The sequence below is a fragment of the Bacillus sp. ISL-78 genome (genome assembly GCF_018613455.1).
GTDB classification, from domain to species: Bacteria; Bacillota; Bacilli; order Bacillales; family DSM-1321; genus Peribacillus; species Peribacillus frigoritolerans.
Genome location: NZ_JAGGQC010000003.1, coordinates 1 through 115,343, shown reverse-complemented (window position 1 = coordinate 115,343; position 115,343 = coordinate 1). Strand labels below are relative to the sequence as shown.

The following is a 115,343-nucleotide window of genomic DNA, read 5'->3' as shown; positions in this document are numbered from 1 at the left end:
AGGAAAATAAGCATGTGAATTGCTTTACAGGTAAGAATTCGATAAAGTGAACTAGTGAGAAATCAGACATAAAGGAGTGCAATCACCATGGAAGAAACAAAAAATTGCCGGGACTCTTTGGTCATAAAAACAAGCCTTGTCCTCCCGCCGGATACAAATAATATTGGTACGATGTTCGGAGGCAAATTAATGGCATACATTGATGATGTAGCGGCTATATCAGCCATGCGTCATGCGCGAAGCAACGTCGTTACGGCATCAACTGATTCCGTCGATTTCCTGCACCCTATTCACGAAGGAAATGCAGTTTGCCTTGAAAGCTTCGTGACTTATACGGGCAGAACATCAATGGAAATCATCGTAAAAGTGATTGCAGAAGATTTAGTTACAGGAGCCCGAAATTTATGCGTCATTTCCTTCCTGACATTTGTTGCCATTAATGAAGAAGGTAAACCAATTCCTGTTCCCCGTTTGGTTCCGGAAACGGAGATGGAAATGAATTTAAATGAATCAGCAAAACAACGGGCCCAAATAAGGAAAAAAAGAAGGGAAGATACACAGTTCATTGCAAGTACTTTCGGTGTGAAACTGCCATGGACCGATCAATCAAATCCAGGATTATATAAATAAGATAGACATCCCTTCAGCCGTTCTTATTGATGATCGAGACCATATGGAAAAAATTACGTGAAAAGACGCTTGGATAATTCCAAGCGTCTTTTTTATGGTACCTTTCAGATCTTTTAGTCATCGCTAGCTAAAATACCAAAGAAGCGCAAGATGTTAATGAATAGGTTAATGAAATCAAGATATAGGTTCAAAGCCATGAGCGGTACTTCTTCGGCTGTTACCCCGTAATGCTTCATTCGATTGAAATCATATAAAATATAACCGCTGAAAACTAAAATCCCTATAAATGAAAAGACCAGCATTGCTGTAGAACTTAATGGAAAGAAAATGTTGAAAATGCTAATGACGACTAAAGCTAGCAAGGCCGCAAATAACATTCCCCCCAAGAATGAAAGGTCCCTTTTGGTGGTTGTGGCATAAACCGCCAGTCCTCCAAATACGACTGTCGTCGTAACACCTGCCAGGATCACCACATTTACCCCTGCTGCGGCTAGGTAGTGGGCAATGATCGGATAGGTCGTAATTCCGGAAATCAACGTGAAAATATACAAAAATGTGTAACCTATGGCTTTTTTCCTTCGCAATATGAATGCTCCAATCAACATGGCGATCTCAAGTATCGCCAAGGGAAGAAACAAGGATGGCGGAACAAGAGTGCCGAGAGCCATACCTAAAACGGAAACGGCAAGAGATAAAGCGAACGTCCGCATGACGGACGGCATATATGTTTGTACAGTTTGTGAATACATTCAATCACCCCATCATTTATTTTCTACCGTTTTCTACGAATCTGTTTTAAAAAGGTTTCATTGCATACAATGAAAATTTGGTGTTTTTTTAAAAGTATTGAAATATATATGAAGTAATTACCTTTTCTATGATATTCTTGCAAATATACCAATTCTTCTGAAATATTAAAATACTTTAAACGGGACCATTCCGCGGTAAGTAAAACGATAAGGTCAATAAATAGAAATAAACTTCAAAAAAGATATTTCGAAATAATAAATCCGAAATGATTGATTCTATATATTTAATCGGACTTCAAAACTTTACTGTATAACAGTTATAAAGGAAACGTTTTTATGTTGCAGAAAATTATTCCTAAAGTTATAAAATATGAAAAAAATGTGATTATTTTCTAAAAAAACTATTGTGTAATTGTAAAAAAATGATTAAAATTTTAACTAATTATCAGAAGATTAATTATTTTCCCGATAAAATAGTTTAGGGGGAGCAAGGATGAAGAAAGCTATTTTGCAATTAGAGAACCTAACTACCTCATTTCGAATCGGAAACAAATATCATGCAGCTGTGGATGATGTTTCGTTTACGGTAAATGAAAATGAAATTGTAGCAGTTGTAGGAGAATCAGGTTGTGGAAAGAGTGCATTGGCCTTATCCATCATGCAATTACATAATAAGCAGAGAACGAAATCCGAAGGAAACATCAATTATAAAGGCCAAAATCTATTAAAGTTGAATGATGTGCAAATGAATAAAGTCCGTGGTAAGGAATTGGGTATGATATTCCAGGAACCTTTAACAGCTTTGAACCCGCTCATGACCATCGGAAAACAGATCGAGGAGAATCTTGATTATCATACTGGACTCTCCAGTGCTGAAAAAAAGAACAGGACGATCGAACTTTTGACACAAGTGGGAATTCCATACCCTGAACGGACGTACAAGCAATATCCGCATGAGCTCTCGGGCGGAATGCGGCAAAGGGCAATGATCTCGATTGCCATTGCTTGCAACCCTGCCCTGGTCATCGCCGATGAACCCACGACGGCACTCGATGTTACGATCCAAGCGCAAATACTCGATCTGCTGAAGGATATCCAAAGCAGGACAAAAATGGGGATCATCTTAATTACACATGATCTGAGCGTAGTAGCAGAGGTCGCTGACAGGATCGTTGTCATGTATGCAGGTCAGGTAGTGGAAACGGGAAGTGTTAAAGAGATATTCAACAATCCGCTGCATCCATATACAAGGTCGTTATTGAATTCGATTCCTTCGGCCGCAAACGAGAAAAACCGTTTGCATGTTATCGAGGGAATCGTTCCATCGATAGCCAAAATGGATCGGATCGGATGCCGCTTCCAAGATAGGATTCCATGGATACCAAAACATGCGCATGAAGAGACACCCCGGCTTCACGAAGTGGGTAACGGTCATTTTGTCCGCTGTACCTGCTATAAAGCATTCTATTTTCAAGCTGAAGGAGATGCATCGGCCCATGACATTACTCAAAGTAGATAATCTGAAAGTGCATTTCCCAATAAGGGGCGGTTTTTTTCGAAGGGTGGTCGATCACGTAAAGGCAGTGGACGGTGTTTCCTTTGAGCTGCAGCAAGGGGAAACATATGGTTTGGTCGGGGAATCCGGAAGCGGCAAGTCCACGACAGGCAAGGCAGTGGTCAAACTGAATGAGGTGACATCCGGGCAAATCCTGTTTGAAGGCAGGGATTTAGCATCTTTAAGTAGAAGAGAAATTAAACCATTCAGAAAAGATATCCAAATGATTTTCCAAGACCCGTATTCATCATTGAATCCCAAGAAGAGGGTACTTGACATAATTGCCGAACCGCTGAGGAACTTCGAACGGTTATCCCCTTCAGAGGAAAAGAAAATCGTACAGGACTTCTTGGACAAAGTCGGACTGAGTCCTGAATCGATTCACAAGTATCCTCATGAATTTTCAGGTGGTCAGCGCCAGCGAATCGGGATTGCCCGATCATTGACATTGAAACCTAAACTGATCATTGCGGATGAACCGGTGTCAGCATTGGATGTTTCCGTTCAGGCACAAGTATTGAATTTTCTTCAGGATCTCCAACAGGAGTTCAATTTGACTTATTTATTTGTCGGGCATGATTTAGGCGTAATCAGGCATATGTGTGACCGGATGGGTGTTATGTATCGGGGTAGATTGGTAGAGGAAGGCAAAAGCGAGGAAATCTATGAAAATCCCCAACATATATACACGAAGCGCCTGATTGCCGCCATTCCGGATTTAGAGCCGGAAGTCCGCGAAGATAAAGTGCAGCTTAGAAAAAAACTCACCTCGGAATATGAGTCTACCTACTCAAAATATTTCGATGAGAATGGACGTGCTTACGATTTGAAGCCAATCTCATCGACACATAGAGTCGCATTACAATAAGGAGGTGGAAGGAATATGTGGAAATTTATTCTAAGACGATTATTAGTAATGATCCCGCAGCTCTTTTTATTGAGCATCATCGTTTTCATGATGGCAAAAGCAATGCCGGGAGATGCACTGTCCGGCCAGGAAATCAACCCTAGGGCCAATCCAGCCGAGCTTGATAGGATCAGGGAAGAACTGGGTTTGAATGATCCTTGGTACCAACAATATCTAAGGTGGGCATCCAATGCAGTACAGGGGGATTTCGGTGTTTCCTATACACATAAGACGCCCGTTATGGATGTGATCGAAGACAGGCTTTGGAACACAGTGTTCCTGGCGTTGGTCACGTTGATCTTTACATATATGCTTGCGATACCATTAGGCATACTTAGCGGAAGGTATAACGATACCTGGGTGGATAAAACCGTTACGGGTTATAGTTATGTAGGGTTTGGCACGCCAATTTTCATTTTTGCTTTAATCATGTTATTCGTTTTCGGATTTGCCCTTGATTGGTTCCCGTCTGGCGGCAGTGTCGATTCAAAAGTGGATGAAGGAACATTCGCCTACGTTGTAAGCAAGATCAATCATTTGATTTTACCAGCTTTAAGTACAGCTTTAATTGCAACAACAAGTACGATCCAATATTTGCGAAATGAAATCATCGATAATAAAATCAAGGATTTCGTAAGGACAGCCCGTTCGAAGGGTGTGCCTGAATCAAAAGTGTATTCACAGCATATCCTGAGAAATTCCTTTTTACCGATAGCAGCATTCTTAGGTTATGAAATTACTGGATTGATCGGCGGCGCGGTCATAATCGAGACCATTTTCAGTTATCCGGGACTGGGGCAGCTTTTCCTTAGTTCAGTAAGTCTGCGGGATTTCAGTGTTGTCACTGCCATCGTCATGATGACGGGATTTGCCACTCTGCTTGGCACCCTTCTTTCGGACATCATACTTAGTGCGGTCGATCCGCGTATACGGATAGAATAGGAGCGGGGTGAGTCGTATGGAAATGAAAGTGGAAACCGGTAAGAACATACAAGTCAACGATGTGAGCCCTTCAGGAATCAAGATCATCTGGCAGGAAATCAAAAAGGATAAACTTGCCATGGGCTCATTGATTATATTAGCAGCCATATTGCTTTTTGTTTACGGTGCGTCGTTCTTCATGGACGCCAAGGAAATAGCTAAGGTCGATTTTCTCTCCATTTATATGGAACCATCTTCAGACTATTGGCTAGGAACCGATTATGGCGGCCGGGATGTATTCGGACAACTGATAATAGGTACCAGAAATTCATTCACGATCAGTTTATTCATTACATTATTCACGGCTATCATCGGTTTATCATTAGGGCTTCTGGCGGGCTACTTCGGCGGGGCAACCGATAATGTGATCATGCGTATTATCGATTTCGTGATTGCCCTGCCGCAAATGATGTTCATCATCGTTGTAGTCGTGATTGTGCCAATCTTCAATGTATATGTTTTCATTTTAATCATGACGATGTTTTTATGGACAGGCAAGGCACGGCTGATTCGTTCAAAGGCTTTGTCTGAGCGTGAGCTGGATTATATCCATGCTTCACAGACACTTGGGACGCCGCATTGGAAAATCATCCTGTTTCAGCTTCTGCCCAATGTCAGTTCATTGATCATCGTTAACTTCATTTTGAACCTTGCAGGCAATATTGGCTTAGAATCCAGTTTGACTTTCTTAGGATTCGGCCTTCCGGAGAGCACACCGAGTCTCGGTACGCTCATCAGTTATGCTCGAAATCCAGATGTTCTGGAAAACAAGTGGTGGATATGGGTACCCGCATCACTCATGATTTTAGTGTTGATGCTGAGTATAAATTTCGTTGGTCAAGCGTTAAAACGCGCAGCCGATGCAAGACAAAGAAGAGGATAAATAAAGGGGAGTGTATGATATGAAAATCAAAAGCTACAGTAAGGTATTAAGTGCATTGGCCATTTCGTCTCTACTGCTTGCTGCATGTTCGAATGATACGGAGAAGTCGTCAACGAAAGAGAAAAAAGGGAAAGATGTCGAACAGGTTGATACCTCTAAATTCCCGACAAAGACGACAAATCAAGGAGAGCCGATTGAAGGCGGCCATTTGACATATGGATTGGTATCCGATACCCCGTTTGAAGGGATATTAAACAAAGTTTTCTATCAAGGCGAACCCGATCACCAAATCATCACTTTCCTGGATGATGAAGATTTATTGGATACAGACGAAAACTATGTATTCACGAATGAAGGCGCCGCTTCCTATGAGATATCGGACGATCATAAAACGGTCACGCTGACGATCAAGGATAATGTAAATTGGCATGATGGAAAGCCTGTGACAGGCACTGATTTAGAATATGCGTACCTTGTCATAGGAAGCAAAGATTACAAAGGTGTCCGCTATGATGAACAAATGGCTTTGATCGAGGGTATGGAAGAGTATCATGAAGGGAAAGCGGATAAGATTTCAGGCATTAAAGTCGATGGCAAGAAAATCACTTTCACGTTCAAAAAAGCGAATCCGTCCGTCACGACCGGATTATGGACATACCCGCTTCATAAAGAATACTTAAAAGATGTTCCGATTGCAGATTTGGAATCATCGGATAAAATCCGTAAAAATCCGATTGGGTTTGGACCATTCAAAGTGAAGAAAATCGTTCAAGGGGAAGCGGTCGAATTTGAAGCGAATAAAGATTATTACCGCGGTGCACCTAAATTGGACAGTGTCACATTAAAAGTCGTGAATCCGTCTATTGTCGTCAAGTCACTTGAAAATGGTGACCTCGATGTAGCCGAGGTCCTGCCTGAGCAATATGAGCAGGCCAAGGAATTGGACAATGTCGAATTATTGGGGAAAGTTGAATTGGCTTATTCCTATATTGGTTTCAACTTCGGCTACTATGATAAGGAAAAAGAAGAGAATGTTATGGATGAGAATCCGAAGTTCGGTGACAAACGCCTTCGTCAGGCGATGGCATATGCCATCAATAATGAAGAAGTTGGCGAAAAAATGTACAAGGGCCTTCGCTTCCCTGCCAACTCTGTCATTACACCGAACTTTAAATATAACAATAAAGATGTAAAACCATATGAATATAATCCTGAAAAAGCTAAAAAACTTTTGGATGAAGCAGGATTTGTTGACACGAATAATGATGGCATTCGTGAGGATGCTGATGGAAAAGAGTTCAAGATCAACTTTGCTTCCATGAGCGGTTCCGATGTTTCTGAGCCACTGGCAAGATATTATATCCAGCAATGGGAACAAGTAGGGTTGGACGTCGAATTGCAGGATGGAAGGCTGCATGAGTTCAATTCATTCTACGACCTGCTGAAAAAGGATAATGATAAAGTTGATGTTTATTCAGCAGCATGGGGAGTCGCTTCCGATCCGGATCCATCTGGTCTATGGGCTAGATCTGCGGAATTTAACTATACCCGCTGGGTGAATGAAAAAAATGATGAGCTTCTTGCTAAAGGGATTTCAGAGGAAGCCTTCGATGATCAATATCGAATCGATACGTATAATGAGTGGCAAGAATTGATTCATGAAGAGGTTCCGGTCATTCCGACATTATTCCGTTATCAATTGGCTGGAGTGAATGAACGCGTCACAGGTTACGATTATCTCGCAGGCCGTCAATATCAATGGCATAATGTTGGGGTAACGAAATAATTTAAGATGACTATCGGCTGCCTTTATGGCGGTCGATTTTTTTTTTGTTTCAATGGAGTGGCTAAAGGTTATATAGATAATAGTAAGTAATTGGAAGGGTGATATTGATGGAAGTGAGAAATCCTAATGAAACAAAGAGAGAGTTAGAAATATTGTTTACTGAATCGGTTGGCCGTTTACTGAAACCTCTCGAAGAGGAAATCATTGCAGACATTATAGCCTATCCAGACGAAAAGAGAATTGCCTTCTTGGAATATATGAAGGAAATGTCCAACAAACAAAGACAATTGAAGTGAAGTTGAACTTTCATCATGAAGGAGGTTTTTTTATGAGGAACGAAGATATGGACAGATACAAGGTATGGCGCGATAAGTGGAAAAGAAGAGTGAATATGGAGAACTTGGCGTTATATGGAATTGCAACATTAGCTATGGCCATCTTGCCTGTCATGGCTTTTATGAGTTAAATCTATTAAAGGGCCGCCTTTTGGCGGTCTTTTAATATGTTAAAAGTTGCCATGAAAAGATATAATGAACAAAGAGGAAAGGAGAGATATGCATGAGCGTGATCGAAGAAAAAGAAATCATATCTTACATAAAAGAATTGGTGTCCATACCCAGCCCCTCCGGCTATACTGAACAAGCCATTAAATACGCGGCTGATTTCATGGAGCAGAGGAAGGTTTCATATAACATCACGAATAAAGGGGCATTGCTTGCTACATTAAAAGGCGAAGATGATAACAAACAACGCTTGCTGACTGCCCATGTCGATACACTGGGAGCCATGGTAAAGGAAATCAAAGCGAATGGCCGCCTCAAATTGACGATGATCGGAGGTTTCCGCTGGAACTCGGTGGAAGGGGAGTATTGTAAAATTCATACAGCTGACGGAAGAATCATCACTGGGACCATTTTAATCAATCAGACCTCTGTCCACGTATATAAAAATGCCGGGGATGCCAAGCGTGATGATGAAACGATTGAGGTCCGGATAGATGCTATCGTGAAAACTAAAGCGGAAACCGAGGCCATTGGCATTTCTGTTGGAGATTTTGTCTCCTTTGAACCGAGAGTGGAAGTGACGGATACAGGCTTTTTGAAATCAAGGCATTTGGATGATAAAGCTAGCGTTGGCATCCTTCTTCATATCATTGACCTCATTTCCGCAGGAAAGATAAAACTGGCATATACGACCCATTTCCTGATTTCCAACAATGAAGAAATCGGCTATGGCGGAAATTCCAATATCCCTGAGAAAACAGTCGAGTATCTAGCTGTCGATATGGGCGCGATCGGTGATGGACAAACGACGGATGAATTCAGCGTTTCCATTTGCGCAAAAGACTCCTCGGGTCCTTATCATTATAAACTGCGCCAGCATCTGGTCTCGCTTGCCCAAGCAAATGCTGTCGACTACCGAGTAGATATTTATCCATATTATGGATCGGACGCTTCCGCTGCGATCCGGGCAGGATATGATGTCGTACATGGCCTGATCGGACCGGGAATCGATGCTTCACATGCCTTCGAGCGGACACATGTCTCTTCATTAAAGCATACAGCCAATCTGATTTTGCATTATATCCAATCAGAGTCAGTATAATCGTGAGAAAAGCCCGCACTCCTATAATAGTAGTGCGGGCTTTTCTTGTTTTTTAGTGATATTTTCATTATAGTCGTGAATTTTGGTGTTTTACACGGTCATTTACTCGTGAATTTCGATCAAATACTCGTGAGTTTCGGTGTTTTACTCGTGAATTTTGGCCATTTACTCGTGAGTTTGAGCGTAATACTCGTCAATTGGCGTAAGTACAAAAATAAAGATTTATAATGATAATTCTTGTGGAGGTTCACCATTGTTGTTCATCAACCGGATGCTTTCCGGCTTAATTTGCAGAATTAAATAATTTGGATCTTTAGGCCCTTCGAACCACTTTTCAAATGATTCATTCCATAATTTATCTTTCAGTTCCTGTGAATCGTTTATTTTCGTGGTACCTGAGATCTCCAGGTAAGAATCACCCAATCCTTCATTATCATAGCCAATCAGGATATGAACATTAGGGTTCTTTTCAATTTCGTCGATTTTTTCCGTCTTTCCACTCGTGGGTGTGTATAAAGTTAATTCATCATTAAAAAATGTCATATAGCGTGAATGTGGTTTGTTGTTTTCAACTGAAGATAAAACTCCTATTTTATGATCACGGATGATGTTCAATACTTTTTCTTTTATTTGGTTTTGGCTCATTTTTGACACTCCTTTTATTTTTTACTTTATTACTTTTCCTCTTTTTTCATTAAGTTAAACAAAATTATGCAGTTTGCCATTTTTATGAATGAATACCGAAAGAAGTTGCCATACTAGTCATTATGTGTTCTGTTTAGAGCAATTTCATGATGTGAATCCATTTGTAAAGGTGAGTATGATGAATGAATTGTGGTGAATTACTTATCATTGGCGGGGCAGAGGATAAGTGCCTTGAAGGTGAAGTATTAAATAAATTTGTCGAGCTTGCTACCCATAGCAAAGGCGGAATAGGAATATTGCCTACAGCGAGTGAAATTCCTGAGGAAGTGAGTACAGAGTATATCAAGATTTTCAGGGATTTAGGTGTGGACAGGGTGGAAGTGATCAAGCTGGATTCAAGGCAGGATGCAAACGATCCGGCAATTTGTGAACAGCTTGCATCTTTTTCCGCCATCTTCATTTCAGGGGGAAACCAAAGCCGACTGTCTGAACTGATTGGAAAAACAAAGTTCCACGATGCCCTTTCTAAAGCCTGGCATGAAGGAATGGTGATAGCAGGGACAAGTGCTGGTGCTTCGATTTTAGGTAAGTATATGATCGTTGCTGCTGACACGATGCTGAATGACAATAAGTTAAAGGTTGAAATTGGCGTAGGTTTCGGCTTTCTGGACGGACTGATAATCGATCAACACTTTTCCCAGCGTGGCCGGTTTGATCGTCTGTTAAGTGCAATAGCAGGTAAAAAGGAAATTATGGGTATTGGCATTGATGAAAATACAGCAATTTTAGTTAAAGACGGTCATTTTGAAGTAGTCGGCCAACATCAAGTATTGGTTCTTGATGGCAGCACCAGTGATTATATAAATATCACATCTTCTGATAATGGAAGTGAAGAGTTGACTCTTTCGGGATTCAACCTTCATGCACTAACCAGGGGATACCGTTTTGACCTGCTTACAAGGAAATTGTTGATGAAAAAGGGGATCCAACAATGAAGATCAATCGAGTCCGTTATTTAAAAGGACCTAATTATTTTGCTTATACACCTACGATTTGCATTGAATTGGATATAGGGGAACTGGAACAGAAACCATCTGATTCAATACCTGGATTCAATGAAAAATTGTTAAAGGTGCTCCCGAACTTGGGAAGCCATACATGTTCAAAAGGGTATCGAGGCGGATTCGCCGAAAGGCTGAGAAAAGGAACATGGATGGGACATATATTGGAGCATATGACGATTGAGCTTCAAAACTTGGCTGGAATCGAAGCCATTCGGGGAAAAACGATAATGATGGAAAAGAAGGGTTTTTATTATGTTACCTTTGACTATCAGGAGCCTCACTCAGGTCTTCAAGCTTTTTTAGCAGCAAAAGATATCGCGGAAGCCATCCTGAATGGTGAAAAACTTATAAATGTACAATCTTATGTAAAACAAATAGAGCAGTTATATTATAAAAATAAACTGGGGCCAAGTACCGAAGCCATTTTTAAGGCAGCGCAAGCAAAAGATATCCCTGTCGAGCGAATGGGTGATGAAAGCTTATTGCGTTTAGGAACAGGTGCAAGGCAGAAGTATGTCCAGGCGACAATCTCTAGCCAGACTTCGAATCTTGCGGTTGAGAATTCATGTGACAAAGCATTGACCAAATCCATTTTAAGAGGATGTGGCCTCCCTGTACCTGAAGGGGAAGTTGCCCATTCCATTGAAGATATCTTTGCCTCGGCGGACAGGCTGGGTTTTCCACTGGTCATAAAACCGTATAATGGGAGACAGGGTCAGGGTGTCATCACCCATATCAAAAATAAGGATGAGCTATTCAATGTAATCAATTGTTTGGAGTTGCATGTAGAGAAGTATATTATCGAACGGCATATTGAAGGACATGATTATCGGTTACTGATAGTTAATGGAGAACTTATCGCCGCCAGTTTGAGGCTTCCACCCTATGTTATTGGCAATGGCAAGGAAACGATACGCAGTTTGATAGAAAAGGAAAATTGTAATGATTTGCGGGGAGAAGGTCATGAAAAGCCGATGTCAAAAATCCCACTTACACATACCGTGACGTGTTACTTGGAAAAATCGAATCGGACACTCGATACGATTCCGAATCAAGGGGAATTGGTTCAAGTTGTCGGCAATGCAAATCTTTCGACTGGCGGAAAGGCAATCGATGTAACGGACCAGGTTCATCCGACCATTAAGAATATGGCTGTTGCAGCTGCGAAAGCGATTGGTTTGGATATCGCCGGAATAGATTTTATTTGTGAGGATATATCAAAACCGATCGAACATTCAAGGACTGCAATTATTGAAGTGAATGCTGCACCGGGAATTCGAATGCATCATTATCCGAGTGAAGGGAAAAAAAGGGATGTAGGCAAAGCCATTGTCGATTATTTATTTCCAACCAGGGAAGAGGCGGCTATACCGATCATTGCAGTGACCGGAACAAATGGCAAGACGACAACAACCCGATTGATTCATTATTTTCTTACTAATGAAAAAACAAAAGTTGGGATGACAAATTCTGATGGAGTATATATCGGCGATGAGGTATTGGATCACGGTGACTGCAGCGGCCCTGTCAGTGCAAGAATGGTATTGGCCCATCCTGAAGTCGATATTGCCGTATTGGAAACGGCCCGTGGCGGGATTCTGCGTGAAGGTCTTGCTTTTCGTAAATGTAATGTGGGGATCATCACCAATGTAAGTGAGGATCACCTCGGCCGTGATGGAATCGATACATTGGATGATCTCATTAAATTAAAGAGGCTGGTAGCTGAAGTCGTAATGAAAACAGGCTATTGTGTACTGAATGCAGATGATCCGAATGTAGCTGCCATGAACGCTTATACAGATGGGGAGGTCATTTACACCTCTACAGATGCCACCCAGCCTCACGTGAAAGCTGCGATAGATAAGGGATGTAAAGTTTGGTACGTCAATGAAAAAGGCGTCATTTGTCATTCAGCTGATGGAGTCATCCATCCATTTATGGATTGCACCATGGTTCCAATTACGATCTCCGGCATGGCGCGTCATAATATCGCCAATTTACTTCAGGCGTTAGCCGCAGCCGAAACACAAGGCATTTCCATGGAAGAACTAAGAAGGAAGGCTGCCACATTTATGCCTGATACGAATTTGTCCAAAGGACGGTTCAATTTGAAAAAGTTGAAAGAGCGCACGATCATCATCGACTATGCTCATAATGAAGCGGGATTGAAGGCCATATTCGAAACGGTCAGTGCCTATAACAAAAATCATCTTATCACTGTTTTGGCAGGGCCAGGGGACCGTATTGATGAAGAACTTATCAGACTCTCCAAGGTAGCGGCCATTAATTCCGATCTGTTCATCATTAAAGAAGACGATGATTTGCGGGGAAGGGAGCCGTTAGAAGTAGCCGGGCTGCTTCAGGATGCTGCGGTAGAAGCTGGGTTACAAAAAGATCGGACATTCATCGAACCGAATGAATTGGACGCATTCATAAAAGCCTGGGAGAAGTCACAACCGGGTGACCTATTATTGTTCTTTTACACGGATTTCGAATATGTAGAGCGATTTTTCGAAAAGGTTTCAACAAATCCATTGCCGAAGAAATAAAACAAAGTGATCTCACCCTGGAAATCCCATCGCTTTCCAGTGCAAGTGGAAAATGAAAGTATGAAAAAAGCTAATCCAAGTGGATTAGCTTTTTTTCATGACCGTTTCATTTGCAGCCGGGACAGCGGTATGGTCTTTTTTATATATTCGCTGAAGCACGATTGACTGAACAATCATGAATATACCACCGATTGACCAATATAGTGGCAATGCAGCAGGAGCAGAGAAAGAAATGAATAAGATCATTGCTGGTGAGAGCAAGCTCATCATCTTCATTTGTTTCTGCTGTTCTTCCGGCATTTGTCTCACGGAAATGACCGATTGGAAGTAATAAATGACACCAGCGATTATCGCCATGGCAATATTCGGCTGACCTAGGCTGTACCAAAGGAAACTATGGGTCGCAATTTCATGGGAACCTTGAATTGCATAATAAAAGCCCATTAGGATTGGCATTTGAATTAACAGCGGCAGACAGCCCATGTTTAAAGGATTGACTCCATGTTTTTGGTAAAGCTGCATCATTTCCTGCTGAAGGGCCTTTTGTTTAGCGGGATCTTTCGTCTCTTTGATTTTCTGCTGGATTGCTGTCATTTCCGGTTTCAGCCCACTCATCTTCGTCTTCATGCTAAGCTGTGTTTTGTATTGTTTGGCAGTCAGTGGTAGCAAAACAAGGCGAATCAAAAATGTCATCATGATGATGCTTAAACCATAGTTGCCATTAAATAAACCAGCATTGAATTCCAGCATTTTTGTCATGGGGTTAACCAATGCAGTATGAAATGGGCCGCTCGTTGCTGCTGAGCAACCAGTCATAAGGGTCGTTGCCAAAAATAGGACGGCAATTAAAAACATGTTTTTCTTCTTCAATATAATTTCCTCCTCGAATTGTTATTGTTTAAACAACTAGAAGGAGGCTTGGCTCATCGGAATCATCTGGTGAATCTTTTTGCCGGATAAATGTGAAAAAGCGCTGTGCACCGCGCCAATCAAAGGTGCTGCCTGTATGAACAGGGGATTTGCTTTTATCTGTATGAACGGAAGCTTGATATTTGTCATTCAAGAGCGATTGCTTTTTATTTAAGAAGTAAAACGCGGCCAGTGGAAAGACAAAGGTAAATAAGTAACCTGCCCATACCGCATGGCGAACGGTTTGATAATCGAATTCTAATAATAATTCCCACATAGGAATCCCTCGTTTTTTCTAAGATAAGAAAATTTGTCCAAAAATGATTTAGGGCCTAACATGACTATTGACCATATTTAAATCATTAACAACACTATATCAATTCTAGGGCAAGAAAGCTAAAAAATATAGGGGTTTTTTCAAAAAATAAACAGGGAATATTTTCTGATGCATTAATTTCAAAAATAGATTGAATGGAAATCAAATTCGAGACTGTTCAGAGCAGAGGCTGTACAAATGGTCATTCGTCTACATACGGATAAATGGAAGTTCAATTATGAGGTGAAAAGGTATGAAACCCTACGATTCATTCAATCAACAAAACGACCATAACGGTAATGAACGAAATGCACATCTCCGAAATATGGGCAAACATTTCATGGCAGGGGCATATCCATTTGAGAATCAGATGATGGATGTAAGGACTCCTCCTGGCCCGCCTGGTCCGTCCTACGGAGGGGGCCAGCCACCGCCTCGGCCGCCGTACGGAGGAGGACCGCCTCATATAGCTCCGCTATTATTCACTCCACAACTTCATGAAGGAATGTATAAGGCAATGGATACTATGTCAATGAAAGGGTGCTTATACAAACATACGTATATTTGGCTTAAGAATGGCCGTTCATTTTGGTTTTACCCAACATATGTCGGATATAATTCAGTGGCAGGTTATCGTTGGAGACGAAGTCAACAGCGATGGGCCTATTATGGAACGGACGCGCATGAAATACAATACTTTCATTGTTTTTAAAAAAACAAAAAACAATCCGCATTTGCGGATTGTTCAAAATGTACAAATTTGGACATAGATTGGAACGTAGGGCACTCGCTTTCCGCGGACGGTCCGGACTCGGCGCACTTGCGCCTTTGGGGTCCCCCTTGAACTCGATATTCCCGCAGGAGTCTCGCACACCCGCTCCAATCAACTATTTTTTTGCTTAAATTCTTTTGTTCCTAACCTTTAAACAAAATTTCAAAGGGAATTTTAAAAGGGATTCGGAGTGGTCTCACCCTGAACCGTGTAAAGAACTAGTTATCACTATCATTCAAAGATTCAATCCAAAAAATAATCTGGAAAATCGGAAATGATCCCATCTACCTGCATCATTTTGAACATGCGTATTTGTTTTTTATTGTTGACGGTCCATGTAAATACTTTCATCCCGTGCTTTTGGATTCGCTTTTGCAGCTTCGTACTCAAAATCGTTTGTTTTGGATTCAAAAATGATGCAAACTTGGCAATCTCTTTTATTTTTTGGTCATTGATTCGCCGTTTTATCAAAACGCCCACTTGTATGTCAGGCATTAATTGATGAAACCTTTTCATCGATTCCATATCGAACGAATGAACCATTATCTTATTTTTACTTGTTGAACATTCTTGGAATTCACCTAATTCTTCGGCAAGTTTCACTTCTATGCCGGGATAAGCAGAGGGATGTTTCAATTCGATTAAAATTCCGGCTTCAGACCCGAAATTCTCCAATACTTCCCTTAGTAAAGGAATCCTTTCGTTTTTATAGCGAGAATGATACCAGCTTCCTGCATCCAGTTCCTTTAATTCGGCTGCCGTGTAATCACGGAGATTCCCTTTGCCGTTTGTGGTTCGATCCAAGGTGGGATCATGATGAACAACAAGGACATCATCTTTACTGAGATGGATATCCACTTCCAGGAAATCAGCTCCCAATTCAATGGCTTTTTTATATGATGCCATTGTATTCTCGGGGCAATATCCAGATGCACCCCGATGTCCAATTTTAATGGGGGAATGCTCCATCATTAAGCTTTCAGGGAAATCACTTTTTGATCTTTTAGCGTAGAGAGCGAACAGGACAAGCATGGTTATCACGATAATAAGAAAAAATGCGGTCATCTTTCACACTCCTATCAGGCACAATGATTAAAAGTTAGCAGGACAGTCTCATTTCATAATATTACATGCTGGGCAGGAAAAAATCATGTTTTACACAATGTTATCATCCGACTTAAAGGATTTATTGGAAAGGTATGGAATACATATAATTTAAGTATCAGTAAGGAGGGAAAGCAGATGGAATTGCAGGTGAAACCGAAGTCTAAAAAATGGAAGGGGAATTTTGGTTTATATTTTTCCCTTCCCATTCTCTCTTGGGCGTTTTACGATTTTGCCAATACGATTTTTTCTTCTAATATCAATACGATTTTCTTTCCATTCTTTCTCCAGGAACAGATTGGGGAAAATGCCGTTCTTGATCAGATTGCGAGTACCTTCATCTCCTACGCTAATGCGATTGCCAGTTTGTTTCTCGTTTTGTTTTCCCCGCTGTTCGGTGTCATGATCGATCGAACGGGAAAAATGAAAAAATACATTATGATTTTCACACTCATTTCCGTTGTATGTACATTTTTAATGGGGGTATTCGGAGGAATGCCGTTGGATGGAAAGATTCTGGGCATTCCCGTTTCATTGGCGATCGTCATTCTTTTATTTGTGATAGCAAAGTTTTTCTATCATTCGAGTCTGGTTTTCTATGATACGATGATGAGCGATTTAGGCACGAAACAGCAATTGCCGCTTATATCAGGATTTGGCGTGGCGGTAGGCTATCTTGGAACGTTAGTGGGACTGTCAATCTATCCATTCATAAATAAAGGGAGTTCACATGAAGCCTTCATTCCCACTGCCATTTTATTTCTGGTTTTTTCCCTTCCCTTATTCTTTTTTTTAAAAGAGTCCCCAAAACAGCAAAAAGCGAAAGAACCTTTTTTATCAGGTTATAAGGAAATTAAATCAACATTTAAAGAGATGCGATCCTACCGATCGGTTTTTACATTCATGATTGCTTATTTCTTTTTAAATGATGCAATTGCGACCACTATAGGCATGATGGCCGTATATGCCAAGACTGTTGTTGGATTTTCCTCCAGCGGATTCATTTTTCTTTACCTGGTATCGACAGTATCGAGCATTGCCGGATCGTTTCTGTTTGGATACATCACGCAGTCGAAGGGACCGCGGCTGGCTGTAACGTATGTGGGAGTTCTGCTCTTGGTCGCTTTATTTATAGCGGTCTTCGCACAAACCGCCCTATGGTTCTGGGTTGCAGGGAGTATGTTCGGCATTTCGCTAGGTTCGATGTGGGTGACTTCACGGACGTATATCATTGAATTGACTCCTGACGAGAAGAGGGGGCAATTTTTTGGACTATTTGCATTCTCTGGAAAGGTCTCTTCAATAATCGGTCCGCTTTTATATGGAACGATCACGTTGATATTCCACGACCTCGGTACATTGGCGAGCCGGATGGCACTAGGGTCATTGATCATCATGGCGATAATAGGTCTTGGCTTTCTTTTGAAACTGAAGGGATTGGAAGAGGTGAAATAAGAAAAAGGGACTGGAGCCGGCCTTAATGCCGTATCCAGTCCCTTGCAAAAACGTTATACCAAAATCAAGGTGACATCGACGTTCCCGCGTGTTGCTTTTGAATAGGGGCAGATCATGTGTGCTTTTTTGGCGAAGTCTTCGGCTTCTTCCCTGCTTAGGTCGGGAATCGAAACATCCAACCTGACCGCCAATTTAAAACCGCCGTCATCCTCATCTTTACCGATCGTGACATTTGCAGTCACGGATGTATCGGCCTTTTTCTTTTCTTTTTGCAGAACAAGATTCAAGGCACTGTCAAAACATGCCGCGTAACCGGCTGCGAATAACTGTTCAGGGTTTGTGGCGCGCTCACCGGAACCACCTAATTCCTTCGGTGACCTCACATCGAAATCCAGAATCCCGTCCTCTGATTTAATATGTCCTTCCCGACCACCGTGTACGGTAACTGTAGCTGTATATAATGGTTTCAATGAAAACAACTCCTTTATTATTCTTACTATCATTACTTCCCTGCTGTAAGTCTTGTTAAACAAAATGAAAGCGAGTATTGTTTGAAAATGGTATTAAATTGGTTTTAAATTGGAAGATATTGTTTTATAATGTACTGTATTAGGAGATGTAATACACCCATTGCAAGGAGGGTTTATGATGTTTGAGTTGGATGTTCAAAGTGGAAAGCCGGTATATGAGCAATTGATGGATAAGTTAAAGGAACTAATGATCAATGAAGTTTTACAGGAACATAATCAGCTCCCATCCATCCGAATATTGGCTCAGGAATTGACCATCAATCCAAATACGATCCAGAAAGCTTACAAGCAGCTGGAATCTGACGGGTTTATATATACCTTACCAGGCAAAGGGAATTTCGTGGCACCTCCTAAATCCTTCAAAAATTCATTGAAGAAAGAAGAGATCAGAAACGAGCTTTCAAAGGTACTCGCTGAAGCTCTGTATATCGGAATCGATAAACATGAAATTTATAGAATGATAAAGGAAATCAGTCCATTGGCAAAGGGGGGGGATTCATGATTGAATTAAAACAGGTGAGTAAATTATATGAAGGAAAAGAAGCAATCAAAAACGTCACCTTGGTCATACAAAAAGGCTCCATATTCGGGTTATTAGGTTCAAATGGGGCGGGGAAAACGACTCTCTTAAAAATGCTTTCAGGCAACCTGATACAGGATGCAGGTGAAGTTCTTATTGATGGATCATATGTGTTTGAAAACCGGGAAGTGAAAAATCGTTGTTTCTTCCTTCCTGATACGCCTTATTTCCTGGCTAACTATACGATCACACAAATGGCAGGTTTTTATAGCCATATTTATAGCGAGTGGAATCAAGAACGTTTCCATCAATTACAGGAAGTATTCCCGATACCCGTCCAAAATAAAATACATAAACTATCGAAGGGGATGCAGAGACAGGTTGCTTTTTGGCTAGCACTCTCGACGATGCCGGAAGTTCTAATATTGGATGAACCGTTTGATGGATTAGATCCGGTCATGCGAAAAAATGTGAGGCAGTTGTTGATTCAGGATGTTTCGGAAAGGGATATGACGATTTTACTATCGTCCCATAATCTCCGGGAAATTGAAGATTTAGCCGATCATGTAGGGATTTTGCATAAGGGTGAGCTTGTTATCCAAAAGGTTTTGAATGACTTGAAAGCTGATGTACATAAAGTGCAAATTGCCTTTAAGTATAAAATTCCCCATGGTTTATACCGCGGAATTCAGATCCTTAACAAGGAAAGACGCGGCAGCGTGATCGTTTGTATCGTTAAAGGTAGTGAAGCCATGATTAAATCGCATTTTAATCAGTTTCAGCCGGAAATATTAGATATTCTCCCCCTTACTCTAGAGGAGATATTCATTTATGAAATGGGGGATATCGGTTATGTCATCCAGAATAACCTGGTTTAATAGGGAACTGATTATCTATATTTTCAGAAGCACTGGCTGGATTGGTTTCCTATATCTTGTAGGCCTCATATTTGCGCTGCCTCTGAAAATGTTAGCGATTATCTTGAATGGGAACAATGAATATGTGGAATTCGAAAACCTTTTTTCCTGTCAGCAGAAGATACAATTTGTCTTGGTCATCGTTATTCCAGTATTACTTGCCATCTTCCTTTTTCGGTTTTTACAAATGAAACAAGCCTCAGACTTCATTCATAGTTTACCGATTACGAGACGCAGCATCTACGTTCATATGATTGGAACGGGAATTGGTTTCATGGGTTTGCCGATTTTACTTACAGGTTCAATATTGATATTATTTCATTCGGCAATTGATATAGAACGGCTATATTCCATGACGGATATATGGTCTTGGATGGGGACCACATTCATTTTGGAAGCTTTGATCTTTTCTGTTGCCGTTTTACTTGGAATGGTTACGGGATTATCAGCCTTTCAAGGAGTGCTGACCTATATTTTTCTTACTTTGCCGGTGGGGCTTTTTGTTTTGTTTGCAGCCAATGTGAAATTTTTGATAGCAGGATTTTCTGCAGAGTATTATCTAAGTGCCAATATGAATGGCATCTCCCCATTATTAGCAGCAACGGAGATGGAAAAAATCACGTTCTTCTCTATTAATACATTAATTTATAGTATATTAACCTTTCTATTTCTGATCAGCTCTCTTTTTCTCTATGAGAGGAGAAAGCTGGAGCATGTGTCGCAGGCATTTGTTTACCCGAAGATTAAGCCAGTGTTTAAATTCGGCCTGACATTATGCATGATGCTGTTTACAGGGCTTTATTTTAGCGAAACGACAGGCGAATCTGGGTGGATTTTTTTTGGATATACGGTGGGTTCTTTGCTTGGATATTATTTAGGGGAAATCGTCCTGCAAAAGACTTGGCGAATACGGGTCAACCTGAAAGGTTATGTAGCATTTATAGCGGCTGTCATTGTGCTGGCACTCATTATAAAAATAGATCCCCTTCAGTATAAGACCAAGATTCCTGATGAAAAGATGATTAGCCAAATTTATATTGGTGATTCTCCTTTATTTTTTGATGGCGATGACACTTCGAATAGTGCTTCCACTTATCTTAAAGAGAAGGAAAATATTGAAGCGATCAGGTTATTGCATCAGGAGATCATCGATAAGGGCAAAAAGGTTTCCATTGGTGAATGGAATGATGGTCAATCCGTATTTCTTATGTATGAACTCAAGAATGGAAAACGGTTAGCAAGAGAGTATCATTTACAGAATTACGACTCATACATGCCGCTATTGGCAAAAATATATGAGTCGAATGAATATAAAAAAATGGTTAATCAGGTATTGAATGTTTCCGCTGAAGACGTTTCTAAAATCAAGATAACGGCGAGCGGCCAAGTGGACAAATCCATAACGATTACGGACCGCCACCAGCTGGAATCTGCAGTGAAGGCATTGTCGGAGGATCTGAATAATCAATCTTTCGCGCAAATGACTTCTTCTTTTGGTGATTACGCCTCCATAGAGATTCTTTTGAAAAATAACAAAACCATTTATATGAATTGGGACTCTTCATATTCTCAGTTTTCTGAATGGATGGTTAGTACCGGACAATCGGAACAAGCGCGGTTAATGGCTGATGATATTTCTTATATCCTGGTTGCGAAGTCCGAATCAAAAATTTATCACACGAATTCTGAAAGTGAACTTGCACAGCAGATTGAACAACAGCCAAATCGCTTGAAAATTAAGAACGCTTCTGAAATCGAGACAGCCATTGATAATGCCCAAATTGATTGGAGCGGGGAGTATTTAGCTGCCTTTTATTATAAAGAAAGCTGAGATGTGGACATCAAGAGTTTTTCTGGCGAACTTGTTCCTGATTTCATTTTGGGTCATTTTAATGAAAAATAACGTGAATATTTCGCATGTACACATAAAGGAAAGGATGCCGCCCAATATGGGCGGCATCCTTTTGCATTGCCTATCAATTATGTTTGTGTATCAATGCTTTAGAGTTTTACGACGTTTTTAGCTTGAGGTCCGCGGTTTCCTTCTTCGATCTCAAATTCAACCTCTTGACCTTCATCAAGGCTTTTGTAACCTTCTCCTTGAATGGCGGAAAAATGTACGAAAACATCATCTCCGTTTGGTACTTCGATGAAACCAAATCCTTTGTCACTATTGAACCATTTCACTTTACCTGTTACTGTCATTCGATGAATCCTCCTAAAAAGTTAAAAAATATTAATGGTGATGATTTTACCTAGATGGAAAAATCAATTTCACACATTATCCAACACCCTCATTCAAGTAAAATTATAATACGGCGATGCTTGATAATATGTGAAAGCCTACAGGGAAAATTACCACAATAACCTCTGGAACAATTTCCAGTTTTTTAGTATATACCCACCTTTATAAAGGATAAAACAAATGAAAGTAATTTATACATTCCCATTTGGGGAAAATAATATTAGATAGGTTTTATATGGGGAAATATAACGATATTGTTGCGCGGAATTTTCCTTGATTGAAATTTGACTGGGGATTCCATGTCCAATATGAAATGCCTTTATGGTTGAAATCAGGAAAACAATTTGGCATTAAAGTTTTCTGCGAAAATAATCGGGTATAGGATAAGAAAGAAAGGACTGATGAAAAATGAAGAAATTATTAAAAAGGGCTCTCATTTTTGCTGCTCCAATCATATTCAAGGAAGTAAAAAAACGCTGGAAGAACAAGCGGAGTCAAAAAACGTTTAAAACTGCAAGGTAAATGAATAAACCATGAATAAATGAACGGTAATCATATGGATAAAGATAAGGGGCGCTGCTTAAGCGTCTTTTGTTTTGCCATCTGAACAAATCCCCTAATGGGTGTTTCATTCACCTCTACATCTTTCCTTCATATCGTGTTAAAATAGAAAGGTTGATTGAAATGAATGCTGAGTAGCCAATGCTTAAGCCTTATGATATATTTCTTCTTACATATATTGTGTATGATCAGGATTTTTGCATACAAAGAAAGGTTGCCATTCCAATGTAAAAAATACAGTAAACCTCCTATAAATTTTTTTATCGATGACTCCAATAATGAAAGGAACATATTATGACTAATTTAAAAGACGAGGTTCAATCCCGACGGACCTTCGCAATCATCTCTCACCCGGATGCCGGGAAAACGACTTTGACAGAAAAATTATTGCTGTTTGGCGGCGCGATCCGCGATGCCGGAACAGTTAAAGCTAGAAAAACAGGGAAGTATGCAACCAGTGACTGGATGGAAATTGAAAAGCAACGGGGAATTTCCGTTACATCTTCAGTCATGCAATTCGATTATGATGACTTCCGTGTCAATATTCTCGATACACCGGGCCACCAAGATTTCAGTGAAGACACATATCGTACACTGATGGCCGTTGATAGCGCCGTGATGATCATCGACTCGGCAAAAGGTATCGAGGATCAAACGGTTAAATTATTCAAAGTATGCCGGATGAGGGGTATACCGATTTTCACTTTTATCAATAAAATGGACCGACAAGGTAAAACGCCGCTCGAATTGCTTGCCGAACTTGAAGAGGTATTAGGAATAGAAACATATCCAATGAACTGGCCGATCGGGATGGGAAAAGACTTCGTGGGCATTTACGACAGGTTCAACAATCGGATTGAACAGTTCAAAACTGAAGGGGAAGAGCGTTTCCTTCCGTTGAATGAAGATGGTGAACTCGAAGTGGATCATAAACTTAAGGATTCCCAGTTATATGAGCAAACTTTGGAAGAAATCATGCTGTTGACGGAAGCGGGTAACCAATTCTCTGAAGAAAACATTGCGAATGGAAAACTTAGTCCTGTATTTTTCGGAAGTGCTTTAACGACATTCGGTGTTCAGACGTTTTTGGATGCTTATCTGAAGTTTGCACCAGCTCCACAAGCACGGATGACAACGTCAGGTGAAATGGATCCTGTCAGCAATGATTTTTCCGGTTTCATCTTCAAGATCCAGGCGAACATGAACCCAAAACACCGTGACCGAATCGCCTTCCTTCGCATATGCTCCGGTAAATTCGAGCGGGGAATGAGCGTCAACTTGAGCAGGACAGGGAAACCGATCAACCTTTCTTCCTCTACCCAATTCATGGCTGATGATCGAAACACGGTAAATGAAGCGGTAAGCGGAGATATCATCGGTTTATATGATACTGGTAATTATCAAATTGGCGATACGATTACCACAAGCAAAGACATGTTTCAGTTTGAAAGGCTGCCTCAGTTTACGCCGGAACTATTCATGAGGGTAACAGCTAAAAACGTCATGAAACAGAAACATTTCCATAAGGGTATTAACCAACTTGTACAAGAAGGGGCAATTCAGCTCTTCAAAACGGTTAGGATGGAAGAATATCTGCTTGGTGCGGTTGGGCAGCTTCAATTTGAAGTATTCGAGCATCGAATGAGGAACGAGTACAATGTTGAAGTAGTGATGGAGCGCATGGGCAGCAAGATTACACGCTGGGCTGAAGATGAAAAACTTGATGAAAATCTTCATAGCTCAAGAAGCATCCTTGTTAAGGACCGGTTTGATAAATATGCATTCTTATTTGAAAATGAGTTTGCACTTCGTTGGTTCCAAGATAAAAATCCTGAAGTGGAATTATATAATCCAATGGATTTGAAATAATGAAGAAGCCCGTGTTCTATACACGGGCTTTCAGTTTATAGATAAAAGGGGTTCGGAATTAAAAAATTCTGAACCCCTTTTGAAATTCCCTTTGAATTTTCGCCTAAAGTTAAGAGATTGCGGCTCTACGAGCTCACATGTTAGGCCATTTATGGACCTCGCCATGTCCAATTGGCCATCTTCTTTAAATTAATGGCAGCGAAAGTAAGCATCGCCTGCATTGACAATTTTTTATGTCCCCTTAAAGTAGTCCAACGCATACAATGCTTTTCTTTTGCATCTGCGAATACACGCTCAATCGTTTCATTACGTTTTGATACTTCTATTTTAAGACAAAAATGACTCTAGGCAAAAGTGTTCTATCTAAAAGGTAAGACAAAGTTGATTGGAACGGAAGGTACGAGACTCCTGCGGGAAAAGCGCGTCTAGGGGAGACCCCGCAGGCGAAAGCCGAGGAGGCTCCCCGACCGCCCGCGGAAAGCGAGTGCCTGTAGTGGAAATCAACGTCCAAATTGTACAGGCCATAAAAATAGACAAACTCGATTTTCATCGAGTTTGTCTACAGTCTATAAAGCCCGTGTTTTATACACGGGCTTTTTCCTTTATCTGGGGCATTGTTTAAATATCGAAAGGGTTTTTTGATAGTACCTTAAACATGGTTCCATACTAGGGAAAATGACGACCCTTAATGGTCAAAAAGTCTAGATAGGGTAGAAGATAAAAAATCAATCGGGCTTCGACTTAACCTGGAAAACAAAATCACTAGGCTGAGTAACAGCTTGGTACATTGGGTCAGTAACCCCTGACATTTGGGATGTAAATCATTTTAATCAATAGTTTAACTGAAAAACTCCGGATAGTGGAGGTTGTTCAGCTTGTAGAATAAGGTCCCTTTTAGGGTCTAAATCTGCAAGCTTTTTTGTGAAATCAAAAATAACAGATTCCAGATAAAAGTAATAATTCTATGTTTAGGCCATTTTACACAATTGATGACTAAGTCTAACCTTGAGTACTCTCTTTATTACTTTGTTGATTTGAAATCTGTTGAAAATGCGTGTATTTTAATCATTCCTCCTGTTTTAAACATGTCGATTTTAGATATACGGAAACATGGGGATAGAAGATGGTATACAGCTGTATTTTTGAAAATTAAATAGTAACTAATTGGAAAGGTTAAATAAGAAAATCATAGTAACTTCGAGCATTGTAAGAATTGCTGGGATATTCCGCTAAACTTCTTATGAACTGCATAATGCTAATAGAAAACTTGTGGATTTAACCTTGGTGCAGGAGTAGTATAGCAAAAATCACTTATATTGAACTATCGAGGTAAGTTGTTGTTAAGACATTAAAGGGGAATAATTAATTTATATCCGAGCCTACGAAGGTATAGTCTGTTTTTTTTATTTGGAAAATATTGCGGTTGAATCAGTGTTTTTAAGGATAACATTAGCAAATGGTTAGGTTATATATATCTTCTCTCAATTGATTTAAATCACTTGGCTACCTTTTTGAACTTGATACAGTACCGAATAATTGTGTGATGTAAGCAAAATGAACATACTTAACATAAAAGTATCCCTTAAAGTTAATAGAGTTTTTAGACCAAAGAGGTGTGTAGAAGTGAAGAAAGGTAAATGGAGTCTACAGTTTACTATTATGATACTGGTGTGTGGGGTAGTAGCCCTCTCATTATTCATTACAGATATTCTCATTAGCCAAACAGTTGCAGATACTATAGAAAAGAGCCAGACTGAAAAAGCAGTAAACGTAGCACGCATGGCAGCGCAAACTCCGCTTGTAATCGAAACGTTAAGTGGAAGTGAGAACAATAAGGAAGTTCAGCAATTTACCAATAGGATAAAAAAATCGACAGATGTAGAATTTGTAGTAATAATCGATAATAATGGAATTCGGAAAACTCACCCCGATCCAAGTAAAATAGGAAAAAAATTTGTTGGAGGGGATGAGAAAGATGTGTTAAGAGGTAGAGAGCACATTTCTATTTCCAAAGGAACTTTAGGCAGGTCTTTGCGTTCTTTCACCCCTGTTTATAATTCAGAGGGTAATCAAATTGGAGCCGTGGTGGTCGGTATTTCCCTTCAAAAAGTTAATGAAGCTGTTTTAAAAAGCCGTTTTAATATTTATGTAGGAACAGTTTTTGGAATATTAACCGGAATTGCCGGCGCAATACTTTTGGCAAGGTATATTAAGAAAATATTATTTGGGCTGGAACCTTTTGCTATTGCGAAGGTTTTAAAAGAGCGAAATGCCATTTTACAATCAGTTCGAGAGGGAATCATAGCGGTAGATCAGAGTTCAACCATTACTCTCGTAAACAAAGCAGCTTTAAAGATATTTAAGAAAGCGGGCATTAATGAAAATCCAACGGGTAAAAAGGTAACTGGTTATATGCCTGACGCAAACCTGGATAGAATCCTGGAGACCGGAAAAGTCGAATTAGATAAAGAGCAGGATTTAAAAGATAGTGTCTTACTAGTGAATAGGGTACCAGTATTTGTGAAGGATGAAATCGTAGGGGCCGTGGCTACATTTCGTGATAAAACAGAAATACATATGCTGGCGGAACAGCTGACTGGAGTCCGCTTATACGCTGAATCGTTAAGGGCCCAGTCGCACGAATTCATGAACAAACTTCATGTAATACTTGGTATGGTGCATATGCATTATTATGATCAGCTTGCAGCATATATTAGTGACCTTGTTGATCACAGAGAAAATGAGATAGGTTTTATTACCAAAACCGTTAAAGATCCAGTACTAGCCGGTTTTTTAATTGGAAAACTAAGTTATGCAAGGGAAGCAGGTGCCAAGCTGGCATTATCCTCTGACTTTCAATTGCCCGAACCAGATAATGCAGCTATTACTCATGAGCTAATTACGATAATAGGAAATTTGATTGACAATGCTATAGAAGCAGTAGAAAAAAGGCCCGTTAAACGAATTGAATTAAAGTTTGATTATGCAGATGAAATTTTAACTATTGAAGTTCATGATACTGGACAGGGAATATCTGATGCCAATCTTAATCATATCCTTCTAAAAGGATATACAACAAAAGGAGTGGACAGGGGGATTGGTTTATATTTAGTTAAGGCAAGCCTGGATAAGCTGGGGGGAGATCTCAATATTAGTTCAAAAGAAGGTCAAGAAACAACGTTTGTGGTTTATATACCATACAAAGCAAGGATGATGTAGGATGATTAAGGTAATGATCGTAGAAGATGACCCGATGGTTGCAGAGTTCAATAAGCGCTATTTGAATCAAGTCGATGGCTACGAATTAGCTGCTGTCTGTTCCTCAGTGGATCAAGCTCTGAATGTATTGGAAGATCAAAGAATAGGGTTAGTTCTATTAGACATTTTCATGCCTGGGAAAAATGGACTCGATTTACTCTCGCAAATTCGAGAAAGTGGAAAAGAGATAGATGTTATTGTCATTTCTGCTGCGTCGGACATTGAGAGGATTCAGAAAGCATTAAGACTAGGTGCTGTTGATTATTTAATTAAGCCGTTTGAATTTGACCGTTTTAACGCGGCCTTATCAGCATATCGGAATAAATTAGATTTTATTCAAGATAAAAATATGCTAAATCAAGAAGAATTGGATTATCGAATTTTGCATCAAGAAGAAATTCATTTACCAGAGGAATTACCGAAAGGATTAGCTCAAGATACCTTAAAGATTATATGGAATGTGATACTGGTATTTAAAAATTCTCCCTTTTCAACGGAGGAAGTCGTAAATGTGGCGGGTATATCCAGGGTATCAGTAAGGAAATATTTAAAATTCATGAAGGATATCGGTGTCCTTGATGTTAAGGTAATCTATGGAACGGTAGGCCGACCAGTCTCCCAACACAAATTTAATGATGAAAAGAGCCATATTATTCAACGTTATCTGTAAGCAGCCAAAGTGCTGCTTACTTTTTTTAATTACATAATACTAAAATTAGTTAAATAAGCTAGTGTCCTCCGTAAATGACTACTAAGATATAGACTGGCGATTGAGTTATTTATAAATTTTCCACAAGATTGAACAAATAAGCAGTAATGAGGGAAGTATTCTTTTTTGTGCTGTATATTTATTTTCCTTTTTACAGTTTTCTTTTAGTAATTACACTTCCCCAGGGAAGAATATACTCTATTGCCTGGTAATGATGATTTTTAAATATACATTTTTAGGAAGAGGGAACGTCTATGACAGCTTATGAAAAGACAAAAACGGGTTTGGATACAACTTTAAGAGGAAAAGGTGTTCTGTCAAACCCATTTATTAATAAAGGGGTCGCTTTCACTAAGGAAGAAAGAAAGGAACTAGGATTGGTAGGCTTGCTGCCATCCCAGGTGCTTACTCTTGAGGAACAAGTAAAAAGAGCTTATGAACAATTCTCCACTCAACCTAGCAATATTCGGAAGAATGGAATGTTATATGATTTATTTAATAGGAATGTGGTCCTGTTTTACCGTCTACTTAAAGACCATCTAAGTGAAATACTGCCAATCATTTACACACCTACTGTAGGAGAGGCTATTCAACAGTACTCCCAAGAATATCACCGTCCAGGGGGTCTTTACCTATCTATTGATAATATGGAGGGAATGGAAGATGCATTTAAAAACCTGGACCTTTCATCTGATGATATCGATTTAATAGTTGTTACAGATTCTGAAAGTATTCTTGGAATTGGAGATCAGGGAGTAGGTGGAATTAACATAGCCATTGGCAAATTGGCAGTCTACACAGCAGCTGCGGGAATTGATCCAAGCAGGGTGCTACCTATTGTCCTGGATGTTGGGACAGACAATGAAAGCCTGATTAGTGATCCACTGTATATTGGTAACAGGTTTGGGCGTGTTCGCGGTGATGAATACACCGAATTCATTGATTTATTTGTTAAAATGTCTCAAGCCTTCTTCCCAAGGGCTTTACTTCACTGGGAAGACTTGGGAAATGTAAATGCACGAAATATAATCGATAATTATGGCGAGAAAATTCTCACTTTTAATGATGATATACAAGGTACAGGTGCGGTAACACTAGCCGCCGTAATGTCTGCCTTACAAGTAACTGGTGTTCCTTTAAAGGAACAAAGGGTTGTTGTTTTTGGTCCAGGTGCAGCAGGGATCGGTAATGCTGATCAAATGGTTGAAGCCATGATCCTAGATGGCGTTTCCAGAGAAGAGGTATATGGTAAATTTTGGGAAGTCGATTATCGTGGATTGTTGATAGATGACACTCCGGATGTTTTGAAATTCCAAAAGTCGTATTGCCGGAAAGCTGAGGAAGTCGAGGAATGGGAGCGGAATGAAGTCGGAATTATTCCATTATTAGAGGTAATAAAAAGGGTTAAACCAACCATCTTAATCGGCACTTCTGGTCAAACGGGGGCTTTCTCGGAAGAAGTTGTAAAAGAAATGGCAAAGCACGTGGAACATCCAATAATTATGCCGATGTCAAATCCGACTTCCTTAGCGGAAGCTGTTCCTGAAGACCTTATAAAGTGGACTCAAGGTAAAGCCTTAATAGCGACAGGAAGCCCGTTTGATGATGTTGACTATAATGATGTGATTTATTCAATCGGACAATCTAATAATGCATATATTTTCCCAGGACTTGGACTTGGTGCAATTGTCGCAGAAGCAACAAAAGTCTCTAAGGGAATGCTTGCAGCAGCCTCATCTGCTGTTTCAAGATTATCGGATAGCAGTAAGCCTGGTGCTTCTCTACTCCCTTCAATCAAACAATTGCAAGAGGTTTCTAAATCTGTAGCCATTGAAGTGGCAAAGACAGCCATTGAAGAAGGTATTGCGAAAGCGGATATAACAGATATTGAAAAAGCAATAACAGAATCCATGTGGAAGCCGGAGTACAAAACTATTCGTGGGAAATAAATCCAGTTTATTTTGTTGTCTCAAAAGAAAGGGTATCCCTTTTTAGGGGAATCTCCGTATAAGTCAGTCATAGTAATCTTTTAAATAGGACAATTTTTTGGAAAGAGAAGTGCATCTCGAGTGAATATTGGGAATATATTTTTAACATTAATACCCATCTTTTTTACAATTATTATTGGTTATTTGGGTGGGTATTTTAAAGTTTTTAATTCAGAATCATCCAAAGGGCTTAACACGTTAGTTACAAAATTTGCATTACCTGCACACTTATTCATTGGGATCACAACAACCTCAAAACAAACCTTAATTAATCAATGGTCATTTTTCTTAACTATGACCATAGGTGTTATTGGCTTTTACATTATCCTTTTAATAGTGGCTCGGTTGGTGTTTAAATTCGATTTAACTAAAGCATCTATGTTTTCATTGAACGCAACTCAGCCAGCCTTTGCTTTTATGGGGATCTCTGTATTAGGGAGCTTGTTTGGGGCGCAAGAGATAGCTATACCTATTGCGATTACCGGTATTGTGGTGAATGCCCTTCTGGATCCATTAGCAACAATAGTTGGTACGGTCGGACAATCCGGATTGGGTAAATCTAAAGATGAAAAAACAAACATTCTGGGTATCGTTTTGCATGGTCTAAGCGAACCGCTTGCATGTATTCCCTTACTTGCTGTTGTATTAACACTATTAGGGTTCCAGGCACCGGATATCATAAAAAATGCACTCGAACAAATTGGGTCAGTGACATCTGGGGTTGCATTATTTGCTGTTGGTGTAACCGTGGGTATTCGTAAGATTAGCTTACGACCAATTGCTTTTGGTATTTCCATTTTAAAAGTTGTGGCTATTCCATTATATATGATTCTGGTTGCTCATCTAATTGGCCTTGATCATGCAGATACAATTAAAGCCATTTTACTAGTATCATTTCCGGGATCTGCTGTAGCAGCAATGATTTCAACTAGATTTGATTCGTTATCAACTGAAACAGCATCTTCATTTGTAATTAGTACCATTCTATCTTTAATTACATTACCTATCTATATAACCTTGTTAATGTAGCCTTCTAAGTATCCATCCTTCTTGGATGGATACTTTTCAACGGAAGTTTGTGAAATACTTAACAAACTTATTGTATAACATTAACCTTTATTTGAAAAGAGGAGATGTTGGCTATTTTTATTTAAGGCTATGTTAAAGGTAAAGGTAAATTAATAAAATAGATAGTTTAAAGGTATAGATGGCGTTTTAATAAAGGTATAAGCCCAGGAAAATGCGTCGCAAAAAGTATCAATTGCAAAAGAATTTGTGTAATTACACATTCGAATGCAGCAGTTGATGAAATTTTAAATCTAAATCTTCGGCGTATAGGAATCATAGTTAAAAACCAAATGATCTGAAATCAGGAACGGTTTGCTGTTCATTTAGGTGGGACTAAGACATAACTGAAAGAATTGTAGGAACATCGGTATTGGATTAAGACAGGGCATTATTTGGGGGCAAGCAAAGAAGAAGATGTATATCTTCAGTATACTAGGCTTAACCTATACGGCGAAGTATGGGTTTTCTTTTTGTGATAAAAAGGAATGAAGAATCGAATTCTACTAAAATAGATTATTATTCCTTTGACAATCTCCTGAAACTCCTTTATATTTAGCTAGTGCTTTAGTACTTAAAAGCGTTTCAGTAATTGTGAGGAATTAAAAGGTGCGAGCCTTACCTCAGAGAATACACAACATGAAAGTGGGGAAATACATCATGCGTCTTGAAGATGCAAAGCTAAAACTCTCCTTACCTGAAGCAATTGGGGTTTTGGCCATTCTTTTCTTAATCATTGCAACTGGTATCATTCATTATGGACTTGCCCCCCATATTCCAATTATAGCGGCAATCCTATTTCTATTTGTTTATGGAAAGTTCAAGAAGCTGCCATTTTCGATTATGGAGGCGGCTATCGTCAAAGGTGCAGGCACTGGTATGGGAGCCATTTATATATTCTTTTTCATTGGAATGCTAATTTCGATCTGGATGGCAAGCGGGACAATCCCTACCATCATGTTCTATGGGTTTGACTGGATTTCCGGTGAATATTTCTATGCAATCACATTTCTGGTGTGCTCGCTAATTGGGCTCTGTATCGGGAGTTCACTTACAACATCAGCCACAATCGGCGTTGCTATGATAGGGATGGCGGCGGCGATGGATTTATCGTTGGCGATTACAGCCGGTGCAATCATTTCCGGTGCATTTCTTGGAGATAAAATGTCTCCATTATCCGACTCTACCAACCTTGCATCAGGAACGGTTGGAGCACCATTATTTGAACATATTAATAATATGCTTTGGACTACGATTCCAGGTTTTTTCATATCGCTAATCATCTTTTACTTCCTTTCACCGAATGTCAAAGTTGCTCGCGTTGAGGAAATCGAAGCCATGACCAAAGCACTGGAAATGGAAACGAATATAAGCATATGGAGTTTGATTCCGTTTGTCATCGTTCTAATCATGGCTTTGAAAAAGGTGTCAGCGATTCCGACATTGTCAGCAGGAATCATTTCGGCGGCTGTCATTGCTTTCATACAAACCCCAAGTTTGACGGTTGCAAAACTAGCGGATATCTTATACGGCGGTTTTGTACTGAAGAGTGGAATGGAACAACTTGACTCAATCCTATCGCGGGGCGGAATTGAAAGTATGATGTTCTCCGTTTCGATGGTGTTGTTGGCATTGGCGATGGGCGGACTATTGTTTGAATTGGGAGTCATTCCTTCTATTTTAAATGCAATCCAGGATTCATTGACGAGTGTAGCGAAAGTGATTTCGGCTACTGTATTTGCAGGTATCAGCGTGAATTTCCTAGTGGGTGAACAGTATTTGTCAGTTATACTGCCTGGGAAAGCCTTTCAGCAGAAATATGAAGATTTAGGCTTGCAGCCCAAAACGCTTGCGAGGGTGCTTGAAGATGCGGGAACAGTTGTGAATTCTCTTGTTCCTTGGGGTGTCTGCGGTGTATTCCTGACACAGGTATTGGGTGTTTCAACCCTTGAATATGCTCCATTTGCATTTTTCTGCCTACTTTGTCCTTTGCTCAGCCTGATTTCTGGCTTTACTAAAATCGGTATCCATTATAAATGAAAAAAAAAACAGGCGGTCGGATTCGACTGCCTGTTTTTTCATGATAACTTACATAACTACAGAGAAGGGAACCCCCTGACATGAACAGAAATGCCAGGGGTATTTGATCGTTTATTTTGAAGACGCGATCTCATCTTGTGGGATGGATACGACCTTTTCTTTCTGTTCAAGCAAATTCATTCGCATGACGACATTTTGATATATGCCCATTGAGAGCATGAGCAGCAGTAAGGAAGATCCTCCATAGCTGATGAATGGAAGGGTGATCCCTGTAATTGGGATAAGTCCGGTCACTCCGCCGACGTTGATACCGACTTGAATGCCGATCATGGATGAGATGCCGATCAACAAAAGACTTCCAAATGGATCTTTGCATTTGGCTGAAAGTACAAATCCCCTCAGGACGATAAAACCTAGTGTCAATAGAACGAATCCCACTCCGAATATCCCGAGCTCTTCTGCAATGACGGCCATGATGAAATCAGTATGTGATTCAGGCAGGTACCCGTATTTTTGTACACTGTCACCAAGTCCCACTCCAGTAAGGCCGCCGGATCCTATTGCGAATAAGGAATTCACGAGTTGATACCCGCTTTCTCCTGCCTTTCCGAAAGGGTCTGCAAACCCGGTAAAACGAGAAATCTTATTTTCAGAAAGAACGGCTGAGAAATTTCCTGTCACGAGTACCGCCAATGCAAATATGGCTATGAATATCGCAGTGATCAAAGAGAGTTTGAATATACTCTTAAAAGACATCCCGGATGAAATGATCATGGTACTTGAAATCAGGAAAATGACCGCTGCCGTTCCATAATCAGGCTGTATTCCGATTAAAAAGCAGATGAATACCAGAAAGAAAATCGGCGGGATGACGGCTTTATCAATACTATTGATTCGGTCCTGCCTTTTTCCGTAAATGGCTGCCAGATAAATGATCATGGCTAACTTGGAAAATTCCGCAGGTTGTATCGATGCTGTCCCTAACTTGAACCAGCTTGTGGCATTTCCTGCTGTATGGCCGAAGATAAAGAGCAGAAAAAGGATACCGGCCATTCCAAACATCATAGACATCAAGAACATTTTGTTTTTGTACATCTTATAAGGAAGAATCATCGTGACGATCATTGCCACGAATGAAATGAGAAAGGCCGTTTTTTGTTTCTCAAAGAAGAAATCCATAGGCCAGCCGTATCGAGCGACAGCAGTGATCATGCTCGAACTGTAAATCATGACTAAACCAAACAAACAGAGTAATACGACAGCGATGAAAATAGGGAAGTCGTATGCTTTAATTATTCTTTTCACTTGTGCGCTCACCTCAAATATGTATGCGCGAAAAAATCGCCTTCTTATATAGTAACGGAAAATCGGTTATATAGATAATAATTTTTATTCGATAATATGAATTTATCCTCCCGTACCCAGTATTAAACACTAAAACCGATAAACTTGTCTGCCGGATTATCAGAATTTCGATTCTTATATACATTACCTTCGATAACAAACGTGAATAATCCTTTTAATAACGAAAAAAATTTACTATATATTCCATTTTGGAGTGCTATCATGTCTGGGAGATTACTAGTTAATGGTATTTGCGATGGGGATGGATTTCATGGAGCTTCACCATTGAGTTGTAAAACGTGATGTGATGCAGTGGATATTGTATACTGTAAACGAATTTGTTAGTGTAATTCATCTTAAGGGGAATACACCGATTAGGTGGCAGGGAATCGGTCAGAAACCTTGTGAAGAGAAGGAACCGATTGTGAAGTTAGTTCCAAGCGATTATATTATACAGGCTGCTACGTCTCCAGCATATATAAAGAGGTTCAGGGGAAGGATTTTTGTACGTATAGTAAGTATATGAACGTATTACTGTTCAGGGAAAGTGCTCAGGCGCTCTTATCAATTCTTCCTGACATCCTAATTTCACTTGAAAAGGGCGTTTTGACAGCAGTGCAGCCGAGAAGTTTTGCTGCATTTCAGAGGAGGGTTTCCTCCTCGGTCGATTTTTATTTAAAGCGTAAAAATGATATGGAGTACCGATGAAAATAAGTTAAAGCAAGGGGAGTAGTTATGGAAGAAATACATGACAAGTTGGAAGTGTTTTCTCCGGCAACAGGTGAGAAGATTGCGGAAATCGTCCCAACACCATTGAAGTCGATTCCTCATATATATATGAAATCAAGACATGCGTTCCAATCATGGTCGAATCTTCCCATCAAGGAACGGCTGCACTATTTAAAACGGCTCCGTTTATTGATGGTTGAAAGGATGGATGAAATAGCAGAAGTCATTTCAAAAGATGCGGGAAAAGTGAAAATTGAAGCGCTGGTTGCTGACATCATGCCAACGATCGATGCAATCAAGCATATCGAGAAGCATGCAGTGAAAACTCTTTCCGGACGGAAGGTCACCACTCCACTCATGTTAATTGGTAAAAAATCTTATGTCCATTATATGCCCCGTGGAACGATTCTCGTCATTTCACCATGGAATTATCCGCTGCAGCTTTCCATGGTTCCCATTCTTAATGCCCTAGCGGCTGGAAATACAGTCATCGCCAAACCATCAGAGGTAACTCCTTTAGTTGGGACGTGCATCGAAAACCTGTTTCTTGAAGCTGGTTTCCCAGAGGGAACTATACAGTTTGCCCATGGAGGGAAAGAATTGGGTGCGGCATTAACTGAGCAAAAACCAGATTATATATTTTTTACTGGATCTGTTAGGACCGGAAAAATGATTGGTGAGGTTGCAGCAAGAGACCTGATCCCAACGACTTTGGAGCTTGGCGGTAAGGATCCGATGATCGTTTTGCGTGATGCTAACCTGGAACGGGCTGTGAACGGGGCACTTTGGGGTGCTTTCACAAATAGTGGGCAGGTGTGCATGAGTGTTGAAAGGGTTTATGTGGAACGTCCTGTTTATAAGGAATTCCTAATGCTTCTTAAAGAAAAAACGAAGTCCATGAGACAGGGGGTGCAAACGCAGGATGATATCGGTTCAATGACCTTCCCAAAACAAGTCGATATTGTGGCTGACCAACTGGAGGATGCACTGAATAAAGGGGCCGTACTTGAAACCGGAACACCTCCGAAAGAGTGGAAAACGGGGAAGACTCATTTCATACCGCCGACGATTCTTTCCAATGTCGATCATTCCATGAAAATCATGAAAGAAGAAACGTTCGGCCCCGTGTTGCCTGTTGTGCCTTTCGATACGGAGGAAGAAGTGATTGCCCTGGCAAATGAAAGTGAATATGGACTCAATTCCAGCGTTTGGACGATGGATAGGGAAAAGGCAAGTCGGATTGCGTCACGGTTAGTAACCGGTGCGGTGACGATCAATGATGTGCTGATTACGGTTGCTAATCATCATTTACCATTTGGCGGTGCCAAACAAAGTGGGGTTGGCCGCTATCATGGCGAGCATGGATTGAAGATTTTCTGCCATGAAAAAGCGATCATGATCGATAAAGGTAAAAACGATACAGAAATACAATGGTATCCATATGAAGGGAAATACACGAGTTTTTTATCGCTGTTTCAGAACTATTTTTCTGCCAAACCGAACTGGATTCGTTTCGGCAAAGAATATTTTTCGTTAATAAAATTATCCAAAAGGAGCAGAAAATGAGATCCATTTATAAAAAAGATTGTTATTTTCATAACGAGCGCGTATACTATTAATATACTTAATAACTGATTTTCCTTTTCAAAGGGGAGTAGCGTTAGGGTTCGCCCTAAAACAAAGTCGTCATTACGTGAATGTCAAACATTCATCGGCTTTGTTGACATGATTTCATGTTCAGCAAGACCTTTGCCTATACGGCAGAGGTCTTTTTATTTTGCCAATGCCAATAGGAAGGGAATACTACTATTGGAGGTTGAATGGATGGAAGCATCAATGTTATTGGAATATGGCTGGGTCCTTCTTATCTTGGTTGGATTAGAAGGGATACTGGCTGCTGATAATGCAGTCGTCATGGCTGTCATGGTTAAGCATTTGCCAAAAGAACAACAGCGGAAAGCTTTGTTTTATGGGCTGATGGGAGCTTTTGTTTTCCGCTTTGCCAGTCTATTCCTTATTTCCTTTCTTGTCGAGGTATGGCAAGTTCAAGCAATCGGTGCAATTTATTTACTTTTCATCGCTTTTCAGCACATTTACAAAAAATACGCTGGTAAAGGTGAGAAGGAAATCACGAAACCTAAAAAGCAATCCGGCTTCTGGATGACCGTGGTAAAGGTTGAAGCGGCTGATATCGCTTTCGCAATCGATTCGATGTTGGCTGCCGTCGCGCTGGCTGTTACACTTCCTGCAACAGGCTGGATGAAAGTCGGCGGTATTGACGGAGGGCAATTCGCGGTCATGTTCCTCGGCGGCATGATCGGGTTGATCATTATGCGATTTGCAGCAAATGCGTTCGTTAAGCTGCTTCATCGGCGTCCTTCACTTGAAACGGCAGCATTTTTGATTGTGGGTTGGGTTGGCGTGAAATTGGCGGTACACACACTTGCACACCCTTCACTTGCTTTCATTGATCATCATTTCCCTGAATCAACTCTTTGGAAATCGATTTTCTGGACTGTATTGATTGGAATTGCAGCAGGTGCATGGATCATTTCAAGCAAAAAAGAAAAAAAAGAGAAAGAAGAGAAAAAAATACAGGAAGCGTAAAAAACAGGCGTGCCGGTCACGCCTATTTTTTTTGCTTCTTAAAGTATTTATGGAGATGACCCTCAAAAGCGCAGGTATGTTTACGAATGATATGTTAAAAGATGTGAATATTAAATTCCGGTTATAAAAATGACAATTGTCCCATTGTATTGGGCAAAAAACGGAAAAAGATATTTTACTGTAATTGCACTGTAACAAATGAGAAAAAACTAAGTATTTTATCATGTTGATATATTGTGTGATTTCATTTTTATCGTAAAAATAGTTCTTTTGGTACTGTCTTTTAGACTCCCTCCGCTTAAGATAAGTATGTTGATGCGTAATTTATGTTCAACAGGAGCGAGGTGAGCAAATGCTTGGTTTGTTGTTTACAGCATTCAAAAAAAAGCGTTCTTTAGAAGAAACTGTATTGAAAATTCAACAAGGCGATAATAGCCTTCGTAATGATACTATAGAGTCATTCAAACCTTTTATTGCAAAAACAGTCTCATCGGTTTGCAAACGTTACATATACGAATCAGATGATGAATTCAGTATTGGAATGATTGCTTTTAACGAGGCAATTGAAAAATATTCCCCGGAAAAAGGCCGTTCTTTATTGGCATTTGCCGAAACCCTCGTTAAACGAAGGGTTATAGATTATTTAAGAAGCCAGTCCAAACAAAAAGAAATCCTATTGGATTTATCACTGAATGATGATAATGATCAAAGCCAAATATATATCGATAATGAAAATTCCATCAATGAATACGAAATGCAGAAGGAATCGGAAAGAAGAAAAGAAGAAATTCAGCTTTATATAAGCCATCTAGAGGATTTTGGTCTGTCATTTGAGGATTTAGTTGAAAACTCTCCCAAACATGCAGATGCCAGGAAGGGAGCTATTATGATCGCTAAATTGTTAATGGAAGATGACGAACTGAAGGAAAACCTGTTTGCAAAAAAGCGGCTGCCCGTAAAACAGCTTGAGGGAAAAGTGGAAGTTAGCAGAAAAACGATTGAGCGGAACAGAAAATACATCATTGCAGTGGCAATCATAATAAACGGAGATTTTTTGTATTTGAATGATTATATAAAAGGGGCTATCGATGAATGAAAAAAGGAGTTATTCTTTCAGTTAATAAACGATTTGTAACCCTATTGACCCCCGAGGGTGAATTTCTGAAAACCAAAAGGCAGGAAAGGGAATATGAAGTGGGTGAAGAAATCACTTTTTCACCTGCAAAACAAAAATTCACTTTAGCCTTTTCCAATATTCATTCACCTTTCAAAAAAACGGCCGTGCTAAGCATTGCTTCCACCTTCCTGATTCTCTTTTCAATTCTTCCTTCTTATTTCTCTGGTCCTGTGTCGGCATATATGACGATAGATGTGAATCCAAGCATTGAATTGGAGCTTGATGATGATTTAGAAGTTCTCAAGCTTACCGGATTAAATGAAGACGGAAAGCTTGTGATCGGTCAGCTGAAGGACTGGAAAGGCAAGGATATAAAGGCTGTCACAAACCGAATCGTTGAAACGACGAAGCAACTTGGTTATTTGAAAGGAAATAAACAAATAGTCGTTTCCACAACGTTAATGGAAAAAAATAAAGAACTGGATAAGAATTTAAAAAAGGAAATAAAAGAAATATCTGAGCAGGATAATGTTTCCAAAACAAAAATGAAAGTGATCCAGGCAACAAAAAACGATCGGAAGCAAGCTAGGGAACAAGGTATATCCACGGGTAAGTATCTCGAAAAGAAGTTGAATGAAGATAAAGATAAGATAAAGGTCAATAAGAGGGAGCCTGCCCCAGCGCCAGTTAAAAAAGTCGAGGAAAACGTTGTTATTCCGAAAGAAAAGCGGGGAACGTTAAGTAAGGAAAACAAATCGGATGGAGAAAAGAAAAAAGAGAATAATGAAATTGAAATAAAACAAAAGCCGGCCAATGAAGCCAAACCGACTGAACGGAAAAACACGGAAGTTACCGAAATTAAGGAACAAACCGAACGGGAAGATACAAGTGGAAAACGGAATGCGATAAATGGATATAAGGAAAAAAGCAACGAGTCAAAAGGAAAATCGGATAGATATCACAGCAACCAATCAAAGGACAAGCAGAAAAATGAACAGAATGATAAAAAGATCGATGAAAAAAAAGTTTCATCACTCAAAGAAAAGAATAGTGATGATTCTATAAAGCCCGACAATAAAAATAAGCAAAATAAACAGGGTAGGCATGATAGACAAGATAAACAGGGAAAACAAGTTAAACAAGGTAAACAGGGTGAGCAGTATAAACAAGATAGGAAAGATTGGGATAAGTCGAAAAGGGGTAAAGGCAATAATGGAAATGGACATAATCATTAAAAAGAGTCCAGCATGCAGCTGGACTCTTAGCCATGGATATTTAATTGTGAATTATTGACCTTTAAGTTGAGATTGTGCTTGTTGTACAAGACGCTTCGTGATTTCTCCGCCAACTGAACCATTGGCACGTGCTGAAGTATCGGAACCTAATTGTACACCGAATTCAGATGCAATTTCATATTTGATTTGTTCTAATGCTTGTTCGATTCCTGGAACAAGAAGGTTGTTACTGCTGTTAGCCATTTGAATCTCCCCTTTACTTTTTCAACGGCTTTTGCCGCTGTAATGATAGTATAAGTAGAATGTGGAGTTTTACTTATACGAGCAGCATCAAACTTATTGGTAAACCTGCCTTTTTGTTGTAAGTAAGTCAGTTTTAAAAGAGAATGGAAAAAAGAATGAAAAAAGGGTAAACTAGATATTTAATGGTTATGTGATTTGCATAACTATAAAGGAGCAAGAAAGGAAACTCTTTATGTTTGCTATCAAAAAAATATTATCAAAGTTAACACCAGCTCAGCTTATCGTCGGTTATTATGTTTTGGCAGTCAGCATCTCAACCGTACTGTTGAGTCTGCCGGTCGCTCTTAAGCCAGGCGTGGAATTTGGATTCATGGATGCTTTATTCACAGCCGTAAGTGCAGTTAGTGTAACAGGTTTAACAGTGGTAAGTTTGCCCGAAGTGTATAATGAGGTAGGCTATTTCATTCTCATGTTCGTTCTCCAATTTGGCGGTATTGGCATCATGACACTCGGAACCTTTTTCTGGCTTATAGTGGGCAAGAAAATCGGCTTGAAGGAAAGACAATTGATCATGACAGATCAAAACCAATCGAATCTTTCCGGGCTTGTTAAATTATTGATCCAAATCATTCAGATATTTGTCGTAATTGAAATGATTGGGGCTCTCGTTTTGGGCATTTACTTTCTGAGTTATTTTCCAAACGGGAAAGAAGCCTTTTTAAATGGCTTATTTTTAGCCGTAAGTGCCACTACGAATGCTGGTTTTGATATTACCGGTATTTCGATGATTCCATTTAAAGACGATTATTTTGTACAGTTCATTACGATTATCCTGCTTACCCTGGGAGCCATTGGGTTTCCTGTCTTGATTGAGCTGAAAGAGTTTTTGTCCAATAAGGCCCGAACTTATAAGTTTCATTTTTCTTTGTTCACGAAGCTGACCTCAGTCACATTCTTTTCCCTTATCGTTGGGGGAACGATCCTGATTTACCTTCTAGAAATAAATGGGTTCTTTAAAAATAAGAACTGGCATGAATCGTTCTTTTACTCTTTATTTATGTCCTCCAATACGCGGAGCGGCGGTTTGGCAACCATGAATGTGAGTGACTTTTCGGAACCGACCCTTTTATTGTTGAGCATATTGATGTTCATCGGAGCCTCCCCAAGTTCAGTCGGGGGAGGAATCCGGACAACTACACTGGCCATCATGATTCTATTTTTATGGAATTTCATGAGAGGAAGGCGTTCCATAAAAGTTTTCAAACGGGAGATTCATCCCGATGATATCCGAAAAGCGACAGCGGTTATGATCATGGGATCGCTTCTTTGCATAATGGCGGTCTTCATATTATCCATTACCGAAAATTTCACTTTGATGCAAATCATTTTTGAGGTATGTTCGGCTTTCGGTTCAGTCGGCCTTTCGATGGGAATTACGCCTGACCTCAGCAATACCGGTAAAATTGTCATTATGATCATTATGTTCATTGGCCGTGTCGGGATAACCTCCCTCCTGTATATCATAGGCCATAAAGAAGTTACGGAAAATTTCCATTATCCAAAAGAACGCGTCATCATTGGGTAAAGGATTTAAGTTGAACAGTGACCTTTCCACTCGTGGGAAGGTTTTTTGTGTTGTTAGCAGGAATCATGGATAAAATGTTGAAATTTACCTATAAGTGCATAATTTGATTCCTTACTTGGAATTCGATCGGATGAAGTAAAGGAGGTGGAGAATGTGAAGAAATATACTGGAAGGATCATTGTCCCTGCTCTTTTTTTTGTATTGATATTACCCTATATAGGGTGGCTGGGTCATGAAGAACGCAGGTTTTCCGCCTTTGCAGGAATATATTTAGTCGTAATTTTAACCATAGCCTGGTGTTTGGGTGCCATCTATGACCATAAACGGAAAACGATAGCTTTATTGCAGGATAGCGAAGGGCGTTATCGCATTTTCTCCAATTACTCTAAAGAATTGGTCAATAGCTTCAATGAGGTTATTTTCCAAACGGATGATAAAGGAAAATGGTTGTACTTAAACCCGGCATGGAAATCGATGAGTGGTGCATCCGTGAATGAATCCCTGGGGCTTCACTTTTCTAAACATATGGATAACAATTCTTATCAAGACGTATTAAAGGCCTTTGCGGACTCCTTTCATCGAGGGGATAAATATTTTCGTGCTGACATTAAACTAAATGCGAAAAAGGGAACAAGCTGGGTTGAGGCATTCGTTAAACTTATTTACGATGACGCTGGGAAATTCATCGGGACAGTGGGCATATTATCGGAAATTAATGAACGAAAACATGCAGAGGAAAAGCTTGTGAGCCTAAACGAACATTTGGCAATCACATCAAGCAAGTTATCAACGGCTGCCCAACTTGCGGCTGGAATTGCACATGAGGTCAGGAATCCGATGACGGCGATAATGGGATTCGTGAAGCTGATTAAAGATGGCGGTGCCGAAAAGGAGGAATACTACGATATTATTTTTTCGGAAATAAATCGAATCGAGAAAGTGCTGAATGAACTCTTGCTGCTATCGAAACCCACTGGGGCGGTATTTCTTGAGAAGGATATAAAGGAAAGCTGCAACCATGCCGTAACGCTGTTGGAGACAAATGCCGTACTGAACAATATTCAAATTCATAAAAATTATGATTCAGAACCAATTTTTATGTACTTTGATGAAAACCAAATCAAGCAAGTACTAATAAACATGATAAAAAATTCCATAGAATCGATGCCGAATGGCGGAAATATTTTTGTGAGCATAAATGAAAAAAATGGGGAAGTTTTTTTGAGCATTTTGGATGAAGGGGATGGTATTCCGGAAAACTCCCTTCAAAAAGTAGGAGAACCATTTTTCACTACAAAAACTTCAGGAACGGGTTTGGGTCTTTCCGTTTGTTTTAGAATCATCGAAAAGCATGGAGGAAAAGTTTTCATCACAAGTGAACTGAAAAAAGGTACGAAAATCGTTTGTATATTTCCAACCGTCCAACAAAAGCAATATAGTGAGAACGAAGAGGTCAAGATACGGGAGCTTGAATGAAAAGAAAACAAAAGTTTAATTGTTGAAAAAATCAGAATTTTATGTATATACTTTAAAGGTAATAACATACTAACCGGTTAGTAAGTTTAAAAGGAGGAATTCAATTTGAACTTTGAACATACTGTAAAGGTGAAAAATCTGGAAAAGAAGTTAACTGAATTCATGGAGAAGCACGTTTACCCAAATGAATCAATATACAAAAAGCAGCTCGAAGCACAGGAAAGCCGCTGGAGTGAAATCCCCCCGATTTTATCTGAATTGACGGCAAAAGCAAAAGAAGAAGGATTATGGAATTTATTTTTACCTGATAGCGGTTATGGTGCGGGTTTAACAAATATGGAATATGCCCCGCTTTGCGAGATCATGGGTAGGTCGACGATAGGACCTGAAATCTTCAACTGTAATGCGCCGGACACTGGTAATATGGAAGTGTTGGTGAGATATGGATCGGATGAACATAAAGAGCGCTGGCTGAAGCCCTTGCTTGCTGGGGAAATCCGTTCATGCTTCTCGATGACGGAACCGGAAGTGGCGTCTTCCGATGCGACCAATATCGAATGCAGGATTGAAAGGACGGGTAATGAGTATGTCATCAACGGCCGAAAATGGTGGTCTTCAGGAGCAGGCGATCCCCGATGCAAGATTGCCATCGTCATGGGTAAGACAGATCCTGAGGCGGCCAAGCATGAACAACAGTCAATGATTCTTGTCCCGCTCGATACACCGGGTGTCAAAATCGAGAGAATGCTCCCTGTGTTTGGTTATGATCATGCCCCGCATGGCCATGCCGAAATCACGTTTGAAAATGTAAGGGTCCCGGCAACGAATATTCTATGGGGTGAAGGAAAAGGGTTTGCGATTGCCCAAGGAAGGCTCGGACCGGGAAGGATACATCATTGCATGAGGCTGATCGGCGCTGCTGAAAGAGCACTTGAAGAATTATGTAAGCGTATTCAAGGGCGTGTCGCCTTTGGTAAAACATTGGCGAGACAAGGTGTAATCATGGAGTGGGTTGCTGATTCACGGATTGAAATCGAACAAGCAAGACTTCTGACCTTAAAAGCTGCCTATATGATGGATACTGTCGGGAACAAGGAAGCGAAGGCGGAGATCGCGATGATAAAAGTGGTGGCACCAAATATGGCATTGAATGTGCTGGACAGGGCCATACAAGCCTTTGGAGCTGCAGGGATTTCCGATGATTTCCCTTTTGCTGCTCATTGGGCCAATGCCCGGACTTTAAGGCTTGCTGATGGTCCCGATGAAGTTCATCGCTCACAAGTTGCTAAAATAGAACTTCGAAAATACCAACAAAAGCATGAGGTGAAAATATGAAAGTTACCGACTTATTCGATCTAACTGGAAAGACGGCGATCATAACCGGTGGAGGGAGAGGGTTGGGAGCACAAATAGCGGCCGGCTTTGCCGAAGCTGGGGCAAATGTCGTACTTTGTTCAAGGAAGAAGGAAGCATGTGATGAAGTTGCTTCGCAAATCCAAAAGCTTGGGGTCAAGGCGCTTTCCTTCAAGTGTGATATCACCAATCCGTCAGATGTACAGGAAGTCGTTAACGAAACTTACCGTGAATTTGGTGCCATCGACATATTAGTGAACAATAGCGGGGCATCCTGGGGGGCACCAGCCGTCGACATGCCCCTTGAAGCGTGGCAGAAGGTGATGAATGTCAATGTAACCGGAACCTTTATCATGAGCCAGACAACAGGCAGGGTCATGATTGAGCAGGGACATGGGAAAATCATAAACATCGCTTCCGTTGCCGGATTAGGGGGTACCGACCCGAGGGTCCTCGATACGGTCGGATATAATACGAGTAAAGGGGCGGTCATTACTTTAACGAAGGATTTAGCCGTTAAATGGGGTCAGCATAATATTAATGTTAATGCAATCGCACCCGGATTCTTTCCGACAAAAATGACAAAAGGGGTTCTTGAGCAAGGAAAGAATCCTATTTTGGATTCCACGCCGCTAAAAAGGTTAGGGAGTGATGATGATTTGAAAGGGGCAGCGGTTTTCCTGGCCTCAAAGGCATCTGATTTTGTGACTGGAAATATTTTGATCGTCGATGGGGGTTCACATGCAAAGTAATGAAAGGTAAGTAAATATGGCTGGAGGGTTTGAAATGATGAATGAAAAAAAATGGCTTTCCGTTTATCCTGATTCAATTTCAAAGGAAATAAAAGTCCCTGAGTTCCCGATGCAAAGAATCCTTCAAAATGCATGTGAGTCCCATCCAAACAATACAGCTATTACTTTTTATGACCAAAAGATATCTTATCAGGAACTTTTTCATGCGTCGCGAGCCTTTGCTTCAGCCTTGCAAAAAAAAGGTGTTCAAAAAGGTGATCGTGTCGCCATCATGCTGCCTAACTGTCCGCAGTACGTCATAGCTTATTATGGATCATTGACAACAGGGGCCATTATCACCCAAATCAACCCAATGCTGGTTGAAAGGGAGCTGCAGCATATTTTACAGGACTCCGGTGCAGAAACGATCGTTGTATTGGATGGATTATACCCGAAAGTGAAAAGTGTGCAGCAACATGCAAATTTGAAAAATATTATCGTAGTTAGCCTGCAGAATTCGGGTGCAGATTTTCAGCCTGATGCGTCTTTTGATCAATTCATGAAGGCAGGAGACGGCAAAATCAATCCCGTATCAATCGATCCGGAAAATGATATAGCCGTTCTTCAGTATACAGGAGGAACGACTGGCCGTTCAAAAGGGGCGATGCTGACACACAGCAATATTCTGGCCAATGTCGTTCAAACGTATGAATTCTTCAAGCATGAATTAAAAATAGGCACTGAAAGAACGTTGTCGGTCATCCCGCTTTTTCATGTTTTTGGAATGTCGTCCGCAATGAATTTATCCGTGTATATCTCGGGTGACTCCATCATGCTGCCACGTTTTGAAATAGAAGAAGTGCTGGAAACGATTAAGCGTGAACAGCCGACCACTTTTCCTGGTGTACCGACCATGTATGTAGCGTTGACGAATCATCCGAAGGCAGAAGAATATGGAATGGGCTCCATTCAGGTCTGTAACAGCGGAAGTGCCCCGATGCCAGTGGAACTGCTGCGTGAGTTCGAACGAAAATCAGGTGCGAAGATATTGGAAGGCTACGGTCTTACGGAAGCTTCGCCAACAACGCATTGTAACCCGGCATTTGCAAAAAGGAAACCTGGGAGCGTCGGGATTGGTGTCCCTTCGACTGAATATAAAGTGATGGACCTTGGAGATGGAACAAAAGAAGTGGCATCTGGCAAATTGGGGGAATTGGTCGTCAAAGGACCTCAAGTGATGAAAGGTTACTGGAATATGCCGGAGGAAACGGCGGTGACCTTAAGGGATGGTTGGCTTTATACGGGTGATATCGCCAAAGTTGATGAAGATGGGTACCTCTATATTGTCGACAGGAAAAAAGATTTGATCATCGCAAGTGGTTATAATATATATCCACGAGATGTCGAGGAAGTTCTCTATGAACATCCAGCTGTCCAGGAAGCGGTTGTCATCGGAGTTCCAGATGCTTACCGAGGGGAGTCGGTAAAAGCGGTGCTTGTACTTAAAAATAATAAAACGGTCAATGAAAGGGAAATCATCGAATACTGCCGTGCAAACCTATCGGCTTATAAAGTTCCGCATTTCGTTGAATTTCGTGAAGAGTTACCGAAAACAAATGTCGGAAAGATTTTAAGGCGGGCTTTAAGAGAAGAACTTTCCAGGAAATAAGAGGGCTTTGATGGCACGAAAGCGTATGATATCAATTCAGCTGAAATTTTAACAGATTGCGAGGATGCATACATGAAAGAAAAAATGACAGAACATAGCATACGCTTATTTGAAAAGAAGGGCTTTAGTGAAACGTCGATTTCAGATATCGTCGAATCGGTCGGGGTGACGAAGGGAACGTTTTATTATTACTTTACGAGCAAAGAGCAGTTGCTTATGGATATTCATCTAGCATATATAGACGAGTTGCTTAGTGAGCAGGAGAGAATCATGTTGGAACCTGGGAAAAGCTGCAAGGATAAACTATTCGATATGGTCTTGATGCTTTTAAAGAGCATTAAAACCAAAAAATCCAGCGCAACGGTCTTTTTCCGTGAAATGAAGAATCTAAGTGACGATAAGCTTGCACAAATCCTTCCTAAGCGGGATGAGTTCCGACATAAAATCGAGCAAGTTCTGGTTAGTGGCATCGAGAGTGGAGAACTGCGTTCCAATCTCGATGCATCCATCATCTCTTTTGCAATTTTAGGTGTGGCAAATTGGAGCTATCATTGGTTCGACCCAGAAGGTGAAAAAACCGAACAGGAAGTTGCAGCCATTTTTATGGGGATGATTCTGCAGGGAATTGAAGCGTGACCAGGTTACATACTAACCGGTTAGTCGAAGGGAGATAGAAGGCATGGCCAACAAGCAAATTCAATCAATTACCGTTATTGGGGCTGGGCAGATGGGGCATCAAATTGCGATGCTTGCTGCACTAGGAGGTTACGAAACGATTCTTCAGGATGTTCATGAAAACGCGTTGAATGCAGCCAAAGAAAAATTGGAAGTCATTTTGACTAAATGGGTCCAAAAAGGAAAATTGACTGAAGATCGTAAATTGGCTGCTTTTAGTCGTCTTCAATATACCACCGATCTTGAGAAAGCGGCCAGTGGAGCTGATTTGATCATTGAAGCGGTAATTGAAAAACTTGATGTGAAGCAGGAGGTTTTCGCCAAACTTGAGGAACTGGCCCCAGCAGAAACCATCTTTGCCACGAATAGTTCAACGATTGTCAATAGCCTGATTGCGAGTGTGACGAATCGTCCGGATAAGTTCATTAATATGCATTTCTTTTTCCCGCCTCTAGTAATGGATTGTGTTGAGGTTGTAATGAGTGACCAAACATCCGAGGAAACAGCGAAGCTTGCAATGGAAGTCACAGAGAATATGAATAGGACAGGAGTTTTGTTGAGGAAAGAGATATCGGGATTCGTAGCCAACCGAATTTTGGGAGCGTTGCAGCGTGAGGCCTTATATTTGTATGAAGAAGGAATTGTTGACTATAAGGATATCGATTTGATTTGCAGGAAAGCTTTAGGCCATCCAATTGGTCCTTTTGAACTGATGGATCTATCAGGTATTGATGTGGGATATTTTGTCATGCAGCAGCGTTTCAATGAAACGGGAAATCCAGAAGACAGGCCAAATGCTTGTATAGAAGAAAAGGTGAATAAAGGACATTTAGGCAGGAAAACAGGAAAAGGCTGGTATGATTATCAAAACGAAGGAGTGAAGAATTGATGACGAAATTAATTAAAGTGGTTAAGGAAAATAAGCTTGCGGTCATCACCATCGATAATCCTCCATTAAATGTAATCAGCAAACAAGTATTCAGAGAATTGGGAGAAACTTTCGATGAACTTTCAAAAGATACTGAAACTGTTGGGGTACTAATAACCGGTGCAGGCAATATCGCATTTGCGGCCGGCGCTGATATAAAAGAATTCCCTAGCATGATGGGGAACCCGAATATAAAAGAAATGGTAAAGGAAAGTCATGCTGTCCTAACTAAAATCGAACAGTTTCCTAAACCTACGATAGCTGTATTAAATGGCTTGACCTTGGGCGGCGGATGCGAACTGGCACTGGCCTGTGATTTGCGAGTGGCTGAAACACAAGTTCAAATCGGACTGCCGGAAGTGAAATTAGGCTTATTCCCTGGGGCTGGCGGTACACAGCGTTTGTCAAGACTTGTAGGTAATGCAAAGGCAAAAGAGATTATATTTACCGGTGATCCGCTTGGTGCCGCGGAAGCGGAAAAGATCGGGCTTGTCAATAAAGTCGTTGAGCAAGGCTGCGGCTTATCGGAAGCGAAAATCTTGGCCTCACGAATGACAAGGCACTCACTTCAGGCACTTTCGAGAATCAAGAAGGCGATTAATGAAGGAAGTGAGGCAACACTTGAACAAGGTCTAGAGATTGAAGCGAATCTTTTTGAAGAAATCTTCCAAACTGAAGATGTTAAAGAAGGGGTTTCCGCTTTCTTGGATAAACGTAAACCTGCTTTCGTACATCGTTAATCAAGGAGGGGTCTTATGCATGAAATGGAAGTCAACGTCCGTTTTTCCGAAACGGACGCTTTGGGCCACATCAATAACACAAGCTATTTCGTATACCTCGAAGAAGCACGCATGAAATTTTTTGAAGCTTTAGGCCTAGCGACAAATGTAGAATCTTGGAATTTTTTGTTAGCCTCCACTAAATGCGACTTTATTGCTCAAGGATATTTCAATCAACTCTTGACCATTCGTACATCTTTGACAAAGGTAGGTACGAAAAGCTTTGATATGGTCCATGATATCCTCTGTTCACAAACTGGGGAAGTGATTGCTAAAGGAAGTGCAGTTTTAGTCTGTTTTAATTTTTTGAAACAAAAAAGTGAACCTATTCCTGAATTTATTAAAGAAAAGCTCATTTCACATCTTGTTCATAATTAGAATGACAAAGTCTAAAGGAGTGGAAGAACATGGTTGACGATACGATTCCTGTTCGGCCCGGCGAGGAATTGAATATTGGTGCGTTAGAAGGTTTCCTAAGAAAAAATGTATTGGACCTTCCAAATGAACCGTTGGAATTACAACAATTTTCTATGGGCTATTCCAATTTGACCTATCAGCTGAAAGTTGGTGAGTGGGAGGCTGTGCTCAGAAGGCCGCCGCTTGGCCCTGTTGCTCCAAAGGCACATGATATGAAGCGTGAACATCATATCCTTTCCTCAATCAACCCATATTTCCAAGCAGCTCCCGAGCCTATTCTGTTCTCGGATGATGAATCGGTTGCGGGGGCCCCTTTTTTCCTAATGGAAAGGAAACATGGAATTGTAATAGATACTGAATTTCCCAAAGGAATCGATCCTACTGTTGAAAAGTGCCGACAGCTTTCATATGTGATGGTGAATCGGCTTGCTGATCTTCACTCGATTCCCTATGAGAAAACGGGTTTGGTCGAAATATCCAAACCTGAAGGGTTCATTGAAAGACAAGTACACGGATGGATTTCCCGCTATGAGAGAGCAAAGACTGATGAAATCAAGGAAATTCGTCCGCTTATTAATTATTTTCAACAGAATATCCCGAAGTATAGCCAGACTTCAATAATCCATTATGACTATAAGATCAATAATGCCATGTTCAATCAGGACCTTACAGAGATGGTTGGTTTATTTGATTGGGAAATGTCCACCGTTGGTGATCCGCTAGCCGATCTAGGAGTGGCATTAAGCTACTGGGCGGAAAGCGGTGACCCGGAACTTATCAAAATCGGTGTGGGTCAAGCGTCCGTCACGACTTTAACTGGTTTCCTGACTCGTAGGGAATTTATCGAGACGTATGCAGCAAGAAGTGGCAGGGATGTTACCAACGTCGATTTTTATTTAACCTTTGGTTATTTTAAGTTGGCTGTCATCCTTCAGCAAATCTATTATCGATATAAAAAAGGCCAGACTGATGATCCCCGTTTTTCCAATCTTGGAAAAACGGTGAAAAGCTTACTCACTCATGCTGCAAATGTAGCTGCGAAGGAAGTTTAATAAAATGGAATATATTCAAAACATTCATTTACTACTAAAAAAAGAAGAGATAGATGTGGAAAAGCTTCAAGAAGGGGAGAAAGTTGCGGTCATCCTGGATGTGTTATTAGCGACCACAACGATTATTTCAGCACTTCATGATGGAGCACGCCAGGTGATACCTGTCATGGATCCACTGGATGCCTTGGTGAAAAGCCAGGACTTGGACCATGGGGATTTTGTAGTGGCAGGAGAACTAAAAGCAAAGCCGGTTGATGATTTAATGTATCCAAGTCCGACGCTATTGAGTAAGTTGGTACGCGGCAAAACTTTAATATTGTCCACTACTAATGGAACGGTCGCGTTGAGGAATTCAGCCGCTGCCAAAAGGGTTTATATTGCTTCTTTGTTGAATAATCCGTCTGTTGCGGAAAAAATAAAAAAATATCATAAAACAGAAACGATCCTCATCGTTTGTTCGGGGAATTCAGGTGAATTCAGTCTGGAAGACTTTTACGGTGCAGGCCATTTGATAGATTGCCTGATTGCTGGATCACAAGGTACGTTCATACTCAACGATGCAGCAAAGGCTGCCAATGCGCTTTATCGCACGAATAGCGAAAATGCCTTTAATATCCTGAAATCATCGTATGTCGGACAGTTGTTTGACAAACATAGTTTGAGCGCCGATTTGGAATTGGCGGCGCGAAAAGGTTCGTTGGATCTTGTCCCAGAGTTGGTGGATGGAAGGATTGAAGCGGAATTGAAAAGGCAGGAAACGTAGCGTTGTTCAAAAATACAGATAAGGAGTGAAGGGGATGCGGTTTTCGCAGTCAATAGCGGTGGTGACAGGTGCAGGCTCTGGTATTGGGAAAGCTACGGCGATGCGCTTGTCCGACGAAGGGGCAAAAGTGTTGTTGGTAGGGCGGACGAAAGGAAAGCTGGAGGAAGCAGCTGCAGAAATCAATGCCAGGCACCCGATTCCAGCTGCTGATATTTTCCCTGCAGATGTTACCGTCGAGGAAGAAGTAATGGGGCTGGCCAAGTATGTGAAGGAACAATATCGTGACCTTCACATTTTAATCAATAACGCAGGTGGTTCAAAGTCCTCGAAGCTCCTGGATACATCCGCAGCTGATTGGGATATGATTCAACATGTCAATTTGAAAAGTGTCTTTCTAGTTTCCAAGTATTTGGGGAAATTGATGGTAGAAGGGGCCAGCAGCGGAAATGAAGGTTCCAGCAATCGGGCAATCGTCAATGTGGCTTCACTGTCAGGACATCAGGCAGGAGCGTTCATCCCCCATTACAGCTCTGCTAAAGCCGGCGTCATCAGTTTAACGAAATCTTTGGCACTGGAACTCGCTGCAGTCGGCATTCGGGTCAATTCCGTATCACCGGGATTCATTGAAACGCCATTGACGGAAGATGGTCTGCAAAATGAAAAATTCGTAAAGTCCATTCAACGGAACACGGCACTGGAAAGAGTGGGGAAAGCGGAGGAAATAAGTAATGTCATTACCTTTGCTGCTTCCCCGGAGGCTTCCTATATGACTGGGACGGACTTATTGGTGGATGGCGGCTGGTTGATCAAATAGAAAAAGGGGATGGGTAAATGTTAAAAGAACACTTATTGAAAGAAGTAATCGATAATGTAATGATCCTGACTTTGAATCGCCCTGAAAGCTTGAATGCATTTAGTCCGGATATGATTGCAAGCTTAACGAAAGAGATTAAGGATGTAAAACAAACACCGCATATAAGGGCAGTCATCATCAAAGGGGCGGGAAGGTCATTCACTGCAGGAGGCGACGTCAAGTCAATGGGGCAGGCCTCTGCAGGTCAATTGTATGATCATGTTGGCAGAATGAATGAATGCATATTGGCTCTGGATGCTTCCGAGGTTCCGGTAATCGCTGCCGTCCATGGATTTGCTGCTGGTGCCGGATTCAATTTGGCACTCGCCTGTGACCTGATCGTGGCTTCCGATGATAGTCAATTTGCCATGAGTTTTTCACAGGTAGGCCTGATCTCTGATGGAGGGGGTTCGTATTTTTTACCTAAATTAGTCGGGCCCCACCTTGCAAAGCAACTCTTCTTTTCGGCCGAGCCAATTTCTGCGGAACGCTTATATCAGCTGGGGGTCATTAATTATTTATATCCACTCAATCAACTTGAAGAGGAATCATTGAAGCTTGCGGTAAAACTGGCAAATGGACCGACAAAAGCATATGGGATGATGAAAAAGCTCGTCAGCCATTCATTTACGGCTACACTTGCTGAAATTCTGGAACAGGAACGTATAACGCAAACCTTGATGGCTTCCACGGAAGATCATCAGGAGGGGGTTGCAGCATTCAAAGAAAAAAGAAAGCCGGAATTTACAGGAAACTAAGGGAGGGATAAAGATGAAAGCAATTCATTTTGAAGAATACGGCGGACCGGAAGTACTGAAATTGACTGAAATGGAAAGACCTGTGCCAACAGGGCATGAAGTTCTGATTGAAATCGATTGTGTAGGCGTCAATTATGCAGATACAGCCAGAAGGGAAGGGCAATATGTAGTGCCTACGCCGCTTCCGTTCATTCCAGGTGCGGAAGTGGCTGGCGTAGTGGTGGAAGTTGGTGGAAAGGTGACCAAAATCAAACCTGGTACAAGGGTAGTCAGCTTAATTGAATCTGGTGGATATTCAGAATATGCCCTTTCTGATGAATTCTTGGCCATTCCGCTTCCCGATGCCATTCAGTTCCACGAAGCTGTTGCCTTGCCCCTCCAAGGTCTGAGCGCCTATCATATTCTTAAGACAATGGGACGCATGCAACAGGGGGAAACGGTTTTGGTCCATGCTGCTGCTGGGGGAGTGGGAACGATTGCCGTACAGTTAGCCAAAATCTTCGGGGCTGGAAAAGTGATTGCCACCGCCAGCACAGTGGAAAAGTTGGAACTGGCTAAAGAAATGGGGGCAGATGAACTTATTGATTACACGCAAGAAGGATGGGAAATGAAAGTCCGTGAGGTCACGGGAGGAAAGGGAGTAGATGTCGCGCTGGAAATGGCTGGAGGGGATATTTTCAATAAAACGTTGAAATGTTTGGCTCCCTTTGGACGTCTTGTTGTTTTTGGTAATGCAAGCCGTAAGCCTTATACGATGAACCCGCAGCAATTAATGAGGCGTAATCAATCCGTCGTGGGTTTTTTCCTGCCACAGATCATGAAACACCCGGACTTGCTGTTGCCTAGCATTCAAGACCTTTTTGCATACGTTGCGTCTGGGGAGCTTAAGTTAACTATCGGGGGCATCTACCCAATTGAAAAGGCAGCAGCCGTTCATGAGGAAATGAACGCCCGTCAAACGAAAGGGAAGTTGATTTTGCAGGTTAAATGAGAATAAGGGGTGTATGATGCACCCCTTATTGGATTTCACTTAGTTCATTTGAACCTAAAGAAAGCACGCCTCAATCCGTATCAGTGCTAACATCTTTATCTGGATGCATGAAAGGCGGCTGCGGCGCTTTTTTAGACTCTAACAGTTCACGGTTTTCAGTTGAATTCCAGCCTATATCGTTGGTGGGGTGTATCCATTCGTCTCCAGCCATGATTTCCGGGTCTATATCTTCGCTCCAGTTTTCGAGTGGTGAGTTATCAGAGGCATATTTACTGTCGCCAATGACGACTCCATAATCATTGACGAATGGAGCCTGTGGTTTTATGCCGGTCCCTTTATAGCTTGGTGCGTTAATTTGGTGTGGTTGTGTATCGTCGATAATTGGTGAATCCAATTTCTTTTTCATGTAGTGTCTCCCTTTTCGTTTTACGGTTATTTTTCTCGTCTGTCCCTATATTATCCCTGAATAATTTCCGGCATGTTTACCCCATTCTATAAGGTAAACTATATTAAAAAGGGTGGATGAAAATGAAACGGAAAGCCAATGTGGATGGAGCTGTCAAAGCAAGTAAAACGCCAAAAAGAAATCAAGCTGAAAATGAATTTTCCAATGAGTTCGCAATGGAGGAAAATGCAATGAAAGGTGCCAACCGCAATTCAAAGCAAGGCAGAAAAGGAAGAAGTAATGGATAAAGAAAAACGGAACAGCGGGGAAAAGATGGGTGAACATGTACGAACTGAATTTGGAATCGAATTCAGCGGGGATATGAACGCAACTAAGATTTATGAAATTTTGGCAAAAGAAAATAAAAAACGTGAAAGTGATAAGTAAAAAAGGACGGACCCAGCCTTGGGTCCGTCTTTTTTATTAAAGCATGATGCTGCCTGATTTTGAAAGAGGGAAAATCGTTGATCCCTTACCACTCGGATCAAAATAGGCAAGCATGAATGAAGGTTTATCGACGATTGTTCCCTCGGCTAAATACGTTTCCAAATCAAAGGGAAGTGCCTCGAGCAACGTGTGTTTGTGTATTTCTTTTTCATTTAGGGCCAAAGCGGTGAAAGAGGAACCAAGCTGTTCAGGCTTATTGAGAATATATTCATATATCTCTTTCCGACCACTTTTATCTAATGAAGCTTCCCACCAAGGTTTACGTGGTTTATATTTTTGATTCATGAAATAATCCAATTTCATGAGTCCGATAATGTTTTTCAGTTCGGCAGATTCCCGGGAAGCCAAAAACTGCTGTAAACGTCTGAACAAGTCTTCAAGCTGATGGCCGATTCGTGACCACCCTTGTTCATCCCAATAGGTACCGAAATCTTGAAAGAAGTCGAACGGTGATTGAAATACCGTTTTGACAAGATATTCCGTAGTATGATCCATCCTATGATCGTTCCAGTATTTTTCAAGTACATCTTCAACTTGTTTAATGCGGACAATGTCATCGAAGGATAAAACATTATTCCCCAATATTTCATAAGGAGCATGTTCGCTGTATATATATTGGTGTTCATCGGCTCGTATCCGTAAGCCGGTTCCACGAAGCATCTTTAAGAAACCAAGTTGCATCTCTTCGGGTCTAAGCTCGAAAACATCATTGAAGGTCTTTCGGAAAGAATGATAATCTTCTTCCGGTAAACCGGCAATAAGGTCTAAATGCTGATCAATTTTCTGACCATCTTTTACCATGGTTACGGTCCTGGTCAGTTTTTCGAAATTCTGCCTTCTCATTACTAGATCATTCGTATGATCATTCGTCGATTGTACCCCTATTTCAAAGCGGAACAGTCCTGCAGGGGCATTGTCGTTCAAGAACTGGATAACTTCCGGACGCATGATGTCCGCCGTGATCTCGAACTGGAAAACCACACCGGGAAGATGCTCATCGATTAAGAATTGAAACATCTCCATGGCATAGCTTCGGCTGATATTGAAGGTTCGGTCAACGAACTTAATGGTCTTTGCACCATTAGCCATAAGGTACCTGATATCTTCTTTAATCTTTTCACGATCAAAATACCTGACACCCACTTCAATCGATGAAAGGCAAAACTGGCAGCTGAACGGGCAACCTCGGCTAGTTTCGATATAGGTAACACGTTTAGATAGGTCGCCGCGGTCTTCCTCCAAACGATATGGAGAAGGGAGGGATTTTAAATCAACCTTGCCGTTCTGAGGCTGGATGATTTTTTTTCCATCCTGTCGGTACGCAATGCCGCCGATCTTCTTATAGTCATTCGAACCTTCAATTTCAGATAAAAGTGCCTTGAAGGTGACTTCACCTTCACCGATTACGATGAAATCAGCTCCGGGAATCTGATCAAGCCATTCCCCAACATCATAGGTGACTTCAGGTCCGCCGAGAATGATGACCAATTCCGGGTTGATTTTTTTAAGCATGGCTACGACTTTCATTGTTTCCTCGATGTTCCAAATATAGCAGCTGAACCCTATGACATCAGGTTTTTTGGAATGAAGGTCACCAACTATGTTCATAATTGGATCTTTTATCGTATATTCTGCCAGCTGTACATCATAATCAGGCTGGGCGTATGCTTTTAAATATCGGATGGATAGCGATGTATGGATATATTTTGCGTTAAGAGTACTGATTATTATATTCATGTTAAAGGGCGTAAAAGAAACGCCTGGCTCCTTTCGTGTACATGTCTTTTTAAGCCAACAAGCACTAACGAGTAATTTTACCATAGCGTGCTCCATTTGAAAAATGAGTTATGGTATTGAAGGGGAATCTTTTCTGCTTGAAAGTCGGACAAGAAATCGAATTTAAAAAAACGGATAAAGCAGAAAATGCTTCATCCGTTTTATTTAAAAAGCTTGTTTAATATAGTCTTTCGTTTTAGTCATGAATCGTTTTGTTTTGGTCGCCTTCAATTCGATGATCGGCTGTGCCATGGAAGCGATCATTTCACTTGATAATAACACGGTAATCAAGAAAGAGAGTCCGGCGAGCATGATAAAGCTCTCTGTATTGCTGAAGTATTCTTGTATGGTGCTTTCGCGGAAGAACCGTATGAAAAAACCATGCAGCAGATACACATAAAGGGTTTGTTTCCCCCAATTCGTAAAGAAATATTGTCTGCGTGGGATGAACGAAAGGAAGCTGAACACTGAAATGATGCTCAATCCATAAAATCCCAGTCGTTTAAACATGGACACGATTGTCGCATCTTCAAGTTCGGCATATGGTTTCGAACCGAGCAGCCATTTATAATTAATATCGGTATTAAAATAAAAACCGATAAAAATCACTAACATGACAATAAGTGATGCCAAACGAACTTTGGGAGTGAATAGTTTTTTTAAATGTTCCTTGCTTAAATGGTATCCGATCAAAAACATCGGGAAAAAAACGAATGTTCTGGAGAGACTAAGGTAATTGGAAATATTGTCTATATAACCAATCAATAATGCGATTATTAAAGATAAACCTATGCCTACTGGTGGCTTTAGCTTTGAGAAACCAAGCAGCATGATGTTCCAGCAGAATAAACTGATCAAGAACCATAGCGACCATTGGGGGTCAAGCAGGTCTACAGTGATGGCAGAACGTTCATATAAGAAATAATAGTAAACGGTATATATCAATTGGAAAATGATGTAGGGTAAAATTAGCTTTTTAGTAATTTTACCCAAATACCCTTTTTGATAAAAACCTTTCGCAAAGAATCCTGAAACAAGGATAAAGGCAGGCATATGAAAGGAATAAATGGTTTTATATAAAGCATATATCGTTTCACTGTCATGTATATACGTATTCAGCAAATGACCAAAGACGACAAATGCCATGAGAATGAACTTGGCGTTATCGAAGAAAAAATCACGTTGTTTCATTATTGCCTCCATTTAATAAATTTTAAGGTAGCTAGAAAGCATTGTTATTTCTTATTCCCTAAATACCTTGTACTAAATCATTATTTATTAAATTATTATAAAAACCTTAAATTAAGCTTAACGCTAATTTTTTCAGCATTCAATATACTATCATTTGATATATAGGTTAATTTTGGATAAAGGTGTTTGTGCCGATTTTCGAAAAATACCGAGGAAAATCAAGATGGATGTCGAATAAAGTTGGGTAGGTATGGGTTTTGATGAGGGGGGTTAATATGAATATCGGTTATGAGAATGAAACGGAATATAAACAGGAAATTATAAAATTGAATAAACAGATCGAAGGGTTTCTGAATATGTTCGATTCAATGTCAGAGCCTTATATCAGGGTTGATGAGGAACTGCGTCTCACTTATGCCAATGATGCCGCTTGTGCCCTGCTGGAAACACCTAAAGATCAACTGGAGTCCATGAGGATAACTGATTTTCTCGATGTCATCCCTTTAAATAACCAGGAAGTGTCAAGCACCCTAAAAACCTCGAACGAAAGTGAAAGGCAAATTATCCAGCTACATACCGGAGCCCTTAAGCAAATAGAGTTTATACGAATGGGATCTCTTTCCGAAGGACAGCAGTTCTATCGTTTGGGGGATGTGACATTGGATGTTTCTTCGTCAAGGGAAACAGGGATGTCAAGACAGATGTTTTTGGACATTTTCGACACAGCCATAGAAAGCATCGTTCTATTCGACAGTTCAGGAATAATAATGGAAGTGAACCATGCCTTTATCCATGCCTTGGGCATTCCGAAAAAAGAGATTGTCGGTAAGAATATGAGGGGCCTCATCTCCCCAGATTATAGGGGATATTGGGATGAGAGCATACAAAGAGCCTTTGATGAGTCGAACTATAAAGGGGAGGTAGAGATAAAGGTCGGGGATGAACTGCTTCATTTCACTTTTTCGATAAGTTCAACGGTAGGAAATGAACTATATATGTCTGTGCTTCGAAGAATTACAGAATCAAATATAATAGAAAAAAAGTTAGAGACGAGCGAACGGATTTTTGCGGAATTATTCGACCAGTCCATGGATGCAATCATATTCTGGAATGATGACGGGATCATTTTTCGGGTCAATCATTCAGCATGTAAAATATTCGAATCCAGCAGGGAGGATCTGATTGGCAGTTATATCTGGAAATACGTATACAGCAATAATCACCATTTCGTCCAAATGATGGAAACGTTTGAAAGAGACACCCAGGTGCGGGGTGAGCTGATCTATAAAATGCCTAATAACCAAATTAAATTGCTAGAATTGACTGCAAAAAAACATGAAGGTGACGGATATAACGTAACGATCTTTCGAAATGTCAGTGAGCGCTGGCTGATTGAGAAGGAATTAAGGGATAGTGAGAAGAAGTTCAGGAAGATTTTTGAGGGCACATTAGACGGCCTGATTTTATGGAATCATGAAGGGTTCACGGATATTAATGAAGCGGGTCAGAAAATATTGGAGATTTCGAAGCGCAAACTGCTTTCTTTATCTGTTAAGGGGTTCATCGAAAAAATTCCTGAAAATGCTCCAGACTTGAACTCTCACATTGAAAATGTTTATAAGCATGAGGTATACTCCTCCATCATTCCGATAACATTCGAAGATGGAAGAGTTAAGCATATTGAATTTTTGACGAGGAAAAATTTATATTCGAACCTGAATTTAAGCATTTTCCGTGATGTGAGTAAAAATCTCGAAATGCAGGAACAAATCCGTAAATCGGATACTTTGAATGTCGTTGGTGAATTGGCGGCGGGCATTGCTCACGAAATCAGGAATCCAATGACAGCATTAAAAGGTTTTATCCAGTTGCTTGAGGATGGTGTTAAAGGGGAGTTTTCCACATATTTTCATGTGATTACATCCGAAATTAAACGAATCGAAACCATTATCACGGAATTTTTGGTACTGGCAAAGCCGCAGGCGCTAAAAATTTTCAAACAGGATGTTCATACCATATTGAGAGAGACACTGGAATTACTGGCCGCTCAGGCACTGTTGGAAAATATTCAATTCGAGACAAACTTTGAAGAAGATGAATGTAAGGTTTTATGTGAGGCGAACCAGTTAAAGCAAGTGTTCATTAATATCATCAAAAATGCATTGGAAGTCATGCCGGATGGCGGATCTGTTCATATTAAAACAAGCCGATTTTCAGAGAAATACGTTTGCATTTCAATTACTGATAAAGGCATGGGGATTTCAACGGAAATGCTAAAAAAATTGGGGGAACCATTTTATACGACGAAGGATAGGGGAACAGGGCTGGGGCTCATGGTCAGCTATAAAATCATTGAAGAACACAATGGCTATATAGAAGTGGAAAGTGAAGTGGGAAAAGGGACAAGCTTTCATATTTATTTGCCATTCGAGTAATGTAGAAGGGGATGCCTTATACCTTTCTTAAGTTAACGGAAAGCATGGATATTCCATTAGGGATCCTTTATCGGATTCCTTTTTTTGTTCCATCATTATTATCATCATGGGATTACAAATGAGGGTTGTGACAATGATAAATATTTTTGCTTCAATTAAGGAGCTGTCCTGCTTTTAAATCATTGAGAAGTTATTTGCTCGAATAAGCGAAAACTAATAATAGCATCCAAATAGGGGAATCTTTCAAAGCGATTTTCGGAGCTGTCTTCATATGAAATCTTCTTGATCAATATAGATGCTTATGCTTAGGAATTTCCGTCATATCCTGTCTGCTGATGGACCAAGCCATATCGCAATTTAAGAAGTTTTGTCTTTTTTTGCGAATCTATTTACATATAAGGCATATTTTGTAATACTTCTTTATGATAATGTAACTTTAAAAGGGCAGGAGTAGTGAATGTAGTTATGAATTCTAGGTGTGCAACGGAAATTTGTTCTGAGATTCGAATGAAGCGTTGGGAAATGATGGAGTTGGCGAAAATGTATGGACTTGGCCATGAGTATACCCTTCGCCAAAGTGAGCAGCTTGACAAACTTATAAATGAGTATCTGATCCTTCAACATCATTCATCAGTGGAAGTGAGAAATAAGCGAGATGAAATGGTTGTTATTGTACAGCAGCCCTTTAATGAAGACATTTCCTTTTAGAAGGAAATGAATGCCCATGACTTTTTATATTAGCAGGCAAGAGACAATCAACTTTGTGTGATTTCTGGTGAAATGAATCATATCTGAAAACAAATAAAGAAAGACTTATATAAACAAGAATATATCTTTTGAATTTCCTTTGGATTTGGGGTATATATCGAGGGGAGGTCACCAGAAGGTGTCCTTCGTGCATCGGATTGGTTTATAAGTCTTAAATGGATTAAACGGATAAATAAAAAGTAAGAGCTGACTCACTTGATGGAGCCAGCCATGGAAGTACCGCAATTATAAAATTTCCAATAATATGACCATGAACAAAAGGCCGATAATGAAGGAATAGGTGGAAGTGCGTTCATTACCATCCCCATGGCTTTCGGGAATCAGTTCCTTATAAACGATGAAAAGCATGGCCCCGGCGGCGAAAGCTAGGCCGTATGGAACCAGGAACCCAATGTAAGAGGTTAAATAATAACCAAGTAAGCCTGTAATTATTTCGATGGTGCCGGTTAAGGTTGCAATCAGGAATGCTGTGAGTTTACCGATTTTTTGATTAATTAAAAACAAGGCGACCAGTAAGCCTTCCGGAGCATTTTGCAGGCCGATGGCAAAAGCGATCAAGTTACCTGTATCAGCTGTATCAGAGGCATAACTGACCCCGACAGAAAGCCCCTCAGGAATATTATGGAGTGTAATGGCAGTGATGATGAGCAAGGCCTTTTCATCGAACTGAATACCACTTTTCGTATGGCTGAGATCGATATGAGGAATGTTTTGTTCCATGATCGTTAATGTCATTACCCCGAGAAAAACCCCAATTACCAGCTGAATATACCCTCCGGTGGCCAGAGACTCCGGGATCAGGCTCAATAACGAAGCAGCCATCATGATCCCAGCGGTAAATGCCAGTAGCGTGTCTCTGAATCGATGTGTGATTGAACCTTGAATGAACAAGATCGGTAACGCACCAAACCCTGTAGACATAGCAGATAGGATGCTTCCTAATAAAACTCCACTCATAAATTTCTCCTTTATAAGGTACTTATCGTTACTTCTTTGCGAATTTTTGGGTGAAACAATAATTCATTGTATTTAGACATAAAGAATATGTTCCTGGAAAAAACCATTTTGCATCAATCTTCTGCATACCATTTTTTCAATGTTAGATCAGACGGTAGCAATATGCTGATGATTCCCAGTAATGGCAGGAATCCCACTAGTTTAATCATGGATTCAATTCCAATTATATCTGCAATGGCTCCCAATGAAACGGATCCAATGGCACCCATTCCGAAGGCTAAACCTACGGTCAAGCCTGCCATCGTACCGACTTTTCCCGGGACCAATTCCTGTGCGTATATTACCGTGACGGAAAAACTGCTCATTATAATGAATCCCGCTATCAATAATAAGATAAAAGCGGCTGTAGGAGGTACGAATGGTAAAAGTGCGGTTATTGGTATGCTGGCAGCGAAAGAAAAGAAAATGATGTTTTTACGTCCGAATCTATCAGCAAGCGGGCCTCCGAAAAATGTACCTACAGCACCAGCTGCCAAAAAGGCAAATAGGAAAAATTGTGCGGCTTTTATCGTGAATGAATACTGATCGATCAAATAAAAACTATAAAAGTTCGTCATGCACGATACATACCAGGAACGGGCAAAGATTATGAATAAAATCAATACCAGGGCTTTGGCCACTTTGTGGGACCGCTCTTTATTGATTATTTTTGCAGCAAGCTTTTTAGGCTGGAAGTGAACTAATTTTTGGGAATACCAATTGGCGATATACAGCAATAGGATAACGGCCATTAAGGCAACCAGGGCAAACCAGAGTGCGCCCTTTTGACCAAATGGAACAAGTACGATGGCTGTGATGAGCGGGGCAAGTGCCTGCCCGCTATTCCCGCCGACCTGATAAATGGATTGTGCCAGGCCTCTCTTCGGTCCGCCTGCCATGTAGGCGACCCTGGAGCCTTCCGGGTGGAATATGGCCGACCCTAAACCCATCAGGATGACTGCACCAAGGATAATGGTATAGTTTGGGGCAATTGCGAGAATGATGACACCTATTAAGGTACTGGTCAACCCAATGGGCAATGCATATGGAAATGGTTTTTTATCCGTATAGAAACCAACTGCCGGTTGCAGGAGCGAGGAGACGATATTCAGGCAGAATGCAATCATTCCAAGCTGTGTATACGTAAGCGACATTGATTTTTCGAGGATTGGGAACATGGCCGGTACGACGGCCTGAAGAGAATCATTCATTAAATGGCATATGCCTATGATGATCATGATTTTCAGAGTCATATCTTGTTTTTGCGGTTTTGTTTTAATGGCAGCGATACTTCCCATCTGTATATATCCTTCTTCCTGATTAAGATTTTTACCTATTCCATAAATAGATTCAAGAAGCATGCACCGTATGCATGACACCTTTAACTAAATCGGGATCGTCACTAGTCTTCATGAAGAAATCGAAAACTTTTCAAAGTATTGCTAAGTTTGGTCTTTTATATGCGGCAAGCTGATTGTAACGGTTGTACCTACCAGAGGTTTACTTGAAAACTCGATGGTGCCGTTAAAAGATTCAATGATTCGTTTACACACAAATAGCCCCAATCCCGTTCCTTCTTTCTTCGATGTATAGAAGGGATCGAACACTTTCCCTATATCTTTTTCATTCAGTCCTTGCCCGTTATCGATGATCATGATTTTAGCCCGATCATTTTCATGGTGAATTCGAATCCTTAACTTTTTCCCAACTTCCATGGCCTCGAAACCGTTTTTGGCAATGTTGAGAATGACTTGTTTGAGTTGGTCCTTTGTACAATGAACCAGGATTGGCTCCTTTATGATATTCCATTCCACTTCAATATTGAAGTGACGTGCTTCTGATTCTATTATTGGTCTCAATTCAGCAATGATACTGCGAATATCATATAAGGATAAAGTTTGTATCATTGGCTTCCCTAAAATCAAAAACTCGCTGACGATGCTATTGATCCGTTCAATTTCCTTCATGATGACAGAGTAATAGAACTGATCTTGCTCCTCAGGGTGTTTTTCAACCAGTAACTGCACTAGCCCCTTTATGCCAGTAAGTGGGTTTTTTATTTCATGTGCAGTACTTGCAGCCAATGTACCGACAAAATCTATTTTTTGGCTATCGTTTAGTGATTTTTGTTTTTTGTCATGCCTGCGAACGATCAGTTCCTCCATGATGATATAAATCATGTGAGTAATAAAGAAAGTGAAAAAGACAAGCATTAAAAAAACATTCATGTTATTTGTGCCAATCTTGTCGGGCACTTTGACGGACAGTGTCCAATCGACTTCGGTCAAAGGAACATCCACCCATGTTGAATGTCCATTGAATCCCTCGGCATTTATATCTAAAATTCGGGTTTTGTCCTGTGTTTCCAATATAAAGGAATGACCAGGGCTGAGCATTTTTAATATTTTTTCCATATGATCCAGCCTGATATGTGCCAATAAAAACCCTTGCACTTTTTTATCTTGATCCAGTATGGGAGCAAAAATGGAAAAATAATTAAAATGAGCGTTATAAAGCTCATTTGTTCCTGCAACAACTGCTTTTTTAGTTTTTACTGCACGTTCCATATCATTTTGTTCAATTAAATAGTAATGATGGAAATTCTTATTCGTACCCGAAATGGAAACACCGTCGCGATTTAGCCAATATACTCCGGCATACCGGGAATCTGTATCTTTGATCCATTTCATTAGAAGTTCGGTTTTTTTGTCATCCATATAAAGCACGGAACTGCTAAGGCTAAGCAGCTCAAGGTTTTCCTTCGTTTCCCTTATAACTTGATCTATGTATTCTTGATAAACCGTTCCCGCCCATTCAGCTTGTTCCTGTCTTTCTTTTAGAAGGGAACGTTCTAAATGCATCCAATAAATGATAGAGAGAAAAATTAATGGTAAAATAACAATAAGTAGATATGTGGTGAATTTATGCCTCGTTTTCATGTTTGTCACTACTTTAGCTTTTTTTTTCAAGTATATCAAAATGATTGATTAAACAATAGTGCATACTAACAGGGCAGATTGACAAAAAATCCTTTATGTCATATAATAACTTTTAATTCAAGATATTTTAATTAAAAATTTTTAAGGTTGTGAAGTTATGGAGAATAATAACATCCAACAGTCTTTGAAACTGTTCATTGTGATGTCTAGAGCTCATCGATCCATTAATGATGTAGTTAATAAACATATAGCTGAAGAGGGTTTGAATCCAACTGAGTTTGCAGTACTGGAATTGCTTTATCATAAAGGGGATCAGCCTCTTCAGCAAATAGGCGGAAAAATCCTGCTAGCCAGCGGCAGCATTACCTATGTCGTGGATAAACTTGAACAGAAGGAATATCTGCAGCGCATAGCATGTAAAGAGGATCGCCGTGTAACCTTTGCAAAGATAACCGACAAAGGAAAGGCCTTTATTGAAGGCGTATTTCCTGAGCATGAAAAAAGAATTGATGATATCATGAGTGTACTTACGCAAGAGGAAAAGGCGACCGTGATTGAATTGCTTAAAAAGATTGGGTACTCCGCTCAAAATTAGCTAAAGAACCAGCACCTGGATTTGACTACAGGTGCTGGTTTTTTATGTCTGATAAAACATGAATTTGTTTTAGCGACATAAAAAGGTTTTTAATAACGCTGTGGCGAATTAAATTACATTACGATAACCGTGATAATTGTCAATGTTTCTTGGAAACGAATTCGGTTGGATAATGTCACTATGGTTTATAAAAAATGTTTTATATTCGAAAAGGAGCCTACATATGAAATTTAATGAGTATCAATATAAACGTCCTGAAATGGATGAAATTAAAACCCGGTTCATGAAAGCTTTGGAAAAGTTTACGGAGGCTGCAAATGCCGATGCACAAATAAAAGCCATGGAAGAAATTAACGGAATTCGAAATTATGTAGGTACGATGTTTAATTTGGTCTATATCCGGCATTCCATAGATACCAATGATGTTTTTTATAAAGCGGAGAATGATTACTTAGATGACTTCTCCCCTGAAATGGAAGAATTGACCTCGAAATTTTACAATGAACTCGTTCGCTCGAAATTCCGTAAGGAGCTTGAGGAGAAATGGGGAACTCAACTATTTGACCTGGCAGAGGCCCAACTCAAAACCTTTTCGCCCGAAATCATACCACAGCTGCAAAAAGAAAATAAATTATCAAGTGAGTATTCACAATTAATTGCCTCTGCAAAAATTCACTTTGATGGAAAAGAATTAACACTTGCGCAGCTTCAGCCTTTTATGGAGTCCTCGGACCGTGAGTTAAGGAAAAATGCAAGTGAGGCATATTACGGTTTCTTTGAAGAAAAGCAGGAGGAATTGGATCGTATATTCGATGAACTTGTCAAGGTGAGGAATGGTATTTCAACAGCGCTGGGTTATGGGAATTTCGTGGAACTTGGGTATTATCGAATGACAAGGACTGATTATGACGCTGATATGGTTGCTGCATTCCGCAAGCAGGTGAAAGAGGAAGTGGTACCGCTTGTCACCCGGCTGAAGGAACGGCAGCGGGAACGTCTTGAATTGGAGAACCTGAACTATTATGATGAGAATTTTCATTTCAGAACGGGTAATGCCATTCCAAAAGGCGATGCTGAGTGGATCATCGAAAATGGGAAAAGGATGTACCAGGAACTATCGCCTGAAACGAATCAGTTTTTCAACTATATGATTGATAATGACCTGATGGACCTTGTGGCGAAAAAAGGAAAGGAAAGCGGTGGCTACTGTACTTTTATAGAAGACTATAAAGCTCCATTCATCTTTTCTAATTTCAATGGTACTTCCGGGGATATTGATGTTTTGACACATGAGGCAGGTCATGCATTCCAAGTTTATCGCAGCCGTGATCTTGACATACCTGAGTATTATTGGCCTACATATGAAGCATGTGAAATCCATTCGATGAGCATGGAATTTTTAACTTGGCCATGGATGGAGCTATTTTTCAAGGAAGATACGGAAAAATATAAGTTTTCCCATTTAAGCGGTGCCCTCATATTCCTCCCGTATGGGGTAGCGGTTGATGAGTTTCAGCATTTTGTCTATGAAAATCCTAATGCCTCCCCCGTTGAAAGAAAGCAGGCTTGGCGTAAAATCGAGATGGAATATTTGCCGCATCGCGATTATGAAGGAAATGAATTCTTGGAGAATGGCGGGTATTGGCAGCGGCAAAGCCACATTTATCAATCACCTTTTTATTATATCGACTATACATTGGCCCAGATTTGTGCTTTCCAATTCTGGAAAAGGTCGACTGAAAAAGATGAAACGGCTTGGGAGGATTATTTGAATCTGTGCCAACTTGGAGGCAGCAAGTCCTTCCTTGATCTAGTTGAATCCGCGAATCTGAAATCCCCGTTTGTTGACGGTACTGTACAGTCCGTTGTGAAGGTGATAGACGAATGGCTCTCCACTGTTGATGATAAGGCATTATGAAACCGTCTAACTCCGAACCATGATTATAAAAGAAGACTTGGTTATCCTTCATGAACACTTTTTTATAGAAAGATTGGATTGAAGAAATTTGCGACACTCCTGCCGAATCACTGACTAGCCGAGACCTCAAAGGCGCTTTCAATGATGCGGCATGAAAGACAGCCGGCGGAAAGGGAGCGAATTTCTGGAATCAACTGGTACGTTTATTAATTAGTATACAATCTGAACGCTTGGAGATTATTCCAAGCGTTTTTTTAAATCTTCATGCATTTGGAATGATGCTTCAAAGTGAAATGCATAGGGGGTTTCAGACTGCACTGTGAGAGAATGAAACCGAGGAAAAAAACAGCCGACGAAAGGAATATTGCCCGGCTTGTCTTAAATGTCCCTTCCTTACATATAAATGTAGGGAGGAGGGGAGAGTATGCTGTCAAGGTGGTCAGGGAGTTTTCAGATTGCAGCGGTTTATGTAGGCACAGTCGTCGGTGCAGGATTTGCAACTGGAAAAGAGATTGTCGAGTTTTTTACCCGTTATGGTTTTTATGGCTTTATCGGGATTTTAATAGCAGGTTATATTTTCATTTTCACCGGGACGAAAATCATGATCATTTCAGCAAGGATCAGAGCATCTTCGTATGAGGAGTTCAATCAATTTCTATTTGGGAAGAAAATAGCAGGAATCATCAACTTCTTTTTCCTTATCATGCTGTTAGGGGTGACGGCTGTCATGATTTCGGGTTCAGGAGCCGTTTTCGAAGAACAACTTGGCGTGCCTAAAAGTATAGGAAGTTGGTCTACGATCATCCTGGCATCCTTGGTCCTGATGATGGGCATGCGTGGTGTTTTCACTGTGAACTCATTTGTTGTGCCAATCATGATCTGCTTTAGCGTGATTCTTTTTTTCTCGACTTTAGGTAATGGGGATTTCTTTAAGACCCTTACAAAAGTTCCGGATGAAGTGATCACCGTGAAAATGATTTTGTCACCCTTTGCCTACACAGCCTTTAACCTCGCTTTGGCACAGGCTGTGCTGGTTCCGGTTGCTTATGAAGTTCGAGATGAGAAGGTCATTAAGCATGGAGCAATTCTTGGAGGGATATTCCTGACCATCATTTTATTGACGGGGCATTTTTCACTTATGACACTTTCCGACGTGAATCGTTATGAAATTCCTTCAGCAGTTATTATGAGAACGGCGGCCAGTCAGTTGTATTGGATGTTCATTTTGGTGATATACGGCGAGATATTCACTTCGGTCATCGGAAACATATATGGCTTACAGAGGCAAATCAGCAGTTATATTAAATTGCCAAGCATGCTGATCATAGCGGTGATTTTTTTAATAGCATTAATCATTAGTGAATTCGGATATGGAAGGTTACTAGGATATATTTATCCGGTTTTTGGATACATAAGCCTCCTTTTTTTAGTGCTGGTCTGGAAGAGCAAGGCAGGCAAGGAGTAATGGAGAACGGGGGGCCTGACCCTAGCCCTCCGTACCAGGGGGGGCTAGGGTCACCTTTTCATCAGCGTCTTAGCCATCTCTAGAAAAGCATCCCGGTAATCTTTATCTTTTTTCGTGAACATAGTTAAGCGGACGGGTGCTTTTTCATCCTTGAGCAAAATGGAAGTGATGACATCATCGCCACTTTCCACTTCAAATCCTGTGCCGCTCTCGATATCGAATGAAGGATCCCTAATCGTTTCTGAAATGCTTTTCAGCTGGGCTTGAACGTTTTCTTCCACCTCATCCCAACTGACATCGCCCTTCAACAATTCGATTCTCATATAAATGGAGGCATCTTCAATCAGGAACACAATATCTTTTCCAGGTTCTTCGGCACTTAACCTGAATTGTTGCAAAACATAGAGGCTGAACGGTTGATTATCGCTTTTTTTTAGGAATGCTGTTTTTTCTTTTGCTTCCCCATTCATTGTATACTGCAGGTTTTGCTCCATCAGTCTTATTTTGTTATCGCTTCGGTTATTACGATTGCCTCGTTGAGAAGTGTTGCCTCCGTTCTCCTCTTTTATTGAATCTTCCTGTGGCTCATCTGCATTTTCGCCTGTGGTCGTACCGCAGCCAGTCAGCAGAAAAGCGGCGAATGTGACACTGCCAATATAACGTGTCCAACAAGTCATGTGTTTCCCCCATCTTTCTGATAGAAATTTCAAACTGGATATACCTGAATCACATACAGGTGCTTTGCCCTTTAATGAATTAGACGGCATGAAATGGAAATGGTTACAAAAAGCGGGGGAATCGAATGGGACGATTGCTAAAAAGTGAAAAACGGAATGGTCATCTAGTAACCATCCCGTTTGATAAATTGAATTATCCTATGATTTTATAATTTTTATGGTTTACGACTGTTTTTTGTTCAAGCTCCAAATCACGATAATTTTCCATATACGTGACGTCCACGATTACTGAGTTCTCGTTCACTTTCTCGACGATTCCTTTTAAGCCTTCTCTAAATTCAATGATATTTCCAACTTCCGCTTTCTTCATGGTAATCATCCTTTCCCATTTTGTTTCCAATGATCAAAAAGTAACAATGGAGTAATTGGATTCTTCGAACATCTTGCCGTTTAGATTTTGACGTGGGAAGTGCTAGTAAGAGAATTAGTTATCTCTTATGTCGGTACAGTAAGCTAAACTTTTAAAAGGAGGTACGATTCTTGTAATGGAGCGTTGTAAAGATGTGGCATAATTTGGTATTTCTTGCAAACGCAGTTATGCGTACCAGTATGTAATTATATGCACAAAAAATGCCAATCATTTTACATTATGATATTTTAATATACAGTTTGCACTATTTTAAAGCATTCGTAAAGAATAATGTAGTAAGTGGGCAACAAAAAATTCTGATTTATATTAAGTGGCAAGCTTATGTTAAAATGAAAACGGAATTTCTCCTGTCTGAAAATGATGGAACATTCGATAATTAAGGAGGATAATATATGAATGCAGAGGAAGCAAAAGAAGTACTCGATAAATTGGCAAATCGGGAAATGGAAGAGTTCCGGATAACAAAAGAAGAGTTTTTAGCTTTTCGTGAGGTTCTTGTTAAAAGGGATGACTTTAAACATTTTCGGGGAAATGCTCAACATAACGGTGTGATAATTTATACGTATTTAGAAGAAGCGAGAAGTTGATGGATGTATAATTGGGGGTGGCTCATGATTGAGCCACCCCCAATTATTTATAATGGAAAAATCAATTGTTTCCTTAATTTATTTAAGGCGGACTTTCTCCATGATTTGACGGCTGCAGTAGTAACTTGATATATCTCAGCGATTTCAGTCACGGTTTTATTTTCAAGGTATGTCTGTAAAAGCCAGCGTTGCTGATTCAGTGTCAATCCTTCCGTGTAGGTTAATATATTATCGATGGCAAAGGCTTCTTCATGCATTGAAAAAGGATCTTTAATCATTTCTAATAGGAAAGAATCAAAGGGGGCGGTACGGATTTCATATTTATGATGATGCTTTAATTCGTTCAGAATTTTGCCTTTGATTACCGTATAGGCATAGTTGGAGAAGTGTCCGTATTCCTCATTGAAATTCCCTAATGACTCCCATAAAGCGATCAAGCCTACTTGAAAATATTCTTCCTTATTTTTATAGATGGAAAGTGAGCGGATAATATGATGGATCATCGGGGTGAAGTCTTCCGTTAGCGTCGAGAAATCTTTCATTAAGCAAGTCACCTTTAGAAAGTGCACTTTCCTGTATTCCCGGGTGCTTATACCATAAATAAATCGATCGGATAAAGCCAAATGGCATAACCGAAAAATGGCGGTATTAATAAGTGGGTTTTAAAGGAGCTAAAGAGAACCTTATTGATGAGAAAAGGATAATTGAGGAAATGATGAGTGTGTGGGACCAAATGAAAAAACACATCCTAAGATTGGATGTGCCGAAACATGATGTTCCGTTTGTCGACAAGGGGAGTTTGGAATGGCCTCATTTAAAACAAGGATATATTTTATAGTTCAACTTTGATTTCCACTTCATCATCTGGGAGCCTCCTCGGCGCGCCTGCGGGGGTCTCCTTAGACGAGCTTTTCCCGCAGGGGTCTCGTACCTTCCGTTCCAATCAACTTTGTGTTATTTAAAAAAACAGCTGGCTCGTCTTATCCCAAATCCTATTTAAGACTAGTTTGTATTTCATGTTTTTTTCTGTAATCCTTAATGGATGGAATTTGCTACACTCCAGCCGAATAACTGGCTGGCCGAGACCCCGCAGACGCTTACGTCGAGTAGGCTTGGCAGACAGTAGGCGGAAGGGGAGCGGATTTTTGAAATCAACTCGATCTTTTTTTAATAAAACCAATGTATTTGTTAACTTTGCGATTTTCTGAATCCAGCATCCTGTGCATCTTTTTCCGTACAAAACATTTCTTCTGGTTTAGTTATTTCGTAATATTGGCCCGAAGGAATGTGATAAATTTTATTGCCTTTGGAATTAATATTCCCTTTAATTTGCGGGTTATTGCAAGACCCAGTGGGCTTTTCCACGGATGCTTCTTTTGACTTCGAATCATCGAACCCTTTTGAAGTTGCATAGTTTTCAATTGACCAAATACCGATTTCGTCTTGTTGGGCTTGTTTTTGAATATTTTCCAATTCATCAAGGTATTTCGTGTTCGGTGCATAAACATAGGCTACCCTTGCCAGGCCTTTTTCCAGCAGGAGTTTATTCACCATTTTACCATCAACATAAAAATAGGCCAGCAGCCGGCCGTATTTATCTCTTTCACCTATGCCGGTTTCTACTTCCACTTTAGAGCCCGTAGGCATGAGTCCCTTTGCGAACTTGCTTGCTTCAGGTCCAAAAGGCTGAACGGGCTTGGATGGGTGCACGGTTTCTGGAGTATCTATCAACAGGAGCCTGACCGTTTCTTCATTTCCATTAGTCATTTTGATTTTTACTGTATCTCCGTCAATAACTTTGATGATTTCGGCTGTGAATGTCTTGCCTTTTTCTTCATTTAAAGAATCCGCACTGGAACGGGTGTCTTCGTTGGAAAGTGAATTTTCCTGTTGGGATTGATTGATCACGTTATCTGAAGCTGCCTGGCAGCCAGACAACGTGATCAGGCAAAGTGCAGTAAGGAGAAAAACATTCAGGTAAGAATGTAAAAAGGAATTTCCGTTCATGATAAGTCCCTCCATTTATTAAGGTGTTTTCCACGTCCGTCATGGATATATTCGGCAGGAATAATACTAACCTATAAAAATGCGAAAGAAAATGAAAATCTTTACATGCATCGCTACCCCGGATCAGGATTGTTTCTTATAATGATATGGTGGAGTAAGGGAGGCAGGCGGTTCAAATGATATTTAGGCTGGAAAATATTAAATATAAAGGGATTTTGAATATTGATGATTTGTTAATACCGGCGTGTATGGTTACTTGTTTGACTGGGGAAAGCGGTGCAGGAAAAACCTCACTGCTACGATTATTGAACAGGATGGATGACCCGGATAGCGGTTCGATTTATTATCATGATCAGTTGCTGGATGAATTCAACCCGATAGAGCTCCGGCGTAAAGTCACAATGCTTTCTCAGGCACCATTCATTTTACCGGGTACGATAGAAGAAAATCTTCAGATTGGCCTGGAACTGACAGAACGGGAGAAAAAGGATAAAGAAGAATTGGTTAAAGCACTAGGAACCGTCCAGTTGCAGAAGTCCTTAGACGAGAGTGCGGAGAATCTTTCTGGCGGGGAGAAACAGAGACTGGCACTGGCGAGGTTACTTTTATTGAAACCCGAGGTGTATTTACTGGATGAGCCGACTTCAGCTCTTGATGAGGAAGCCGAGCTGACGGTAATGGGCCGTTTTTTAGAAGAAGTAAAGCGGGAAAAAGGAACGGTCATCATGATAACCCATTCAAAACAGCTGGCGGACATGTGTGCTGAACAGAGGATCATTCTGAAAAAGGCGAGGGAGAGTGACTATTAATGGAGTCGAATGGGATAATAGATATTGAGTTCTGGCGTCTTTGTGCGGCCTACGTGTTTGTAGTGATTCTGCTCATAATCGTGAAATGGCGCGGGATTGCACGGGAAAAGCAAATCATGCTCGCCACGGTGCGGATGACTGTCCAACTCATTCTCGCAGGATATGTTTTGACATATATCTTTGAAAATCCGCATCCATTACTTTCTTTAGGATTTTTATGTGCGATGGCCCTGTTTTCCATCCATAATATTTTTAAGCAAGTGTCCCATACTCTTAACAAGAAAATTAAAAGGATGGTTATCTTAAGTATGTTGTCAGGTCCCATGGCTGCATTGTTTTATTTTAATGTGGTCGTGATCCATTTCACGCCATGGTACGAGCCGAGGTACTTCATTCCAATTGCAGGGATGATCGTGGGGAATGCCATGACCGGAGTGACATTGGCGCTTAAAAACCTCCATGATGGGATTAGCGGTAATCGTGAAAAGGTAGAAGCGATGTTGATGCTTGGAGCGACTCCAGCGAGGGCTGTGAAGAATTATGTGGATGCTGCATTCGACTCGGCTGTGCTCCCGACTTTGAACAATATGCTCGGGATGGGGATTATCTTCCTTCCAGGAATGATGACAGGGCAAATCATGTCGGGGATAAGCCCGCTAATTGCTATTGAGTACCAGATTGCGATTCTGATTGGTATTCTCGGAAGTGTTTCATTAACGGTGGTCCTTTTCATTATGCTGAGTTTCAGGGCTTTTTTCAACAAAAATGCCCAACTGTCCATTTAATCATTGAAGAATCTGAAAAGTAATAGTTGCAGTTCCATCTATATTTTTGTACTATTTTGTAGGTACCAATAGTTTTGGTTTGTTTGTTGGGAATGATAATGCTATCCTGATAAGGAAAAGGGCATTTCTTTTTTCATTTGGATAGAGAAAACCCCTTACATAACCTATTTTAGTTAATTTATCTTAAAGGAGATTGATTTATATGGTAGAAAAAACATTTACAGTAACTGCAGAAACAGGAATTCATGCTCGTCCGGCAACATTGCTAGTACAAGCTGCAGGAAAATTTGATTCAGAAATAAACCTTGCATATAAAGAGAAAAAAGTGAACCTTAAGTCCATTATGGGTGTAATGTCCCTAGGTATCGGCAAAGGGGCGGAAATTACGATTTCTGCTGAAGGAAGCGATGAAAACGATGCACTGAACACACTTGCTGAAACGTTGAACAGAGAAGGATTAGCAGAATAATGTCCACTTTGATTAGTGGAATAGCAGCTTCAAACGGAATAGCCATCGCTAAAGCCTATCGACTGACTGAGCCAGATTTATCGATTGTAAAAAGAAGCATAGAAGATGTCGGGGCTGAAATATCCCGTTTTAAGGAAGCTATTCAAAAGTCAACAAATGAATTGGAAATAATCAGGGATAAAGCCGAAAAGGATCTAGGGGCCGATAAAGCCGCAATCTTTGACGCACACCTGCTTGTTTTGGCTGATCCGGAACTTATCACCCCAATTCAGGATAAAATTCAATCAGAAAACGTCAACGCAGAGTTTTCTTTAAATGAAACCGCAAGCATGTTCATTACGATGTTTGAACAAATGGATAATGAATACATGAAGGAACGAGCAGCGGATATCCGTGACGTCACGAAACGGGTGCTGTCACATCTTTTAGGTGTTCATATTCCTAATCCGAGCATGATTGCTGAAGAAGTGATCATCATTGCGGAGGATTTGACTCCATCCGATACAGCACAGTTGAATCCGGCATATGTTAAAGGATTTACGACCGATATCGGTGGACGTACATCCCATTCAGCCATAATGGCCCGTTCATTGGAAATTCCAGCAGTCGTTGGAGCGAAGTCAGTGACCTCTTCCATTGAAAATGGTGACCTGGTCATAATTGACGGGTTAAAGGGTGAAGTCCACATCAATCCCACTCCTGAACTCGTGAAACGCTACGAAGAGGAACAGGAAGCCTATGCTAGGCAAAAAGCTGAGTGGGCGAAACTTGTTCATGAAAAAACCGTTACGAAGGATGGCCATCATGTGGAATTGGCAGCCAATATTGGCACGCCGAAAGATCTGGAGGGCGTACATCAAAATGGCGGTGAAGGCATCGGGTTATATCGTACGGAATTTCTTTATATGGGCAGAAATGACTTTCCAAGTGAAGAAGAACAGTTCGAGGCATACAAAGCGGTGCTGGAAGGAATGTCAGGGAAGCCTGTAGTCGTCAGGACGCTTGATATAGGCGGAGACAAGGAGTTGCCTTATTTAGAGCTTCCTAAGGAAATGAACCCTTTCCTTGGCTACCGTGCGATTCGCCTTTGCTTAAATGAGCAGGAGATTTTCCGGACTCAGCTCCGTGCCCTGCTTCGTGCAAGCATTTACGGGGACTTGAAGATCATGTTCCCGATGATTGCCACACTGGCGGAATTCCGCGAAGCTAAAGCCGTCTTGGCTGAAGTCAGGCAGGAATTGCTTGATAATGGTATTCAAGTTGCTGAAAAGATTGAAGTCGGAATCATGGTTGAAATCCCTTCAACTGCAGTGATGGCGGATATATTTGCTAAGGAAGTCGATTTCTTCAGCATAGGCACTAATGACTTGATTCAGTATACGATGGCCGCTGACCGAATGAATGAGAGAGTATCTTATTTATATCAACCATACAATCCAGCGATTTTACGCTTGGTTAAAATGGTCATAGATGCAGCTCATAAAGAGGGGAAATGGGCCGGAATGTGCGGGGAAATGGCTGGAGATGAAGTGGCCATCCCGATTTTAATCGGATTGGGCCTTGATGAATTCTCAATGAGTGCCACTTCGATTTTAAAAGCACGTTCTTTAATTAGCCAACTTTCGCTTGAAGAGATGAAAAAACTATCACAGGAAGTTCTAGGGCTGGACACGAATGATAATGTGAAAGAAGCGGTTGTTAACGCTTTGAAGAAGTAATTAAATCAGGAAAACAGCACCGCATCAATTAGAACCTTCGGATGGGGTGCTGTCCTGTAATGGTTTAATTTAAAGAAAAAATGTTTATTGCACCAAAATAGGGGTAAATAAAAACCAAGCACAGTTGTTTAGCTCTTTTAGGGCAGCTGACATTCTCATTTCCCCCTTTGAAGCCGGTTGGTTATCCAACCGGCTATTTTTTTGCAAATAAAAAAGCATGAGAATGATTATTCAGATTTTTCACTTTACGGTTATAACGATATAATGGAATTATATTTTTAAGAAGATGGAGGTTAAATATGATATGGAATTACATCTGGAAAAGAAAAATGCCTTGATTTTAGCTTCAAGTCAAGGTTTGGGAAAGGCTATGGCAGCCGAATTGGTTAAAGAAGGAGCAAATGTCATGCTAGCCAGCCGTGATGGAGAAAAGCTAGCCGCCGTACAAAGGGAATTATCGCAGCTTGGGACGGGTAAAGTTTCTTATATGATAACGGATATAACAAAAGCTGAAGATATTAAAAGCCTGGTTGCGCAAACCGCTGAAGAATTCGGCGGTATCGATATTCTTATAAATAACGCCGGAGGTCCTCCAGGAGGTTCTTTTTCAGATTTCAATGATGAAGAATGGCAACAATCTTTTGAACTTAATTTACTAAGCTTCATAAGGACGATCCGCGAGAGCTTGCCACACTTAAAAAAACAAGGCGGGAAAATCGTTAATATTGCTTCTTCATCCATTAAGGAGCCGATTTCGGGACTGATATTATCGAATACATTCCGGACGGCAATCGTTGGTATGTCGAAGACGTTAGCTTCAGAATTAGCACCAGACAGGATTTTGATCAATACAGTCGGTCCAGGAAGAATCGCAACGGATCGCGTTCAGCACCTTGATAAGATGAATGCAGAGAAACAAGGCGTCACTCCTGAGGAGATGACTGAACAATCCATTAACAAAATCCCTCTTGGGCGTTATGGGGAACCCGAGGAATTTGCAAAGTTCGTTACTTTCCTTGTTTCAGGTGCTAATACATATATAACGGGGCAGTCCTATTTAGTTGACGGAGGAATGATAAAGTCCATTTAAGTTTTTTTGAAACAAAATGATTGGGAGGAATCTGCATTGATGCAATCGAACAAAGTGATCGGCTTCATTGGTTTAGGAGTTATGGGAAAAAGCATGGCCGCACATCTACTTAAGGCGGGGTTTGAGGTATTTGTTTATACAAGGACTAAAGATAAGGCAAGTGAACTGCTCTCACAGGGAGCGAAGTGGGCAGCTGCTCCAAAGGAAATTGCGCAAAAAGCTAATGTGATCATTTCCATGGTGGGATACCCCAGTGATGTGGAAGAAATCTATCTTGGGGAAAATGGCCTTATCGAGAACGCGAAACAAGGAACCTATTTAATCGATATGACTACCTCGACTCCAACTTTGGCAGTAAAGATAGCAGAGGAAGCGAAGAAAAGGGGCATGGAATCATTGGATGCACCGGTTTCCGGAGGGGATATCGGTGCTCGTGATGCAAAGCTAACGATCATGGTCGGCGGGTCTAGTGAGGCATTTGAAGCGGTCCGGCCCATTTTTGATATCCTTGGCAGCAATGTTGTCCATCAAGGCCCCGCTGGCTCAGGACAGCATACGAAAATGTGCAATCAGATCGCCATCGCATCCAACATGATCGGAGTGACTGAAGCGATTTCCTATGCCAAAAAGGCGGGGTTGGATCCGGACCGGGTATTAAGAAGCATATCATCGGGATCTGCCGGGAGCTGGTCATTGTCCAATCTCGTACCGCGGATGGTTGAAGGGGATTTTGAACCTGGTTTTTATATTAAGCATTTTATCAAGGATATGAAGATTGCACTTGATGAAGCGGAAAGAATGGGGATGGACGCTCCTGGATTAAGCCTGAGCAAATCCCTGTATGAGGGGCTGGCAGAAGCTGGCGAAGAAAATAGCGGTACACAGGCATTATATAAACATTACAATTAAGTGCTAGCATTTCTTTAACATGAATAAGCTGATAGCGACAGCCTTTACAAAAAGGAGTGAAAGCTATGGGCGAATTCGATGATATCAATATGAAATTCCAGGAATTAGAAGATGGTCGATATATTGTAAGGATTGAAGGTTTTAAACGAGAAAAAACCATTCATCAAACAAAGCCCATTCGTTGGGATTTGAAATTAATGAATGAAAGTCCGCTAATCTTGCCGGTGAAATTCAGTCATATCGAAACGAATGCCGGTTTTCAGATATTGATGCGCGAATTGAAGAGCTTAGGTTTTTCAAAGCCGCGCTCCGCAAAGGAATTTGAAGAAGTGATGGCTGATTTACTTGGGTCCATCGTTGAAGTGAGCCTTACCACGACAAATAAGGAAGAAGGATATCGGGAAATTCGATTTTTACGAAGATTGTATTAGTTGGTGGCAAGGTGAAAAACCTTAGGTAGCCTGACATCCTTGAAAATTGGAAAGTGGCCTTCAATTGTCCATTCAATTGAAGGCCACTATTTTTTTTGCGACTACTTTTTAGCTAAAAATGCTTCAATACGGTCCAAGGCCTTTTCCAGGGTCTCCATGGAATAGGCATAAGATATCCTGAAGTACCCTTCGCCAAGGGGAGAGAATGCATCTCCAGGGACCACTGCCACTTTTTCCTGTTGAACAAGCTTGAGGCAAAAATCAAGGGAAGAGGCATAGCCTTCAGGCAGCTTTATAAAGAAGTAAAAGGCACCATTCGGTTTGACTATTTCCAGTTTCATCGCTTGTAAGCGACCGTACACGTATTCCCGTCTCCGTGCATACTCAGTCTTCATGGGTATTGCATCATTTCTGCCTGCCGTCAATGCTGCCAAGGCAGCTCTCTGCGATATGGAGGCGGCACATGTCACATTGTATTGGTGAACCTTCAGGAGATGCTGAGAGATGGCTGCAGGCGCAAATAGAAGGCCGATCCTCCACCCGGTCATGGAATGGGACTTGGACAATCCGTTCAGGACGATGGTTTGTTCTTTTAAGAAAGTGGCAATCGAAACATGCTCCTGATCGAATACCAGCTCACTGTATATCTCATCAGCCAATATGAAGATGTCCTTGCCCTTAACAAGTTCTGCGATGTCCAATAATTCTTCGGCAGTTAATGTAACTCCGGTCGGATTCGATGGATAGGGCAGAACGATGCACCGAGTGTGTTGAGTTATGTACTTTTCAAGTATATCTGCCGTCAAACGAAATCCATTTTTTGTTGTATCGGCATAAACAGGTGTTGCGCCGCACATCTTAATGATGGGTTCGTATCCCGGATATACCGGACCCGGTAATATTACTTCGTTCCCTGGGATGAGGATCGTCCGAAAGGCAATGTCTATGCCTTCGCTGGCACCAGAGGTCACGATCACTTCATTCGCCGGATCATAGTTAAGCTTGTATTTATCTTTTACATAATTTGAAGCGGCTTCCCTTAATTCCAGATAGCCCGCATTGTGAGTATAAACGGTATGGTCATTATCGATGGCTTGTTTTGCCGCTTCTTTGATATGCATCGGAGTTGGAAAGTCAGGCTGCCCTATCGTTAAGGAAATGGTGCCTTCGATATCAGCGACCATATTGTAGAATTTACGGATTCCTGATATTTGAACGTCTTTTACTAGAGGGTTTATTAAATGTTCCATCTATGAATATCCTCCCTTTTCTAACTACATGAATGATGTCCTGTTTGACTCATTCATTCTATTTTATCATTTAGTGTGTAGGGGGAGAAATCTTTTTGAGATTCATGAATTAAAGGTATAATGTATGATAAGAAAATTTTGAGGGTTGATACATATGATAAGGACTTGCGCAATTACTTCAAATCATGAAGTCAGTTTTGGTTTACCGCTAACGGAAATGGATAATCCGGATATCGAGTGGTACTGGGTGGATTTTTCCAATCCAACAAACCAGGAAATCGAACTTTTAACCAATCATTTTCACTTTCATCCGCTGGCAATTGAAGATTGCCTGGATGATTTTAATCAACGTCCCAAAATGGATTTTTATGAAGGCTACCAATTTCTAGTGATTCATGCTTTAAGGGAGAAGGTATTTAAAGCAGTGGAATTGGATATGTTTGTTGGTGAAAAATGGATAGTCAGTTTTCATAAGGAAGATTTACTTGAACTGGAAAAGGTATGGGAAGAAATTGCCGGTAATAAAATGTTGAAGCAAAGTCCATTTTTCTTATTGCATAGGATAATTGACAGGATCGTCGACGAATTCTTCCCGCCTGTTTATAAAATTGAAAGCGAATTGGGCAGCATAGAGGAAAATACTGAAAATGACGCGATTAACGAATTGATGGATCAGCTTTTTGATTTACGTACAGATATGTCCAGGCTCCGTCGGACCATATTGCCGATGCGTGACTTATTGTACAGGATGATTTCATCGGAGCGTCTGAATTACTTGAAAGATCAGCATCTTTATTTTAATGACGTGTACGATCATCTTCTTAAATTGACTGAAATGCTTGAATCGTATCGAGATTTTTCGTCCGATATCCGTGATAGCTATTTGTCTGTGAACTCTAATAATATGAATTCGACGATGATGACATTGACTGTCATCACTACCATTTTCATGCCGCTGACCTTCATAGTGGGCGTATATGGGATGAACTTTGAATATATGCCCGAATTAAATTGGCATTATGGATATTTTCTCATTCTTGGAACGATGGGCGGTATTGGCTTGATGATGTTTTTATTCTTTGTAAAAAAAGGTTGGCTCAATCCAAAGAAAAGGTCGGGAAAGAGATAAGAATTAGTTGGGAAATTGTTGAGTATGCAGTATTTTGTTTGCACGGAGGGGTTTGAAGGGATAGGCTTACGAACGAAATGGTGGCGGAATGACAGTGGTGAAAAATAGCTTGGAATAAGGGGGACTCAGAGGGGTCCCTTTTTGGTTTGGGCTTTAATAAAGGCTCTTTTCGTAAAGATTGTTGTTTTTAAAACGAAACGATTTAAGGTTGATTGGAGCGGAAGTGCGAGACTCCTGCGGGAGCAGCGGGACAGGAGAGACCCCACTGGCGTTTACGCCGGAGGAGGCTCACCGCCCGCCCCGCGGAAAGCGAGCATCTGGAGGGGAAATCAACCACAACTCACTACCTGGTAAATAGCAACAAAGTATGTGAAAACAGCCTTAATAAATGATCACTTCTGGATTTTTTTTATCCATGCTCTAAACAAAAGAAATATTTAACCGAATTATTAGGTATGAAGTTCATTGATGAAACCATGATATTTTTCCAAGCGGTTTAATGATTTATGGAATTTTGAAATGAAAAAGCAGAAGGGCGAGATGAAACAGTGGAAGCAAATAAAGGAATATTACTGGAAAGTGGAACGAATGAGCTTGAGATAGTGGAATTCGGTCTCGGAAAGAATAAATTCGGCATTAACGTAATTAAGGTGAAGGAAATCATCAATCCTGTCCCCATCACGCTTGTCCCTCATTCCCATCCAAATGTGGAGGGGATCATCGAGCTTCGCGGAGAAGTCCTGCCAGTTGTGAATGTCGCGGATGCTTTAGGGTTTCCTCCATCTGAAACTCCTGAGCAGGATAAATTCATAGTGGCTGAATTCAATCAGCAAAAAGTGGTTTTCCATGTCCATACGGTAACACAGATCCACCGTATTTCCTGGTCCCAAATCGAAAAGCCTTCGGATATGTATCAGGGCCTTGAAAGTCAGATTATCGGAGTAATAAAATTAAATAGTGAAATGTTACTGTTACTCGATTTTGAAAAAATAGTGGTCGAAATCAATCCAGAATCAGGAATAAACATCCAGCAGGTAAAAAAGCTTGGTATCAGGCAAAATTCTGACAAGAGAATCCTGATTGCTGAAGATTCACCATTACTGAGAAAGCTGCTGTTCGATACATTGTCAGAAGCAGGATTCAAGTACTTGGAGTTTTATGAGAATGGACTTGATGCATTTAATTATCTTGAAAATTTGATTGAATCAGGAAAAGTGGTTGAAGATGAAGTGCAACTGGTGATTACCGATATTGAGATGCCTCAGATGGATGGACATCATTTGACTAGAAGAATAAAGGAAAACGGGGAACTCGCTGGGCTGCCGGTGATTATTTTCTCTTCTTTGATTACTGACAGCCTGCGTCATAAAGGTCAGGTCGTAGGGGCTGACGCGCAAATCAGCAAGCCTGAAATTGCAGAGCTTATAAAGTTGATAGACAGATTGGTATTATGAATGTGGAAATGGGCCGATGAGGCGTTACCTCACGGCCCGTTTAGTTTATCAATGATCAATACTTGGAACCTTTTCCTAAAAAGGAGGATGGGAATGGATTGTGAAAAGGTTGCTTGACCGACCTGCGCCCGTGAGCCCTTTTCTCGGTATTGGTTGTGTTCGGTTGTTTTTCACCTGCTTGTCCAACGTAAGATTGCAGGATCTGTTTGGCCTTTGATAATGACAACGCGGCTTTAGGGTTCCGTATGGAGGCTGCCCGGCTGCCGAGATGGGGTAGTTTTTTCAAATCTTCCTTAGTGGGAGGTAAATGAAAAACATATGATCCGCATTCGACAATGACGTCGGATTGTTGTGCTGCAAAGCGAGGGTTATCAGAGAAATGAAGTCCAATCTTCTTCGCTTTTCCTTCTTGCATAAGCTTGCTTAATGCGAGCCTTTTTAAATTATATAAATTCTTTGGCTCCAATGCAGTCTTTGCATGTTTATTGACAATAAACACGGCTTGGGCAAGGGAGTTTATCGAAAACTCATCCCTTTCAGAATGTCCTTTCGTTTGGTTCATTAGTGGAAACTCCTTTTCTTAATAAGGTTAGAAGGACGTTACATACAGACTTCCTTCAGGAAAAACCCGTTTTATATGCTTATTGGTTGAAATAGAGACGTGTGTGCAACTAGGCAGAAAATAGTGAAAAGATTAAGCATGTACATCTCTAGGGTATGACCATCATTTCCCAACACTTTACCATCTATTCATTTTCATATTATACCACTTCAAAATATATAGGGAAGTAAAATTCAATCGGACTCCCTTTTGGTCCAAGAAAAAGAAGGCGTTTATGTCGCCTTCTGTCCAACTCTTATTGTGTGTAGATATTGATATTTTCAGATACCCCAGCCTGTGCGCCGAATTGTTGTTGCTGGTAACCCTGAAAGCCTTGATAGGGAGGGTACGCTGGATAAGCAGGGTAAGGAGGGTAGGCGGGGTATGGAGGAGGATATGGAGGATAGACAGGTGGACGGTTATTGAATAGCAACGGTCCAATTGCCAATCCTGCCACAAAAGCTACAGGAGCCAATAGCGGAAAGAAAGGAAAGAAGCGCTCGTCATTCCAATATTCAGGTCCATATTCATTCCCATATGCATTTCTGTAATCGTTTTGCAGCATTATGGTTTGTGGATAATGATAGTAAGGTAAATACTGTGTTTGCATAATTAGCCTCCTTTTCTCAAATTCTTTACATAGTATGGATTTTTTAAAGAAAAGAGCCTGTTTCATCATAATCTGTTATAATGAAGCTACTTATGATAAAAATTTGGGGTGACCTTGATGGATCGCTTTAAAAGCATTTTTGCAGTCGGTTTTGGAGGAGCGGCTGGAGCGATATTGCGTTATTACGTAATCTTGACTGCCGGGCATTCCTTCTTCCCGCTTGGAACCCTCTTAATAAATATAGTAGGCAGCTTTTTACTTGGAATGATAAATGGGTATTTCGCCTCAAAAAAGAAATCGTTGGTTTTTATGGCGCTAGGCAGCGGGTTTTGCGGCGGTTTCACCACGATGTCCACATTTTCTCAGGAAGTGGTGAATCTCCTGCAGACTTCTCTGCCATTGGCGGCAATGTATCTTGGAGCCACGCTTTTATTTGGTTTGGCCGCTGGTTTCCTTGGACTGGGCCTGTTTAAAAAACGGAGAGGTGAGGCTCTTTGATTGAGGTTCTTTCAGTTTTTATAGGAGGCTTTTGTGGGGCAGCCTCTAGATTTGTCTTGCAGATTATTTTTAATAGGCTATTGCCAGCCGTCTCGATACCCGTTAGCATTTTACTGATTAATCTTATAGGATCCTTTGGGCTGGGAATGGTGTTGCCACAGAAAGAAAGCTGGGCTTTATCTTTGCAGGTTTTTCTGACGATAGGTTTCCTGGGCGCTTTTACGACCTTTTCAACATTCAGTATGGAAACACTTGAACTTATTAGAAAACACCGTTATATAGATTGCCTTATCTATATAACGGTGTCTGTTTTAGGTTGTATCGGCACTTTCCTATGTGGGTATTTAAGTACGGTATAACCTTTATGGCAATTACCATGGGTGCTGGTAAAAAAAACCTGGTTTTCTCAGATATACATCTAATGCTATAATTCATAAGAGTCGATTACAAATGATTCATGGCAACTAGTTGTTTTATCCGCACAGGTTTTGTTAATAAGTCTGGCGGTTTTCACCTGTGTTCTTTTTCTATCATTTTTCAGCTTGGAATTCGTAAACAGTTAACTCCGGACGTGAAAGAAAACGATAGGGGAGACGGGTAGTGCCAAGGCCTCTATTAACATGTAACGTTAATGAATCGATTTCATACGTGCCTTCCCGGTACTTTTCAGCGTATGGGGGAGTTACCAGGGCACCGGCGAAGGGAATTTGCACTTGACCTCCATGACTGTGACCGCTTATTTGATACTGGATGTCGTAAGTCCTTGATATGTCGGCAAGGTCAGGTGCATGTGAAAGCATGATGGTGAACACTTCTTTCGGGATGCCGAAAAGGGCTTTTTCAAAATCCGGCTTTCCTAGCATGGCATCATCAACACCGGCAATGATTATTTCTTCAGCCGTTAATAAGGTTATCGTAGCTGAAGTATTTTGCAACATGGTGAAATGGGATTTTTCCATGATATCGCTGTAAATTTCTGAGCCATATCCCCCATGATCATGGTTACCGTAGATGCTGAATTTGCCAAGCGGTGCTTTGAGCTGATTCAAAACGAGAGGGATTTTCTGGTGAGCCTTGTATTTATTAGGCTGGTCCATTAAATCTCCAGTAAATAAAATGACATCAGGGTCCAGTTCGTTTATCTTATTGACAATTGCTTGTAAATCTTTAAGCTGAAATTGAAAGCCTAAATGCGTATCGCTGAATTGGACCATTTTCATGCCATGAAAACCTTTTGGAATAAGCGGATGGCTGACGATTTTATGCTTGGTTTCCAACCATTTCGGCTCCAAATTATGGGCATAATAGTTTCCGCCAATACCTAAACCAGTTAAGGTAGCCAAAGTACCAAGACTTTTCTTTAGGAATGTTCTTCTGGAAATGGGTTTATTCAAATTAATCAACCTATCTAATATAAAAATGTTACTTCCTCATACTAACAAACAATATACATAAATTGAAGAAAATATCTTCTATAAGCTTATGAAAAACATGTAAACTGGGGTTTGATGAAACCGTATCCGGTTTGAAATTGAACATCTATACGGAGGTAACATGATGACCGAACCAATGTTTATTACACTGATTATACTTCTATGCGCGATTGCGCTTTTTATACAAGGAAAATTTCGAGCAGATTTAATTGCACTTAGTGCACTATCCATTCTGGGGTTACTGGGGATTCTTACATTGGATGAACTAGTGGCAGGATTTGCGAATCAAGTGGTCATCATGCTGGCTGGGTTATTTATAGTCGGTGCAGGCCTGTTAAATACAGGGATCGTTGAAAAAGCAGGTAATAAGTTGTTGGGTTTATGTGGGGGCAGTGAATGGAAATCGCTGCTTATCGTCATGCTGACAGCAGGAATATTAAGTGCTTTTTTAAGCGGAACTGGAATTGTTTCCATACTGCTACCGCTCGTCATGAGCATGGCCTTACAACAAAAAACAAGTCCTACAAGGTATTTATTGCCCCTTGCCTATGCAAGCAGTATTGGAGGGCTATTAACACTTACGGGTACTCCCTCCAATATGATCGTCGCTGATGTACTACGGCAAAATGGAATAGGGAATTTATCATTTTTTGACTTTACGCCTGTGGGCTTAGTCGCCTTTGCAGCAGGGGTATTCTTCATGTTGACACTCGGACGCCTGTTGCTTCCCGAGAAGACCATTGCAGCGAACAATAGTGTAAAGGGACTGTCGGCAGGGGAGCTTGCCGGCATGTACAAAGTATATGACCGATTGCATTATCTGCATATACCCGCTACTTCCGATATTGTTGGGGAAAGGCTGTCGGACCTCCAGCTTCCTATTCAGTATGAATTGACTTTAATTGAAATCCAGCGGAAGCCAAAGGATAAGCAACTGCCGCTGCTGCAAAGGCAGCAGACGATTTCAGCCAGGGCGGATGAGGTTCTTCACCCTGAAGATATCATTTTGGTGTTTGGAGAAGAAGAAGCAGTTGAGAGGTTGGCACTTAACTATGAACTGGAATTTAAACATTTCAATACCGAACAAATAAAGAAACATTTTCTTAGCAGTAGATTTGGATTGACGGAAATATTGATCGTCCCGAACTCGGATTATGAAAATCAAACTTTGATAGATGTCCATTTTCGTGAGAAATACCAATGTAATGTACTGGCAATCAATCGGAATGGTGAATATATTCAAGCGGATGTCGGAACGGAACGCCTGAAACCGGGGGATGCAATCCTGATACATGGAGAATGGGAGAACATTGAAAGGATTTCCTCGGATTTGCAGGATGTCATCGTTATTGGGAGTACATCGGAAGATGGCTCTCCGGTGAATTCCAGGGGCAAAGCGTGGATTGCCTTGGGAATCACTGCTTTGATGGTCATTCTTTTATCGATGGAATCCGTCCCTGCTGTACTGTCGGTATTGACGGCCGCATTATTGATGGTGGTTACTGGCTGTGTCCGTTCGATGGAGGATGCTTACCAAAAGATTAACTGGGAACCTGTGCTATTGATAGCCGCCATGTTCGGAATAACGGCTGCATTGGATAATACGGGTGGAGTGAGAATGATAAGTGATTGGCTCGCCGTTTTATTCAGTAATATCGGAGCACACGGCACTTTAGCGGTCTTTTACCTCCTGACACTGATCCTGAGCCAATTCATCCCGTATGGAGCCGCGACGGTTATCATGACGCCCATCGCCCTGACATCTGCGGTTAATCAAGGAATCGATCCACTTCCTGTGTTTCTATGCCTTGCCGTTGCTGGCAGTTTGGCGTTATCCACTCCAAGGGTTGCCACTACCAACGCGCTTGTCATGACGGCAGGTGATTACAAGCATAAAGATTTTATCATGCTCGGGATATCCATACAGATTTTCATTGGCGTTATCATGGTGATCACGATACCATGGTTCTTCCCTTTTTGATCAGACTGAAGGCATTGTTCCATTTATGGACAATGCCTTCAGTTTCTTTAAATTAATCGCAGCGAAAGTAAGCATCGCAGCAATCGACAATTTTTTAAGTCCCCTTAAGGTATTCAATGCATACCATGCTTTTCTTTTGCACCTGCGGATACAAGCTCAATCGTTTCTTTACGTTAGCATATATAGGTTTTATATCTTGATGATGACAAAGATATGCATCCTGTCATATCTAGTTTTATTAATTCTATTTAAAACCATGAAGACTTTAGGCAAAGGGCTCTATCTAAAAGTTAAACAAAGTTGATTGGAGCGGGTGTTCGAGACTCCTGCGGGAAAAGCGAGGCCAGGGGAGACCCCGCAGGCGCAAAGACGCCGAGGAGGCTCCCGGACCGCCCGCGGAAAGCGAGTGCCTGGAGAGGAAATCAGCGTTCATTTACAAACCATAAAAAATGGTAGGCATTGTTCCGGACAATGCCTTTTCAATGTATTTCTTTTCAAAACGATAGGATGAATGGGGAATTTTAGTGTATTGAAAAAAGAGTTATGCAGTAGGAATTAAAATTATTTATTATCAATGCAAGAAACTAATGGTATAATTTTGGCATATTGGTGTTTTCGTAATTAGGGGGAAGATGCATCATGGATACAGAAAAGATATTAAAGAATTTAGACAGGGTGACACCATTCTTTCAACCGATTTTCAGTGCAGATCAACATCAGGTAATCGGGTATGAAATTCTAGGGCGCTATGAGGAACAATCTGAATATAAAAGCCTTGGCCCATTTTTTCACGATTCTGCAGTGCCGGAAGAGTATAGGGTGGAAGTGGATAATTACGTACTTGAAATTGCCTTGGAGAGAATAAAGGACTATGGTGAAGATTTTCTTATCTTTATCAACAGAGATCCTAATTTGCTTATGCTGGATCATGGCGAAGAATTCATGGAGATTTTACATCGTCATTTTCAACCGGAGGAAATGCACCGGGTCGTGTTGGAATTATCAGACACGATCAGTCCGGAAAACTTAGATCCTCTGCAGCATGTGCTTGCTTACTTTAAAACATATGGGATTAAGATAGCTTTAGATCATTTAGGACAAGATACACAACTGGACCGAATCGCACAGATTTCTCCGAATATTTTAAAAGTTAACCTGGACCAGCTTCGCATCTCAGGTGGAGATGCCTATCAGGTCATCCTGTTTTCTTTAAGCATGCTCGCACGTAAAATCGGCGCCAACTTACTATTTGAGAACATTGAATCCGAATACCAGCTTCGCTTTGCATGGAAGAATGGGGGACGGTATTATCAAGGGTATTTCTTGGCGAAACCGGAGGGCGAATTCATTAATAAAGATTTACTTCGTGAAAAATTCCATCAAGAATGCCAGTCCTTCATTTCTTTAGAGACCAAGAAGCTTGAAGCCGTTTATCAAAAGACTTTGCAATTCAACGAGAATATGCAAAACTTCTTAAAACATCATAAGCGGGCCGGCTCCCATGAAGAGTTTCTCGGAGTTTTGGCGGAAAAATTGGATTCCATATGTTTTCGTCTATATATATGTGATGAAGAGGGGTATCAAAAATCCCCCAATATCCTCCATAAGGACGGTCAATGGATAGTCCAACCGAGTTATATGAATAAAAATTGGAGCTGGAGACCTTATTTCCTCGAAAATATTGTAAAGATGCGTAACGAGAAAAAAGGAAGGCTATCCGATTTATACAGTGATATTGAAACGGGGGAAACCATTCGGACCTTTTCCTATCCACTGAATAATAAAGAATATATTTTCTGTGATCTTTCTTATAGTTATTTATATGAAAATGAAGCACTATTATAAAAAACGATTCATGAATATAATCGCTTTAAATGTGTAACGATAAGCAGAAATGATGCGCTTGGAGGAGACATATTTTGAGCACGTACATCTGGATTCTAATCATAATCGTTACAGTCATGGCGTTATATCTGCTCTTTTATACTTATTCTGTAGCAAGGGCACAGAAAGTGAAAGCCAGTTATGATTCGACTATCGATGATTCAGTTAAGGAACATCCTTATTTAAAGAACCCGATATTCGTTTCTCTATTTATTGGGACGATTTTGGTTGCCGGTTTTATTTTTTACTATGCTTTTCGATAGTTGTAAGAAGAAGATTTCAATATCATGAAATCTTCTTTTTTATTGTGAAAAATGGGCGATGGGTTCAAGGTTTGATTTTGTAGTTTGGCTTTGATCTGGACGGGTATTGAAAGACATAGGCAAAAATCCGAATCATTAGGAGAAATTCTATAACGAGGAGATGATTGTAATGAGTAAGTATTTAGTTGCATGTCTTGCCAGCGTCCTTTTATTTTTAAGTGGGGAGGTCACTGCTTCGGCGGAGGGCTTACATAGAGAGGAAGTACTATCTTTAATACATGATGCCATGGAGAATCAGGTTTCGATCAGTGAGGAAGTACGTTCTAAGGAAGCGATTGAAGGGAAGTTGGAAAAACATTTCACTGGTGATTTCATCGAGAAGTTCGTCCAAGCGAATGTAGTGAAAGTGGATGGCGGTTATACCGCATTTGGTTCAGATTTTGCTCCGTATTATATCCCTTTCTTCAGTTACGATAAGAATACGGAAATTGTATATGGGAAAAATGGTGATGTCATTTATGTTCAGGAAGAATTCCAGGACAATGGGGACGGACCTGTATCGATGGAAAAACATGTTGAAGCAGTTACTTTGAAAAAGGAAAATGGAGCTTGGAAGGTAACGGATGTAAAGTATGAAAACAGAAAATAGAATTGGGGATTTTTAAAGGAAGCTGAAATGAAAAAGCCTAGAGAAGGCCACAGCCTTCTCTAGGCTTTTTGTTATATATTCAATTCCTTTTTTATTTCGTCCAATTCAAAACCAATAATGGCTTTCCCGTCGATGACGACCGTTGGTGTGGAATAAGCCCCATATCTATTGGTTAGTTCTTTACGTGCATGCCCATCTGCTTTAATATCTTTTTCTTTGTATACTATATTATTATCATCAAAGAACATTTTCATGATTTTGCAGGGAGGGCAATCAGGTTGGGTATAGAGTGTAACGTCTTTCATTTCATTCCTCCATATATGCTTTAGTAAGGTACTTTTTCATTATAGAGAATGCCAAGACATTTGAATAGGGATAAACCTCAAGGGACGTTTTACCGATCTTTCTCCTGTTTTACAAGATAGTCTATCAATCCCATGGAACAAACATTCAAGTCCATGGCAATGATTTCAAAAACTGGATGATCAGCAGTGATTCCTTTTTCGCCTAAATGAACAGCTACTTCCGTGAAAATATTTTTACTGGTTGCTGCCACTTGATCCTCGAAGCTAGCGTATTCCCTATATGCCGATTTGGCAGTCTCCACAAATTTAGGCAGCCAGTAATGAAGTTGTTTATATACTTCCTTAGGGTTTTCCGATACGCCGTAATGGCCAAAATATATACGTTCGACGCCGATGCTTTCATACAATTCCGCTGCAGCGAGCATCGAGTCGGGATTAAATTGGTTTGGCGATGTGGACGGTAAGTAAAATTCCAAACCTTCTTCATCGAGTTCACGATAATAGATGCCTACGGTGTCACCTGAAAACATCCCTTTTGAAACCGAATCGTATATACTTAAATGATGGTTCGCGTGCCCTGGCGTATCATAAAAGGTCAACGTGGAAGTATCACTTGTTTTTAGGGATTCCCTATCTTGTTTAATCAGCATTCTTTCAAAAGGTATAGGTAATATCGGATCGAAAAGCTTGTTGAATTCTTCACCATAGACTGCTTTAGCCCCAGCGATCAAACGCGTCGGATCTTCTAGATGCCTTGCGCCTTTTGGGTGGACGATCACTTTTGCATTCGGACAATGCTGTAGAAAAAGTCCAGCTCCACCTGCATGGTCCAAATGAATATGGGTAAGAATGATATATGTAATATCTTCGAGGGCGATTCCCAAATGTTCGAGCCCCTTCATTAAGTGGGGGATGGAAGGGCTGGCGGAAGTTTCGACTAAGGTGATGTCCTCATCGGCAATTACATATGTTCCTGTACGATTTCTTCTATCCAAATCAAAACCATCAATCAATGAAATTCGAAAACCAAGCTCACTAATGTTTTGCAACAGAATCTACCCCCAGAAAATTTTTCATGTACAAAATCCATTCCTTATTTTATTCTGTTAATAGTGCCATGTAAAGAATGAAGTTTTAAATTATTCTGAATTTATTTCCGCGTGGCTACTGGATAGAAAAGTATGGTATAGTGAAACCTATCGAAAAGGTTTTATTCAGAAAGGAGAGGGAGTATGTCTCAATTACAGGGCATCCTTACCAGATTGAAAAGTCTTCAAGAGCAAGCGAAGGAATCTGAATCTGCTCAACGTTTTTTTGAAATAGATGGTGTGAAAAAGTGCCAGGTTACATATTTCAGCAAAACAGAAATGTTCGAGCTTGAAGTATACAGTGATAAAGGGAAATCATCAAAATATCAATTTGATAATATTGATATGATTACCATTGAAATCATTGATCTTCTTCAATCTTAAAAAAACACAAAAAGCCGCCTTCCATTGGAAGCGGCTTTTTTATTGTGAAAAACGGTCAATTTTTATTGAATGAAGTAGTGATTTTTACGACATCTTATTAGTTGGAGGGATGTAAATGAAAAATCCGATGGTAATATGCCCGGAATGCGGTGAGGAAAGGGAAATGGAAAATGTATTAACGGCACAATCCAACCAAAATGTGATTTATCAATGCCCGGAATGCGGTTTTAAGCAGGTTAACATCAAAACTAGTAAGGGCTAAGGGTCTCTCACGAATCCCGCCAATTGGGATTTTATTGGTCTAGGAATGAGCCTTTTCTGCTTACATATGTTAAACTATAGAAAGAGCTGTATATAAAAACATATGGTAAGGGGTTTTAACATGATCGGTACTCATGATGGGGATTTATTGGAATCCAGCGTTAAAGACTTAATGATTTCTTCTGAACGCGTGGCCCACGTGCAGGTAACCAATAACTTAGAACATGCACTATTGGTATTAACAAAGAGCGGTTATACGGCCATTCCTGTGTTAGATCCGATGTATAAACTGCATGGTTTAATTAGCACACCAGTCATTCTCGATTCAATCTTGGGACTGGAACGAATTGAATTTGATAATCTTGAGCATAAAAAAGTTTCCGAAATAATGAATATAGAAATACCTCGCCTTCATATTGAAGATACATTGACCAAGGGTGTGGAATTGTTGATTGATCATCCGTTTGTCTGTGTAGAGAATGACGAACATGTATTTGAAGGCATCTTAACAAGAAGGGCAATCTTGAAAAAAGTATTTAAACAAAATACACCTGATAAATAAGCAAGGCATAAAATGACGGTTAACCTCAAGACTCGCCAGTTGGCGAGTTTTCTTGTTTTTTTACATATTTGATCCAGTTAGTGGTGAAGTCTATTAACAGGTAGGATCTATTAGGAGAGGATGCAAAAATTGGGCCATGCAATGGATAGTGCAAATGTGCAGAATAAAAAATTGAAACGGCCCTTCATATTGGCTGCCATCATGTTGGCGATGTTTATGAATGCTATTGAAGGAACGATCGTTTCGACGGCAATGCCGGCCATTGTTAGTGATTTAGGTGGTTTTTCACTATACAGCTGGGTGTTTTCAGGCTATTTGTTAATGAACGCCGTAACAGTTTTGATCTACGGAAAGCTATCGGACATACTCGGGAGAAAACCCGTCTTATTATTTGGAATCGTTGTCTTTTTAAGCGGCTCCCTTCTTTGCGGCTTTGCCAATTCAATGACGGAACTCATCATTTATCGCTTTGTACAAGGCTTTGGGGCGGGAGCTGTAGCACCTGTAGCCTCGACAATTATTGGTGATATCTATAAAAATGAAGAGAGGGCACGCGTTCAAGGGTATCTATCGAGCGTTTGGGGCATTTCTGCGGTCATGGGGCCAGCGTTGGGCGGCTTGCTCGTTGAATCCCTGACTTGGAAACTTGTCTTTTGGGTTAATATCCCTTTGGGCGTACTATCTTTTATTGGAATTTGGATATTCCTTCATGAAAATATCGAAAAGAAAAAACGTGATATCGATTACCTAGGTGCAACGCTATTGACATTGTCCATATCCACTCTCATGGTGCTGCTCGTAGAAGGAGGAGTAAAATGGTCATGGACTTCAGCTCCGGTCATATCCTTGGCATTAGTGGCCATCATCACCTTTATCCTATTCATTCTTCAGGAAAAGAAAGCACCCGAACCGATGATGCCATTTGAAATCTGGCAGGAGCGTTCCATTCTGATTGCGAACCTAGTATCCTTGACGACAGGGGTGATGATGATTGGATTATCAAGTTTCCTCCCCACATTCGTTCAGGGCGTGATGGAGCGCTCACCTACGGTAGCTGGTTTTACATTGACAGCCATGTCAATTGGCTGGCCGATCGCATCTATGGTGTCAGGCAAGTTATTGTTGAAAATAGGATTTAAATCAACCTCCCTTCTTGGAGGGTGTTCATTGATCCTTGGGAGTCTGATCCTAGTATGGATGAAGCCGGAAGCTGGGCCCATTATCGCCGCCATGGGATCCTTCTTTGTCGGTGTAGGCATGGGCTTGACTTCTACCTCATTCATTGTCGTCATTCAAAAAACTGTCAGCTGGGAACGAAGGGGTATTGCGACAGCTTCCAATATGTTCATGCGTAATTTAGGAAATACTGTAGGTGCTGCATTACTTGGAGGAATCATGAATATGAGGCTTCACGCCTATCTGAACGAGCATGCTCCGGCCGGATCGGGAGTGTCGATAGATACGGCAAATAAATTGTTGAACAGTGAAGAACGCACGTCGCTTCCTGAAAATGTGGTAAATGTTTTACAGGAAGGACTTACATTGTCTTTACAGACGATTTATCTCATTGTTCTAGTCTTCTCTGTAATCAGCTTCCTGTTACTAACGAGGCTAAGGAGGAATAAGGGATAAAAGGAAGGCATAGGAAAAGGGATGGCTCGTTAAATGGATTTTCCCTTACGCAACCCTGATGACCAATTGAATCAATTATGCGAATCGTGAACGAATGTAAAATGAATTTCAACTGTCCAGTGGAGATTTTTTGAGCCACACGCAAGGCCAGCTGTGATCCAATCAGGGAACCGAACGTGTAATAAAGGGCAATTCCCCCTGCAATGTTACCGGCCATGAAATAGGTAATGAATGCCTGTGTACAGCTAATGAAAGTTTGGAATCTAGTAAAGTCCAGTGATTGAAGGTAGGTGGCGCCATTTCTTAAAAAGGTATACATGAGCATGGTCGCCTGTCCCGGTCCGAACATTTCGTCATAGACACTGATTCCGAATAGGGATGGATAAACTTTTATTGGGAGATGCCAATCCGATTCATCTGAAGGTCGCGGTTTTTTGATGAAAAGCGATCAAAGCGGCAGTCAAAAGGCAGAAGGCTAACAAATTCATTGCCTTCTCGGAGAATGAATTAGCAAGCGGGCCGCCGCATAAGCCACCAAAAAAGGGCAAATGGGATTAACTGGAGGGTCTCCTTCAATTTTAGCTGCTTTTTCTTGAGTAAAATTTAAAAACTAGAAAAAGAAGGAAACGTATTGGGGAATTTGACTATCCTATAATCTGGTGAATGGGTAGACCTATCAAAAGTGGGACGGCATGCTCATGAGACCGCCGCTTTCTGCCAATGTGCCGACAAAGGATGCTGCAAAACTGATGGCATGCAATAAAATGATTGTCAAAGGATATTCACTCCGTTTCTTTTCTCTTGTATTATAAGAGGACTTTGTTGATAATAAAATTTAAATAAATTAAATCATCATGATAAGAATTAATTATCAAGAGGTTGGTGTGTATGTCATTTTCAGAATTTCATTTATTATCAGTGCTTGCTCAGGAAATGAATATGAGAAAAGCAGCTGAGCGGTTGTTCGTTTCCCAGCCGGCTTTATCCCAGCGTTTACAATCAATAGAAAAGGATTGGGGCTCGAAACTGTTTCTGCGTTCTCAAAAAGGGCTGTCACTGACGCCTGCAGGCGAAGCGGTAATTCGTTTGGCCAACGAGGTTATAGAAAAAGAAGAGAAGGTCAGGGAAAGTATTCAAGCCATGGACCATGAAGTATATGGCACTTTGAAAATAGCCTGTGCCTCGATTGTCGGTCAAAATTGGCTGCCGCAAGTATTGAAAAAGTTCGTCCGAAAATATCCGTATGCAAAAATTTCCTTGATCACTGGCTGGAGCAGTGAGATTTTAAAGTCTTTGTATGAAGGGCAAGTGCATATTGGCATCATAAGGGGAGCACCGGATTGGAAAGGCGTAAAACAGCATTTATTCACGGATATGCTGTATTTGGTGGATACTGAAATGAAGGAACTGAATCAAGTGTTCGAAACGGACCGTCCATTCATTCAGTTTAAAAGCGATTCGAATTATTATCAGGAAATCCAAGATTGGTGGCATCGGCAATTTCAAACGACACCAAAAAACACCATAGTCGTTGATCAAATCGAAACATGCAAACAAATGGTGTTTAATGGTATTGGATATGCGATCCTGCCAGCCATCACTTTACATGATAAAGATACGAATGTATTTAAAATCCCTCTACTGGATGGGCATAACCACTCAATCGAACGTGATACATGGCTTTGCGGCTATGAATCTGCCTTCCAGTTAAAGCAAGTCCAGGCATTCACGGAAGTGGTTAAAGAGCATATTCGCGACCAAGGAATGTTATAGGTCCGCCGACGAAAATGTCAATAGGGCAGAATAATATATATGAGTGACATTCAACTTGTCTTGCCGGCTGTTGTCTGGTAAATTTAAAACGAGTAATGATACATATTTAGGAGGTTTACCCGGAATGAATAAAATGGATGCAAACGAAATTATTTCTTTTATCTCGAATAGTAAAAAATCCACACCTGTAAAGGTATATGTCAAAGGCGATTTAGAAGGCCTGGATTTTGGTCCAGCTTCTAAAACTTTCATAACAGGAAATACAGGGGTTGTATTCGGTGAGTGGTCTGAAATCGAAGAAGCGATCAAGGCAGCAGGAACAAAAATCGAGGATTATGTAGTTGAAAATGATCGTCGTAACTCTGCCATTCCTTTATTGGACCTAAAAGGCATCAAAGCCCGTATCGAGCCGGGCGCAATAATCCGTGACCAAGTTTCCATTGGGGATAACGCAGTCATCATGATGGGTGCATCAATCAATATTGGATCTGTCATCGGTGAAGGTACAATGATCGACATGAACGCAATACTGGGCGGACGTGCAACAGTGGGCAAAAACTGTCACGTAGGTGCTGGTGCCGTTTTAGCAGGTGTCATCGAGCCGCCTTCCGCACAGCCGGTCATTTTGGAAGATGATGTATTGATCGGAGCCAATGCGGTCGTACTGGAAGGTGTCAAAATCGGAGAAGGTTCCGTTGTTGCTGCTGGTGCGGTCGTAACGAAAGACGTTCCTCCATACTCCGTGGCTGCTGGTATCCCGGCGAGGGTCATTAAACAAATTGACGAAAAAACAAAATCAAAAACAGAAATCATGCAAGAACTTCGTCAACTTTAATTTCTTTAGTGAATATTGCCTGAAGCGTGGATAACTATATCCACGCTTTCTGTATAGGGAGGGAATAATGTGAAAATAAATCCTTTTGCCAAGATCCGGCGTGATTTGCATCAAATACCGGAGATAGGGTTCAAAGAATTCAAGACGCAGCAATACCTACTGAATTACATAACGAATCTGGCCCAGGAGCGAATGGAAATAGAAACTTGGCGAACTGGGGTATTCGTGAAAGTGAAGGGGATGAACCCGCGAAAAACCATTGGCTACAGAGCTGATATAGACGGTTTGCCGATAAAAGAGGAAACCGGATTGCCGTTTGCATCCAACCACGAGGAATATATGCATGCCTGCGGTCATGATTTTCATATGAGCATAGGTTTGGGATTGTTGACATATTTCACGGAAAATCCGATCGATGATGACTTGCTGTTCATCTTCCAGCCTGCAGAAGAGGGTCCTGGCGGAGCTGAACCAATGCTTAAGTCGGAAACGATGAAAAAATGGAAGCCTGATATGATTCTTGCTTTACATATTGCTCCGGAGTATCCAGTTGGGACGATTGCCGTTAAAGAAGGGCTTCTATTTGCCAATACATCTGAGTTATTCATCGATTTGAGGGGGAAAGGAGGACATGCAGCCTATCCGCACGAAACAAATGACATGGTCATTGCGGCCTGCTCGCTTGTAGGGCAGCTTCAAACAATCGTTTCCAGGAATGTCAATCCGCTAGATTCAGCTGTCATTACAGTTGGGAAGATTACTGGAGGCACCGTTCAAAACATTATTGCGGAGACAGCGAGGTTAGAGGGCACAATACGCACTCTTAACCCCGAATCGATGGTAAAGGTCAAGTCTAGGATAAAAGCGCTTGTGGATGGTATACAAGTAGGATATGAGTGCTTGGCTGAAATCGACTATGGCGCGATGTATCACCAGGTATATAATGAAGAACGGTTGACCCGGGAATTCATGGAATTCACAGAGAAGTCAACTTCTGTTCATTTGCATCAATGTACTGAAGCAATGACTGGTGAAGATTTTGGTTATATGTTAAAGGAGATTCCAGGATTCATGTTCTGGCTGGGGGTCTCATCGGAATACGGATTGCATCACGCCAAGTTAAGCCCGGATGAAAAAGCGATTGAACTCGCGATCGATCACTTAACGGATTATATAACGTTTAAAGGAAGCGAAGCATAAAAATGATTTTCAGTGCAGTACATGCTCTAAAGAAAGAACGAATGACGTTGGAGGGCTTATTGTGAAAAAAGAATTTGCGGTGATTGGACTTGGCCGTTTTGGCGGCAGCATAGTCAAGACATTAGCTGAAGAAGGATTAGGGGTTCTGGCTATCGATGCCGACGAAGATCGAGTGAATGAATTTGCCAGAATAGCTTCACATGCCGTAGTAGGGGATACGACAGATGAAAATGTACTAAGGAATATAGGGATTAGAAATTTTGATCACGTCATTGTAGCGATTGGCGAGAATATTCAGGCTAGTATATTGACGACTCTCATGCTTAAGGAATTGGGTGTCGGAAATGTTACGGTTAAAGCGCAAAATGATTATCACGAGAAGGTTCTTCGTAAAATCGGGGCCGACTTTGTCGTGCACCCCGAGCGGGATATGGGGAGAAGGATTGCCCATAATATCGTCTCCAATAATATTCTCGATTATTTGGAGCTTTCTGATGAACACTCCATCGTCGAAATTGTTGCAAGCCAAAAGATGAATGGAAACTCGATAATTGACCTTGATATCCGTGCCCACTACGGACTGAATATAGTCGCAATCAAAAGAGGGAACGAAATTAATGTTTCCCCACAGGCGAGCGATTTAATACATAAAGGTGATATATTGATCGTCATCGGCGCGGATTCGGACATCAATCGCTTTGAAAAGAAAATTGTGGAATAAGTAAGCGTCCTGCTAAAATCGAGTAGCGCTTTTATCAATTAAAAAACAAAAAGGTTTCGGAATGGCCTCATTCCGAAACCTTTTTGTTTTTTAATTGGATCTTAAGGAGTTATAGAGAATAGCCTGCATCGACAATTTTTCAATCCCCTTTTTATTTCTGCATACTTGATAAACTCGTGTTTCCGGCACTGGCTTTCCGCAGTGTGGAATCAACAAATACATGCTTCGTATCAGCTTACTTTCGGATGTTTTCCATTAAGACGCAATAGAAAATCTATTCAAGCATCCTTGTCACCTCAAGTTTTAACAATCCTTTTTTAAAACAAAAAAGACTGTAGGCAAAAGGAGTTCTATCTACTGTTAAAACAAAGTTGATTGGAGCGGGTATTCGAGACTCCTGCGGGAGTAAAGTGTCCAGGTAGAACCCACAGGCTTCTAAGGATCCGGGGAGCTTCCCGGACAGCCGCGGAAATTGTGTGTCTGGAGTGGAATTCAAGGTTGGGGATTTACAAACCTAAACAAAAGAAGCCCAGCCAAATGATGGCTGGGCTTCTTCTATTATTTATTGCACTTCCATGATGATCGGCAGGATCATCGGACGGCGTTTCGTTTTTTCATATAGGAATGGAGATAGAGTGTCTGTAATTTCATTTTTGATTTCAGACCATTGTGTAGTTTTGCGATCCATCACCTTATTTAAATGCTTTGTGATCAAGGATTGAGCATCGCTGATAAGGTCTCCTGATTCTCTCATATAAACAAATCCGCGAGAGATGATGTCAGGACCGGATGCAATTTTGAATTCCTTCATATTGATGCTGACAACAACAACGACAAGGCCTTCCTCGGAAAGAATCCGACGATCACGGAGAACGATATTACCGATATCCCCAATGCCGCTTCCATCGATATAAACCGAACCTGAAGGGATTTTACCAGCGATTTGAGCTGTGTTCTCACTTAAGGAAAGAACTTCACCATTATCCATGATAAAGCAATTTTCTTCCGGAACGCCGCAATCGACTGCATGGCGGGCATGCAGTTTTTGCATACGGTATTCACCATGGATTGGCATGAAGAATTTTGGTTTTATCAAACGGAGCATAAGCTTTTGTTCCTGCTGTCCGCCATGTCCTGATGTATGAATGTCATTAAGAGGACCTGAAATGACGTCTGCTCCTGCACGATATAATTGATTGATCGTTCTGGAAACACTGATTGTGTTACCTGGGATGGGTGAAGATGAAAATACTACCGTATCACCAGGAATGATTTGAATTTGACGGTGAGTGCCGTTCGCTATGCGCGATAGTGCTGCCATTGGTTCACCTTGGCTGCCTGTACAAAGGATGGTTACTTTATTCGCAGGCATACGATTCAATTGCTGTACATCAATAAATGTATCTTTAGGCGCAACGATATAACCAAGATCTTGTCCGATTGATATGGCTGAATCCATGCTTCGGCCAAAAACGGCTATTTTACGGCCGTTAGCCACGGCTGCTTCCACAACTTGCTGTAGGCGATGGATGTTCGATGCAAACGTTGCAAAAATAATCCGGCCGTCAACCTTGCGGAAAATGTCTTGAATGGTATCACCGACACGGCTTTCGGACATAGTAAAGTTCTGCACTTCACTATTTGTGCTATCCGAGAGTAAGCACAAAACACCTTCTTTACCGATTTCAGCCATCTTGGTCAGGTTTGCAGGCTCACCCACTGGGGTGAAGTCGAATTTAAAATCACCAGTATGGACAATTTGTCCAGGTGGGGTTTTTACGACGATTCCATATGAGTCAGGGATACTGTGAGTTGTACGGAAGAAGGAGACGGACGTTTTCCGGAACTTGATCACTTCATCTTCACTGATTTCAATCATGGTTGTCTGACGTAAAAGGCCGTGTTCTTCCAACTTATTACGAAGCAGTCCAAGTGCAAGCTTCCCGCCGTATACAGGGACATTCACTTTTCTAAGTAAATAAGGAATCCCACCAATGTGGTCTTCATGACCATGGGTAATGAAGACACCTTTGATTTTATCTACATTTTTCTCTAAATAGCTGTAATCTGGAATCACATAGTCAATACCGAGGAGTTCATCTTCAGGAAATTTAATTCCAGCATCAATGATGATGATTTCATCTTGAAACTGTACAGCATATGTGTTCTTACCGATTTCGCCTAAACCGCCCAGGGCGAATACAGCTGTTTGATCGTTTTTTACGAATTTCATAAATTATAGCTCCAATACTTTGTAATCTTCATTTTGTTTTTCATATTCTAAATATGCTCCGGTTACGGGTAGTACGATTTCTACGTTATAAGGTTCTTTTTTTAATTTTAAACGAACGTCACGAACGGATTCACCTTCGACAAACATTGTTTTAGTATTCTCCCTGATGGGAACCTCTGATATGGTTACTTGATAGTATACCTTAAAAACCATTTTAATCTCTCCTCACTTGTTTGCATTGCTTTTTTCATTATATATAAAAACAACAATTTTTTCATGTTTTTCAACATCATGTAAAAATAAACCCAGCTCCGCCATAAAAACGGAAGGGGTTTGATGAATTAAATATACCAATGTCTAAAAGTATATAAAAAAATAGATGGCCGAATCTGGTATCAATCCAATTGTAGCTTCCTCTATCTTATATCCTATCCGTTTTTGCCATGTGTAAAACTTAAATCATGGGATCTTTTTTCGTAAACGATTTCTTTCTAAGTTAATACAGTACCACTGTGTACAGCTTTTCAGAAAACACAGCAACTCATATATTGATTGAAATATGTATTCACCTGACCAAATAAAAGCCAAGATAGAAAGAATGCCTAACAAGAACTTTACAACAAGGAAGAAGCCCTCCGCAAGTTTTTGAAGGGCTGTCCGAAAAAAATTCGCATATGGATGACGGCCAAGGCAGTAATGAATGGCAAATCATGCGATAGATTTTTTTCTTAAAAGATCATTCCACTGTTTAGCAAGCTTTTTACGAAGCTTTTTTAACATGGCGATCACGCTCCCTTAGTTATTATTGTATAGGATTATTCAATAATGTAAATACGTCTTTACAGGTACATGGCCCATTTTTGAAAAAAAAGGCTCTTTCAAACAAGCAACTGGGATATAAGAGGCCGAAGAGTGGGAGAAGTGTAATCTGGAAAGCCTGAGTTGGTTTCTATTAAGGATAGTATATGCCCATTCCTGAATAAAAAACGTAACTTTGAGTTGGATCCGGTAGAGTTACTTGACTTATCTTGATGACAATTATTAAATGGGTACATATTAAAAAGGAAAAAATGAATGAATTGGAAGTGAATCGTAAGTGAAAATCGTATTCTTTGATATTGACGGAACATTGCTTGATCATGAAAAAAAGTTACCTGTTTCAACAAAAGAAGCCATTAAGCAACTGCAGGATAGCGGGGTCTTTGTAGCGATTGCCACAGGAAGGGCTCCGTTCATGTTCGAGTCTTTAAGGGAAGAGCTTGGCATCGATACATTCGTAAGTTTCAATGGACAATACGTTGTTTTTGAAGGGAAAGTCGTTTATAAAAACCCTTTAAGCATACCTGAGATAAAACGCCTTCACGAACATGCTGAAAAAAATGAAATACCGATCGTTTTCATGAATGAGGAGACCATGAAATCGAGTGTTCCACATCATAGCAGAATTGAAGAAGCATTAAGCAGCCTTAAGTTTCCCCACCCTGAACATGTAGCGGATTTTTATGTGGATCATGATATATACCAGGCCTTATTATTCTGCTCGGAAGATGAAGAAGGGAACTTTGTTGGGAAATATGATGATTTTCACTTCATTAGATGGCATGAGTATTCGACGGATGTACTTCCATTCGGGGGTTCAAAGGCTGAAGGCATTAAAATATTAATGGAAAAAGTCGGGTTTGCTCTTGAGGATGTTTACGCCTTTGGAGATGGCTTAAACGATATAGAGATGTTAAAAGTAGCGGGATATGGCGTGGCTATGGGGAATGCCGGTCAGCTTGTGAAGCAAGAGGCCGACTTTGTAACGAAGGATGTCGATGATGATGGCATACTTTTTGGTTTGAAGGAACTTGAACTGATATAAAAAATAAAGCCCCCGTCAACCAACAGACGGGGGTATTGCTTATTACGTTACCTTTCCACCGCAATTGAATTTTCCGGAATGGCATAGGGGTCTTCCGGATTGATATGATCATAAAACATGATACCATTAAGGTGGTCGATTTCATGTTGAAAGCAAATGGCTGCGATGCCTTTCAGGCGGAGTTGAACCGGTTTTCCTTCCAGGTCCGTACCCGCAACCGTTATTCTGGCATAACGTGGCACATAGCCGGAAACGGGACGATTTACGGAAAGACAGCCTTCTCCGGATGTCAAGTATGCTTTTTCGACTGAATGGCTAACGAGTTTAGGGTTGAAAAGTGCATAGCTATAAAGTTGATCATCCTTTTCTTTTAAGTGAACCGCAATCATCCTTTTTGAAACATTAACCTGTGGTGCGGCCAAGCCAATTCCTGCCCTTAACCCGTATAGAGCGGCAATATCAGGTTTCTGGCTGTTTTGGACATATTCCATCAAGCTGGCTAAAAGTTGCTTATCTTCATTTGATGCCGGAAGCGGAACCTCTACCGCGACTTGCCTTAAGATTGGGTCGTCTTCATTAACAAAATCATCCATGGTAAGCATAATCTTTCACCCCATAAAAATTCTTATAGTATGTATAGGGTTATTTTAACAAAAAAAAGGCTGAAAGTTAATGAATGGTTTAATGAAAGAAAAATGGAGGGGATGGAGTCAAGTCGATGATTTCCTATCCCTGCCATTATTTTAATTGCATGTTGGTCTATTTAAAAAATATTATCATTTTTTGTGAATCAGGGTAAATCGTTAACATTTTCGGGTAAAGGTAATAGTAATTACCTGGTTAGCATAAGCACGCGCCGACGATGATTAACAGAATGAACAGGACAATGATCAGGGCAAAGCCGCTTCCAAAGCCGCAGCCTCCACCATCGCCATATCCATAGCTAGGTGCAGCGGAAACCGGATAACAACATTCTTGGTTGAAACCTCCATACATAATTTCATACCTCCGTTTTTGTATTTATTAAAATGCTGACCATTTTCATTTGAAACGGTCCCTACAGCCTATGCAGTATGGTTTAAAGGGTGTAGGCTAGCGCCCAGTAATGAAAAAAACCTGTTCGGAATATGATTGAAACAAATTGTCTGCGGCTTAAGAATGTATTGAGGAACATGAATCTTCGAAGAACTATCAGAAGGAGTTGGCTATGTTGAAACGTTTTGGTCCATTTGTTATCTTACTTCTTTCTTTAGTGATCTTGACTGGTTGTTTTAATGGTTCACCGGAAGAAAGAATCCACAAAATCCTGGAGAAAACTGCAGAAAAGGAAAGTGGTTTCACCGAGAATCAAGAGCCGCTTAATGATTTGGAGAAAAAGGAAAAAGAAAAATATGAGAAAATCATTAAACTTGGATTGGATGATTATGAACAGATCGTCGAGCTTTCAGATGAAGCAACCAAGAATATCGACGAAAGGGAAAAAATAATTGAAAAGGAACAAAGCCGTATGCAATCCTCAAAAGAACAATTCAATCAAATAGATGAACAAATCGGGAAAATAGAGGATGAAAAGATAAAAAAAGAAGCGACTGAAATGAAAAAGATCATGAGTGAGCGCTATAGCACTTATGATGATTTATATGATGCCTATCAACAAAGTCTCGCTTATGATCGTGAATTATATGATCTTTTCAAAAAAGAGGATTTGAAAATGGATGAATTACAAGTGCAAATCGAGAAAATAAATACCTCTTATTCAAAAGTTTTGAAAGCGAATGAGGAATTTAATGCATTAACGGAAAAATCAAATCAAAAAAAAGAAAGTTTTTATAATAGTTCCGGCATAGAAATGGCGGATTCAACAAAATAATATAAATAATGATGGGCTGTGATCCTCACTCACAGCCCATATTTTTTTAATCCAGTTCATTTTTGAGCTGGGAAATTTTAGAATGGTCATTTTTTTGGCAACCAGCCTGATGTGAAATTTTCATACCTGTACTAAAAAAAAACGATAATTAAAAATCTAACAGCAGACTTAGATGAAAGCGTTTGATTATTTTTTCGGAATATTATCTTAAAGGCTCAAATGCCTTTAGTTAAAGCGGTTTTGGAATCGATGGGATATGCTGGGGAATTGAAATGTTATCCTTCGCCACCTTTAAATTGATAAATACGGGAAATTTAATAGTACAGTTGTAAATTGAAAACTAATACAGAGAAGAAGTATGAGTATTGGAAATTCTATTAATCAAAAATTATAAGGAACTCCAAGTGATTGACTTGATAATAATTCATCTTGTAAACTTAATTTATAAAAATTCTTGTATCATTTTCCTTGATTTTTTTTATGGTACAGAATAAGATTGAGACATATTAAGCATATCCACGTTTGAGGATTGGTCTTAAGGGAAAAATAAAAGAATGTATTGTTGCAGAAACTAAAAAGCAAACTATTTTTGCTTTATAGAATAATAATAGCAAACCTTTTTAATGAAAGGATGAGGTGCCAAATGGCTCAAAAAACTAAACAAGCTAAAATTAATGTTCAGGATCAGCTTAAGAAAGTAGAAGAACAATTTGAAACTTTTCAAATTTTAAATGAAGAGGGAGAAGTCGTGAATGAAGCGGCTATGCCTGAATTAAGTGATGAACAATTGCAAGAATTAATGCGCCGTATGGTTTATACACGCATCTTGGACCAACGTTCCATATCACTGAACCGTCAAGGAAGATTAGGTTTCTATGCACCGACTGCCGGTCAAGAAGCTTCTCAAATCGCTTCCCAGTATGCTCTGGAAAAGGAAGATTTCATTTTACCTGGTTATCGTGATGTTCCGCAAATCGTTTGGCATGGCCTGCCGCTTTGGCAAGCATTCTTATTCTCCCGGGGTCATTTTAAGGGAAATCAAATCCCTGAAGACGTCAATGTAATTTCTCCTCAAATCATTATCGGCGCTCAATATATCCAAGCTGCCGGAGTGGCTCTTGGGTTGAAGAAACGCGGTAAAAAAGCTGTTGCCATTACATATACGGGTGACGGTGGAACTTCACAAGGTGACTTCTATGAGGGGATTAACTTTGCAGGTGCATTTAAAGCGCCAGCTATCTTCATCGTGCAAAATAACCGTTTCGCAATCTCTACGCCAGTTGATTTGCAGTCAGCATCGAAAACATTGGCTCAAAAGGGTGTGGCTGCAGGTATTCCTGGAATCCAGGTTGATGGTATGGATGCGTTGGCCGTTTATACAGCCGTTAAAGAAGCGCGTGAACGTGCGATCAATGGTGAAGGCCCTACATTGATTGAAACATTAACTTACCGTTATGGACCACATACGATGGCTGGGGATGACCCGACACGTTACCGTACTTCCGAAATGGATAACGAGTGGGAACTGAAAGATCCATTGGTTCGTTTCCGCAAGTTCTTGGAAAGCAAAAAACTTTGGAATGAAGAATTAGAAAACGAAACGATAGAGAAAGCCAAAGACGATATTAAAGAAGCAATCAAATTGGCTGATGCAGAACCTAAACAAAAGGTTACAGACCTAATTGAAATCATGTATGAAGAAATGCCTTATAACTTAAAAGAACAATATGAAATTTATAAAGAGAAGGAGTCGAAGTAAGCCATGGCTCAATTGACGATGATTCAAGCAATTACAGAAGCATTACGTACAGAACTTAAAAATGACGAGAATGTACTCGTTTTTGGAGAAGATGTAGGTCTTAATGGAGGGGTTTTCCGTGCAACGGAAAATCTTCAAAAAGAATTCGGTGAAGATCGTGTATTCGATACACCTCTTGCTGAATCTGGAATCGGTGGATTGGCGGTCGGTCTTTCTTTACAAGGTTTCCGTCCTGTTCCTGAAATTCAATTCTTTGGGTTTGTATATGAAGTAATGGATTCCGTAAGCGGTCAGCTTGCTCGTATGCGCTACCGTTCAGGCGGACGTTACAGTGCACCGGTTACAATTCGCTCACCTTTTGGGGGCGGAGTGCATACTCCGGAAATGCATGCTGATAGCTTAGAAGGCTTAATGGCTCAGCAACCAGGGTTAAAGGTAGTTATCCCTTCCACTCCTTACGATGCAAAGGGCTTATTGATTTCAGCAATTCGTGATAATGACCCTGTCATTTTCCTTGAGCACATGAAATTGTACCGTTCTTTCCGTCAGGAAGTTCCTGAAGAAGAATATACAATTCCATTAGGAAAAGCGGATGTGAAAAGAGAAGGAACGGATTTATCCATTATTACTTATGGTGCGATGGTGCAGGAATCCATCAAGGCAGCTGAGGAATTGGCTAAGGATGGTCATTCCGTCGAAGTGGTCGACTTGCGGACTGTATCACCATTGGATATCGATACAATCATTGCTTCTGTAGAAAAAACAGGACGCGCTATCGTTGTTCAAGAAGCACAAAAGCAAGCTGGTATAGCAGCGAATGTCGTAGCGGAAATTAACGAACGTGCCATTTTGAGCTTGGATGCTCCAGTACTGCGCGTAGCGGCAGCTGATACGGTATTCCCGTTTTCACAAGCTGAAACAGTATGGCTCCCTAATTATAAAGACATTATTGAAACGGCGACTAAAGTCTTGAAGTTTTAACAATCTTAAGTAATGGAATGAATGTCCTGCTTGGGAAAGTGATTTTGCATTAACGGTAATGCAAGATAAAGGACTTTATTCAAAGCACTAAGTATGATTTAATATAGGAGGTTGAACTCAGTGGCATTCCAATTTAGACTCCCTGATATCGGAGAAGGTATACACGAAGGTGAAATAGTGAAATGGTTTGTAAAACCAGGAGATAAGATACAAGAAGATGACGTGCTTTGCGAGGTTCAAAACGATAAGGCCGTTGTTGAAATCCCATCACCGGTGGAAGGTACCGTTGAAGAAATCCTTGTTCAAGAAGGAACGGTTGCCGTTGTTGGCGATGTACTTGTAACATTCGATGCTCCAGGTTATGAAAATCTTCAGTTTAAAGGGGATCATGGAGAAGAAGCGAAGGCAGAAGGCGAGAAGAATACGGAGGCCCAGGTTCAAGCAACTGCTGAAGCTGGACAGGAAGTCAAGAAAGAGGCTGCTCCGGTTCAAGAAAATAGCGGAGTAACGGGCGCGGGAGCACAACCACAGGTTGAGGCAGATCCTTCACGTCGTATTATCGCCATGCCTTCTGTCAGGAAATATGCACGCGAACAAGGGGTAAATATTCGTGAGATCACTGGTTCTGGGGATAACGGCCGCGTCATGAAGGAAGACATTGATGCTTTCAAAAACGGCAAAACCGCTCCACAGCAACCGGCAGCTCAAAGTGAAGCTTCACAACAAAATGATACGGAAACAACCGAAAAACAAAAAGTTTCAATTCCAGAAGGGCAATATCCTGAAACTCGTGAGAAAATGAGCGGTATGAGAAAAGCGATCGCAAAAGCAATGGTTAAGTCCAAGCAGACAGCTCCGCATGTAACATTAATGGATGAAGTCGATGTGACGCTATTGGTTGCTCACCGTAAGAAATTCAAGGAAATTGCTGCACAAAAAGGAATCAAGCTTACATTCCTACCTTATGTTGTTAAAGCGTTAACAAGTGCATTGCGTGAATTCCCTATGCTTAACACATCATTTGATGATGAAGCTAGTGAGATTATCCATAAACACTATTACAATATCGGAATTGCTGCAGACACAGACAAAGGACTGCTCGTTCCAGTTGTAAAAGATGCAGATCGTAAATCAACTTTTGCTATTTCACAAGAAATTAACGAATTAGCGACGAAAGCCCGTGACGGCAAATTGGCTCCTAACGAAATGAAAGGTGCTTCTTGCTCCATTACGAATATCGGTTCCGCAGGCGGTCAATGGTTCACACCTGTTATCAATCATCCAGAAGTTGCCATTCTAGGGATTGGACGCATTGCCGAAAAAGCAATTGTACGCGACGGGGAAATTATCGCCGCTCCAGTTCTGGCATTATCACTGAGCTTTGATCACCGCATGATTGATGGAGCAACTGCTCAACATGCATTGAATCATATCAAAAAGTTATTGAACGACCCAGAATTATTGTTAATGGAGGCGTAAACAATGGTAGTAGGAGATTTTCCAATCGAAACAGATACTTTAGTAATCGGTTCAGGCCCAGGGGGATATGTTGCCGCAATTCGCGCAGCACAGCTTGGACAGAAAGTAACGGTCGTTGAAAAAGGAACAATCGGCGGAGTTTGTTTGAATGTAGGCTGTATCCCATCGAAAGCTTTGATTTCGGCTGGACACCGTTTCCATGAAGCTCAGCATTCAGAAGATATGGGTATCTTTGCAGAAAAAGTTACTGTTGATTTTTCTAAAGTACAAGCTTGGAAAGGTTCTGTTGTAAAAAAATTAACAGGCGGTGTAAGTAGCCTGTTAAAAGGCAATAATGTTGATGTTGTAACTGGCGAAGCTTATTTCGTTGATGAAAACAGCATCCGTGTTATGAATGATGACTCAGCCCAAACATATACTTTTAAAAACGCAATCATCGCTACTGGTTCATCGCCAATCGAGATTCCGTCATTTAAATATACGAAACGTGTACTTAATTCAACTGGCGCTCTTGCTTTGGAAGAAGTTCCAAGTTCGATCGTGGTAATCGGCGGAGGTTACATCGGAACTGAGCTTGGCGGAGCATTCGCTAGCTTTGGCACTAAAGTGACGATCCTTGAAGGTACCGAAGAAATCCTTTCTGCAGGCTTTGAAAAACAAATGGCAGCACTTGTTAAGCGTAACCTTAAAAACAAAGGTGCTGAAATTGTTACTAAAGCAAATGCTAAAGGCGTGGAAGAAACTGATACAGGTGTAACCGTTACTTATGAAGTAAAAGGCGAAGAGAAAAAGGTTGAAGCCGATTACGTTTTAGTAACAGTTGGACGTCGTCCAAACACTGCTGAAATCGGCCTGGAACAAGTCGGAATCAAAATGACTGACCGTGGTTTGATCGAAACGGATAAACAATGCCGTACTAGCGTGAAAAACATCTACGCAATCGGTGATATCGTTTCTGGACCTCAGTTAGCTCATAAAGCTTCTTATGAAGGTAAAATTGCAGCTGAAGCCATTGCTGGGCATTCATCTGAAATCGACTATCTTGCTATTCCGGCTGTTGTATTCTCTGAACCGGAACTTGCTTCTGTCGGTTATAATGAAAAAGAAGCGAAGGAAGCTGGAATCGAAGCGCTTGCTTCTAAATTCCCATTCGCTGCAAATGGACGTGCTCTTTCATTAAATAATACGGACGGATTTGTGAAGCTTATCACTCGCAAAGAAGACGGATTGGTTATTGGAGCACAAATTGCAGGACCAAACGCTTCTGATATGATTGCAGAACTAGGTTTGGCTATCGAAGCAGGAATGACTGCCGAAGATATTGCGATGACAATCCATGCACATCCAACTTTAGGGGAAATCACAATGGAAGCAGCTGAAGTTGCCCTTGGAACTCCTATCCACATCATCAAGTAATTGAGTTATTTAAAAGCGTACTGCTAATGCAGTACGCTTTAAGTTTATAGACAAAAGGGGTTCGGAATTAAAAAATTCCGAACCCCTTTTGAAATCCCCTCTGAATTTCGCCTAAAGTTAAGAGAGCCCGCTATGTTAGGCCATTTTTGGAACTCGCCATGTCCAACTGGCCATCTTCTTTAAATTAATGGCAGCGAAAGTAAGGACCGCATGCATCGACAATTTTTTTAGTCCCCTTAAAATCGTTTCTTTACGCTTCGCATATATAGGTTTTACATCTTGATGATGACGCATATGATCTGCTACTTCCACATGTGTTTGCCAGATATGCACACCGAGAAAAAAAATGAGCATGTTGGACAGAGGTGTTTTGGGGGATTTATACTCGCTATGGCCCTCTTTATTTAATGTTGAGTACTAGTGTTCAATCTAAAAGGTAAGACAAAGTTGATTGGAGCGGAAGGTACGAGACTCCTAAAAGCGTGGCAGGGGAGACCCCGCAGGAGTGCCGAGGAGGCTCCCGCCTGCGGAAAGCGAGTGGCCTACGTTCCAATCAACGTCCAAATTGTACAAGCATAAAAATAGACAAACTCGATTTCCATCGAGAATGTCTACAGTCTGAAGAGTACTGCTAAATGCAGTACGCTTTTTTTTGGCGGGATTTAAAAAAATGAAGGATGACTCCCCATTCATGATTTTCTTCTCACTAGTTAAATGAAATGGACAAAATGGGCATAAGCTATAAAAAGGACTTCTTACTTTTTTCCTTTAAAGGGTTTGAAAAAGTCCATAGGGGATAAAAAATAAGATGAGCGATTTGTTAAAGGAATATTTTTTGCCAATAAAAAGATAATGGCTGATATATACATATTAAAATGGGGTGGATCACTTGAAAAATTATCTGGTAATCCTCTTTCAACTAATCGTTTGGAGTGGGTATACATTAGTTGAATGGCTGTCTGTTAACGATCGATTCGTTTTCAAAGTATTCATGTTTCTGGTCTTTTCTTATCTAGCCATTTACATTGGTAAAATGATTTTAAAATCCAATAGACGAACCATGCTTGTTACTGTCATAAGTCTATTATGTTACGGGATTTTACAAATCCTTTTGGAAACGCTGGTACCCGTATATTGAATTTTTCGTAAGCTTAGATGACATATGAAACCACGGAGGAATCATGTTTAAAAAAGTAGTGGCATTATTTACATTAGTATCATTTTTATTGATGGCTTGTAATGACCCGAGTTCCGGCCAAACTGAAAATGAGAATGAAAAAAGTGTGGAAACGACGACAACGGTCCAAGATGAAAGTCAGCAAGAGAAAGATTTGGAAAAAGAAAAGTCACAAACGATTGGCGAAGGGTATGTGAAGGCAGAATATCGGGTGGATAAAGAGAATTGGTCATTTAAACCGATTGGGGATGCAAATCCGAAAGTTGTGTTGTTGACATTTGATGATGCACCTGATAAATATTCCCTGGCAATCGCCCAAACCCTGAAGCGACTTGAAGTACCTGCGATATTTTTCGTGAACGGTCACTTCCTTGAAAATGATGAAAATAAAGCGATGCTGAAAGAAATTCATGAAATGGGTTTTTCCATAGGAAATCATACGTATTCCCATGTGAATTTAAAAGAGTTGAACGAAAAGGAACAAGAGCGGGAAATCGTAAAATTGAACAATTTGGTTGAGGGAATAATAGGGGAACGCCCTAAATACTTCAGGGCGCCATTTGGTTCGAATACCGAGCAATCAAAAAAAGTCGCTGAGAAGGAAAAAATGTTGGTCATGAATTGGGCTTACGGATATGACTGGGAAAAAGAGTATCAGGATAAAAAAGCTTTAACGGAAATCATGTTGAACAGCCCTTATTTGGGAAATGGGGCGAACTTATTGATGCATGACCGGAAATGGACGAGTGAAGCGATAGAGGATATCGTGAAAGGTTTTCAAAAGAAAGGCTATGAGTTCCTTGATCCAAAATTAATTGAAACGCCTGCATGAGCCAATTTCGGCATTTGCAGGTTTTTTATTTCCTTGGGTAATAGTACATCACCCGTTTATTGAAGAGATGCAGCTGCGCCCGTAATTTCTTTGCAAGGAATTTGCACAATTCATTAGCTTTTCCCTTATCACCGAAAGTTGCTGTATCAGGGAGGGTGAATTGGATATAGGATTGGATGCGATCTGATCCATTTTCATCCTTTACGACTTCCTGGTCAACTCCTATCAATATCATGTGATATCGATCTTCTTTGGCTTGGAGATATATGGCCTTATCCTTCATTCTTTCCGGTTCTTTCATTTCATAAGGAAATGCTTTCTTATCATAGTCCCAATCCAGTTGCTTTCCGGTTTTCGCTGTAATCATTTGATAATAGTTCAGCAATTCTTTCACGTCTTCGATGGTTACAGTTCCTTTCACGGACTCAGGAACGAGTTTGATATAGGCATTTTCAGTCATGTGGATCCCCCTTCAATCGATAAGATGTAAGAATATTTTAACATTTTATGGATGTATTATATACCTATCTATATGTAAATGAAAAGGCGAAATTCCTTTTTCACCTTGCCATGCCAAAGCAAGGAGTGTGATGCATTGAGTCCAGGGTCCTTCGTTTATAAATAAATTCCGGTGTTTTAAAAAAAGGCTGTTTTCGCATACTTTGTTGCTATTTACCAAGTAGTGGGGTGTGGTTGATTTCCCCTCCAGATGCTCGCTTTCCTTGGTGCGGGCGGTGAGCCTCCTCGGCGTAAACGCCTGAGGGGTCTCACCTGTCCCGCTGCNNAACAATCTTTATGAAAAGAGCCTAAAAAAAAGAATCAGTCTAACGACCGATTGGCATCCATTTCTTTCAACATGATCGTTCATTAAGTGGGAAAAAGTATATATGTTATACTTTTTAGCTTGAAATAATAAATGTGTTATATTATAATTCATTTAAAGCGGTTACATTACGTCAATAATGCATACAATATAGGGGAAGGGGTTGTAAAAATGGGAACTATCGTATGTCAAACTTGCAATAGCACGATTGAACATTTTGAAGATGAGAAAGTAAGTGTACTATACACACACAATCACAACTGCCAAAGCTGTGATACAGCTGCCTCTGAAAAATAAATGGAAAAAAGATTTCAAGATTAATAGAATGTAAGGGTGTTTCAGGGTTATAACCTGAAGCACCCTTTTTATAGAAGCCAGTGCTTAATAATAAAAGGTTCAAAAAAACCAGAGCAGTACTCTGCTCTGGTTTGATGGGATCAATCAATTTTTTATGATGCGTAAATGTTTTATTTCCGGGTCCTCAGGGCCTTGAACCGGAAGTCCGGCCTCGATGTTTTTCCGGATGTAATTGATATTATCTTCAGTAATCAATTCTCCTGGAATGAAGATCGGGATTCCAGGAGGGTAAACC

Annotated in this window: 113 protein-coding genes and 3 pseudogenes; 81 read left to right on the top strand and 35 right to left on the bottom strand. The window is 40.7% G+C overall.

Translation table 11 applies throughout. The annotated features are described in order from the left end of the window. Positions 1 to 87: 87 nt before the first annotated feature. A complete protein-coding gene (locus tag J7I96_RS03005) occupies positions 88 to 630 on the top strand; it encodes an acyl-CoA thioesterase (RefSeq protein ID WP_034314279.1) in 543 nt (180 codons plus the stop codon). A gap of 113 nt (positions 631 to 743) precedes the next feature. On the opposite strand, the gene J7I96_RS03000 is transcribed toward J7I96_RS03005, so the two are convergent. Next, positions 744 to 1,379, bottom strand: coding sequence for a Bax inhibitor-1/YccA family protein (locus J7I96_RS03000; RefSeq protein ID WP_214768875.1), 636 nt, complete (start codon positions 1,377 to 1,379; stop codon positions 744 to 746). A gap of 493 nt (positions 1,380 to 1,872) precedes the next feature. Between J7I96_RS03000 and J7I96_RS02995 the strand changes: the two genes are divergently transcribed. From J7I96_RS02995 to J7I96_RS02955, 9 genes are all read left to right on the top strand, one after another. Beyond that, entirely contained in the window at positions 1,873 to 2,898 is a 1,026-nt protein-coding gene (locus J7I96_RS02995; protein ID WP_214768873.1) for an ABC transporter ATP-binding protein, read from the top strand. Further along, positions 2,876 to 3,802: an ABC transporter ATP-binding protein gene (locus J7I96_RS02990; protein WP_133348540.1), complete on the top strand. Its 927-nt coding sequence runs from the start codon at positions 2,876 to 2,878 to the stop codon at positions 3,800 to 3,802. The genes J7I96_RS02995 and J7I96_RS02990 overlap by 23 nt, the downstream gene beginning before the upstream one ends. A 15-nt stretch (positions 3,803 to 3,817) precedes the next feature. Further along, on the top strand, positions 3,818 to 4,783 hold the full coding sequence (gene opp4B, locus J7I96_RS02985; protein ID WP_214768871.1) for an oligopeptide ABC transporter permease: 966 nt from the start codon (positions 3,818 to 3,820) through the stop codon (positions 4,781 to 4,783). Positions 4,784 to 4,805: 22 nt separating this feature from the next. Next, entirely contained in the window at positions 4,806 to 5,705 is a 900-nt protein-coding gene (locus J7I96_RS02980; protein WP_396020057.1) for an ABC transporter permease, read from the top strand. Positions 5,706 to 5,724: 19 nt separating this feature from the next. Then, on the top strand, positions 5,725 to 7,491 hold the full coding sequence (gene opp4A, locus J7I96_RS02975) for an oligopeptide ABC transporter substrate-binding protein (RefSeq protein WP_214768867.1): 1,767 nt from the start codon (positions 5,725 to 5,727) through the stop codon (positions 7,489 to 7,491). Positions 7,492 to 7,598: 107 nt separating this feature from the next. Beyond that, positions 7,599 to 7,787: a hypothetical protein gene (locus J7I96_RS02970; RefSeq protein WP_214768865.1), complete on the top strand. Its 189-nt coding sequence runs from the start codon at positions 7,599 to 7,601 to the stop codon at positions 7,785 to 7,787. 32 nt (positions 7,788 to 7,819) lie between these two features. After that, positions 7,820 to 7,957: a hypothetical protein gene (locus tag J7I96_RS02965; protein WP_156319562.1), complete on the top strand. Its 138-nt coding sequence runs from the start codon at positions 7,820 to 7,822 to the stop codon at positions 7,955 to 7,957. A 92-nt stretch (positions 7,958 to 8,049) separates the two neighbouring features. Continuing rightward, a complete protein-coding gene (locus tag J7I96_RS02960; protein ID WP_214768863.1) occupies positions 8,050 to 9,096 on the top strand; it encodes a M42 family metallopeptidase in 1,047 nt (348 codons plus the stop codon). A 45-nt stretch (positions 9,097 to 9,141) separates the two neighbouring features. Beyond that, positions 9,142 to 9,324, top strand: a complete 183-nt coding sequence (locus J7I96_RS02955; RefSeq protein ID WP_215048044.1) for a hypothetical protein — start codon at positions 9,142 to 9,144, stop codon at positions 9,322 to 9,324. On the opposite strand, the gene J7I96_RS02950 is transcribed toward J7I96_RS02955, so the two are convergent. Further along, entirely contained in the window at positions 9,319 to 9,741 is a 423-nt protein-coding gene (locus J7I96_RS02950) for a pyridoxamine 5'-phosphate oxidase family protein (RefSeq protein ID WP_214768859.1), read from the bottom strand. The genes J7I96_RS02955 and J7I96_RS02950 overlap by 6 nt on opposite strands. A gap of 182 nt (positions 9,742 to 9,923) precedes the next feature. On the opposite strand from J7I96_RS02950, the gene J7I96_RS02945 reads away from it, so the two are divergent. Together J7I96_RS02945 and cphA are read left to right on the top strand one after the other, a co-directional pair. Further along, entirely contained in the window at positions 9,924 to 10,736 is an 813-nt protein-coding gene (locus J7I96_RS02945) for a cyanophycinase (RefSeq protein WP_214768852.1), read from the top strand. After that, on the top strand, positions 10,733 to 13,354 hold the full coding sequence (gene cphA, locus J7I96_RS02940) for a cyanophycin synthetase (RefSeq protein WP_214922891.1): 2,622 nt from the start codon (positions 10,733 to 10,735) through the stop codon (positions 13,352 to 13,354). The genes J7I96_RS02945 and cphA overlap by 4 nt, the downstream gene beginning before the upstream one ends. Positions 13,355 to 13,438: 84 nt before the next feature. Here the strand turns inward: cphA and yidC are convergent, their stop codons facing one another. Further along, positions 13,439 to 14,224: a membrane protein insertase YidC gene (gene yidC, locus J7I96_RS02935; protein WP_251025105.1), complete on the bottom strand. Its 786-nt coding sequence runs from the start codon at positions 14,222 to 14,224 to the stop codon at positions 13,439 to 13,441. A gap of 28 nt (positions 14,225 to 14,252) precedes the next feature. Beyond that, a complete protein-coding gene (locus J7I96_RS02930; RefSeq protein ID WP_034314256.1) occupies positions 14,253 to 14,540 on the bottom strand; it encodes a hypothetical protein in 288 nt (95 codons plus the stop codon). Between the two features lie 292 nt (positions 14,541 to 14,832). Between J7I96_RS02930 and J7I96_RS02925 the strand changes: the two genes are divergently transcribed. After that, on the top strand, positions 14,833 to 15,291 hold the full coding sequence (locus J7I96_RS02925) for a hypothetical protein (RefSeq protein WP_251025104.1): 459 nt from the start codon (positions 14,833 to 14,835) through the stop codon (positions 15,289 to 15,291). A gap of 303 nt (positions 15,292 to 15,594) precedes the next feature. Here the strand turns inward: J7I96_RS02925 and J7I96_RS02920 are convergent, their stop codons facing one another. Next, on the bottom strand, positions 15,595 to 16,416 hold the full coding sequence (locus tag J7I96_RS02920) for a glycerophosphodiester phosphodiesterase (protein ID WP_214768842.1): 822 nt from the start codon (positions 16,414 to 16,416) through the stop codon (positions 15,595 to 15,597). A 177-nt stretch (positions 16,417 to 16,593) separates the two neighbouring features. On the opposite strand from J7I96_RS02920, the gene J7I96_RS02915 reads away from it, so the two are divergent. Next, a complete protein-coding gene (locus J7I96_RS02915; RefSeq protein ID WP_214922893.1) occupies positions 16,594 to 17,910 on the top strand; it encodes an MFS transporter in 1,317 nt (438 codons plus the stop codon). A 53-nt stretch (positions 17,911 to 17,963) separates the two neighbouring features. Here the strand turns inward: J7I96_RS02915 and J7I96_RS02910 are convergent, their stop codons facing one another. Continuing rightward, positions 17,964 to 18,380, bottom strand: coding sequence for an organic hydroperoxide resistance protein (locus tag J7I96_RS02910; protein ID WP_096338351.1), 417 nt, complete (start codon positions 18,378 to 18,380; stop codon positions 17,964 to 17,966). Positions 18,381 to 18,555: 175 nt separating this feature from the next. Here J7I96_RS02910 and J7I96_RS02905 point away from each other — a divergent pair, with 175 nt between their 5' ends. The 3 genes from J7I96_RS02905 to J7I96_RS02895 are packed head-to-tail and all read left to right on the top strand — an operon-like array spanning position 18,556 to position 21,708. Next, complete coding sequence (locus J7I96_RS02905; RefSeq protein WP_311380702.1) at positions 18,556 to 18,942, top strand: GntR family transcriptional regulator; 387 nt, start codon at positions 18,556 to 18,558, stop codon at positions 18,940 to 18,942. After that, the gene (locus J7I96_RS02900) at positions 18,939 to 19,838 is read left to right on the top strand and encodes an ABC transporter ATP-binding protein (protein ID WP_214922895.1); all 900 of its coding nucleotides are present in this window, start codon (positions 18,939 to 18,941) and stop codon (positions 19,836 to 19,838) included. The genes J7I96_RS02905 and J7I96_RS02900 overlap by 4 nt, the downstream gene beginning before the upstream one ends. Beyond that, positions 19,813 to 21,708 carry a DUF6449 domain-containing protein gene (locus tag J7I96_RS02895; protein WP_214922897.1) on the top strand — a complete coding sequence of 632 codons (1,896 nt, stop codon included), beginning with the start codon at positions 19,813 to 19,815 and terminating at the stop codon, positions 21,706 to 21,708. The genes J7I96_RS02900 and J7I96_RS02895 overlap by 26 nt, the downstream gene beginning before the upstream one ends. 170 nt (positions 21,709 to 21,878) lie before the next feature. Here the strand turns inward: J7I96_RS02895 and cspD are convergent, their stop codons facing one another. Beyond that, positions 21,879 to 22,082, bottom strand: coding sequence for a cold-shock protein CspD (cspD, locus tag J7I96_RS02890; RefSeq protein WP_134783366.1), 204 nt, complete (start codon positions 22,080 to 22,082; stop codon positions 21,879 to 21,881). Between the two features lie 895 nt (positions 22,083 to 22,977). Between cspD and J7I96_RS02885 the strand changes: the two genes are divergently transcribed. Then, complete coding sequence (locus tag J7I96_RS02885) at positions 22,978 to 24,552, top strand: peptide chain release factor 3 (RefSeq protein WP_251029082.1); 1,575 nt, start codon at positions 22,978 to 22,980, stop codon at positions 24,550 to 24,552. A gap of 149 nt (positions 24,553 to 24,701) precedes the next feature. Here the strand turns inward: J7I96_RS02885 and J7I96_RS02880 are convergent. Continuing rightward, a pseudogene (locus J7I96_RS02880) lies at positions 24,702 to 24,869 on the bottom strand (transposase); the annotation flags it as partial. A 1,306-nt stretch (positions 24,870 to 26,175) separates the two neighbouring features. Between J7I96_RS02880 and dcuS the strand changes: the two are divergent. From dcuS to nhaC, 5 genes are all read left to right on the top strand, one after another. Beyond that, a complete protein-coding gene (gene dcuS / locus J7I96_RS02875; protein ID WP_311315178.1) occupies positions 26,176 to 27,771 on the top strand; it encodes a DcuS/MalK family sensor histidine kinase in 1,596 nt (531 codons plus the stop codon). A 1-nt stretch (position 27,772) separates the two neighbouring features. Continuing rightward, entirely contained in the window at positions 27,773 to 28,480 is a 708-nt protein-coding gene (locus J7I96_RS02870; RefSeq protein ID WP_214922899.1) for a response regulator, read from the top strand. A 293-nt stretch (positions 28,481 to 28,773) separates the two neighbouring features. Continuing rightward, complete coding sequence (locus tag J7I96_RS02865) at positions 28,774 to 30,468, top strand: NAD-dependent malic enzyme (RefSeq protein ID WP_214922901.1); 1,695 nt, start codon at positions 28,774 to 28,776, stop codon at positions 30,466 to 30,468. A gap of 120 nt (positions 30,469 to 30,588) precedes the next feature. Continuing rightward, a complete protein-coding gene (locus tag J7I96_RS02860) occupies positions 30,589 to 31,536 on the top strand; it encodes an AEC family transporter (protein WP_214768822.1) in 948 nt (315 codons plus the stop codon). 696 nt (positions 31,537 to 32,232) lie between these two features. After that, positions 32,233 to 33,612: a Na+/H+ antiporter NhaC gene (nhaC, locus tag J7I96_RS02855; protein WP_214922903.1), complete on the top strand. Its 1,380-nt coding sequence runs from the start codon at positions 32,233 to 32,235 to the stop codon at positions 33,610 to 33,612. 111 nt (positions 33,613 to 33,723) lie between these two features. On the opposite strand, the gene J7I96_RS02850 is transcribed toward nhaC, so the two are convergent. Beyond that, a complete protein-coding gene (locus J7I96_RS02850) occupies positions 33,724 to 34,917 on the bottom strand; it encodes an FtsW/RodA/SpoVE family cell cycle protein (RefSeq protein ID WP_311315179.1) in 1,194 nt (397 codons plus the stop codon). A gap of 774 nt (positions 34,918 to 35,691) precedes the next feature. Here J7I96_RS02850 and J7I96_RS02845 point away from each other — a divergent pair. The 4 genes from J7I96_RS02845 to J7I96_RS02830 all read left to right on the top strand — a co-directional run bounded on the left by J7I96_RS02845 (position 35,692) and on the right by J7I96_RS02830 (position 40,644). Then, a complete protein-coding gene (locus J7I96_RS02845; protein WP_214922905.1) occupies positions 35,692 to 37,251 on the top strand; it encodes an aldehyde dehydrogenase family protein in 1,560 nt (519 codons plus the stop codon). Positions 37,252 to 37,509: 258 nt separating this feature from the next. Continuing rightward, a complete protein-coding gene (locus J7I96_RS02840; RefSeq protein ID WP_048689105.1) occupies positions 37,510 to 38,292 on the top strand; it encodes a TerC family protein in 783 nt (260 codons plus the stop codon). 352 nt (positions 38,293 to 38,644) lie between these two features. After that, positions 38,645 to 39,388, top strand: coding sequence for an RNA polymerase sigma factor SigI (sigI, locus tag J7I96_RS02835; protein WP_214768818.1), 744 nt, complete (start codon positions 38,645 to 38,647; stop codon positions 39,386 to 39,388). Then, entirely contained in the window at positions 39,385 to 40,644 is a 1,260-nt protein-coding gene (locus J7I96_RS02830; RefSeq protein WP_214922907.1) for an anti-sigma factor domain-containing protein, read from the top strand. Before sigI ends, J7I96_RS02830 begins: the two co-directional genes overlap by 4 nt. 51 nt (positions 40,645 to 40,695) lie before the next feature. On the opposite strand, the gene J7I96_RS02825 is transcribed toward J7I96_RS02830, so the two are convergent. After that, positions 40,696 to 40,887 carry an alpha/beta-type small acid-soluble spore protein gene (locus J7I96_RS02825; RefSeq protein WP_034314196.1) on the bottom strand — a complete coding sequence of 64 codons (192 nt, stop codon included), beginning with the start codon at positions 40,885 to 40,887 and terminating at the stop codon, positions 40,696 to 40,698. A 175-nt stretch (positions 40,888 to 41,062) separates the two neighbouring features. Here J7I96_RS02825 and J7I96_RS02820 point away from each other — a divergent pair, with 175 nt between their 5' ends. The 14 genes from J7I96_RS02820 to J7I96_RS02755 all read left to right on the top strand — a co-directional run bounded on the left by J7I96_RS02820 (position 41,063) and on the right by J7I96_RS02755 (position 54,917). Next, complete coding sequence (locus J7I96_RS02820; protein WP_311315184.1) at positions 41,063 to 42,472, top strand: TrkH family potassium uptake protein; 1,410 nt, start codon at positions 41,063 to 41,065, stop codon at positions 42,470 to 42,472. A 153-nt stretch (positions 42,473 to 42,625) separates the two neighbouring features. Beyond that, on the top strand, positions 42,626 to 43,948 hold the full coding sequence (locus tag J7I96_RS02815; protein ID WP_214922909.1) for an ATP-binding protein: 1,323 nt from the start codon (positions 42,626 to 42,628) through the stop codon (positions 43,946 to 43,948). Positions 43,949 to 44,053: 105 nt separating this feature from the next. After that, positions 44,054 to 45,283, top strand: coding sequence for an acyl-CoA dehydrogenase family protein (locus tag J7I96_RS02810; RefSeq protein ID WP_214922911.1), 1,230 nt, complete (start codon positions 44,054 to 44,056; stop codon positions 45,281 to 45,283). Further along, positions 45,280 to 46,053, top strand: a complete 774-nt coding sequence (locus tag J7I96_RS02805) for an SDR family oxidoreductase (protein ID WP_214922913.1) — start codon at positions 45,280 to 45,282, stop codon at positions 46,051 to 46,053. Before J7I96_RS02810 ends, J7I96_RS02805 begins: the two co-directional genes overlap by 4 nt. Before the next feature lie 37 nt (positions 46,054 to 46,090). Beyond that, entirely contained in the window at positions 46,091 to 47,701 is a 1,611-nt protein-coding gene (locus tag J7I96_RS02800; RefSeq protein ID WP_214770083.1) for a long-chain-fatty-acid--CoA ligase, read from the top strand. Between the two features lie 72 nt (positions 47,702 to 47,773). After that, positions 47,774 to 48,337, top strand: a complete 564-nt coding sequence (locus J7I96_RS02795; protein WP_214768800.1) for a TetR/AcrR family transcriptional regulator — start codon at positions 47,774 to 47,776, stop codon at positions 48,335 to 48,337. Positions 48,338 to 48,380: 43 nt separating this feature from the next. Further along, complete coding sequence (locus J7I96_RS02790; protein WP_214768798.1) at positions 48,381 to 49,265, top strand: 3-hydroxyacyl-CoA dehydrogenase family protein; 885 nt, start codon at positions 48,381 to 48,383, stop codon at positions 49,263 to 49,265. Beyond that, positions 49,265 to 50,044, top strand: coding sequence for an enoyl-CoA hydratase/isomerase family protein (locus J7I96_RS02785; RefSeq protein WP_214922915.1), 780 nt, complete (start codon positions 49,265 to 49,267; stop codon positions 50,042 to 50,044). Before J7I96_RS02790 ends, J7I96_RS02785 begins: the two co-directional genes overlap by 1 nt. A gap of 15 nt (positions 50,045 to 50,059) precedes the next feature. Beyond that, on the top strand, positions 50,060 to 50,461 hold the full coding sequence (locus tag J7I96_RS02780) for an acyl-CoA thioesterase (RefSeq protein ID WP_214768794.1): 402 nt from the start codon (positions 50,060 to 50,062) through the stop codon (positions 50,459 to 50,461). 29 nt (positions 50,462 to 50,490) lie between these two features. Then, on the top strand, positions 50,491 to 51,552 hold the full coding sequence (locus tag J7I96_RS02775) for a phosphotransferase family protein (RefSeq protein WP_214768792.1): 1,062 nt from the start codon (positions 50,491 to 50,493) through the stop codon (positions 51,550 to 51,552). A 4-nt stretch (positions 51,553 to 51,556) separates the two neighbouring features. After that, positions 51,557 to 52,315, top strand: coding sequence for a 2-phosphosulfolactate phosphatase (locus J7I96_RS02770; protein ID WP_251025101.1), 759 nt, complete (start codon positions 51,557 to 51,559; stop codon positions 52,313 to 52,315). 34 nt (positions 52,316 to 52,349) lie between these two features. Next, positions 52,350 to 53,129, top strand: a complete 780-nt coding sequence (locus tag J7I96_RS02765; protein ID WP_214768790.1) for an SDR family NAD(P)-dependent oxidoreductase — start codon at positions 52,350 to 52,352, stop codon at positions 53,127 to 53,129. Positions 53,130 to 53,146: 17 nt separating this feature from the next. Then, a complete protein-coding gene (locus J7I96_RS02760) occupies positions 53,147 to 53,926 on the top strand; it encodes an enoyl-CoA hydratase/isomerase family protein (protein WP_214768788.1) in 780 nt (259 codons plus the stop codon). A gap of 13 nt (positions 53,927 to 53,939) precedes the next feature. After that, the gene (locus J7I96_RS02755) at positions 53,940 to 54,917 is read left to right on the top strand and encodes a quinone oxidoreductase family protein (protein WP_214768787.1); all 978 of its coding nucleotides are present in this window, start codon (positions 53,940 to 53,942) and stop codon (positions 54,915 to 54,917) included. Between the two features lie 70 nt (positions 54,918 to 54,987). Here J7I96_RS02755 and J7I96_RS02750 read toward each other — a convergent pair whose 3' ends face one another. Beyond that, entirely contained in the window at positions 54,988 to 55,323 is a 336-nt protein-coding gene (locus J7I96_RS02750) for a DUF3905 domain-containing protein (protein ID WP_214768785.1), read from the bottom strand. Positions 55,324 to 55,445: 122 nt separating this feature from the next. On the opposite strand from J7I96_RS02750, the gene J7I96_RS02745 reads away from it, so the two are divergent. Together J7I96_RS02745 and J7I96_RS02740 are read left to right on the top strand one after the other, a co-directional pair. Beyond that, positions 55,446 to 55,610: a hypothetical protein gene (locus J7I96_RS02745; RefSeq protein ID WP_057278994.1), complete on the top strand. Its 165-nt coding sequence runs from the start codon at positions 55,446 to 55,448 to the stop codon at positions 55,608 to 55,610. Beyond that, complete coding sequence (locus tag J7I96_RS02740) at positions 55,603 to 55,749, top strand: hypothetical protein (RefSeq protein ID WP_164468810.1); 147 nt, start codon at positions 55,603 to 55,605, stop codon at positions 55,747 to 55,749. The genes J7I96_RS02745 and J7I96_RS02740 overlap by 8 nt, the downstream gene beginning before the upstream one ends. Before the next feature lie 36 nt (positions 55,750 to 55,785). Here the strand turns inward: J7I96_RS02740 and J7I96_RS02735 are convergent, their stop codons facing one another. Together J7I96_RS02735 and J7I96_RS02730 are read right to left on the bottom strand one after the other, a co-directional pair. Next, positions 55,786 to 57,546, bottom strand: coding sequence for a B12-binding domain-containing radical SAM protein (locus J7I96_RS02735; protein WP_095391730.1), 1,761 nt, complete (start codon positions 57,544 to 57,546; stop codon positions 55,786 to 55,788). Between the two features lie 204 nt (positions 57,547 to 57,750). Then, complete coding sequence (locus J7I96_RS02730) at positions 57,751 to 58,776, bottom strand: acyltransferase family protein (RefSeq protein WP_214768783.1); 1,026 nt, start codon at positions 58,774 to 58,776, stop codon at positions 57,751 to 57,753. 275 nt (positions 58,777 to 59,051) lie between these two features. Here J7I96_RS02730 and J7I96_RS02725 point away from each other — a divergent pair, with 275 nt between their 5' ends. Both J7I96_RS02725 and J7I96_RS02720 read left to right on the top strand, forming a co-directional pair. Beyond that, entirely contained in the window at positions 59,052 to 61,211 is a 2,160-nt protein-coding gene (locus J7I96_RS02725; protein WP_214768781.1) for a PAS domain S-box protein, read from the top strand. A gap of 465 nt (positions 61,212 to 61,676) precedes the next feature. Next, positions 61,677 to 61,919 (top strand): aspartyl-phosphate phosphatase Spo0E family protein, encoded by a 243-nt coding sequence (locus J7I96_RS02720; protein WP_034314155.1) that lies wholly within the window; start codon positions 61,677 to 61,679, stop codon positions 61,917 to 61,919. 285 nt (positions 61,920 to 62,204) lie between these two features. Here J7I96_RS02720 and J7I96_RS02715 read toward each other — a convergent pair whose 3' ends face one another. From J7I96_RS02715 to J7I96_RS02705, 3 genes are all read right to left on the bottom strand, one after another. After that, complete coding sequence (locus J7I96_RS02715; protein ID WP_034314151.1) at positions 62,205 to 62,936, bottom strand: ZIP family metal transporter; 732 nt, start codon at positions 62,934 to 62,936, stop codon at positions 62,205 to 62,207. A 113-nt stretch (positions 62,937 to 63,049) separates the two neighbouring features. Next, positions 63,050 to 64,273 carry an MFS transporter gene (locus J7I96_RS02710; protein WP_214770078.1) on the bottom strand — a complete coding sequence of 408 codons (1,224 nt, stop codon included), beginning with the start codon at positions 64,271 to 64,273 and terminating at the stop codon, positions 63,050 to 63,052. 144 nt (positions 64,274 to 64,417) lie between these two features. Beyond that, complete coding sequence (locus tag J7I96_RS02705; RefSeq protein WP_214922917.1) at positions 64,418 to 65,914, bottom strand: ATP-binding protein; 1,497 nt, start codon at positions 65,912 to 65,914, stop codon at positions 64,418 to 64,420. Positions 65,915 to 66,071: 157 nt separating this feature from the next. Here J7I96_RS02705 and J7I96_RS02700 point away from each other — a divergent pair, with 157 nt between their 5' ends. The 3 genes from J7I96_RS02700 to J7I96_RS02690 all read left to right on the top strand — a co-directional run bounded on the left by J7I96_RS02700 (position 66,072) and on the right by J7I96_RS02690 (position 69,892). Continuing rightward, the gene (locus J7I96_RS02700; protein ID WP_214768777.1) at positions 66,072 to 66,509 is read left to right on the top strand and encodes a MarR family winged helix-turn-helix transcriptional regulator; all 438 of its coding nucleotides are present in this window, start codon (positions 66,072 to 66,074) and stop codon (positions 66,507 to 66,509) included. A 223-nt stretch (positions 66,510 to 66,732) separates the two neighbouring features. Then, the gene (locus J7I96_RS02695; protein WP_214768775.1) at positions 66,733 to 68,427 is read left to right on the top strand and encodes a M3 family oligoendopeptidase; all 1,695 of its coding nucleotides are present in this window, start codon (positions 66,733 to 66,735) and stop codon (positions 68,425 to 68,427) included. A gap of 424 nt (positions 68,428 to 68,851) precedes the next feature. Beyond that, positions 68,852 to 69,892: a YkvI family membrane protein gene (locus J7I96_RS02690; RefSeq protein WP_214768773.1), complete on the top strand. Its 1,041-nt coding sequence runs from the start codon at positions 68,852 to 68,854 to the stop codon at positions 69,890 to 69,892. Positions 69,893 to 69,942: 50 nt separating this feature from the next. On the opposite strand, the gene J7I96_RS02685 is transcribed toward J7I96_RS02690, so the two are convergent. Together J7I96_RS02685 and J7I96_RS02680 are read right to left on the bottom strand one after the other, a co-directional pair. Beyond that, a complete protein-coding gene (locus tag J7I96_RS02685) occupies positions 69,943 to 70,569 on the bottom strand; it encodes a hypothetical protein (RefSeq protein ID WP_214768771.1) in 627 nt (208 codons plus the stop codon). Positions 70,570 to 70,762: 193 nt separating this feature from the next. After that, positions 70,763 to 70,939, bottom strand: coding sequence for a YkvS family protein (locus J7I96_RS02680; RefSeq protein ID WP_064505160.1), 177 nt, complete (start codon positions 70,937 to 70,939; stop codon positions 70,763 to 70,765). A 452-nt stretch (positions 70,940 to 71,391) separates the two neighbouring features. Between J7I96_RS02680 and J7I96_RS02675 the strand changes: the two genes are divergently transcribed. Further along, positions 71,392 to 71,586 (top strand): hypothetical protein, encoded by a 195-nt coding sequence (locus J7I96_RS02675; RefSeq protein WP_095389998.1) that lies wholly within the window; start codon positions 71,392 to 71,394, stop codon positions 71,584 to 71,586. 47 nt (positions 71,587 to 71,633) lie between these two features. On the opposite strand, the gene J7I96_RS02670 is transcribed toward J7I96_RS02675, so the two are convergent. Both J7I96_RS02670 and J7I96_RS02665 read right to left on the bottom strand, forming a co-directional pair. Then, a complete protein-coding gene (locus J7I96_RS02670) occupies positions 71,634 to 72,128 on the bottom strand; it encodes a sigma-70 family RNA polymerase sigma factor (RefSeq protein ID WP_214768769.1) in 495 nt (164 codons plus the stop codon). 646 nt (positions 72,129 to 72,774) lie between these two features. Next, complete coding sequence (locus tag J7I96_RS02665) at positions 72,775 to 73,593, bottom strand: thermonuclease family protein (protein WP_214768767.1); 819 nt, start codon at positions 73,591 to 73,593, stop codon at positions 72,775 to 72,777. A 179-nt stretch (positions 73,594 to 73,772) separates the two neighbouring features. Here J7I96_RS02665 and J7I96_RS02660 point away from each other — a divergent pair, with 179 nt between their 5' ends. The 7 genes from J7I96_RS02660 (at position 73,773) to J7I96_RS02630 (ending at position 79,804) form a co-directional block, all read left to right on the top strand. Then, positions 73,773 to 74,402, top strand: coding sequence for an ABC transporter ATP-binding protein (locus tag J7I96_RS02660; RefSeq protein ID WP_214923008.1), 630 nt, complete (start codon positions 73,773 to 73,775; stop codon positions 74,400 to 74,402). After that, positions 74,402 to 75,187: an ABC transporter permease gene (locus tag J7I96_RS02655; protein WP_214768765.1), complete on the top strand. Its 786-nt coding sequence runs from the start codon at positions 74,402 to 74,404 to the stop codon at positions 75,185 to 75,187. Before J7I96_RS02660 ends, J7I96_RS02655 begins: the two co-directional genes overlap by 1 nt. 202 nt (positions 75,188 to 75,389) lie before the next feature. After that, on the top strand, positions 75,390 to 75,656 hold the full coding sequence (locus J7I96_RS02650) for a phosphocarrier protein HPr (RefSeq protein WP_034314127.1): 267 nt from the start codon (positions 75,390 to 75,392) through the stop codon (positions 75,654 to 75,656). Next, entirely contained in the window at positions 75,656 to 77,374 is a 1,719-nt protein-coding gene (gene ptsP / locus J7I96_RS02645; protein WP_214768763.1) for a phosphoenolpyruvate--protein phosphotransferase, read from the top strand. Before J7I96_RS02650 ends, ptsP begins: the two co-directional genes overlap by 1 nt. 304 nt (positions 77,375 to 77,678) lie before the next feature. Next, entirely contained in the window at positions 77,679 to 78,464 is a 786-nt protein-coding gene (locus J7I96_RS02640; protein WP_214768761.1) for an SDR family oxidoreductase, read from the top strand. A gap of 6 nt (positions 78,465 to 78,470) precedes the next feature. Continuing rightward, complete coding sequence (locus J7I96_RS02635; RefSeq protein WP_285289407.1) at positions 78,471 to 79,373, top strand: NAD(P)-dependent oxidoreductase; 903 nt, start codon at positions 78,471 to 78,473, stop codon at positions 79,371 to 79,373. Positions 79,374 to 79,438: 65 nt separating this feature from the next. Next, on the top strand, positions 79,439 to 79,804 hold the full coding sequence (locus J7I96_RS02630) for a hypothetical protein (protein WP_034314117.1): 366 nt from the start codon (positions 79,439 to 79,441) through the stop codon (positions 79,802 to 79,804). Between the two features lie 101 nt (positions 79,805 to 79,905). Here J7I96_RS02630 and J7I96_RS02625 read toward each other — a convergent pair whose 3' ends face one another. Next, positions 79,906 to 81,054, bottom strand: coding sequence for an aminotransferase A (locus J7I96_RS02625; RefSeq protein WP_214768757.1), 1,149 nt, complete (start codon positions 81,052 to 81,054; stop codon positions 79,906 to 79,908). Positions 81,055 to 81,208: 154 nt separating this feature from the next. On the opposite strand from J7I96_RS02625, the gene corA reads away from it, so the two are divergent. Together corA and J7I96_RS02615 are read left to right on the top strand one after the other, a co-directional pair. Further along, the gene (gene corA / locus J7I96_RS02620; protein WP_214768755.1) at positions 81,209 to 82,183 is read left to right on the top strand and encodes a magnesium/cobalt transporter CorA; all 975 of its coding nucleotides are present in this window, start codon (positions 81,209 to 81,211) and stop codon (positions 82,181 to 82,183) included. 548 nt (positions 82,184 to 82,731) lie between these two features. Next, positions 82,732 to 83,637 carry a chemotaxis protein gene (locus J7I96_RS02615; protein WP_048678203.1) on the top strand — a complete coding sequence of 302 codons (906 nt, stop codon included), beginning with the start codon at positions 82,732 to 82,734 and terminating at the stop codon, positions 83,635 to 83,637. A 55-nt stretch (positions 83,638 to 83,692) separates the two neighbouring features. Here the strand turns inward: J7I96_RS02615 and J7I96_RS02610 are convergent, their stop codons facing one another. Together J7I96_RS02610 and J7I96_RS02605 are read right to left on the bottom strand one after the other, a co-directional pair. Continuing rightward, on the bottom strand, positions 83,693 to 84,199 hold the full coding sequence (locus J7I96_RS02610; protein ID WP_095389989.1) for a YkyB family protein: 507 nt from the start codon (positions 84,197 to 84,199) through the stop codon (positions 83,693 to 83,695). Between the two features lie 295 nt (positions 84,200 to 84,494). Further along, positions 84,495 to 84,803 (bottom strand): hypothetical protein, encoded by a 309-nt coding sequence (locus tag J7I96_RS02605; RefSeq protein ID WP_396020056.1) that lies wholly within the window; start codon positions 84,801 to 84,803, stop codon positions 84,495 to 84,497. A 162-nt stretch (positions 84,804 to 84,965) separates the two neighbouring features. Here J7I96_RS02605 and J7I96_RS02600 point away from each other — a divergent pair, with 162 nt between their 5' ends. Both J7I96_RS02600 and crcB read left to right on the top strand, forming a co-directional pair. Next, positions 84,966 to 85,346: a fluoride efflux transporter FluC gene (locus J7I96_RS02600; RefSeq protein WP_214768751.1), complete on the top strand. Its 381-nt coding sequence runs from the start codon at positions 84,966 to 84,968 to the stop codon at positions 85,344 to 85,346. Continuing rightward, on the top strand, positions 85,343 to 85,705 hold the full coding sequence (gene crcB, locus J7I96_RS28725) for a fluoride efflux transporter CrcB (RefSeq protein WP_214768749.1): 363 nt from the start codon (positions 85,343 to 85,345) through the stop codon (positions 85,703 to 85,705). Before J7I96_RS02600 ends, crcB begins: the two co-directional genes overlap by 4 nt. Positions 85,706 to 85,876: 171 nt before the next feature. Here crcB and J7I96_RS02590 read toward each other — a convergent pair whose 3' ends face one another. After that, positions 85,877 to 86,740 carry a metallophosphoesterase gene (locus tag J7I96_RS02590; RefSeq protein WP_214770071.1) on the bottom strand — a complete coding sequence of 288 codons (864 nt, stop codon included), beginning with the start codon at positions 86,738 to 86,740 and terminating at the stop codon, positions 85,877 to 85,879. Positions 86,741 to 86,903: 163 nt separating this feature from the next. Between J7I96_RS02590 and J7I96_RS02585 the strand changes: the two genes are divergently transcribed. Continuing rightward, on the top strand, positions 86,904 to 88,760 hold the full coding sequence (locus J7I96_RS02585) for an SLC13 family permease (RefSeq protein WP_251025099.1): 1,857 nt from the start codon (positions 86,904 to 86,906) through the stop codon (positions 88,758 to 88,760). Here the strand turns inward: J7I96_RS02585 and J7I96_RS02580 are convergent. Continuing rightward, a pseudogene (locus J7I96_RS02580) lies at positions 88,761 to 88,933 on the bottom strand (transposase); the annotation flags it as partial. A 466-nt stretch (positions 88,934 to 89,399) separates the two neighbouring features. On the opposite strand from J7I96_RS02580, the gene J7I96_RS02575 reads away from it, so the two are divergent. From J7I96_RS02575 to J7I96_RS02565, 3 genes are all read left to right on the top strand, one after another. Continuing rightward, on the top strand, positions 89,400 to 90,605 hold the full coding sequence (locus J7I96_RS02575) for an EAL domain-containing protein (RefSeq protein WP_214768745.1): 1,206 nt from the start codon (positions 89,400 to 89,402) through the stop codon (positions 90,603 to 90,605). A gap of 74 nt (positions 90,606 to 90,679) precedes the next feature. After that, positions 90,680 to 90,907, top strand: coding sequence for a hypothetical protein (locus J7I96_RS02570; RefSeq protein ID WP_034314096.1), 228 nt, complete (start codon positions 90,680 to 90,682; stop codon positions 90,905 to 90,907). Positions 90,908 to 91,076: 169 nt separating this feature from the next. Further along, the gene (locus J7I96_RS02565) at positions 91,077 to 91,556 is read left to right on the top strand and encodes a DUF3993 domain-containing protein (RefSeq protein ID WP_214768743.1); all 480 of its coding nucleotides are present in this window, start codon (positions 91,077 to 91,079) and stop codon (positions 91,554 to 91,556) included. Between the two features lie 71 nt (positions 91,557 to 91,627). Here the strand turns inward: J7I96_RS02565 and J7I96_RS02560 are convergent, their stop codons facing one another. Both J7I96_RS02560 and J7I96_RS02555 read right to left on the bottom strand, forming a co-directional pair. Continuing rightward, positions 91,628 to 91,861, bottom strand: a complete 234-nt coding sequence (locus J7I96_RS02560) for a glutaredoxin family protein (RefSeq protein WP_214768741.1) — start codon at positions 91,859 to 91,861, stop codon at positions 91,628 to 91,630. A gap of 89 nt (positions 91,862 to 91,950) precedes the next feature. Next, positions 91,951 to 92,910 carry an MBL fold metallo-hydrolase gene (locus J7I96_RS02555; RefSeq protein ID WP_214768739.1) on the bottom strand — a complete coding sequence of 320 codons (960 nt, stop codon included), beginning with the start codon at positions 92,908 to 92,910 and terminating at the stop codon, positions 91,951 to 91,953. A gap of 183 nt (positions 92,911 to 93,093) precedes the next feature. Between J7I96_RS02555 and J7I96_RS02550 the strand changes: the two genes are divergently transcribed. The 4 genes from J7I96_RS02550 to J7I96_RS02535 all read left to right on the top strand — a co-directional run bounded on the left by J7I96_RS02550 (position 93,094) and on the right by J7I96_RS02535 (position 95,788). Continuing rightward, positions 93,094 to 93,333 carry a YkuJ family protein gene (locus J7I96_RS02550; protein WP_214768737.1) on the top strand — a complete coding sequence of 80 codons (240 nt, stop codon included), beginning with the start codon at positions 93,094 to 93,096 and terminating at the stop codon, positions 93,331 to 93,333. 115 nt (positions 93,334 to 93,448) lie between these two features. After that, complete coding sequence (locus J7I96_RS02545; RefSeq protein ID WP_094246583.1) at positions 93,449 to 93,595, top strand: hypothetical protein; 147 nt, start codon at positions 93,449 to 93,451, stop codon at positions 93,593 to 93,595. A gap of 120 nt (positions 93,596 to 93,715) precedes the next feature. Beyond that, a complete protein-coding gene (gene cbpB / locus J7I96_RS02540) occupies positions 93,716 to 94,156 on the top strand; it encodes a cyclic-di-AMP-binding protein CbpB (RefSeq protein WP_034314084.1) in 441 nt (146 codons plus the stop codon). Between the two features lie 120 nt (positions 94,157 to 94,276). Further along, positions 94,277 to 95,788, top strand: a complete 1,512-nt coding sequence (locus J7I96_RS02535; protein ID WP_251029080.1) for an MDR family MFS transporter — start codon at positions 94,277 to 94,279, stop codon at positions 95,786 to 95,788. Here J7I96_RS02535 and J7I96_RS27850 read toward each other — a convergent pair. Then, positions 95,745 to 96,227 (bottom strand): sulfite exporter TauE/SafE family protein, encoded by a 483-nt coding sequence (locus tag J7I96_RS27850; protein ID WP_311315185.1) that lies wholly within the window; start codon positions 96,225 to 96,227, stop codon positions 95,745 to 95,747. The two genes, J7I96_RS02535 and J7I96_RS27850, sit on opposite strands and share 44 nt — an antisense overlap. Before the next feature lie 449 nt (positions 96,228 to 96,676). On the opposite strand from J7I96_RS27850, the gene J7I96_RS02525 reads away from it, so the two are divergent. The 4 genes from J7I96_RS02525 (at position 96,677) to J7I96_RS02510 (ending at position 100,317) form a co-directional block, all read left to right on the top strand. Next, a complete protein-coding gene (locus J7I96_RS02525; protein WP_034314080.1) occupies positions 96,677 to 97,561 on the top strand; it encodes a transcriptional regulator CcpC in 885 nt (294 codons plus the stop codon). A gap of 124 nt (positions 97,562 to 97,685) precedes the next feature. Further along, positions 97,686 to 98,396 carry a 2,3,4,5-tetrahydropyridine-2,6-dicarboxylate N-acetyltransferase gene (gene dapD, locus J7I96_RS02520; protein WP_034314078.1) on the top strand — a complete coding sequence of 237 codons (711 nt, stop codon included), beginning with the start codon at positions 97,686 to 97,688 and terminating at the stop codon, positions 98,394 to 98,396. Between the two features lie 75 nt (positions 98,397 to 98,471). Next, a complete protein-coding gene (locus J7I96_RS02515; protein WP_214770068.1) occupies positions 98,472 to 99,596 on the top strand; it encodes an N-acetyldiaminopimelate deacetylase in 1,125 nt (374 codons plus the stop codon). A 61-nt stretch (positions 99,597 to 99,657) separates the two neighbouring features. Continuing rightward, on the top strand, positions 99,658 to 100,317 hold the full coding sequence (locus J7I96_RS02510) for a potassium channel family protein (protein ID WP_034314073.1): 660 nt from the start codon (positions 99,658 to 99,660) through the stop codon (positions 100,315 to 100,317). A 562-nt stretch (positions 100,318 to 100,879) separates the two neighbouring features. Here the strand turns inward: J7I96_RS02510 and rnjA are convergent. After that, the gene (gene rnjA / locus J7I96_RS02505) at positions 100,880 to 102,550 is read right to left on the bottom strand and encodes a ribonuclease J1 (RefSeq protein WP_034314071.1); all 1,671 of its coding nucleotides are present in this window, start codon (positions 102,548 to 102,550) and stop codon (positions 100,880 to 100,882) included. 3 nt (positions 102,551 to 102,553) lie between these two features. Next, positions 102,554 to 102,763 carry a DNA-dependent RNA polymerase subunit epsilon gene (locus J7I96_RS02500; protein WP_034314070.1) on the bottom strand — a complete coding sequence of 70 codons (210 nt, stop codon included), beginning with the start codon at positions 102,761 to 102,763 and terminating at the stop codon, positions 102,554 to 102,556. An 883-nt stretch (positions 102,764 to 103,646) separates the two neighbouring features. On the opposite strand from J7I96_RS02500, the gene J7I96_RS02495 reads away from it, so the two are divergent. Next, positions 103,647 to 104,414: a Cof-type HAD-IIB family hydrolase gene (locus J7I96_RS02495; RefSeq protein WP_214768734.1), complete on the top strand. Its 768-nt coding sequence runs from the start codon at positions 103,647 to 103,649 to the stop codon at positions 104,412 to 104,414. 47 nt (positions 104,415 to 104,461) lie between these two features. On the opposite strand, the gene def is transcribed toward J7I96_RS02495, so the two are convergent. Next, positions 104,462 to 105,016, bottom strand: a complete 555-nt coding sequence (gene def / locus J7I96_RS02490; RefSeq protein ID WP_096338302.1) for a peptide deformylase — start codon at positions 105,014 to 105,016, stop codon at positions 104,462 to 104,464. 238 nt (positions 105,017 to 105,254) lie between these two features. After that, positions 105,255 to 105,410 carry a YjcZ family sporulation protein gene (locus J7I96_RS28720; protein WP_063576945.1) on the bottom strand — a complete coding sequence of 52 codons (156 nt, stop codon included), beginning with the start codon at positions 105,408 to 105,410 and terminating at the stop codon, positions 105,255 to 105,257. Between the two features lie 211 nt (positions 105,411 to 105,621). Here J7I96_RS28720 and J7I96_RS02480 point away from each other — a divergent pair, with 211 nt between their 5' ends. From J7I96_RS02480 to lpdA, 5 genes are all read left to right on the top strand, one after another. After that, the gene (locus J7I96_RS02480) at positions 105,622 to 106,284 is read left to right on the top strand and encodes a YkyA family protein (RefSeq protein ID WP_214922920.1); all 663 of its coding nucleotides are present in this window, start codon (positions 105,622 to 105,624) and stop codon (positions 106,282 to 106,284) included. 643 nt (positions 106,285 to 106,927) lie between these two features. Beyond that, a complete protein-coding gene (gene pdhA, locus J7I96_RS02475; protein WP_214768730.1) occupies positions 106,928 to 108,043 on the top strand; it encodes a pyruvate dehydrogenase (acetyl-transferring) E1 component subunit alpha in 1,116 nt (371 codons plus the stop codon). Between the two features lie 3 nt (positions 108,044 to 108,046). Continuing rightward, entirely contained in the window at positions 108,047 to 109,024 is a 978-nt protein-coding gene (locus J7I96_RS02470; protein WP_034314063.1) for an alpha-ketoacid dehydrogenase subunit beta, read from the top strand. Between the two features lie 120 nt (positions 109,025 to 109,144). Further along, positions 109,145 to 110,503, top strand: a complete 1,359-nt coding sequence (locus J7I96_RS02465; RefSeq protein ID WP_214768728.1) for a dihydrolipoamide acetyltransferase family protein — start codon at positions 109,145 to 109,147, stop codon at positions 110,501 to 110,503. 3 nt (positions 110,504 to 110,506) lie between these two features. Further along, on the top strand, positions 110,507 to 111,919 hold the full coding sequence (gene lpdA / locus J7I96_RS02460; protein WP_134783324.1) for a dihydrolipoyl dehydrogenase: 1,413 nt from the start codon (positions 110,507 to 110,509) through the stop codon (positions 111,917 to 111,919). A 135-nt stretch (positions 111,920 to 112,054) separates the two neighbouring features. On the opposite strand, the pseudogene J7I96_RS02455 reads toward lpdA, so the two are convergent. After that, positions 112,055 to 112,336 (bottom strand): annotated as a pseudogene (locus tag J7I96_RS02455) (IS5/IS1182 family transposase); the annotation flags it as partial. 463 nt (positions 112,337 to 112,799) lie between these two features. On the opposite strand from J7I96_RS02455, the gene J7I96_RS02450 reads away from it, so the two are divergent. Next, entirely contained in the window at positions 112,800 to 113,057 is a 258-nt protein-coding gene (locus J7I96_RS02450) for a hypothetical protein (RefSeq protein ID WP_306804763.1), read from the top strand. A 43-nt stretch (positions 113,058 to 113,100) separates the two neighbouring features. Continuing rightward, the gene (locus J7I96_RS02445) at positions 113,101 to 113,928 is read left to right on the top strand and encodes a polysaccharide deacetylase family protein (protein WP_214768724.1); all 828 of its coding nucleotides are present in this window, start codon (positions 113,101 to 113,103) and stop codon (positions 113,926 to 113,928) included. Positions 113,929 to 113,953: 25 nt separating this feature from the next. Here J7I96_RS02445 and J7I96_RS02440 read toward each other — a convergent pair whose 3' ends face one another. Further along, on the bottom strand, positions 113,954 to 114,388 hold the full coding sequence (locus J7I96_RS02440) for a DUF1885 family protein (RefSeq protein WP_214768722.1): 435 nt from the start codon (positions 114,386 to 114,388) through the stop codon (positions 113,954 to 113,956). Between the two features lie 534 nt (positions 114,389 to 114,922). Between J7I96_RS02440 and J7I96_RS02435 the strand changes: the two genes are divergently transcribed. Continuing rightward, positions 114,923 to 115,048: a GapA-binding peptide SR1P gene (locus tag J7I96_RS02435; protein ID WP_072272684.1), complete on the top strand. Its 126-nt coding sequence runs from the start codon at positions 114,923 to 114,925 to the stop codon at positions 115,046 to 115,048. A 144-nt stretch (positions 115,049 to 115,192) separates the two neighbouring features. Here J7I96_RS02435 and J7I96_RS28715 read toward each other — a convergent pair. After that, positions 115,193 to 115,343, bottom strand: a 151-nt coding sequence (locus J7I96_RS28715) for a hypothetical protein (protein WP_215048047.1), incomplete at its 5' end; no start/stop codon positions are given.

What these genes read in the sequence shown, in the direction of transcription:
- J7I96_RS02740 (WP_164468810.1), top strand. Translation starts at nt 55,603, where the DNA reads ATGGATAAAGAAAAACGGAACAGCGGGGAAAAGATGGGTGAACATGTA.
- def (WP_096338302.1), bottom strand. Translation starts at nt 105,016, where the DNA reads ATGCTTACCATGGATGATTTTGTTAATGAAGACGACCCAATCTTAAGG.
- J7I96_RS02715 (WP_034314151.1), bottom strand. Translation starts at nt 62,936, where the DNA reads ATGAGTGGAGTTTTATTAGGAAGCATCCTATCTGCTATGTCTACAGGG.
- J7I96_RS02765 (WP_214768790.1), top strand. Translation starts at nt 52,350, where the DNA reads ATGCGGTTTTCGCAGTCAATAGCGGTGGTGACAGGTGCAGGCTCTGGT.
- J7I96_RS02630 (WP_034314117.1), top strand. Translation starts at nt 79,439, where the DNA reads ATGGGCGAATTCGATGATATCAATATGAAATTCCAGGAATTAGAAGAT.
- J7I96_RS02905 (WP_311380702.1), top strand. Translation starts at nt 18,556, where the DNA reads ATGATGTTTGAGTTGGATGTTCAAAGTGGAAAGCCGGTATATGAGCAA.
- J7I96_RS02735 (WP_095391730.1), bottom strand. Translation starts at nt 57,546, where the DNA reads ATGAATATAATAATCAGTACTCTTAACGCAAAATATATCCATACATCG.
- J7I96_RS02885 (WP_251029082.1), top strand. Translation starts at nt 22,978, where the DNA reads ATGACTAATTTAAAAGACGAGGTTCAATCCCGACGGACCTTCGCAATC.
- J7I96_RS02775 (WP_214768792.1), top strand. Translation starts at nt 50,491, where the DNA reads ATGGTTGACGATACGATTCCTGTTCGGCCCGGCGAGGAATTGAATATT.
- J7I96_RS02795 (WP_214768800.1), top strand. Translation starts at nt 47,774, where the DNA reads ATGAAAGAAAAAATGACAGAACATAGCATACGCTTATTTGAAAAGAAG.
- J7I96_RS02440 (WP_214768722.1), bottom strand. Translation starts at nt 114,388, where the DNA reads ATGACTGAAAATGCCTATATCAAACTCGTTCCTGAGTCCGTGAAAGGA.
- J7I96_RS02830 (WP_214922907.1), top strand. Translation starts at nt 39,385, where the DNA reads ATGAAAAAAGGAGTTATTCTTTCAGTTAATAAACGATTTGTAACCCTA.
- J7I96_RS02560 (WP_214768741.1), bottom strand. Translation starts at nt 91,861, where the DNA reads ATGAAAGACGTTACACTCTATACCCAACCTGATTGCCCTCCCTGCAAA.
- J7I96_RS02500 (WP_034314070.1), bottom strand. Translation starts at nt 102,763, where the DNA reads ATGGTTTTTAAGGTATACTATCAAGTAACCATATCAGAGGTTCCCATC.
- corA (WP_214768755.1), top strand. Translation starts at nt 81,209, where the DNA reads ATGATAAGGACTTGCGCAATTACTTCAAATCATGAAGTCAGTTTTGGT.
- J7I96_RS02840 (WP_048689105.1), top strand. Translation starts at nt 37,510, where the DNA reads ATGGAAGCATCAATGTTATTGGAATATGGCTGGGTCCTTCTTATCTTG.
- J7I96_RS02610 (WP_095389989.1), bottom strand. Translation starts at nt 84,199, where the DNA reads ATGAACCAAACGAAAGGACATTCTGAAAGGGATGAGTTTTCGATAAAC.
- ptsP (WP_214768763.1), top strand. Translation starts at nt 75,656, where the DNA reads ATGTCCACTTTGATTAGTGGAATAGCAGCTTCAAACGGAATAGCCATC.
- J7I96_RS28720 (WP_063576945.1), bottom strand. Translation starts at nt 105,410, where the DNA reads ATGTATGGAGGTTTCAACCAAGAATGTTGTTATCCGGTTTCCGCTGCA.
- rnjA (WP_034314071.1), bottom strand. Translation starts at nt 102,550, where the DNA reads ATGAAATTCGTAAAAAACGATCAAACAGCTGTATTCGCCCTGGGCGGT.
- J7I96_RS02895 (WP_214922897.1), top strand. Translation starts at nt 19,813, where the DNA reads ATGTCATCCAGAATAACCTGGTTTAATAGGGAACTGATTATCTATATT.
- J7I96_RS02960 (WP_214768863.1), top strand. Translation starts at nt 8,050, where the DNA reads ATGAGCGTGATCGAAGAAAAAGAAATCATATCTTACATAAAAGAATTG.
- J7I96_RS02685 (WP_214768771.1), bottom strand. Translation starts at nt 70,569, where the DNA reads ATGACTTGTTGGACACGTTATATTGGCAGTGTCACATTCGCCGCTTTT.
- J7I96_RS02865 (WP_214922901.1), top strand. Translation starts at nt 28,774, where the DNA reads ATGACAGCTTATGAAAAGACAAAAACGGGTTTGGATACAACTTTAAGA.
- J7I96_RS02925 (WP_251025104.1), top strand. Translation starts at nt 14,833, where the DNA reads ATGAAACCCTACGATTCATTCAATCAACAAAACGACCATAACGGTAAT.
- cspD (WP_134783366.1), bottom strand. Translation starts at nt 22,082, where the DNA reads ATGACAGTAACAGGTAAAGTGAAATGGTTCAATAGTGACAAAGGATTT.
- J7I96_RS02825 (WP_034314196.1), bottom strand. Translation starts at nt 40,887, where the DNA reads ATGGCTAACAGCAGTAACAACCTTCTTGTTCCAGGAATCGAACAAGCA.
- J7I96_RS02650 (WP_034314127.1), top strand. Translation starts at nt 75,390, where the DNA reads ATGGTAGAAAAAACATTTACAGTAACTGCAGAAACAGGAATTCATGCT.
- J7I96_RS02470 (WP_034314063.1), top strand. Translation starts at nt 108,047, where the DNA reads ATGGCTCAATTGACGATGATTCAAGCAATTACAGAAGCATTACGTACA.
- lpdA (WP_134783324.1), top strand. Translation starts at nt 110,507, where the DNA reads ATGGTAGTAGGAGATTTTCCAATCGAAACAGATACTTTAGTAATCGGT.
- nhaC (WP_214922903.1), top strand. Translation starts at nt 32,233, where the DNA reads ATGCGTCTTGAAGATGCAAAGCTAAAACTCTCCTTACCTGAAGCAATT.
- J7I96_RS02900 (WP_214922895.1), top strand. Translation starts at nt 18,939, where the DNA reads ATGATTGAATTAAAACAGGTGAGTAAATTATATGAAGGAAAAGAAGCA.
- J7I96_RS02980 (WP_396020057.1), top strand. Translation starts at nt 4,806, where the DNA reads ATGAAAGTGGAAACCGGTAAGAACATACAAGTCAACGATGTGAGCCCT.
- J7I96_RS02915 (WP_214922893.1), top strand. Translation starts at nt 16,594, where the DNA reads ATGGAATTGCAGGTGAAACCGAAGTCTAAAAAATGGAAGGGGAATTTT.
- J7I96_RS02950 (WP_214768859.1), bottom strand. Translation starts at nt 9,741, where the DNA reads ATGAGCCAAAACCAAATAAAAGAAAAAGTATTGAACATCATCCGTGAT.
- J7I96_RS02800 (WP_214770083.1), top strand. Translation starts at nt 46,091, where the DNA reads ATGAATGAAAAAAAATGGCTTTCCGTTTATCCTGATTCAATTTCAAAG.
- J7I96_RS02995 (WP_214768873.1), top strand. Translation starts at nt 1,873, where the DNA reads ATGAAGAAAGCTATTTTGCAATTAGAGAACCTAACTACCTCATTTCGA.
- J7I96_RS02695 (WP_214768775.1), top strand. Translation starts at nt 66,733, where the DNA reads ATGAAATTTAATGAGTATCAATATAAACGTCCTGAAATGGATGAAATT.
- J7I96_RS03000 (WP_214768875.1), bottom strand. Translation starts at nt 1,379, where the DNA reads ATGTATTCACAAACTGTACAAACATATATGCCGTCCGTCATGCGGACG.
- J7I96_RS02990 (WP_133348540.1), top strand. Translation starts at nt 2,876, where the DNA reads ATGACATTACTCAAAGTAGATAATCTGAAAGTGCATTTCCCAATAAGG.
- J7I96_RS02700 (WP_214768777.1), top strand. Translation starts at nt 66,072, where the DNA reads ATGGAGAATAATAACATCCAACAGTCTTTGAAACTGTTCATTGTGATG.
- J7I96_RS02550 (WP_214768737.1), top strand. Translation starts at nt 93,094, where the DNA reads ATGTCTCAATTACAGGGCATCCTTACCAGATTGAAAAGTCTTCAAGAG.
- J7I96_RS02600 (WP_214768751.1), top strand. Translation starts at nt 84,966, where the DNA reads ATGGATCGCTTTAAAAGCATTTTTGCAGTCGGTTTTGGAGGAGCGGCT.
- J7I96_RS02965 (WP_156319562.1), top strand. Translation starts at nt 7,820, where the DNA reads ATGAGGAACGAAGATATGGACAGATACAAGGTATGGCGCGATAAGTGG.
- J7I96_RS02970 (WP_214768865.1), top strand. Translation starts at nt 7,599, where the DNA reads ATGGAAGTGAGAAATCCTAATGAAACAAAGAGAGAGTTAGAAATATTG.
- J7I96_RS02640 (WP_214768761.1), top strand. Translation starts at nt 77,679, where the DNA reads ATGGAATTACATCTGGAAAAGAAAAATGCCTTGATTTTAGCTTCAAGT.
- cphA (WP_214922891.1), top strand. Translation starts at nt 10,733, where the DNA reads ATGAAGATCAATCGAGTCCGTTATTTAAAAGGACCTAATTATTTTGCT.
- J7I96_RS02710 (WP_214770078.1), bottom strand. Translation starts at nt 64,273, where the DNA reads ATGGGAAGTATCGCTGCCATTAAAACAAAACCGCAAAAACAAGATATG.
- cbpB (WP_034314084.1), top strand. Translation starts at nt 93,716, where the DNA reads ATGATCGGTACTCATGATGGGGATTTATTGGAATCCAGCGTTAAAGAC.
- J7I96_RS02920 (WP_214768842.1), bottom strand. Translation starts at nt 16,416, where the DNA reads ATGACCGCATTTTTTCTTATTATCGTGATAACCATGCTTGTCCTGTTC.
- pdhA (WP_214768730.1), top strand. Translation starts at nt 106,928, where the DNA reads ATGGCTCAAAAAACTAAACAAGCTAAAATTAATGTTCAGGATCAGCTT.
- J7I96_RS02780 (WP_214768794.1), top strand. Translation starts at nt 50,060, where the DNA reads ATGCATGAAATGGAAGTCAACGTCCGTTTTTCCGAAACGGACGCTTTG.
- J7I96_RS02535 (WP_251029080.1), top strand. Translation starts at nt 94,277, where the DNA reads ATGCAAAAATTGGGCCATGCAATGGATAGTGCAAATGTGCAGAATAAA.
- J7I96_RS02655 (WP_214768765.1), top strand. Translation starts at nt 74,402, where the DNA reads ATGGAGTCGAATGGGATAATAGATATTGAGTTCTGGCGTCTTTGTGCG.
- J7I96_RS02720 (WP_034314155.1), top strand. Translation starts at nt 61,677, where the DNA reads ATGAATTCTAGGTGTGCAACGGAAATTTGTTCTGAGATTCGAATGAAG.
- J7I96_RS02725 (WP_214768781.1), top strand. Translation starts at nt 59,052, where the DNA reads ATGAATATCGGTTATGAGAATGAAACGGAATATAAACAGGAAATTATA.
- J7I96_RS02670 (WP_214768769.1), bottom strand. Translation starts at nt 72,128, where the DNA reads ATGAAAGATTTCTCGACGCTAACGGAAGACTTCACCCCGATGATCCAT.
- J7I96_RS02755 (WP_214768787.1), top strand. Translation starts at nt 53,940, where the DNA reads ATGAAAGCAATTCATTTTGAAGAATACGGCGGACCGGAAGTACTGAAA.
- J7I96_RS02785 (WP_214922915.1), top strand. Translation starts at nt 49,265, where the DNA reads ATGACGAAATTAATTAAAGTGGTTAAGGAAAATAAGCTTGCGGTCATC.
- J7I96_RS02845 (WP_214922905.1), top strand. Translation starts at nt 35,692, where the DNA reads ATGGAAGAAATACATGACAAGTTGGAAGTGTTTTCTCCGGCAACAGGT.
- J7I96_RS02480 (WP_214922920.1), top strand. Translation starts at nt 105,622, where the DNA reads ATGTTGAAACGTTTTGGTCCATTTGTTATCTTACTTCTTTCTTTAGTG.
- J7I96_RS02790 (WP_214768798.1), top strand. Translation starts at nt 48,381, where the DNA reads ATGGCCAACAAGCAAATTCAATCAATTACCGTTATTGGGGCTGGGCAG.
- J7I96_RS02675 (WP_095389998.1), top strand. Translation starts at nt 71,392, where the DNA reads ATGAATGCAGAGGAAGCAAAAGAAGTACTCGATAAATTGGCAAATCGG.
- J7I96_RS02625 (WP_214768757.1), bottom strand. Translation starts at nt 81,054, where the DNA reads ATGGAACATTTAATAAACCCTCTAGTAAAAGACGTTCAAATATCAGGA.
- J7I96_RS02565 (WP_214768743.1), top strand. Translation starts at nt 91,077, where the DNA reads ATGAGTAAGTATTTAGTTGCATGTCTTGCCAGCGTCCTTTTATTTTTA.
- J7I96_RS02870 (WP_214922899.1), top strand. Translation starts at nt 27,773, where the DNA reads ATGATTAAGGTAATGATCGTAGAAGATGACCCGATGGTTGCAGAGTTC.
- J7I96_RS02760 (WP_214768788.1), top strand. Translation starts at nt 53,147, where the DNA reads ATGTTAAAAGAACACTTATTGAAAGAAGTAATCGATAATGTAATGATC.
- J7I96_RS02690 (WP_214768773.1), top strand. Translation starts at nt 68,852, where the DNA reads ATGCTGTCAAGGTGGTCAGGGAGTTTTCAGATTGCAGCGGTTTATGTA.
- J7I96_RS02525 (WP_034314080.1), top strand. Translation starts at nt 96,677, where the DNA reads ATGTCATTTTCAGAATTTCATTTATTATCAGTGCTTGCTCAGGAAATG.
- opp4B (WP_214768871.1), top strand. Translation starts at nt 3,818, where the DNA reads ATGTGGAAATTTATTCTAAGACGATTATTAGTAATGATCCCGCAGCTC.
- J7I96_RS02585 (WP_251025099.1), top strand. Translation starts at nt 86,904, where the DNA reads ATGACCGAACCAATGTTTATTACACTGATTATACTTCTATGCGCGATT.
- sigI (WP_214768818.1), top strand. Translation starts at nt 38,645, where the DNA reads ATGCTTGGTTTGTTGTTTACAGCATTCAAAAAAAAGCGTTCTTTAGAA.
- J7I96_RS02730 (WP_214768783.1), bottom strand. Translation starts at nt 58,776, where the DNA reads ATGAAACAACGTGATTTTTTCTTCGATAACGCCAAGTTCATTCTCATG.
- J7I96_RS02445 (WP_214768724.1), top strand. Translation starts at nt 113,101, where the DNA reads ATGTTTAAAAAAGTAGTGGCATTATTTACATTAGTATCATTTTTATTG.
- dapD (WP_034314078.1), top strand. Translation starts at nt 97,686, where the DNA reads ATGAATAAAATGGATGCAAACGAAATTATTTCTTTTATCTCGAATAGT.
- J7I96_RS02945 (WP_214768852.1), top strand. Translation starts at nt 9,924, where the DNA reads ATGAATTGTGGTGAATTACTTATCATTGGCGGGGCAGAGGATAAGTGC.
- J7I96_RS02745 (WP_057278994.1), top strand. Translation starts at nt 55,446, where the DNA reads ATGAAACGGAAAGCCAATGTGGATGGAGCTGTCAAAGCAAGTAAAACG.
- J7I96_RS02605 (WP_396020056.1), bottom strand. Translation starts at nt 84,803, where the DNA reads ATGCTGCAAAACGATTACAGAAATGCATATGGGAATGAATATGGACCT.
- J7I96_RS02665 (WP_214768767.1), bottom strand. Translation starts at nt 73,593, where the DNA reads ATGAACGGAAATTCCTTTTTACATTCTTACCTGAATGTTTTTCTCCTT.
- J7I96_RS02575 (WP_214768745.1), top strand. Translation starts at nt 89,400, where the DNA reads ATGGATACAGAAAAGATATTAAAGAATTTAGACAGGGTGACACCATTC.
- J7I96_RS02750 (WP_214768785.1), bottom strand. Translation starts at nt 55,323, where the DNA reads ATGAAAAAGAAATTGGATTCACCAATTATCGACGATACACAACCACAC.
- J7I96_RS02680 (WP_064505160.1), bottom strand. Translation starts at nt 70,939, where the DNA reads ATGAAGAAAGCGGAAGTTGGAAATATCATTGAATTTAGAGAAGGCTTA.
- J7I96_RS02770 (WP_251025101.1), top strand. Translation starts at nt 51,557, where the DNA reads ATGGAATATATTCAAAACATTCATTTACTACTAAAAAAAGAAGAGATA.
- J7I96_RS02705 (WP_214922917.1), bottom strand. Translation starts at nt 65,914, where the DNA reads ATGAAAACGAGGCATAAATTCACCACATATCTACTTATTGTTATTTTA.
- J7I96_RS02545 (WP_094246583.1), top strand. Translation starts at nt 93,449, where the DNA reads ATGAAAAATCCGATGGTAATATGCCCGGAATGCGGTGAGGAAAGGGAA.
- J7I96_RS02930 (WP_034314256.1), bottom strand. Translation starts at nt 14,540, where the DNA reads ATGTGGGAATTATTATTAGAATTCGATTATCAAACCGTTCGCCATGCG.
- J7I96_RS02435 (WP_072272684.1), top strand. Translation starts at nt 114,923, where the DNA reads ATGGGAACTATCGTATGTCAAACTTGCAATAGCACGATTGAACATTTT.
- J7I96_RS03005 (WP_034314279.1), top strand. Translation starts at nt 88, where the DNA reads ATGGAAGAAACAAAAAATTGCCGGGACTCTTTGGTCATAAAAACAAGC.
- J7I96_RS02805 (WP_214922913.1), top strand. Translation starts at nt 45,280, where the DNA reads ATGAAAGTTACCGACTTATTCGATCTAACTGGAAAGACGGCGATCATA.
- opp4A (WP_214768867.1), top strand. Translation starts at nt 5,725, where the DNA reads ATGAAAATCAAAAGCTACAGTAAGGTATTAAGTGCATTGGCCATTTCG.